Origin of the sequence: Stenotrophomonas sp. NPDC047960, assembly GCF_043204395.1 — a bacterium.
GTDB lineage: Bacteria > Pseudomonadota > Gammaproteobacteria > Xanthomonadales > Xanthomonadaceae > Stenotrophomonas.
This window is the reverse complement of record NZ_JBIDBX010000001.1, coordinates 274431-387623: the sequence shown is the minus strand read 5'-3', so window position 1 is coordinate 387623 and position 113193 is coordinate 274431. Positions and strand designations below refer to the sequence as shown.

Sequence of the window (113193 nt, the reverse complement as noted above, 5' to 3'; positions counted from 1 at the left end):
CGCTGTACAGCGACGAGACCGGCGGGCTGATCGCCGAACTGGAAGGCGACAGCGCGCACGCACGCAAGATCGCCGCGGTGCTGCAGCAGGTCCGCCCGGACCTGGTGCTGCTCAACGAATTCGACTATGACGACGCCCACCGCGCCGCCGACCTGTTCCAGCAGCGCTACCTCGAGGTGGCCCAGCCGGGCGGCGGCGCGCCGCTGCACTTCGCCTACCGCTACCTGGCCCCGGTCAACACCGGCGTGCAGAGCGGGCTGGACCTGGACAACAACGGCCAGATCGGCGGCGACGGCCGCAACCGCGGCAACGATGCCTGGGGCTACGGCCTGCACCCGGGCCAGTACGGCATGCTGGTGCTGTCGCGGTACCCGATCGACGAGGCCAAGGTGCGCAGCTTCCAGCTGCTGAAGTGGAGCACGCTGCCCGGCGCGCTGCGCCCGATCGACCCGCGCAGCGGCAAGTCGTTCTACAACGACCACGTGTGGTCGCAGCTGCGGCTGTCGTCCAAGTCGCATTGGGACGTGCCGGTGACCACGCCCAACGGTGTGGTGCATGCGCTGGTCTCGCACCCGACCCCGCCGGTGTTCGACGGCCCGGAAAAGCGCAACGCGGCGCGCAACCACGACGAACTGCGGCTGTGGCAGGAATACCTGGCCGCTGGCGACAAGCCGTGGCTGTGCGATGACAAGGGCACGTGCGGCGGGCTGGCACAGGATGCGCGCTTCGTGATCCTGGGCGACCTCAACAACGACCCGGTGGATGGCGATGGCCGCCACGAGGCGATCGTGGAGCTGATCGAAAACGCGCGCGTGCTGCGTTACCCGACCCCGCGCAGCGTGGGTGCCGAACAGACCAGCCAGGCCTATGCCGAGAAGGGCATCGTGCGGCGTGGCGCGCCGTTCCACGCCACCGGCGATTTCGGCCCGAAATCCGGCACGATGCGGCTGGATTACGTGCTGCCGTCGGTGGGCTTCAGCTACATCGGCAGCGGCGTGTTCTGGCCGGCGAATGAAACGCCGGAAGCAAAGATCGCCGACGGCAGCGACCACCACCTGGTGTGGGTGGACGTGAAGTAACCCGTACCGACCAACGGTCGGTACCTACCGCCAGTTCGACACACGCACCGGCCGACGGTAGGCGACGACCGTTGGTCGTCGCCCCGTCGACATCAAGGACGCAATTCGACCCCGATCGCTTCGGCCGCCTCGCGCGCGATCCTCCGCGCCTGGTCGATATCCTCGCCGCGCGCCAGGGTCACACCCACGCGGCGGTGGCCGTGCACGCTGGGCTTGCCGAACAGGCGCAGCGCCGTGTCCGGATGTACCAGCGCCGCTTCCACGTTGCTGAAGACCGGCACGCCTTCGCCGTGCGCCAGCATCGCGCACGATGCCGATGGGCCGCTCTGGCGGATCAGCGGGATCGGCAGACCCAGGATGGCGCGCGCGTGCAACGCGAATTCGCTCAGCTCCTGCGAGGCCAGCGTGACCAGGCCGGTGTCGTGCGGGCGCGGCGAGACTTCGCTGAACCACACCTCGTCGCCCTTCACGAACAGCTCCACCCCGAACAGGCCCCAGCCGCCCAGATCGTCGGTGATCGCCTGAGAGATCTCTTCCGCACGCGCCAGCGCGGCCGGCGACATCGGCTGCGGCTGCCAGCTTTCGCGGTAGTCGCCGTCCTTCTGCCAATGCCCGATCGGCGCGCAGAACGAAGTGCCACCGGCATGGCGCACGGTCAGCAGGGTGATCTCGTAATCGAAATCGATGAAGCCTTCCACGATGCAGCGGCCGGCACCGGCACGGCCGCCGGTCTGCGCGTATTCCCAGGCCGCTGCGATGTCGGCCTCGCTGCGCAGCGTGCTCTGGCCCTTGCCCGAGGAGGACATCACCGGCTTGACCACGCACGGCAGCCCGATCGCCGCCACGGCGGCGCGGTACTCGGCTTCGGTGTCCACGAAGCGGTACGGCGAGGTCGGCAGGCCCAGGGTTTCGGCGGCCAGGCGGCGGATGCCTTCACGGTCCATGGTCAGGCGCGCCGCACGTGCCGTGGGCACCACCCGCTGGCCGGTTTCCTGCTCCAGCTGGACCAGGGTTTCGGTGTGGATGGCTTCGATCTCGGGGACGATCAGGTGCGGCTTTTCCTCGGCGATCAGCGCGCGCAGGGCCATCGCATCGAGCATGTCGACCACGTGCGAACGGTGCGCCACCTGCATGGCCGGCGCATTGGCGTAGCGGTCCGCGGCGATGACTTCCACCCCCAGACGCTGCAGCTCGATGGCGACCTCCTTGCCCAGTTCGCCCGAGCCCAGCAGCAGGACGCGGGTGGCGGAGAGGGACAGCGGCGTGCCGAGCGTGATCATGGCGATATTCCGGACATCAAAGCGAGGGAAGGCATTGTAGAGCCACCCCTTGGGTGGCTGCGATGGGTCAAGACCAGGGCAGTTGCATATCTGATATCAATTTGATATCACTAACTCAAACTCACCCAGCAAAGGATGCCCCGCCATGAAAGAAAAGCCCGTCCGCTCGCTCTCCGGCCTGCCCTTCCTGCTGGGCGTCCTCGTCCTGCTGGCCGTGGCGGCGTGGCTGTTCTTCTCAGGCGTGGAGCGCGGCAACGTGAACCTGGGGCTGGTGCTGGGCGGCCTGCTGCTGGGCTTCGTCGCCCTGCTCAGCCTGACCGGCCTGTACACGGTGCAGCCCAACCAGGCCGCGGTCCTGAGCCTGTTCGGCAAGTACATCGGCACCGTCAAGGACAACGGCCTGCGCTGGAACAACCCGTTCTTCAGCAAGAAGAAGGTCAGCCAGCGCGTGCGCAACTTTGAAAGCGGCAAGCTCAAGGTCAACGAGCTCGATGGCAGCCCGATCGAGATCGCCGCAGTGATCGTCTGGCAGGTGGTGGACGCCTCCGAGGCGGTCTACAACGTGGACGACTACGAGAGCTTCGTGCACATCCAGTCCGAATCGGCACTGCGCGCGATGGCCACCAGCTACCCCTACGACCAGCACGAGGACGGCCAGCTGTCGCTGCGCAGCCACGCCGCTGAAATATCCCAGCACCTCAAGGACGAACTGGCCGAACGCCTGGCCGACGCCGGTGTGCAGGTGCTCGACGCGCGCATCAGCCACTTGGCCTATGCCCCCGAAATCGCCCAGGCGATGCTGCAGCGCCAGCAGGCCAACGCGGTGATCGCCGCGCGCACGCGGATCGTGGCCGGTGCGGTGGGCATGGTCGAAATGGCGCTGGCCGAACTGCAGAAGAACAACGTGGTGCAGCTGGATGAGGAGCGCAAGGCGCAGATGGTGGGCAACCTGCTCACCGTACTGTGCTCGGACCGCGGCACCCAGCCGATCGTCAACGCCGGCTCGTTGTACTGAGAATGAGTGAAAAGAAAGCCTACCCGCTGCGGATCAATGCCGACGTGCTGGCAGCGGCGCAGCGCTGGGCCGACGATGAGCTGCGCAGCCTCAACGCGCAGATCGAGTACGTGCTGCGCGACGCACTGCGCAAGGCGGGACGCCTTCCCAAACCCAAACAAGACCCGGAGAGCAAGGAATGAGCAAGCGCTGGAGCTATCTGACCGTTGAAGTAAAGCCTTCGTGGACCGGGCTGAAGCCGGAGGAGATACAGACCGAGCTCAACCGCCAGGGTCAGCTTGGCTGGGAGCTGGTCAATGCGTTGGTGCCTACCCCCATGGGCGTGGCGCTGCTGGTGTTCAAGAAGGAAATTTGACATGGCTGGTGCCGCCACCGAGTTTGCCGTCGCCCCTGCGCCGATCTGGCGCCTGCTGTGGCTGTGGGTGCCGCTGCTGGGCATCGCCGTGCTGATCGTGAGCACCACGCTGCAGCACGAACAGCGAACGCCGATGGAACTCGGCTATACCGTGCCGTTCCTGTTGCTGCTGATGGGCGTGCTCAGCTGGGCCTTCTTCCGCCGCCGCATCCAGCTCCAGCACGGCGAACTGGTGGTTACTTCCACGTTCTACCGCCGCCGCACCGCTGTGTCCTCGCTGCAGCTGGACAAGGCGCGCATCGTGGACCTGGCCGAGCACACCGAGTTGAAGCCCGGTCTGAAGATCAACGGCTATGGCATGCCCGGTTTCCAGTCCGGCCATTACCGCATGGGCGACCGGCGCAAGGCGTTCTGCCTGATCACCGACGCCAGCCGCGTGCTGTATCTGCCGCTGCGCGATGACAGCGTGCTGCTGCTCAGCCCGGAACAGCCCCGGGCGCTGCTGGATGCGCTGAACGCGCAGGCCACGCGCTAAGCTGGGGACATGCGCCGCTACCCTGCCCTGCTGATCAATACCGCCGACATCGAACTGTGGCCCGGCGGCCTGCTGCGTGCGCGCAGCAACGCCGATGCACGGGCGCTGGCGCGGGCCCGCTGGGTGCTGCGGCGCAAGCGTGATGGGCAGTACCTGGCCGCCGCCACCGCGCACGGACTGCTGCCACTGGTGCCGCACCTGATGCGCGAGCCGGGGATCGAGCAAGCGCTCGATGCCCTGGACCTGGCGCTGCATGGAACGCAGCGCGCCCATGCAGCCGAAGCCCTGCTCCCGCTCAGCGGACTGCAGGATCGACTGGAACAGCTGGGCATCGATGCGGCGCGCTATGAGCAGGACACCGCGCTGGCGCTGGAAGCCGAACCGGAACGGCTGGCGCTGGCCGGCTTCGACCGTTACCGCCGCCCGCTATGGCTGCAGCCGGGCGCCGCGCGCGCCTGGCAGCGCATGCAGCAGCAGGCCGCGCGCGAGGGCATCGTGCTGGAGGCCATCTCGGGCTACCGCAGCCACGATTACCAGCTGGGCATCTTCGCGCGCAAACGCGCGCGTGGGCTGGACGTGGACGCGATCCTGCAGGTCAACGCCGCACCGGGCTACAGCGAGCACCACAGCGGGCGGGCGCTGGATATCAGCAGCCCCGGGGAACCGCCGGCGGAGGAGAGCTTCGAGGCGACTGCGGCGTTCGCGTGGCTGCTGGAGCACGCGGGCGGCTACGGCTTCCACCTGAGCTACCCTCGCGACAACCCCCACGGCATCGTGTATGAGCCGTGGCATTGGTGCTGGTCCGGATTCGACCGGTAGAGCCACGCCGTGCGTGGCTGGTTTCAGTCGAAGTCCCTTGGACACGCAGGGCGTGTCCCTACGCGGCGATTGCCCGTGCGCAGCGGGGTTCCGTGCGGCGGTCGGTCAATCCTGGGAGCGATTGGTGGTGGTATTGGGGCTTTCGGTGAAGTCGGCGATGCGCCAGAGGTACAGGCTGGCGTAGGTCCGGAACGGGCCCCATTTCTCGCCGCGTGCGGCCAGCTCCTTTGGGGTCGGCATCAGCTCTGCCTTGTCCACCCTCTGGGCGCCCTTGCGTACGCCCAGGTCGTCGATCGGCAGGATGTCGGGACGACCGAGCCGGAACATCAGCATCATTTCCACGGTCCAGCGGCCGATGCCGCGGATCGGCACCAGTGCGTCGATGATCGCGTCGTGCGGCATCACCGACATCCGCCGCAGGTCGGGAATCTCGCCAGCCGCCTCGCGCCGGGCCAAGTCACGCAGGGCCAGCGCCTTGTTACCGGAGACGCCGCAGGTGCGCAGGCCGGGGTCGTCGATCCGCGCCAGGGTGTCGGCGTGCAGGCGGGTGCTGCCGATGGCGGCCTCCACCCGGCCCACGATGGTGGACGCGGCCTTGCCGCTGAGCTGCTGGAACAGGATCGCGCGGGCCAGCGCATCCACCGGGTCGAAGCTGCGCGCCCAGCCGGGCGGCGCCTCCACGGGCCCGAGCCGCTTCATCCACGCGCCCAGGCGACGGTCGCGACGCGAGAGCCAGTCGTGCGCCTCCTGTACGTCGAAACCGCGGCGGAAGCGCGGCATGTCAACGCCTCAGGGCATTGAGGCCGTACACCACCCAGCCCAGCATCAGCGCCGTACCGCCTACCGGGGCCAGCCCGGTGTTCAACTGCGCGAGGGCACCGGCAACCAGACTGCCCGAAAACAACAGCGTGCCCAGCAACAGCACGTACAGCGCCAGCTTGCCCACGCTGTTCTGCTGGGTGGGGCCCAGCACCGCCAGCGCCACGCCGTGCCCGAACGCGAACAGCGCGGCGGTGTTCACGTGCGACTGCGCAAGCGGTTCGGCAATACCGTGCGAGGCGTACGCCGACAGACCCACCGCCGTAGCCGCCAGCAGGCCGCCCAGGCAGGCCAGCAATGAAGGTTTACGCGCGCGTCGTTCCAGGTTGAGCATGGCTGCATCTTCCTCCAAAAAAAAACGCGCCGCAGGAAGCGGCGCGTTTTCTGTTCTACGTTACATCCGTGGCAACCGTCGGTTTACTTGACGGCCCAGTAGATGTCATACGTACCTTCCTGCGTGAACGACTTCTCCAGGCCGCCGTTCCAGGATTCGTATGGACGATCGATCACTTCGTTGCCGCTGGTCACAGCCCAGGCACGCAGTGCGTTGCGGGCGATGTCCAGGCCGGCCATGTGACCGGTGTACTTGGCATGGGCGGTACGGTGCGGGGCAACGTGCACGTACTTGACCGGGGCACCACCGTCGATCTTCACCGTCAGGGCTTCAGCCGAAGCGCCCGTCGAGCCCTTCTTCTTGACCGGCTGGGCCACGTCGAAGGCGTACTTTTCCTGACCGAAGTCAGTGGTGATGATGCGGAACGGACCGGCGGCTTCGAGGTCATTGGCCTCCATCACGCGCTTGATCCACTCCTGGTTGTCCTTGATGGACTTGGTGATGGTCGCTTCGCCGCGGTCGACGTTGCCGGCGGTGACCACCAGCAGGTCTTCGGCCGGGGCATCGATGACGGCCAGGTCGGTCAGCGGGGCTTCGGCGGTGCGGTAGTCGACGTTCGGCACGGTGGCCAGCATGTTGGCCATGCGCGACAGACCCAGCTTCAGGTCGTCACCCACGTGACGGCTGACGTACAGGCCGGCGTAACGACCAAACAGGTTCCAGCCGTACTTGATGCTGTAGTCCTGGGTGATCTTGACGTTGCGCCCACCCTTGCCGGTCGGCTCAAGCGCGAAGCTGGTCTTCTTGTCGTGGCCCTTGGTCTGGTCCTCGATGGCGATGACCACGCGCTTGTTCGGCTCGGACTCGGTGATCGTCCAGCTGCCCTCGCCCAGCGACGATTCCTTGGAGGAATAGTCCAGACGGGCACCGACACCGGCGGCGGGGCCGGAGTGCTTCAGTTCAACGGCGGGATCGCGCAGGACGAGGGGGTTCCAGTCCTTGAAGCGGCGCAGGCTGTTGACCGTGTCGTACACGATCGTCATCTTGCGGTTGGTCTCGATGCTTTCGGTAATGTGACGCTCGCCCGGCAGCACAACGCCAATGATGACGAACAGGCCAGCCACGATCCCCAAGGCGATCAGGAACTCGATAATACGGGTCATTCAGGAGTCTCCGGGGCCGATCCCACGGCCGGGTTGATTGAAGCGAAGCGCCAATCCTAGCAGGCTTCGCGGGTGTTATGGATCAGGATTGGCGCACCGGTTTCCATACCGGCAGCGGTTTTGAATAGACAAGGAGCGGAAAGATAGCGCATCGCGCGGGCCAGCATGTGGCCGTTGGCCATATTTATTTGCCGGTTTCGTCAATGTGGCCTGCGGCGACCGCCGCAGGCCTTGCCACACAAGGCTTTCAACTGGCGTTCATGTTTACACCAGCTGCAGCTCGAATGCCTTCAGCACGGCCCGAGTGCGATCGCGCACGCCGAGCTTGGACAGGATGTTGGAGACGTGGTTCTTGATGGTGCCTTCCGCCACGCCCAGCGAATTGGCGATCTCCTTGTTGGAGAATCCGCTGGCCATCAGCCGCAGGATCTCGGTTTCGCGATCGGTGAGCGGATCGGGCCGGTCCAGGCTCACGAACTCGTTGCGCATGTGCTCCAGCCCCGACAGCAGGCGCTGGGTGACCGCCGGCTGCACCAGCGAGCCGCCATCGGCCACAGTGCGGATGGCACCGACCAGCTGTTCCAGGGTCACGTCCTTCAGCAGGTAGCCCTTGGCCCCGGCCTTGAGGCCGGCCAGGACCAGCTGGTCGTCGTCGAAGGTGGTCAGGATGATGGTTGGCGGCAGCTGGCCCAGCCGCGACAGCATCTGCAGCGCCTCCAGCCCGGACATCACCGGCATGCGCATGTCCATCAGCACCACGTCGGGGCGGATCTGCGGCACCACCTCGACCGCCTGGCGGCCGTCGGCGGCTTCGGCCACCACTTCGATCCCGTCATCCAGCGCAAGCAGCGAGCGGATTCCCTGCCGCACCAGGGTTTGGTCGTCGACCAGGCAGACGCGAATCATCAACGCACTCCTTCCAGGATGGCACCCAGCATCAGCACTGGCACGCCGGGGACCGAGGCGCGCAGGCGGAAGCCCTGACCCCGGTGGGTTTCGATCTGCAGCTCACCGCCGCATTGTTGCAGGCGTTCACGCATGCCGCGCAAGCCATTGCCGATGACGATGCCATCGGCGCCCACGCCATCGTCGTGCGCCTCCACCACCACCTGCCCCGGGGGCTCGCGATGTACCTGGATCCACAGGTTGCGGGCCCGGGCATGGCGCACGGCGTTGGTGATGATCTCCTGGGTGCAGCGCAGCAGCACGTGGGCCTGTTCGGGATCTTCCACGCTCAGCGGCTCTTCGATGTCCAGGTGGATGGCCAGCGAGGGGACCTGCTCGGTCAGCGGGCGCAGCGCGGCAGCAAGGTCGATGGCACCGCTGTCGCGCAGCTGGCTGACCGCCTCGCGCACGTCGGTGAGCAGCAGCTTGGCCAGGGTGTGGGCCTGATGCACATGCTCCTGGGCCTGGCCCTCGGTGATGTGGCCGGCCACTTCCAGGTTCAGGCTGAGCGCCGTGAGGTGGTGGCCCAGCAGGTCATGCAGCTCGCGCGAGATCCGGGTGCGCTCGTTGACCCGGGCGCTTTCAGCCAGCAGCACGCGGGTGGCGCGCAGCTCGGTATTGAGCCGGCGCTGTTCCTCGCGGGCATCGGTCTGCTGGCGGGCGACCAGACTGGTCACGAAGATGAACATGGAGAAGCCGCCGTACAGCAGCGACTGCATGATCGCCTCGAACAGCGAAAACGGCAGGAACAGGTAGTAGACAGGTGCCACTGCCAACTGGCTCACCAGCAGCCAGATCACTCCGACCCGGGCCGGCAGCATCCATGGGATGACGCCGGCGGCCACCATCATCAGGATGCTGCCCAGGCCCGAGCCGCTGAGAAAGCTGACGGCCAGGGCGGAAATGGTCAGCAGGACCAGGATGGCGCGGTCGTACCAGGCCGAATGGCCGCCGTTGCGCAGACCGCGGGTCAGCCACAGGTAGCCGCCACCGAAGGCCAGGTAGGACACGAACAACAGCAGGGGGGGCACGTCGATGCCGCCGCTGCGGCGCACCGCTTCGTACTGCGAATAGACCAGCGGCAAGCCGAGCATGACCCAGGTGAACAGGCCGGCCAGTCGCAGTACTCGGGTTTGGCTGAGGTATCCCAACATGGACGCATCTTAGGCTGAACCCGCGCCGCTGCACCCGGACATAAGTCATGGCCGGCCTGTGCCCTGCCCGGCCACCCATGCAATAATCACCGGCAGGGCCCCTAGACGGGCCAACCGCGTTACCCCACGGAGTCACAATGTCGATTGTCATCCGCGACGTGCGCGAGCACGAGCTCGATTCCGTCCTGGCCCTGAACAACAACGCCGGCCTGGCCATCCTTCCGCTGGATGCCGCCCGCCTGCGCCTGTTCTATGAAACCGCTGAGTATTTCCGCGTCGCCGAGCGCGACGGCAACCTGGCCGGCTTCCTGATCGGTTTTGGCAGCGACAGCCAGCACGACAGCAGCAACTTCGCCTGGTTCAAGCAGCACCTGACCAGCAAATTCTTCTACATCGACCGCATCGTGGTGGCCAGCCGCCGCCGTGGCGGCGGTGTGGGCCGGGCCTTCTACGCCGATGCACAGAGCTATGCCGAGCTGCGCTATCCGCAGCTGACCTGCGAGGTGTTCCTGGACCATGGCGCCGATGCCGCGCTGCTGTTCCATGGCAGCTTCGGCTTCCGCGAGGTCGGCCAGAACAACATGCCGCACGTGGACGTGCGGGCCAGCATGCTGCTCAAGGATCTGTGCAGTTACCAGTGGGTGCACGACACCTACGGCGACGCGTTGCCGGACGTGCCCTGGGTGGGCCATCGTCGCGAGCCGCTGCGCGCGCATCGACCGACGGGGACCTGAGGTGGCGGCGAACATGGATTTTGAACAGGCCGGTGAACTGAAGATCGGCCAGGTGGGCATCGCCAACCTGCGCATCCGCACCCTGGATGTGGAACGCCTCACGCGCGAGATGCGCGACCGCGTGGCCCGCGCGCCCAAGCTGTTCGGCCGTGCGGCGGTGATCCTGGATTTCGGCGGCCTGAGCCAGATGCCCGATGTGGCCACGGCCCAGGCGCTGCTGGATGGGCTGCGCGGTGCCGGCGTGCTGCCGGTGGCGCTGGCCTACGGCAGCACCGAAACCGACCTGCTCTCGCAGCAGCTGGGGCTGCCGCTGCTGGCCAAGTTCCGCGCCCAGTACGAGCGCGCCGAGTCGGAACCGACACCTGCGCCCGTTGCGCCGGCGCCCACTGCGGAACCCGCCCGCCGCGCGCGTGCGACCGCGCCTGCGCCGGCCGCCGCGGCGGACACGGGAAATGCGCCCAAGCCGGGCCGCATGCAGACCAGCAACGTACGTTCGGGCCAGCAGCTGTATGCAGAGAACTGCGACCTGACGGTGATGGCCACGGTCGGCGCGGGCGCCGAAGTGATTGCCGATGGCAGCATCCATATTTACGGTACGCTGCGGGGCCGCGCCCTGGCAGGTGCCCAGGGCAACACCACGGCACGCATTTTCTGCCGTGACTTCCACGCTGAACTGGTCGCCATTGCCGGCCATTACAAGGTACTGGACGATGTCCCGGACACCCTGCGCGGCAAGGCCGTGCAGGTGTGGCTGGAACAGGACCAGATCAAGATCGCTGCGCTGGACTGACGCGGCAACCCAACAGAATCATCAGGAGAAGTCCTTTGGCTGAAATCATCGTAGTCACCTCCGGCAAGGGCGGCGTCGGCAAGACCACTTCCAGCGCAAGCCTTGCATGTGGCCTTGCGCGCAGGGGCAAGAAGGTGGCGGTGATCGACTTCGACGTCGGCCTGCGCAACCTCGATCTGATCATGGGCTGCGAGCGGCGCGTGGTGTACGACTTCGTGAATGTCGTGCACGGCGAAGCCACGCTCAAGCAGGCCCTGATCAAGGACAAGCGCTTCGACAACCTGTACGTGCTGGCGGCTTCGCAGACGCGGGACAAGGATGCGCTGACCCAGGAAGGCGTGGGCAAGGTGCTGAAGGACCTGGCCGCGGACGGCTTCGATTACATCATCTGCGATTCGCCGGCGGGCATCGAAAAGGGTGCGTTCCTGGCGATGTACTTCGCCGACCGCGCGGTGGTGGTGGTGAACCCGGAAGTGTCGTCGGTGCGCGACTCGGACCGCATCATCGGCCTGCTGGATTCGAAGACGCACAAGGCCGAATCGGGCCAGAACGTGCCGGCGTTCCTGCTGTTGACCCGCTACAGTCCGGTCCGTGTCGAATCGGGTGAGATGCTGAGCATCACGGACGTGGAAGAGGTGCTGGGACTGAAGGCGATCGGCGTGATCCCGGAATCGGGCGACGTGCTGAACGCGTCCAACAAGGGCGAACCGGTGATCCTGGATGCAGAATCGCCGGCAGGCCAGGCATACGATGATGCGGTCTCCCGCATCCTCGGCGAAGAGCGCCCGATGCGCTTCACAAACGTGGAAAAGAAGGGCTTCTTCAGCAAGCTGTTCGGAGGGTAAGCATGGGCCTGTTCGATTTCCTCAAGACGAAGAAGACCACCGCCGAAACGGCCAAGAACCGCCTGCAGATCATCATCGCGCAGGAACGCAGCCACCGTGGCGGCCCGGATTACCTGCCGCTGCTGCAGCGCGAGCTGCTGGAAGTGATCAAGAAGTACGTGAACATCGACGCGGACGCGGTCAAGGTAGACCTGGTCAAGGATGGCGAGCACGACGTGCTGGACATTTCGGTGGCGCTGCCGGAAGGTCCGCAGCAGCCCTGACCGTACAGGCCCCTTCCCCACCGGGAAGGGGCGCAGGACGACACGTCATGAACACCGCCGCCGAAACAGAACCGCAGGTTACCCGGGTGGGCGACATCGCCTTCGCGGATGCGGCGGCCCTGCTGGCCCGCCACGCGCTGCAGCTGCACCACGTGGCCGATGGCGCCCCGATTCCGGGCAGTTACTGGGGCGAGCCCGAGGCGGGCATCATCGCCAGCGACGTCTATGTGCGTAACGACACGCCGGTGCACTCGATGCTGCACGAAGCCTGCCACCTGATCGTGCTGCCGCCCGAACGCCGCGCGCTGGTGCACACCGACGCGACCGATTCGGTCCCCGAAGAAGATGCCACCTGCTACCTGCAGATCGTGCTGGCCGGTCAGTTGCCGGGCGTAGGCAGCGCGCAGCTGATGGCCGACATGGACGCCTGGGGCTACACCTATCGCCTCGGCTCCACGCGCGCCTGGTTCGAACAGGACGCCGAAGATGCTAAAGCCTGGTTGATCGAACGCGGACTACTCGCCGCGTAACGCCGCACGCGGTCAATGTTGGCTGTTGGCTGTTGGCTGTTGGTTGTTGGTTGTTGGTTGTTGGCTGGTGGCTGGTGGCTGGTGGCTGGTGGTTGGTGGTTGGTAGGGTCGGTCGTCAGACGACTGCCGATACGAATGATCGGCACGGCGACGCATTGCACCGCGGCGAAGAGACGATCTTGGCGGTCTCTGTCCACGCGTAGAGCGCTGGCTGTTCAGTTCCCCCCGCGCGGTGCGAGGACGGGGATGCCCTGGCCGGACACGCGTGAACCCATCCATGGGGCTTATCGCAGCTTGCTCGTGTGCGCTGTCCTGCGCACACGGCAAGACCGGGGTTGGGCTCCTGCCCAACCCGTCGGGCGTATACGCCCGACCCATGCTGCTCAAAGTCCGGCCAGGGCATCCCCGCCCTCGCCCCCTCAGTTCTCTGCGACGACCGGACAGGAGATCAAAAACCTCTCGCTGGCCCGCACATTCGCGGCTGCGGCTCAGCCACGCATGGCGTGGCTCTACGGCGCAGTAAGGCGCTCGACCAATTGCTATCTGCCTTTGACTTCCTTTCCGCCGACGCATCACCGTCTGGGGGAGCGGGATGGAGGGGGTAGCGGGGCTTTGAGCAGCATGGATGCTGCGATAAGCCCCATGGATGGGTTCACGCGTGCCCCGCTACCCCCTCCATCCCGCTCCCCCGCGCGCGAAAAATCGAACAGCCAGCGCCTTTCGCGGCGAGAAGTCAGCCCCCAGCCAACGCCCGCAACGTAATGCCCACGATGTAGGCGAGATACGTACCCGTCGCATAGCCCATAGTGCCGAGCAGCACGCCAACAGGCGCAAGAGACGGATGGAAGGCAGCCGCAACCACAGGAGCCGAGGCCGGCCCGCCGATGTTGGATTGTGAGCCGATGGCGAAGTAGAAGAACGGCACCTTGAGCGCCATGGCCAGTGCGAGCAGCAGCACGATGTGCACGGCGATCCAGATCAGGCCCAGTGCGAACAGCCACGGGCGTTCCAGCAGGGCCAGCAGGTCCATCTGCATGCCGATGCAGGCGATCAGGAAGTACAGCAGCAGCGAGCCCAGCTTCGAGGCGCCCGCGCCTTCCAGGTTGCGCGCGCGGGTGAAGCTCAGCGCCAGGCCGCAGGTGGTGGAGATCACCACGACCCATACGAACGGCGCGTCCAGGCTGAACTGCGACGCCCAGGCCACGTGGCCCTTGAACCAGGCCGATACCGGGCCGGCGATGGCGTGCGACAGGCCCACCGTGCCGAACGCTACCGCCACGATCAGCATCAGATCAGTCAGGCTGGCCACGCGTTCGTGTTCGGCCTGGAATTTCTCGATGCGCAGTTTCAGCTCGTCGATCGCAGAGGTATCCGCGCCCGTGCGCGCGTCGATCTTCGCCGCGCGGCCGGCCATGAAGATCAGCACCGCCATCCATACGTACCCTACGCCCACGTCCACTACCGCGAACTGGCCGAAGGTTGTGGCGTTGACGTCGAATACTTCGCGCATGGCCAGCATGTTCGCGCCGCCGCCGATCCAGCTGCCGGCCAATGCGGCCATGCCCGCCCAGGTATCGCCCGCGACCGTTTCCGGGTGCGCCCACTTCATCAGCATGAAGGCCACCACCGCACCGATCATGATGCTGAAGGATGCGCCCAGGTACATCACGATCAGCTTCGGGCCCAGCCGCAGGATGCCCTTGATGTCCACCGCCAGCGTCAGCAGGACCAGCGCGGCCGGCAGCAGGATGTCGCGTGCGATCGGGTTGTACAGGCTGGTGTTCTGCCCGTCGATCAGGCCCACCGTGTTGTAGATGCCCGGAATCATGTAGCACAGCAGCAGCGCCGGCACGAAGGTGTAGAAGCGCTTCCACAGCCCCGTTTCACGTGAGGCGGTCCAGAACACGGCACCCAGGGTGGCGGCGATGAGGCCGAAAACTACGATGTCGTTCTGGATCAGAGCGGGTGCTTTCACGGAATGGAGCGCCTGGAATGGGGTGCGCGCGTGCGCGTTGGGTAACCACATATGAAAGCGCCGCCTTGCGGCGGCGCTTTGCACATCACTGCCCGATGTGCTGCTTCAGCCAGCCGTTCACCGTGTCGTGCCACTGCACGCTGTTCTGCGGCTTGAGCACCCAGTGGTTCTCGTCCGGGAAGTACAGGAACTTCGACTCGATGCCTTGGCGCTGCGCGGCGGTGAATGCGCCCAGGCCCTGTTCGACCGGAATGCGGAAGTCGAGCTGGCCGTGGATGATCAGGATCGGCTTCTTCCAGTCCGCCACATGGTTGACCGGATTGAACTTCTCGTAGTTCTGCGGCTTGGCGAACGGCGTGCCGCCCTGCTCCCACTCGGTGAACCACAGCTCTTCGGTGGCGTACCCCATCATGCGCTGGTCGAACACGCCGTCATGGTTGACCAGGCACTTCCACGGCTCGTTCCAGTTGCCGGCGATCCAGTTGACCATGAAGCCGCCATAGCTGGCGCCCAGCGCGCACGCCTTGTCGCCGTTGAGGAACGGGTACTGCTTCTGCGCCGCTGCCCAGCCCTTCTGCAGGTCTTCAAGCGGGCGGTCGCCCCAGTGCTGGCTGATCGCATCGGTGAACGCCTGGCCGTAGCCGGTGGAACCGTGGAAATCGATCATCACCACGGCGTAGCCCTGGCCCGCGTACGTCTGCGGGTTCCAGCGGTAGCTCCAGCCGTTGCCGAAGCTGCCCTGTGGGCCGCCGTGGATCAGGAACGCCACCGGATAGGTCTTGCCTTCCTGGTAGTTGTAGGGCTTGACCACGTAACCGTGCACGGTTTCGTTGTTCCAGCCCTTGAACTGGAACTGCTCGTAATCGCCGAAAGCCACGTCCGGCAACATCTGGCCGGCGCTCGGGGTGATCTCGCGCGGGCTGCTGCCGTCGGCCTGGGCCACCACGATCTGGTCGCCGCTCTTCAGGCTGTTCTTCGTATACGCCAGCGTGCTGCCGGCGATCACCGGCGAGCCGATGCTGCCGCCTTCGGCGACCACCGTGGCCTTGCCGGTGGCGATGTCGATGTTGAACAGGCGGTGCTCGCCCAGGTCATCGGCCGCGGTGTAGAAGCTCTTTTCGTCCTGCGACAGCACCACTTCACCGGCCGAACGGTCCCAGTTCGGGGCGATTTCGCGGGCCTTGCCCGAGGCCAGGTCGAGCGCGATCACGCCGAAACGGTCCGCCTCGAAGCCCGGGCGCTTCATCGCGCGGTAGTACAGGGTATTGCCGTCGGCGCTGAACACCGGGCCGGCATCCCAGGCCGGGTTGGCGGCGGTCAGGTTCACCGGGGCCTGCTTGCCCTCGGCATCCAGGCGGTACAGGTCGAAGTTGGTCGACCACGCTTCTTCGCGGCCGGCCACGCGGATGCTGGCCACCACGCTTTTGCCATCCGGCGCCCACGTGAAGTCGTCATTGCCGCCGAACGGCTTGGACGGCGCATCTCCCGCCAGCGTGGCGCTGATCGCCGAGGCGCCCTTGACCGCAGCGGCCTTGGCGGCCGGCAGCGGGGCCACGAACAGGGTGTTGCGACGACCGTCGTTCCAGGTGTCCCAATGGCGCACGAACAGGCTGTCGAACACTTCACCGGTGTTCTTGCGCGCCTTGTGCGCGTCCAGCTTCTTGCTGGTGCAGGCCAGGTCCGAACCGCAGTCCTGGAACACGCCGGCGCTGAAGGCCACGCGGTCGCCCTGCGGCGAGATCTGGAAGCTGTCCACGTCCACCGCGAAATCGGTCAGCTGGCGCGGGGTGCCGCCGGCCAGCGGCATCGAGTACAGCTGCTGGCTGCCGCCCTTGGCGCTGAGGAAGTACACGGTCTGGCCATCGGCCGACAGCGCGGCCGAATTGACGTTCCAGCCGGCCGGGGTGAGCGGCTTGGGCGGGGCCGCATCGCGGGTGCGCAGGTTGCGGATGAACAGGCCGGTGCTGGCCTTGCTGTCACTGCCGAGTACGCGCTTGGCGAACACCACGTTGCCGCCATCAGCGGTCAGCAGCGGGGCCGAAACCCGATCCAGCGCGATCATGTCGCGCACATCCAGGCCACGCGTGGCGGCCAGCGACGGCAGTGCGGTCAGCAGGCACAACGGCAACAGGGCGTAACGAAGCTTCATCGGGTTCTCCGCGGAACGGCAAAACGCCGATGGTAATGTCGTAATCACGCCTCACGCAAAGGCCACACGTCATGGTGGGCTTGACGCAGGAGGAGCCCCCCTTGAGTCAAGGGGGGCGCGGCGAAGCCGCGGGGGATCTGGGTGATGGTGACGAGGGGGCCCGCGCTTTGCAGCGCAAAGCGTGGGGCTGCTGCGGATTACGCGGCAGCTTCCCCCTTTTTCCCGGTGCGGTAGATCAGCCAGCCCACCACGAACAGCACCGCCAGGCCGATCCACTGCGCGGCCGGCAGGTGGAACGGCACGGCCAGCACATCGGCGCGGCTGCTGAGCACGATCGGCACGGCAATGGCGATGCCCATCAGCGCTTCACCGGTGATCAGGCCGGCGGCAAACAGCACGCCCGGCTTGTGGACGCGGTCGCGGCCTTCTTCATCGTCGGCGCGCACCTTGTGGAAACGCTCGACCAGGTAGGCAATCAGGCCGCCCAGGAAGATCGGCACCATCAGTTCCAGCGGCAGGTAGATACCGATGGCGGCGGCCAGCACCGGCACGCGGAAGCGGGCGTTGCGCGACTTCAGCCAGCTGTCCAAGGCGATGATCGCCGCACCGACCACGGCACCGATGCCGATGAAGGTCCACGGCAGTTCACCGCCGAACAGGCCCTTGGCTACCGAGGCCATCAGGTTGGCCTGCGGTGCGGCCAGCGCGTTCGGGTGCAGCTCCGACTTGACGCCGATGCCGTACGCCGTGGCCAGCAGGTTCAGCACCGGCGCCATGATCAGCGCACAGGAGAACGCGCCGATGCCCAGCATCAGCTGCTGCTTCCACGGCGTGGCACCGACGATGTAGCCGGCCTTGAGGTCCTGCAGGTTGTCACCGCCGACCGCAGCGGCACAGCACACCACCGCGCCGATCATGATCGCGGCCACCGCACCGAGCGGGGCACCGCCGACGCCGACCGGGGTCAGCCCGTCCTTGCCCAGCAGCACCACCAGCACGGCCGAGGCGAACAGGATGGTGGAGATGGTGATGCCCGAAACCGGGTTGTTGGACGAGCCGATCAGGCCGGCCAGGTAGGCCGAGACCGAAACGAACAGGAAGCCGGCGACGATCATGATGAGGGTCATCGGGATCGAGACGTGCCACTGGCCGACGATGGCCTGGTACAGCGCCAGCAGCGGCAGGGTGAAGGCCACCAGCGCCACCAGCATCCACTTCATGGGCAGGTCGCGTTCGGTGTGCGCCAGCGCCGGACCGCTGCTCTTGCGCGCGGCGGCAAAGCCGCTCTTGACGCCGTTGAGCAGCGACTTGCGCAGCGAGATCAGGGTCCACACGCCGCCGATCAGCATCGCGCCCACGCCCAGGTAGCGCATCTTCGCGCCCCAGATGGCGAACGCCGCCTCGGTGGACGAGGCGGTGGCGATCGACGCGGCCAGGGCCGGATCGGTGTTCATGAAGAACGCCTGGTACAGCGGAATGGCGATGTGCCAGGTCAGGATCGAGCCGGACACCACCACGATGCCGACGTTGAGGCCGACGATGTAGCCCACGCCCAGCAGCGCCGGCGACAGGTTGGTGCCGATGAACGCGGTGATCTTGGAGCTGCCCACGTAGGCCGAGGTGGCCCAGGCATCGGGAATCAGGCGCATGCCGCTTTCCGCGGCCAGCTTCACCACCGCGCCGATCACCGCCGACAGGCCCAGGATCTTCAGGCCCGGGCCCGGGTTCTCACCGGCCTTGAGCACTTCGGCCGCGGCCTTGCCTTCCGGGAACGGAAGCGGGTCTTCGACGATCATCGAACGCCGCAGCGGCACTGAGAACAGCACGCCCAGCAGGCCGCCCAGGCCGGCGATGCCCAGCACCCACCAGTACTTGAAGTCCGGCCAGTAGCCCATGATCACCAGCGCCGGGATGGTGAAGATCACACCCGCGGCGATCGACGAACCGGCCGAAGCGCCGGTCTGCACGATGTTGTTTTCCAGGATCGTGCCGCCGCCCAGCAGGCGCAGCACCCCCATGGAGATCACCGCCGCCGGAATGGCCGTGGCGATGGTCAGGCCTGCGAACAGACCCAGGTAGGCGTTGGCCGCCGACAGGATCACCGCCAGCACGATGGCAAGCACCACCGCGCGGAATGTGAGCTGTCTGGGCGCAGCGTCGTCGTTGTTCATGGAAGCCCCTGCTGGCAAAAAATCCTGTCAAACCTAGCCTTCATGCCGTGGTAAGGCAAGCCGTGCCACCGGCACGGCGTATCGCCAACGGCGATACCGTCTTCTTATTGTTCCAATCACCCCAACCGGCAAACCCCAGGCACTGCACCTGCACATGAATTTGTAATGTTATATCCTGTCACGCCACCCAGCAGCACACCCGTGGCTCCAGCCTCCTCCCGCCTGACCTCCATCGACCAGTTGCGCGGCACCGTGATCGTGCTGATGCTGCTGGACCACGTGCGTGAAACCTTCTACCTGCACCAGCAGGTTCCCGACCCGATGGTCGTGGACCAGACCGAGCCTGCCCTGTTGGTCAGCCGTCTGCTCGCCCACCTGTGCGCCCCTGTGTTCGTACTGCTCACCGGCCTGTCCGCCTGGCTGTACGGCAGCGGCCAGGCCGCGCCCCGCCGCACCGCCTCCGCCTTCCTGCTCAAGCGCGGCCTGTTCCTGATCCTGCTTGAACTGCTGGTGGTCAACTTCGCCTGGACCCTGCAGTTCCCGCCCAGCGTGATCTACCTGCAGGTGATCTGGGCGATCGGCATCAGCATGGTCGCCCTGGCCGGCCTGCTCTGGCTGCCCCGCCCCGCCCTCGCCGCCCTGGCCCTGATGGTGATCGCCGGCCACAACCTGCTCGATGGCATCCACGTCAGCGGCGACGGCCCGCTCGCCGTGTTGTGGAAGATCCTGCACCAGCGCGACTGGATCGCCGTCGGCGACACCCTGCGCCTGCGCACCTCCTACCCCGTGCTGCCCTGGATCGCCGTCATCGCTCTCGGCTACACCCTCGGCCCCTGGTTCGCCCGCACCGGCGACCCCGTCCTGCGCCAACGCCGCCTGCTATGGGCCGGCGGCGGCGCCCTGCTCGGCTTCGCCCTGCTGCGCGCCGCCAACGTCTACGGCGACGCCCCCTGGCACGCCATGGCCAGCACCGGCCAGACCCTGATGAGCGTCTTCAACGTCACCAAGTACCCGCCTTCCCTGCTGTTCCTGCTGCTCACCCTCGGGATCGGCCTGCTGCTCCTGCGCCTCTACGAACAGCCCCGGATCGCCCGCGCCCTGGCCCCGCTGGCCAACATCGGCGCCGCCCCGATGTTCTTCTACCTGCTGCACCTGTACGTGCTGAAGCTGCTGTACGTCGCCGCCGAAGCGCGCTGGGGCCAGACCCACGGCGCCTATTTCGCCGTGGACCATGTGTGGATGCTGTGGCTGATCACCGCCGCGCTGGCGCTGGCCCTGTATTGGCCGACGCGCGCGTTCGCGCGCCTGAAGGCACGCCGGAAAGACCTGGCCTGGTTGCGGTACCTGTAGAGCCACCCCATGGGTGGCTGCGCGGTAGATCGCGAAGAGCAGCCACGCATGGCGTGGCACTACGCGGTTCGGCGCCTGCAGTTGACGTTGCTGTTTCCTGCCGCCGCCCGCGCCCCAACCGATAACGGTGAAGACGCCGAAAGCGTGATAATCGCGATCTGTTTTGTCGCGTATCGCCCGATGACCGCCACCGCCCTGCCTGCTTCCAACGACTTCCTTGGCCACCCCAAAGGCGTTTACGTCTGCTTCTTCACCGAGATGTGGGAGCGCTTCTCGTTCTACGGCATGAAGGCGCTGCTGCTGCTGTACCTGACCAAGTACCACCTGTTCGGCGACAAGGCTGGCCTTGACCTGCTCGGCGCCTACGGCGGCCTGGTCTACTGCATTCCCGTGTTCGGCGGCCTGCTCGCCGACCGCTGGCTGGGCATGCGCAAAGCCGTCGTGTTCGGCGGCATCCTGCTCGTCCTCGGCCACCTCGGCATGGCCTTTGAAGGCCACGCCGCCACCCGCATCGACGGCCAGATCGTGCGCGACGATGCCGCCCTCGGCATCACCTACCTCTCCCTTGCCCTGATCATCATGGGCGTCGGCTTCCTCAAGCCCAACATCTCCACCATCGTCGGCAAGCTCTACCCCGAAGGCGACCCGCGCCGCGATTCCGGCTTCTCCCTGTTCTATGCCGGCATCAACCTCGGCGCCCTGTTCGCCTCCCTGGTCTGCGGCTTCCTCGGCGAAGCCTACGGCTGGAAATACGGTTTCGGCGCCGCCGGCATCGGCATGGTCATTGGCCTGGCCATGTTCCTGTGGGGCCAGAAGTACCTGCAGGGCCACGCCGAACCCAGCAACGTCGCCGCCCTGCGCCAGCGCATTGCCGGCATTCCCCGCGAATGGCTGATCTACGGCATCGCCGTGCTCGGCGTCATTCCCGTGGCCGCCCTGATGTGGTCCGCCGCCAACGGCGCCTTCGCCATCGGCGGCGAAATCAGCCTCGCCCTGCTGCTCATGGTGGTCGTGCTCGGCGGTGTGCTGCTGTGGTTCGCCTGGTTCACCGGCACCCGCTGCACCCCCGTCCAACGCCAGCAGATGATCGCCCTGATGGCGCTCATTTTCATGGCGCTGGTGTTCTTCACCCTTTACGAGCAGACCTACGGCTCCTGGGTCACCTTCACCGACCGCATGCTCACCAAAGACCTGGTGCCCGCGCTCGTGATCCAGGGCGGCACCCCGATCCCGTGGTCGATCGCCTCCCTGCTGCTGGCGCCGCTTGGCTTCGTGGTTGCCGCACGCCTGTCCGAACGCCGCCCCGGCTCCACCGCGCCGCGCACCCTGTTCATCGCCATCGTCGCCCTGATGCTGGTGCTGCTGATCCGCGACTGCCTGGTGATTCCGCAGACCGCCGGCTCCCTCACCTACCTGGGTGGCCTGTTCCTGGTCGTGCTCGCACCGCTGTTCGCCGTGCTGTGGGCCTGGCTCGACAAGCGCCGGCTGGATCCTTCCAAGCCGGTCAAATCCTCGCTCGGCCTGGTGTTTGCCGCGCTCTCCTTCATCCCACTGGCACTCGCCGCCCAGCAGGTCGGTGCCACCGGCCAGATGGCCAGCGTGTGGTGGCTGGTACTGGCCTACCTGGTGCTGGAGATCGGTGAGATGTGCCTCTCGCCGGTGGGCTTGTCCGCTGTCACCCAGCTGGCCGCGCCGCGCGTGGTGAGCCTGATGATGGGCACCTGGTTCCTGGCCACCGCATTCTCCGAGACCCTCGCCGCGCTGTTCGGCAAGCTTGCCGCCATTGAAGTGCCCGAAGGCGAAACCATGAACATCGCCGCGGCCGCCGCCAGCTACGAACACCTGTTCTGGCTGCTGATGTGGATCGGCCTGGGCTGTGCTGCCGTTGCATTCGCCGGCTCGCCGTTGCTGAAGCGGATGATGCACGGAGTCAAGTGAACCTGCGCCCGTACCCGGCACGACGGCACCTTCGGGTGCCGTTGTTGTTTCTGCGCCCATGCACATAAACGTTTCCTGACACCATTCGATCCGATCACAGTCCTGATGCGTTAGAACAAGTTGTAGATACAGGTATTCAATCGCTCCCCACCATGGCGCTCCCTGCGTTCATGGAACCTTTCCAATGCTCCACGCCGCCCCGCCCCCCCGTGCGCTTGCCGCGCTCATCGCACTGGCACTGTGCACCTCGCTGTCGCAGCCCGCGAATGCGGGCAACGCCGATTCCGATGCTGTCGATTGCGACATCGATCCCGGTCACACCGCGTGTGAGGCGCACGACGGAACGTCGTCCAGCAGCACGCCGTGGCTGCTTGGCGGCGTCGCGCTGGCGGGTGCGGCCGCAGCAGCGGCAGGTGGTGGTGGCGGGGGCAATGAGGGCCACGGCGGTGCCGTCGCGCCGGGCTCGGAGGGCGGCCAGTACGGCGGCAACCAGTTCCTTGCCGGGCCAGGTGCCGACATCCGCTGGGACCGCAACGTGGACACCCACGTGACCGGCGCAGCGCGCAACGAAGGCCACCTGCGCATCAACGCCGGCAGCCTCAACGTGCGCAATGACGGCCGCCTGCACAACAGCGGCGCCCTGCGCATCGGCCAGGCAGCCAGCCTGGTGGTGGAGAACGATGGCGACCTGGACAACCATGGCACGCTGGAACTTCACGGCCGGCTGCAGCTTCGCCGCGATGGCAGCCTGGAAAACCACGGCACCCTGCTGGCACAGAATGCAACGATCCAGCTGGAAGGCGATGCCGAGCTCGAAAATCCCGGCGACATGCAGCTGCGCGAAACGCTGGTCACGCTCAGTGGCGAAAGCGAATTCGACAACGGCGAACGGCGCCGCAACGCAACGCTCGGCGTCCAGGGCGGTGGCTTCGCGCTCACCGGCATGGCCGAGTTCGAGAACCACGGCACCGTCAACGCCAGCGGCGCGCTCAACCAGGGTTCGCTGGTGCATGCGGTGACCGCGCGCGTGGGCAACGAGCGCGACATCATCGAAGCCTTCGACAACCATGGCCTGATCACGCTGGAGGGCAATGCGCGCGTGCTGACCCTGGTGGCCGACAGCCATGCCAGCGCCGGCATCAACCGCGCCGGCGCGCAGATCATCAGCCACGCCCAGCGGCAATCGGCGATGCATGCCGAAGGCGCGCAGGCGACACTGATCAACCAGGGCACGCTGACCGTGACCGGCGACGGTGCGGTGGCGATGTCCGGTGCGCGCGGCGCCACGCTGATCAACGACGGGGTGATCAACCTCGGCGTGGCCGGCGGCAACAACGGCCAGAACATGGTGGCCATGCAGTCCGACGGCTCGGCCACGCTCAACAACCGTCGCGGCGGGGTGATCAACCTCCATGCCGACAACTCGCACGCCTTCCAGATGGGCGCCAGTGGCGGCGGCCGCCTGATCAACAACGGCCAGGTCAACGTGTATGGCAATGGCAGCGGCGTGCATGCCGACCAGCCCACCCAGGACGCCGATCGCCCCGCCCCCGACCTTGGCTGGCAGGCACCGCGTGGCGTGTCGGGCTACACGGTGGGTACCAATGCCGATGGCAGTGCCGGGCAGATGATGCTGCATGAGGGCGGTGAGCTGGTCGACGTCCGCGTCGATACCGGGTTCACCCGCGGCACCGGCGATTCGCAGGTCCGCCTGGACGACGTCTTCGTCGGCGCCGACGGCGGCGATGAGAACATCGCCAGCGCCACGGTGGTGTGGCAGGCACAGGCCGAGCGCGACGAGGCCGGGAATGTCGACGTGGTGATGACCCGCAACGACTACCGCCACATCGCCGATGCAGACACCCAGAGCGTCGCGGCGGCGCTGGAGGCGGGCTACGCCAACAACGCGCTTTACCACAGCCTGGAAGTGGCCGACGCCGCCGAGTTCAACCACGCCCTGCAGCAGCTGTCCGGCAACGGCCTGGCGGCCGCCAGCATGCGCCTGACCGCCAACGGCGACGCGTTCTGGTCGAGCCTGGCCCGCGCCACGCCGGGCAACGGCACCCGCATGGTCGCGTTCGGGCCGGGCTCGGCCACCGCCTCGGGCGTGCAGGGTACCGGCACCGGCGTGCAGGTCGCGATGGCGATGGGGGGCGGTCGCCAGCTGCAGCTGAGCAGTGGCCTGCTAGGCTCGGATTTCTCCACCGATGGCGGCCAGACCCGTTCGCAGTCGTGGTTTGCCGGGGTGGGCATGGCCCAGGCACTGGGCGCGTTCACCCTGCAGCACACGCTGGGCAACGAATGGCACCAGACCGACGGCCAGCGCCAGTTGCACTGGGGCAGCACGCGTATGAGCGCACACAGCCAGCGCACGCTGTCGCGTGCCCGCGTGGGCAGCACGCTGAGCGTTGAGTTTGGCGGTGCGGGCCTGCGCTGGCAGCCGCGGCTGGGCGCCACCGCGTACCACGCCCGCGAGGGGGCCTTCCATGAGTATGGCGCGGACGCGCTGGGGCTGTCGGTGGGCGCGGGCACGCGCAGGGGTGTGCAGCTGGAGCTGGGCACCGCTTTCACTGGTCGCTTGGGGACTGGCTGGACGCTGCGCGGCGATGCAGCGGTGCTGGCGTCGCTGGCGTCTCGCGCTGACGTGCGCAAGGCGACGCTGCATGGCGCCGGCGATCATGCATTCGCCGTGCCGGGGCTGGCGCCTTCCGGGTTGGATTACCGGGTAACGCTGGGTGCCGACTATCGCTTCCTGCGCGCCGATTTCGGTGGTGCGGTGATGGCCGAGCGGCTGATGGGCGTTCGCGATGTACAGGCGCAGATGCAGGTGCGCATGGCGTTCTGATCCGAACCGGGGCGGCGGCAGCGCCGCCCCGGGCATCGGTCAGGGCTGCGCTGCGGCCGCCGCTGAAGCGGTGCGGCCGCCGAGGCTGCGTGACAGGAACGCGAGCAGCTTGCCGTAATACTCGCGGCGGTGCGGGTCGGTATAGAAGCCATGGCCTTCGCTGGAGTAGTACAGCGATTCCACCGGCACGCCGGCCTTCTGCAGCGCTGCTTCCATGCGCTTGGTGTGCTGGATCGGGGCACGCTCGTCTTCGCCGCCGGCGGCGAGGAACACCGGCACCTTTATCCGGTCGGCAAGGTTGACCGGGGATACCTCGGCCACGTCCTTGGGACTGCCCAGCCATTCCTTCAGGTAGGTGCTGCCCGAACCGCTGCGCTGGATGTCGCCGGTGGTATGCATCATCGGCAGGTCGTACACGCCGACATAGCCGGCCGCGCAGCGGTACATCCCCGGTTCGCGGGCCGCGCCCATCATCGCCGCGTATGCGCCGTAGCTGGCGCCGTAGATGCAGACCCGGGCGGGGTCGGCGTGGCCCTGGCTGATCGCCCAGCGGGTGGCGTCGGTAACATCGTCCTGCATGGCGGCGCCCCACTGTCTGGCGCCAGCGTGCCGGTAGGCGCGGCCGAAGTTGCCCGAACCGCGGAAGTTGACCTGCAGCACCGCGTACCCTGCCCCAGCCAGCATCTGTGCCTCGGCATCGTAGCGGCCATCGTCGAACACGCCGAAGGGGCCACCATGCGGCATCACCACCATCGGCGGTCTGGTCCCCGCCGAGGTAGCGGGCAGGGTGAGGTAACCGTGCAGTTCCATGCCGTCGCGCGCCTTGAAGGCATACGGCTGCACTTTGGCGGCGGTGTCGGGATCGACCCAGGCGCCGCGGCTGATCAGGTGGTCGGCCTTCTTGGCAACCGTGTCGAAGATGTAGAAGTCACCTGGATTGCTCCCCGACCAGGTTTCCACCAGCACGTGGCGGCCATCGCGCGTACTGGAGGCGATGAACACCGCATCGCCGCCGAACGCTGCCTCCAGGCTGCGGTACAGGCGCGCGTCGGCCGAGGTTTCGTCGAAGAAACGGGTGCGCGGTTTGTCGCCCAGGTAGAGCGCGCCCACCGGAACGCGGGTACCGGGGCGGTAGATCAGCCGGTCCGGATCCACCACCGGGTCGCGCAGCAGTGGTGTGCGGGTGCCGGTGGCCGGGTCCCAGGTCACGATCGCATCGGGACCGTCGGGCTGCTGTACCTGCAGATAGGCGGTCCTGGCGTCTTCGGAGAAGCCGAGCGCGGTTTCGATGCGGCCGGTGTCGGCTTCATCGTTGACCAGCTTCCAGGTGTCGCCGATGGCATCGCGGTAATAGAGTTTGTTGACGTTGTCGGCGCCCGCGCCATGCGCGAAACGGATCTGACCGCTCGGATCACTGGTGAAATCGGCGCGCCTGACCGGAGAACGCGCCACCGTCACCCGGCGGCCGCTGGCGATATCCAGACGGTCCACACGGGTAAAGGGGTCTTCGGAGAACGGCCACACCGTGACCAGCACGTTGCGCTCGTCCTGCGGCATTGAATCGATCAGGAAAGCGGCCACCGCCTCCACCTTCTTGGGCTGGATGCGAGTGCCGGGGCCATTTCCTTCGACCCGGTAGCCGACCAGCAGTTCGCCACGGCCGCCGTTGGCGTTCATGGCGTACAGCTCGCCGGTGAGCTGGGGCTCGTCGAGGCTGCCGAACTTCTCGGCGAGGCCGATCAGCACGCGTTCGTTGTTGACCCAGTAGAAACGGGTGGCGTGGTTGTTGCGCGGGGGCACGAACGAACCGGTGACCTTGCCGGTGGCGCGGCTGAGGATCGCCAGTGCGGTGCGATCTTCCATCGGCACGGTGGCCGCGTAGTAGTCGCCGCCCGGCGACAGCTTGATGTCGGTGAACGTGTCGCGTTTGAGATAGTGCTCAAGGTCCAGTTCCGCGGCGGAACCCTGCGCCACCGGCCCGCACAACAGGGCCACGACGGCCAGAGCCGCCCATGTCGAGTACTTCATCCTTCCCCCTTCAAACAGACACCTTGTCCGTGATCGGGGATTCTAGACAGGTCGGCACTGGGCAGGCCAGTGGCGACGTCCCCCGGCGCTTTCGGGGCTGGAAAGAAAAATGGCACCGCGAACGGTGCCATTCCGACCTGCATTGATGGAGAGAGAGAGAAAAATCAATGCACGCCGCGGAACGCCAGGCTCAGGGCCAGGATGGACAGGATCACGGCGATGGTGCCGTCGAGGATCCGCCAGGTACGGGGTCTGGTGAACAACGGGGCCAGCAGGCGGGCACCGAGGCCCTGCGCGGTCAGCCACAGACAGCTGGCGGTGACCACGCCGGCGGCGAACGCCATGCGGGCATTGCCGAAATTTTCGGCAATGGAGCCGATCACCATCATGTCCAGCCAGAAGTGCGGGTTGATCAGCGAGAAGCCGACCGCGGCGGTCAGCACGGCGCGGCGCGACGTGTTGTCGCCGTCATCGACCTGCATGCCACCGCCACCGGCCAGCGCGCGCCGGGCCGACTGCCAGGCGTACCAGCTCAGGAAGGCAACGCCGCCCCACAGCACCACGGTGGTCAGCCACGGCAGCGCCTGGGTCAGGGTACGCAGGCCGGCCACGCTGGCGAAGATGAAGATGGCATCGATCGCCGCGCAGGTCGCCACGACCGGCACGATGTGCTTGCGCAGGATGCCCTGGCGCAGGATGAAGGCGCTCTGGGCCCCGACCACGGCGAACAGGCCGATGCCGGCTGCGGCACCACTGAGCCACGCGGCCAGACCGGGGCCGCCGGAAATGAAGGAGAACATGGATTACCACCTGTCTTGCTGGGGGGCGGTGCCTCGCCAAGGCGTACAGCACCGTGATGGCGCGTATTGTCGCGCCGCAACATGGAAAAGTAGAGCTAAACTTACTTAACCATCTTTAGTGGAACTTAAGGCGATGCGTATCGACCATGCCCAGCTCCGCGCCTTGGCGGCAGTGATCCGGGAAGGCAGTTTCGACCGGGCGGCGCAGTCGCTCAATGTCACCGCTTCGGCGGTGTCGCAGCGGGTCAAAGCGCTCGAGGACCGGGTCGGGCGGCTGCTGGTGAAGCGTTCTTCGCCGGCGGTGGCCACGCCGGAAGGCCAGGTGCTGGTGCAGTTGGCCGAGCAGACGGCGCTGCTGGAGCACGATGCGCTGCACCGGATGGGCATTGCCGATGAGGACCTGCCGCACGCGAGCATCCCGGTGGCGGTGAACCATGACAGTCTGGAAACGTGGTTCCCGGAGGCGGCGCTGAATTTCGCGCGGCAGACCGGGACGACGCTGGACCTGCGCTCGGAGGACCAGGACCACACGGTGGCGCTGCTGCGCCAGGGCGCGGTACTGGGCGCGGTGACCACGCTGGACGAGCCGGTGCAGGGCTGCCAGATCCACGCGCTGGGCAGCATCCGCTATGCGGCCACGTGCACGCAGGCCTTCCACGACCGCTACTTCGCGAAAGGCGTCAACGCGCAGTCGCTGGCCCAGGCGCCAGTGCTGGTGTTCAACCGCAAGGACGACATGCAGGCACGCTTCGCGCGGCGGCTGGCGGGCGACGACCTGCCGATGACGGCGCCGACCTGGTGGATTCCGTCCACGCGGGCGTTCGTGCAGGCCAACGTGGGCGGACTGGGCTGGACGATGAATCCACTGCCGCTGGTCAAACGCCATCTGGATGCGGGGCGGCTGGTGCTGATGAAACCGCGCGCGTGGGAAGACGTGCCTCTGTACTGGCAGCACTGGAAGGGCGACGTGCAGACGATGGCGCTGCTGACCAAGGCGGTGCTCGCGGCGTCGGCCACCCTGGTCCGCCGCAAACGGTAGGTACCCGCCGCGGGTGGGTACGCCTTCACGTGCCGACCAACGGTCGGCACCTACCGTGGCCCTCGAGCATCCAGCGCAGGGGCGTTCGATGGAATCGGATCCGGTCTATCTGCATATCCGGGTGGTGCTGAGCATCATCCTGGGCTTGAGCATCACCACGCTGGTGAAGGGCTTGGCATCGATCATCGAGCACCCGGCCCGGCGTGGCGGATGGTCGGGCATCCATCTGTGCTGGCTGCTGTGGACGCTGGTGTCGGTGGTGACGTTCTGGTGGTGGGAATTCCGGCTGGCGGAAGTGCGGCAGTGGACGTTCGGGTTGTATCTGTTCGTGATCGGCTACTGCGCCAGCTGGTACATGCTGTGCGTGCTGCTGCTGCCGGATGACCTGCGCGAGTACGGAAGTCACGAGACGTACCTGATTGAGCGGCGCGCAGGGTTCTTCGGAATGCTGGCGCTGGTGACCCTGCTCGACCTGGGCGATACGGCGATCAAAGGCCACAGCCGCTGGCAGATGCTGGGCGAGGCGTACCCGGTGCACACCGGCATGATGCTGGCGATTGCGGGAATGGGCGTCGCAAGCCGTTCGCGACGGATGCACCTGGCGTTGGCCGTGGTGGCCCTTGTTTACCAGTGCGGGTATTTCCTCGCGGAATATTTCACCTTGGGGTCGGATTGATCCATGTGATGCTGCGTTGCACCAAATCCGTACCGGTTCGGGCTAAAATCAGGCCCTGGATGCACCAAGACCCTGTTTCTTCACGCTTCTTCCACGAAGCGCGTTCATCCTGCCCTCATCTCCCCACATGAGATATCCATGAAAAAGTTAGCGAAGGTCGTCCTCGGCCTGCTCGTGCTGTTGCTGATCGCAGCGGCCGTCTTCCTGTACTGGCCCCTCCACCAGCGTTCGGTTCCGGCCGCGGGCAACGACAAGCCGGTCGACGTCGTGCTGGTCGGCGGCGGCATCATGAGCATCACCCTGGCCACCTTCCTGCAGGAACTGCAGCCAGACTGGAACATCCAGGTGTTCGAACGCCTCGACGGCGTGGCCCTGGAAAGCTCCGACGGCTGGAACAACGCCGGCACCGGGCATTCGGCCTTCGCCGAACTGAACTACACCCCGGAGCTGCCCGATGGCAGCATCGAGACCAAGCGTGCGGTCGGCATCGCCGAGCAGTTCGAGATCTCGCGCCAGTTCTGGTCGCACCAGGTCAGGGAAGGCCGGCTCAGCCAGCCCTCCGACTTCATCAACCCCACCCCGCACATGAGCTTCGTGTGGGGCGATGACAACATCGCCTACCTGCACAAGCGTCAGCAGGCGCTGGTCAAGAACCCGCTGTTCTACGGCATGCAGTACTCCGAAGACCCGGCGCAGATCAAGGCTTGGGCGCCGCTGCTGATGGAAGGCCGCGACCCGAACCAGAAGGTCGCCGCCACCTGGATGCCGCTGGGCACCGACGTCAACTTCGGTGTGATCACCCGCCAGCTCACCGCCGGCCTGCAGCGCAACCCGAACTTCAGCCTGCACCTGGAACATGAAGTCCGCGCCCTGCGCCAGAACGACGACAAGACCTGGAACGTCACGGTCAAGGACCTCAACGCCGGCACCGAGTCCACCCTCAAGTCGCGCTTCGTGTTCATCGGCGCCGGCGGCGCCGCGCTCAAGCTGCTGCAGCTCTCCAACATCCCCGAAGCCAAGAACTACGCCGGCTTCCCGGTCGGCGGCCAGTTCCTCGCGTTCAAGTCCCCGGCCATCGCCGGTCGCCACAGCGTCAAGGCCTACGGCATGGCCGAAACCGGTTCGCCGCCGATGTCCGTGCCGCACCTGGATTCGCGCAAGCTCGATGGCAAGCCGGTGGTCCTGTTCGGCCCGTTCGCGCTGTACAGCACCAAGTTCCTCAAGCATGGCTCGTGGTTCGACCTGTACTCCTCGGTCAACCACAACAACGTGGCCGGCATGGTCGACGTCGGCCTGGAGAATCTGGACCTGGTGAAGTACCTGATGGGCCAGGCCCGCCTCAACGACGACGACCGCCAGGCCGAACTGGTCAAGTACTTCCCCACCGCCAAGCGCGAAGACTGGGAACTGGTCACCGCCGGCCAGCGTGTGCAGATCATCAAGCACGACCCGGAAAAGGGCGCCGTGCTGCAGTTCGGCACCGAGATCGTGACCGACAAGGACCACACCCTGGCCGCCCTGCTCGGCGCCTCCCCGGGTGCCTCGACCTCCCCGCCAATCATGCTGGACCTGCTCAAGAAGGCCTTCCCCGAGCAGATGGCCGCCGGCTGGGAAGCCCGCCTGGCCCAGATCGTGCCGTCCTACGGGCGCAAGCTCAACGACAGCCCGGCCCTGACCAACGAGATCCGCCGCCAGACCAGCGACACCCTGCGCCTGCCGTACCTGGACGTGCCGGTGGAAACCAGCCCGGCGGTGATGCTGACTCCGCCGCCGGTGACCCCGGCCGTGCCGGCAGCCCCGGCAACGGAAAAGCGCAACGCCAACGAGGAATTGCAGGCGCTGTAAGCCTGTTCAGGCACCGCGTAGACACGCATGGCGTGTCCCTACAAAACCGGCCCAAGGGCCGGTTTTTTTTTGCTCGCACCGGCCGACGTGGGAATCCTGGTGGGGGGCGCGATAGCGCCAAACCCGCCATGAGCTGACGTTAAATTATTGTAATTCTAATGCGAACGATTTACATTTGCGTCCCGTTGCGCTCCCACCCGCCTCCGCTGAGACCCCTGCATGTCCTTCCGTTCCCTCCCCACTGCTTCCGTCCGCCGCGCCCCACTGGGCCTGGCCCTGCTCTCCGTGCTGTCGCTGGCCTCGCCCCTGGCCCTGGCGGACACCGTCGATGCCGGCAGCAGTGCCGCCGATGCCAAGACCCTGGACCAGGTGAACGTCGTCGGGACCCAGCGCGCGCCGTCCAGCACCACCCGCCTGCCCATCACCCTGCAGGAAACCCCGCAGTCCACCAGCGTCCTCGCCCTCGACCGCCTCCAGAACGAATCGCTGTTCTCCATCAACGACGTCATGCGCAACATCACCGGCGTCAACGTCTCCTTCTACGACACCCAGCGCCCCCTGTACTACGCGCGCGGCTTCACCATCACCGACTTCCAGGTCGACAGCCTGCCCACCTACAGCGGCTCCACCAACCAGGAATACGACACCGCTTTCTACGACCGCATCGAAGTCATCCGCGGTGCCAACGGCCTGCTCAGCGGTGCCGGCATTCCCTCGGCCACCGTCAACCTGCTGCGCAAGCGCCCCGGCAAGGAGTTCGACGCCTCCTTCGCCATCAGCGCCGGCAGCTGGGACTTCCGCCGCATGGAAGCCGACGTCAACGCCCCGCTGACCCGCGACGGCCGCTTCCGCAGCCGTGTCGTCGCCGCCTACACCGATCGCGAGCTGTATTACGACCGCTACAAAGAAGACAAGATGGCCGGCATGGCCGTGCTCGAAGGCGACCTGACCGATTCCACCACCGTCACCGTCGGCTACCAGCGCCAGGACAACAACCCGGTCGGCTCGACCTGGGGCACCGTGCCGTTCTTCAACAGCGACGGCACCTTCGCCCATCTCCCCCGCGAAACCAACATGGCCCCCAAGTGGAGCTACTGGCAGCGCGAAACCAGCACCGCCTTCGCCAACCTCGAACAGCGCTTCGGTGAAAACTGGCTGCTCAAGCTCAATACCGCCTACACCCGCGGCAACGTCCAGAACGTGCGCGTCTACGGCAGCGGCTACCCCGACCCCGTGACGGGCGCCGGCACTTACCTGCTGGCCGGTGCCGGCGATGCCGAAGACACCCGCAAGGGCGCCGACCTGTTCCTGTCAGGCACCTTCCCCGCCTTCGGCCGGGAACACGACGTCGTCGTCGGTGGCAGCTGGTCCGACCTCGAAGCCACCACCTGGACCCTCACCTCGGTGGCCAACTGGCGTTACAACATCCCCGACATCCGCGACTGGAACGGCGATATTCCCGAGCTGACCGCCAGCCGCACCGGCGCCCGCCGCATCGCGCGGACCAGACAGAGCGGCGTGTACGCCTCCACCCGCCTGCGCCTGGCCGACGCGCTCTCGCTGATCGCCGGCGCGCGGCTGAGCCGCTGGGAAACCCTGACCCGCGCCTACAACGCCGCCGGCACCTACACCAGCACCAGCGGCCAGTACAAAGTCACCGACGAAGTCACCCCCTACGTCGGCCTGGTCTACGACATCGTGCCCGAGTTCTCGGTGTACGCCAGCTACACCGAAATCTTCAACCCGCAGAACTACAAGGACCGCAACGAGAACCTGCTCGCCCCGGTGGAAGGCTCCAACCTGGAAGCCGGCATCAAGTCGCAGTGGTTTGACGGCAAGCTGACCGCCAACGCCGCCATCTTCGAGGCCAAGCAGGACAACTACGCCGTGCGCGACATGAGCCTGCCGGACGGCTCGCTCAGCGATGGCAGCTCCGCTTACATCGGCGTCAACGGCACCAGGTCGCGCGGCTGGGAAATGGACGTCAACGGCGAGATCCGTCCGGGCTGGACCGTCAATGCCGGCTACACCCACGTCAAGGTGACCCGCGCCAGCACCGACCTGATCTACGCCAACCTGCCCGAGGATTTCCTGCAGCTCAACACCAGCGTGCGCCTGCCCGGCGTGCTGGATCGCCTGACGATCGGCGGTGGCTTCTCCTGGCAGAGCGAAGTGGAGGGCTACAACATCCCCTACCCACTGGGCGGCACCCGCACCGTGCGCCAGCCGGCCTACATGCTGGTCAACCTGCACGCCAACTACCAGATCAGCGACAGCTGGACCGCCACCCTGAGCGTGCGCAACGCGCTGGACAAGACCTACTGGGCCAACCTGGACTACAACAACTACGGCGAACCGCGCTTCATTTCCGCGAGCCTGCGCTGGAAGTACTGATCTCGTAAAGCACCGAACGTCGGAAACGGTCCGACGACGAGGGCCCGCCATTGGCGGGCCCTCTTTCATGGGCGCGTCCGGCTCACGGGCGCGTGGCGACGCATTCATCTGAGCGGTTGCTGCCGGATTACCGAGGCGCGGCCTTTTTTTGCTGCGCTGCGGGTTGCACCGACCTCCATAATTATGGCGTAATTACCGAAACGCCATTCGGATGCCCGTCGATGAACCCCAGTTGGGACACCTTGGAGCGCGGCCGCCACGCCCGGCTTGAACGCGCCGCCCCTTGGGCGCGTGGCCGCAACGTCGCCCCCGACGATGCCATCGCCCTGCTGCACGCGCTGCTGGAGCCGGGCGACAAGGTCTGCCTGGAGGGCAACAACCAGAAACAGGCCGACTTCCTCGCCCAGTGCCTGGCCGACCTCGACCCGGCCCGGGTCCATGACCTGCACATGGTGCAGTCGGTGCTGTCGCTGCCCTCGCATCTGGATGTGTTCGAACGCGGCATCGCCTCGAAGCTCGACTTCTCTTTCTCCGGCCCGCAGTCGGTGCGGCTGGCCAACCTGGTCGCCGAAGGGCGCATCCAGATCGGTGCGATCCACACCTACCTGGAACTGTTCGGCCGCTACTTCATCGACCTCACCCCGCGCATCGCCCTGGTAGCCGCCCAGGCCGCCGACCGCCACGGCAACCTCTACACCGGCCCCAACACCGAAGACACCCCGGTGATCGTCGAAGCCACCGCGTTCGGCGGCGGCATCGTCATCGCCCAGGTCAACGAGATCGTCGACACCCTGCCCCGCGTCGACATTCCCGCCGACTGGGTCAACTTCGTGGTGCAGGCGCCGCGCCCGAACCATATCGAACCGCTGTTCACCCGCGACCCCGCGCAGATCTCGGAGATCCAGGTGCTGATGGCGATGATGGCCATCAAGGGCATCTACGCCGAGTACGGGGTCAACCGGCTCAACCATGGCATCGGCTTCGATACCGCCGCCATTGAACTGCTGCTGCCCACCTACGCCGAATCGCTCGGGCTGAAGGGAAAAATCTGCCAGCACTGGGCGCTCAATCCGCACCCGGCGTTGATCCCGGCGATCGAATCGGGCTTCGTCAAATCAGTTCATTCGTTCGGCTCCGAGTTGGGCATGGAGAAGTACATCGCCGCGCGCGGGGATGTGTTCTTCACCGGCGCCGATGGTTCGATGCGCTCCAACCGCGCGTTTTCGCAGACCGCCGGGCTGTATGCCTGCGACATGTTCATCGGCTCCACCCTGCAGATCGACCTGCAGGGCAACAGCTCCACCGCCACCCGCGACCGGATTGCCGGCTTCGGCGGCGCGCCCAACATGGGCTCGGACGCTCGCGGCCGCCGCCATGCCAGCGATGCCTGGTTGAAGGCAGGCCAGCAGGCGGCGCGGCCTGGTGAAATGCCACGGGGGCGCAAGCTGGTGGTGCAGATGGTGGAAACGTTCCGCGAACACATGGCACCGGCCTTCGTTGATCGCCTTGATGCCTGGGAACTGGCCGAGCGCGCGGCGATGCCGCTGCCGCCGGTGATGATCTACGGCGACGACGTCAGCCACGTGCTCACCGAAGAAGGTATCGCCAACCTGCTGCTGTGCCGCACTACCGAGGAACGCGAACAGGCGATCCGCGGCGTGGCCGGCTATACCGCCGTGGGCCTGGGCCGCGACCGCGCCATGGTCGAGAACCTGCGCGACCGTGGCGTGATCCAGCGCCCGGCCGATCTGGGCATCCACCTGCGCGATGCCAGCCGCGACCTGCTGGCCGCGCGTTCGGTGAAAGACCTTGTGCGCTGGTCCGGCGGGCTGTACGACCCGCCCAAGCGCTTCCGCAACTGGTAAGGGAACGTGCCATGGAAACCCTCGACTACCGTTTCACCGGCACCCAGCCCGTGCACTTCCCCACCGATGCGGTGCTGGTCGGCGTGCTGGCCTCGGGCAACCTGGAAATCCTGCTGGAGCCTGCCGCACTCGATGGTGCGATGGCGGTACGCATCGTCACCGCCGCACGCGGCTTCGGCACGATCTGGGAAGCGGTGATCACCGATTTCGCGCGCCGCCACCCGCTGCGCGATGTGCAGGTGTCGATCAACGACGCCGGCGCCACCCCCGCCGTGGTCAGCCTGCGGCTGGACCAGGCGGTGGAAACCCTGCACGCCGGAGACAGCGCATGAGCCTGGCCCACCGCCACAGCTATTACGAAGCCGACGCGCGCGAGCGCATCGCCGGCGTGCTGGATACCGGTACCTTCCGGGAAATCCTCGGCCCGGCCGCACGCGCGATCAGTCCGCACCTGGCCCAGCTGGACCAGCCCGCCGCCTTCGACGATGGCATCGTGGTGGGCGAAGGCCGGCTGCGCGGCAGGCGCGTGCTGGTGGCGGCACAACAAGGCCAGTTCATGGGGGGTGGCGTGGGTGAAGTGCACGGCGCCAAACTCACCGGCCTGCTGCAACGTGCCGTACAGACGCGGCCGGAGGCCGTGCTGCTGCTGCTTGATACCGGCGGCGTGCGCCTGCACGAAGCCAACGCCGGGTTGATCGCCATTTCCGAAATCATGCGCGCGGTCCTGGCCACGCGCGCCGCCGGAGTACCGGTGCTGGCGCTGATCGGCAGCGGCAATGGCGCGTTCGGTGGCATGGGCATCGTGGCCCGGTGCTGCACCACGGTGATCATGTCCGAGGAAGGCCGGCTGTCGCTGTCCGGCCCGGAAGTGATCGAAACGGTGCGCGGCGTTGAGGAGTTCGATGCACGCGACCGCGCACTGGTCTGGCGGGTCACCGGCGGCAAGCACCGCTACCTGATCGATCAGGCCCAGGTGCTGGTGCCCGATGCGATCGAGGCGTTCGCGCAGGCGGCCTTCGCTGCCCTTCAGCCGGATGACGCCAGCACCGACCCTGCCACCGCGCTGGCGGCGCTGCAGGCCCGTCACGCTGCGCTGAAGGCGCGTGTGCAGGCCTGGGGCGATTGCCGCGATGGCTTGGAGATCTGGGCCCGGCTGGGCATCGACGATCCGCAGCGGCTGCCGCTGCTGGATACCGATGACTTCCTGGCCGCCACCGCTGACAGGAACCTGCCATGACCACGCCGCTCCCTTCCCTGCTCGACGCGCTGTTCCCGCGCGGGCACAGCATCACCGTCGCCGATTCGGTACTCACCGGCACCGCCACCACCGACGACGGCGAGGTGACCGTGATCGGTACCACCGACAAGATCGAGGTCGGCGTGGACCACGCGCTGGTGCTGGCCGAAACCGTACTGGCGAGCACCGCCTCGAACCCGCAGCGCCCGATCGTCATGCTGGTCGATACGGCCGGCCAACGGCTGGCGCGCCGCGACGAACTGCTGGGCATCAATGGCTATTTCGCGCACCTGGCGCAGACCCTGGACCTGGCCCGTCGCCGTGGCGCGCACCTGGTCACGCTGGTGTACGGCGAATCGGTCAGTGGGGGTTTCCTGTCATTCGGGTTGATGGCCGACCATATCCACGCGCTGCCCGATGCACAGGTGCGGGTGATGGACCTGCGCGCAATGGCGCGGGTGACCAAGCAGCCGCTGGAAAAACTGCAGTCACTCAGCCAGAGTTCGCCGGTCTTCGCGCCGGGGGTGGAGAACTACGTTGCCATGGGCGCGGTGCAGTCGGTATGGCACGGCGACCTGGCGCATGCAGTGCTGGACGCGCTGCGTGCGCCGGCCGAGGGTGACCGCCGCGCGCAGCGCGGTGCCGAACGGGGGGGCCGTACGCTGGCCGCGCGGGTGGCTGCACAGGTGGCCGCTGGCGATGCCTGACCGGCCCGCCCGCCACACGCTGGTCTGGCTGTCGGCGCACGCCGATTGGCGGGCTGACGTGGCCGCGCATGACGCGCGCCTGGCGGCGTGGTTTGCGCAGGGCTGGCCCGCCGTGGTGGCGCGCCGCGCCGCCGATGAACCCGATCCCCGCGTGCGCCTCGGTGTTCCGCTCCCCCCCGCCGAGGGCAAGCAGCGTTTGGGCCTGCGGGTACCGGTGGGCGACATCGTGCGACAGCAGGCCCCGCTGGAACTGGCGGAGGTGCGGGTGCACGCGCTCGTGCCGGAGGCGTGGCACGCCGCGCTGGCGGCGCTGGACAGGTTGGCGCCCGCCCGCGTGTTCGGCGCGTTTGCCTGGCAGGTACTGACCGGATTGGAGTACGTGCATGCGCGGTCGGACATCGACCTGCTGTGGAATGTCGAAACCGCGCCGGATGCCGACGCACTGGTCGCTGACCTGCAGGCGTGGGAGCTGCGCTTTGGCCGGCGCGTGGATGGGGAGCTGAGCCTGCCCGGTGGTGGGGCGGTGAACTGGCGCGAGTTTGGTAGCGGGGCGCGGCAGGTACTGGTGAAGCGGGTGGATGGGGCTGGGCTGGAGTTGCGGTCGAACCTGTTTCGGTGTGTCGGGTTGCCACGCAGGGCGTGGCACTACGGGGTCGCCTTGTGAGCGCGGTCATGAACATCCTGCGGCCTCGCGTCGATTCGGCGCGGTTGGGGCGACTGGCGGTGGGCAGCCTGCATGCGGAGCTGGCATTGGCGCCGAAGCCGGGGCTGGTGACGCCATTCGATCCGGGCAGCCATGACGACATGGATGCCGGTACCTTCCTGCGCAGCCTGTTTGCGTTGCGCCACTACTTCCGCGATATCGCGCTGGCCGGAGCGGAGGATGCGCCATTCTCCGCGCTGCGCACGCTGGGCATCCAGGCCGAGGCGGCGATGCTGCGCGCCACCGGGGGAATCAATACGCACCGGGGTGCGATCTTCAGCCTTGGGCTGCTGGTGGCGGCGGCTGCGCGTCGCCGCGGCCTGGGGCAGCCGGTGTCGGGCGAGCAGGTCTGCCTCGGTGTCCAGCACTGGTCGCGTGAGCTGCTGGCCGCGCCGTTGGATCCGCACAGCCCGGGCCAGCGCGTGCGCGGCCGGCATGGCATTGCCGGGGTGCGCGAACAGGCGGCCGCCGGGTATCCCATGCTGCGCACGTTGGCGCTGCCGACCCTGCGCGATGCGCTGGCGGCCGGTCTTCCGCGCGAGGCCGCGCTGTGCCACACGCTGATGGCGCTGGTGGCCGGACTGGATGACATCAACCTGCTGCATCGTGGCGGTGCCGAAGGCCTGCACTGGGCCCGCAGCCAGGCGGCCGCGTTCATGGCCGAGGGCGGTGCGTTCGGCGCCGGTTGGCGCCCGCGCCTGCAGCAGCTGGGCGAGGCGTTCGTGGCGCGCCGGCTGAGCCCGGGCGGCAGCGCCGACCTGCTGGCCTGCAGCGTTTTCCTGCTGCGGCAGGAGGCGGTATGAGCCTTGCCCTGCTCTGCCCGGGCCAAGGCGCGCAGCACCCGGCGATGTTCGACCGGGTGCGCGATAACGCGGCGGCGCTTGAGGTGCTTGACGGCGCAAGTGAGGTGCTGGGCCAGGACATATTCGCTGCGGCAGGCGCGGAGTCGCGTTTCGAGAACGCGCTGGCGCAGCCGCTGCTGTGCGCGGCCAGCCTGGCGCACTGGCACGCGCTTCGCACTGGACTGCCGGTGCCGCGCATGGTGGCCGGTTACAGCATTGGTGAGCTGGCGGCACATGCCATTGCCGGCAGTTTCGATACACGCTCCTGCCTGGCCCTGGCGTTGCAGCGTGCGCGGTACATGGATGCCGCCAGCCCCGCCGACTCAGGCATGCAGGCCGTGCTGGGGCTGGACCGCGCGCGGGTGCACTCGCTGTGCGCGGTGCATGGCGCGTACATCGCCATCGTCAACGGCCATGATCATTTCATCGTGGGTGGTGCGCTGGCGGGACTGGAGGCGCTGGCCGGGGACGCGCGGGCGGCCGGTGCGGATATCCGTCCGTTGCCGGTGGATGTGCCCTCGCACACGCCCTTGCTGCAGGCGGCAGTTCCGCGCTTCGCCGCTGCGCTGGAGGCATTGGCGTGGCAGCCGCCGGGCCTGCCGGTGCTGGCCGGCATCGATGGGCGCGTGGTGCGCGACCACGCCGGCAGCGTGCACACGTTGTCGGCACAGCTGGCGCAGACGATCGAATGGGCGCAGGTGATGCGCCAGCTGTTCGAGCGCGGTGCGCGGGTGTTCCTGCAGCTGGGCCCCGGCACCGCGCTGGCGCGCATGGTGGCCAGCGCGTATCCGTGCTGCGAGGTCCGCGCGGTCGAAGAATTCCAGCACCTGGACGGTGCGGCGGACTGGGTGCAACGCGCACTCGGTCGCCTGCAATGAGCGGTTGGCTCCACCTGTAGCACGCCACACCCCGTGGATGGCGGGTTCCCATCCGTGCGGTACGCGAATCACGTGTCTGGGAGGGCGCATGAGTCCACAAATTGCAACGATCATCGGTCTGGTGATCATGTTCATCATCGCCACTGCCCTGCCGATCAACATGGGTGCGGTAGCGTTTGCGCTGGCCTTCATCATCGGCGGCATCTTCGTGGGGATGGAGGGCAAGGAGGTGCTGGGTGGCTTCCCGGGTGATCTGTTCCTGACGCTGGTCGGGATCACGTATCTGTTCGCGATCGCGCAGAAGAACGGCACCATCGATCTGCTGGTGCATTGGGCGGTGCGGGCGGTACGCGGCCGGATCGTGGCCATTCCGTGGGTGATGTTCGTGGTCACGGCGGTACTGACCGCGTTCGGTGCGCTGGGTCCGGCGGCGGTGGCGATCATCGGGCCGGTGGCGCTGCGTTTTGCAAAGCAGTACCGGATCAATCCGCTGTTGATGGGCCTGCTGGTGATCCATGGCGCGCAGGCGGGCGGGTTCTCGCCGATCAGTGTGTACGGCAGCATCACCAACGGGGTGGTGCAGAAGGCGGGGCTGGAAGTGACGGAGATGGCGGTGTTCCTGACCAGCCTGGGCTTCAACTTCATGATGGCGACGATCTGCTTCTTCGCGTTTGGTGGGGTGGCATTGATGCGGCGCGGTGCGGTGGCGGTGGGCGGCGGTGAGCTGGCGTTGGCCGGTGGGCCGCAGGCGTCGTCGCGTCAGTTCGCGATCGAGGGCCACGGGGCGCTGGTGTCGGCGGGTGGCGGTACGTTGTCGAACGATCCGGATGCACTGGAGGCGGTGGGCATTACGCGCGAGCGGCTGCTTACGCTGGTGGGGCTGGTCGGGTTGGGCGTGGCGGCCTTGATCTACAACCTCAATGTGGGGCTGGTGTCAATCACGGTGGCGGTGGTGCTGGCGCTGTTGTCGCCGGCCAGCCAGAAGGGTGCGGTGGATGGGATCAGCTGGTCGACGGTGCTGCTGATCTGCGGTGTGGTGACGTATGTGGGGGTGCTGGAGAAGGCCGGTTCGGTGGACTACATTGGCAACGGGGTGTCGAACATCGGCATTCCGCTGCTGGGGGCGCTGCTGGTCTGTTACGTGGGCGGGATCGTGTCGGCGTTTGCGTCGTCGGCGGCGGTATTGGGCGCGACGATTCCGTTGGCGGTGCCGTTCCTGCTGCAGGGGCATCTGGGCGCGGCAGGCGTGATCTGCGCGCTGGCGGTGTCGTCGACGATCGTGGATGTGAGTCCGTTCTCGACCAACGGTGCGCTGGTGGTGGCGTCGGCCGCCAAGGAAGAGCGCGAGTCGCTGTTCCGCCGGTTCCTGGTGTACAGCGGGCTGGTGGTGGTGTTCGGGCCGCTGTTGGCTTGGCTGCTGTTTGTTGTTCCTGGCTGGATGTAAGGCTGAAGCAACGGCCAAAGCAACAGCCAAAGCAACAGCCAGAGCAACAGCCAGAGCAACAGCAAAAGCCTATTGCCAAGGCTTCCGCGGCTTGGCGGGACGGTGCGGGTTTATGGGGGACGCCGTGAACCCGTCCATGGGGGCTTGGTCGCCGCTTGCACGTGTGCGCTGTCCTGCGCACACGGCAAGACCGGGGTTGGGCTCCTGCCCAACCCGTCGGGCGTATACGCCCGACCCATGCGGCTCACACCCCCATAAACCCGCCCCGACCCGCCTTTGACGGTGTGCCGGTGGCCATGGAAAAGAACGAATACAATCTGCTTATGGCCATTGCTCCTGCTCCGCGTTCACGTAAAAGGCGTGCTCCCTTGTATGAGGAGGTGGCCGAGCATGTGCGTGAGCGCATCTATGACTATCGCTTGCCGCCTGGGGAGTGGATTGATGAGCCGGGGCTTTGCGAGGAGCTGGGGATCAGCCGTACGCCGTTGCGCGAGGCGCTGAAGCTGCTGGCGGCGGAGGGGTTGGTGCAGATCGATGCGGGGCGTGGGGCGCGGGTGACGCGGCTGACGCTGGAGGATCTGAACCAGCTGTTTCCGGTGATGGCGATGCTGGAAGGGCGCTGTGCGCATGAGGCGGTGAAGCACATCGATGATGCCGGGGTGCAGCAGTTGGAGGCGCTGCATGCGGCGATGGAGGCGGCGGCGGCGGAGGGCAATATTGCCGACTACTACCGCAACAACTATCTGATCCATGAGACGGTGCAGCACTATGCGGGTAATCCGTGGTTGATCCGGATCACGCATGACCTGCACCGCATTCTGAAGATGCATCGTGGGCGGCAGTTGTTGACGCCGGGGCGTACTGCGCAGTCGCTGGCGGAACATCGCGAGTTGATGGCGTGCTTCCGCCGGCGTGATGCGGAGGCGGCCGAGCGCACGATGGAACGACACCTGCTGAGCCAGGGCCAAGCGTTGGCGGCGTATGTGGCAGCCGGGGGCCTGTTGAACGTCCCTGCCCCGTTACCCACGCAAGGCGGCACGTAACCCCCCCGGTAGAGCCACGCCCTGCGTGGCTGCGTAATCAGGTCGGGCGCGTTTCCCGCAGGCCCCACAGCACCGGCAATACCAGCAACGCCACCGCGGCGATCATCGCGCCGGGCGCGGCCGCCCAGCCGGTGTGGCGCACCAGCAGTTCGGCCAGCAGCGGGGTGGCGCCGCCGAAGAAGGCGGTGGCCATGGTCACGCCCAGCGCCAGGCCGCTGAGCCGGCCTTCGCCGGGGAACTGTTCGGCGGTGGCCGGTGCGGCGACGGCGCTGACGCCGCCGGCCAGGCAGGCCAGCACCACGGCAGCCAGGGCGATCTGGACTGCGCTGCCGGTGGCCATCAGGCCGAACATGGTCAATGGCAGCAGTGCTGAGAGCAGCGCCAGGCCGATCAGCACCGGTCGGCGCCCGACCTTGTCGGACAATGCGCCGGCCAGCGGGGTCACGCCGATCACGGCGACGGCGGCGATGGTGGACAGCCACAATGCCTTGGATTCGCCTACGTCGCTGGCGGACTCAAGGAATGCGGGTACGTAGGTGATGCCTACGTAGTAGGTAATGGAGCCCAGCGCGGAGATGGCGAAGGTGCGCGCTACGGCGCCGCGGTGGTAGCGCCAGGTATCGCGGATCGGCGAGGTGGGGACGGTCCCGGCGGCAACCTGGCGTTCGAATTCTGGCGATTCGTGCATGGTCGAGCGCGCCAGCAGGATACCGCCGGCCAGGGCGGCGCCGATGAAGAAGGGAATGCGCCAGCCCCAGCTATCGAGTTGGGCGCTGCTGAGCAGGGCCACGGTCAGTGCCGAGAGTGCCACTGCGAGCAAGGCACCCACTTCGCTCGCTGCGGAGGCCAGTGAGGTCACCAGGCCACGCCGGCGAACGGGGGCGCTTTCCAGCAGGTAGGCCACCACGCCGGTGTACTCGCCGCCCACCGAGAACGCCATGACACAGCGGAGCAGCAGCAGTAGTACGCCTGCGGAGGTGCCAATGCTTCCGTAGGTGGGCAGCATGGCGGTGGCCAGCATCGCCACGGTCATCAGGGCCATGGAGGCAAGCAGCATGTAGCGCCGGCCGAAGCGATCGCCGAGGTGGCCGAAGCAGAGCGCGCCGAGGGGGCGCATCAGGTAGCTCACCGCGAACCCGGCCAGGGTGGCCAGCAGGGCATTGTCGCCGCCGCCGAAGAACACCCGAGACAACACGGTGGCCAGGTAGAGGTACAGGGTGAAGTCGTACCACTCCACTACCGTGGACAGGCCGGCGACGATCATGGAGCGGCTGGGTGTGGGTAATGCGGGCCGGGACGCAGGATCGGGAATGGTCATGGCCGGCAGCCTACCCCGGCAGACCTGCACGGCATGTCATTGCGTCACGCATTCCGTGGGACACGCATGGCGCGTCGTCACGCGGTGCGGGCGTAGCGCAGCAGGCGGCCGCGGCCGGGCGAGCTGCTCTCGTCTTCACCGAACCCGCCCTCTTCACTCGCTGCATACCCCTGCAGGGCCATGGCACGCGAGAAGCCGCCGAGGTTGCCGCGACCGGGATCGGTCAGCAGCAGTTCGGCAGTGGGCTTGGCGTGGCGCTCCATCATCGCGGCAATCTGCACGCCGTGGCCACGCTCGTACAACACATCGCTGCCGATGATCAGATCGAAACGGCCCAGTGACGAATCCGGCATCTCCCAGGGCAGGTCGCGGTAATGCACGGCCGGCAGGTCATTGAGCCCGGCGTTGTAGGCCAGGAACGATTCGGCCAGTGGATGGTGGTCACTGGCCACCACGTTGGCGCCACGATGGGCCAGCACCAGGCTGGACAGGCCCAGCCCGCAGCCCAGCTCCAGAATGCGTTTGCCGGCCACGTCGTAGTGGCTCATGGTCTCTGCCAGCACCCGTCCGGCCGGCCAGACCTGGCCGAACAGGCTCCACAGCGAGGAATGGATGCCCGCGCGCTCGGCGCGGCCGGTGGGGTCGGCGAACTGCTGCAGGTCGCTCAGGGCACGTATGCGGAATGCGTGGCCGTTCACGGGAATGGTGAGAATGCGGGTGGTATAGCCCGGCATGTACGCTCCATGAAACACGGAGAGCCAGCCCAGCAGCATGGCGGACGGCTCGAAAGGGGAGCGAAGCGGGCGACCGGGGTGGCCGCGCAGGACGCGCGAAACGGCGTGGGACGCGCCCATCCTACAGGACAGGCGGGTTCTGCCCTTCACTCAGTACCGGATCTGGCAATTGGGACAGAAGAAAGTGCGCCGCCGGCTCCTGCCGGGGTAGGTCTTGGAAACCGGGCCACCGCAGGTTGGGCAGGTCCGCTTGGTATGGATCTGCCAGTGCTTCTTCAGCTCGAAGGCGCGCTTCCATTCCAGGAACAGAAAGCTGTAGGCGCGGGCGTCGGCAATGACCCTGCCAAGCACCCGGGGCGGCAGCGCTCCTACCGTGCTTTCGGGGTGCACGCGCTGGCGGAACAGCACTTCGTTCTTGATGATGTTGCCGACGCCCGCGAACAGCTCCTGGTCCAGCAGTGCATCGCAGATCAGCGTGTCTGGCTGCTGCTTCAGCCGGCGCCGGGCCAGACGCGGGTCCCACGCGTCGTTCATCACGTCGGTGCGCCAATCGTAGGTTTGGTCCAGCTTTCCTTCGATGTACTTCAGCGACGAGGCATAGATGTTCAGCTCGCCGTTGTCGAACTGCAGCGAAACGCGCGGAGGCGATGGCTTGCGTTCGTCGATGCGGTAGCTGCCGAACATCAGCATGTGCACGCGCAGGCTGAAACCGCTGAATTCGACCAGGAAGTGCTTGCCCCAGCTGCGCAGCGCGAGCACGCGGCGCCCCTCCATGCGGGTGAGATCCAGGGAACTGTTACCCAGCGCGCGCCGCACGGTCTTGCCTCGGAACTTTGCCGCAGCCTCCCGCAGAATGACGATGGATGGACCTTCAGGCATGCAATCGCTCCTGCAGGCGCGCGGCGTTGGCGACGGCAAAGCCGTGTGCGGTATTGTCGAAGATGACCCAGCGGGGTCCACGCGCCTGCCTCACCTGCCCGGCCAACGCTTCCAACGCCGTCTCGTCGTAGTCGCTGTAATACATGCGCGGGGCGCCGTGCCAGCGCCAGTAGCGCCATGCAGATGCACCACCCGGCTGCGCGGCCTCCGGCACGCGCGCGGGGTCGGCCCCCAACCGCGAGACGCCATGCCGCAACAGCAATGCTTCGGCCGCGTCGGTGAACCAGCTGGCATGGCGTGGTTCGCACACCAGTGGCACCTCGCTGCGCCTGCGCAGCGCGCGGAAGAAGCTGGAAGCGCGGCGGGCGTCCAACGCCAGCGAGGGGGGCAACTGCAGCAGCAGTCCACCCAGCCTGGTGCCGAGCGCGCTGGACTCATCCAGGAAGCGGTCAAGCAAGGGCCCCGCGCCGACCAACGCAGAATCGTGGGAGATGGTGCGCGGGATCTTGACCGAAAACCGGAACGCCGTCGGCACGCTGGCCGCCCAACGCGCGTAGGTTTCAGGCTTATGGGGCCGGTAGAAAGAGGAATTGATCTCCACCACCTGGAAGCGGGTGGCGTAGCGCGCAAGCATGCTCTCCCCCGGGCCGAACAGCCCGGCGTAGCGGGCCGGAATGGACCAGCCTGCGCAGCCCACCAATGGCCTGGAAGAAGAAGCCATGAGCGGCGTTGTTCAGACCTGGAGTTCGCCCTGGTCTTCGCCGTCCCAGTAATGGATGCGGTGCGCGTGGACGTGGATCAGGACCAGGCCCGGAGTATCGACCCCCTGCTCGAACCATCGCTCCAGGCTCTTCTGCCAGTGTTCGCGCATCACCTCCTTGTCGCGGATGATGCGGCCCTTGCCCTGCACGAACACGAACAGCGGCGGCTTGCCGAGCAGACCTTTGCTGCCGGTGAAACTGAGCGCCACCTTTGGCTCGGCCTGCAGCTCGCGGACCATGTCGGTGCTGTCCAGCGAGAAGAACCAGCTGTCGCCGTCGTAATCGACATCGCCGTTGTTGCTCATCGGACGGCCGGCGATTTCGCCGTTATCGGCGAACGTCTGCAGCATGGTGAAGTCGATGCCGGCCATTTTCTTGGCGAGGTCGTGCAGGGTAAGCGTGGTCATGTCAGGGTCCATGCGGGATTCGGGTGCTCCCAGCGTCGGCGGGGTGCCGTGAGCGGGTCGTGCAGGCGTCATCCCGTTTCTTTCACGGCGGTGGAGCGGCACACGCCCTCACCGGTCGATGAACACTGGGTTGGTGTAGAACCACAGGTCCTGCCAGGGATCTTCGCCCTTGATGTCGGCCAGTGGCGTCGGTTCGTCGGTACTGCTGCCGCGCGCACGGACGAATCCACCGCCTTCCGGTGCCGGCAATGTCCACGTCACCTGGTACCACGAACCTTCCTGCTTCCAGTCCTTCGCGGTGAAACGCCGGGTCTGCATCTGCGGCGCCTGTCCATCACCGCTGCCGACGATCAACTGCAGCTGGCGCAACGCCGGATGTTGCCCGACCGCATTGGCGCTTTCGGGCTTTCGCACCCGCAACCGCACGCGCATCGGCACGCCCGGTGCCAACGTCACGCTTTCGCCCATGCGCCCTACCCCACCGCTGCCATCGGCCGCCTGCACGGTCAGCTGCAGCGCATCGATCAGGTCGCCGGTCACTGCGAACATGCGCCCGGCGCGCACGCCGCCGAGGATGTCATCGCCCTGCGGGCGGGCCCACACATAGGTCTTGCTGTATTCGCCCGGATCGAAGTCGTTGCCCCCGTCACGCCGGTTGACGTGCGAATCGGAGCTGGCGGTGATCCAGAACCGGGTGCCGTAGGCCAGCATCTGGTCCCAGACGCCACCGATCTGCGTGGTCATCTGGTCGAAGCCGCCGAAGGTCGGTGCTGCCGCATTTCGATAGAGGCCGCGCTCGGTGCGGGTGGCCTGGTGCCCCGGCGCGCCTTCCATGCCGACCAACACCTCCGGCGCAGCGGCATGCCAGGCAAGCAGCTCAGAGGGTTCCACTTCGCCCCAGCGCCCTACCCCGGTAGCGGTGCGCGAGGGATGGTTGATCAGCATCAGCGGCAGCGGACTCAGCCCGCGCATGTGGGCCAGGGCATCCAACATGTGCTGCTGGGTATCGCGGCTGCCCTCCTCAAGCGGTTCACCGCGACTGTAGTCGCGCTCGATCGACACCAGCTGTTCGCCCTCCCCCGGGCCGGGCGCGATGATCAGCGAAGCGTGTTCGCCCGCCGGCACGTCGAACTCCATGCCGTTGAACTGGATGAGTTCGGGCACGTCCCTGCGCGCCTGCAGCAGCGCCGGGTAGGCATGATCGCGGGTCACCGCCGAGTGGCCGGGGCCACCGTGGTCGGTATGCACCATCCAGCGCAGCCCGAAGTGACGCGCCCGCTCGGCGTTGTGGCTGCGGGTGTAGGACGAGTCCCCTCCACGGATGGGGGTGGGCGGCATGGTAGTGCGGTCCCAGTCGACGCTCCACTCGCTGTGGACGTGGTGATCGCCGGGCTGCCAGTCGCGGCCGGCATCAGGATCGGCAGACGACGATCCCGTGGCCGGCGCCGTCAGCAGCGCCAGCAGAAGAAGGGTTTGCATGTGGGGTTCCTTGCTGGGCGGGTGCCTGCCGCCAGGGGCGACAGGCACCGGAAGGATCAGAAGTCAGCGCGCAGACCCAGGCTGATGCGGCGGCCCGAGGCTTCGTACATGGTCGGGAACGACGGGTCCATGGTGTAGCCGCTGGTGATCTCGTTGGTCAGGTTGATGCCCTTCAGGCTGACCTTGATGTTGTCGGTGATCCGGTAGCCGATGGACACATCCATCTGGCCATAGGCGTCGCGCCAGATCGGGTACATGTCATAACCGATGGACTCCACGTATTCGTCCTTGTGGTTGTAGGACACGCGGGCATCGAACCGGTCATTTTCGTAGTACGCGGTGAGGTTCCAGGTCTTCTCGGCCAGGCCGGGCATCGGGGTGCGGATGCCCAGGTCGGACTCACCTGCCAGCGAGCTGTCCAGCACGGTGTAGTTGGCATTCACGCCAAAGCCCTCCAGCATCGGGTGGAACATGCCCAGCGGCAGCTGCGCCACCAGCTCCACGCCGTCCACCTGGTAGGAGCCCTTGGCGTTCACCGGCTGGTACACATCGAAATCGAAGATGCCGTTGAGGGTGCCGTTGGCGTTGTACACCGCCACATCCTCGACCACGCCGGTGAGCGAGTTGATCACCACGCCGTCGATGTTCTTGCGGAAGTAGGAGGCGGCAAACAGCGCGCCGTTGTCCAGGTACTTCTCCAGGCCCACTTCCCACTGCTTGGCGTAGGTGGGCTTGAGCTCCGGGTTGCCATCGGTGAAGCGGTACGAGCTCCAGCTGGCGGTGCGCTTGTAGGCGATGTCGGTCAGCGCCGGGCGCATCATGGTCTTGGAGGCGGCCGCGCGCAGCAGCAGGCCCTGGGCCAGTTCGGCGGTCATGTTGAAGCTGGGCAGAAGGTCGTCGTAGCTGCCATCCTTGGACACCGGGGTGTCGGTGTAGCCGGTGCTGCCATCGGGCCGCTGGATCGGATGGTAGCCGAACGACGTGACGCTGGTATCGACGTAGCGCGCGCCGGCGTTGATGTTGACCGGTACGTGGCCGATATCGAAGCCGAAGTCCGCCATCGCGTACACGCTCGTCACCTTCTCGTCGACCTGGTAGAACTGCCCAGCGTCAAACGGAGTGTAGAAACCGTCGTAGCGGAACGCGCGGCGCGCGTAGTCGTTGGAGACCTGCTGCCACTGCAGGTCCTTGATGGTGTAGTCGCCACCGGGAACGATGTCGCCGATCCACTGCAGCGGGCTGTCGGCCAGGGTACGTTTGTTGACCCAGGCGCTGCTGCCGGCGGTCGGCCCGGTGATCTTGAGCTCGCCATACTGGCGCTGCTTGGAGCGGTCGGTGTAGCGCGCACCGAACTTCACGTCACGCAGTGCCGGCAGGAAGGCCAGGTCCAGCATGCGGGTCACGTTGACCTGGGCGGCGTACTTGTCGTCGTCCACCTTCTCCAGCGTGGTTTCATAGGCTTCGAACAGGTACTTGTCCGAGGCGTTGTACATGTCGAAACCGCCCGGGGTGCTGGGAATGGTTTCGCCGCTGCGGCCGGTCCAGCGGGTGCGCGAGGGTGCGTAGGCGACGTGCTTGAGGTTGGAGAAGTCCGAGGTCTTCTCCGCACCGGAGTAGCCGGCCATGGCATCGACGTACCAGTCCTGCCCCTTCCAGTCGAGCGCAACGCTGTACTGGCTGTAATCGGTCTTGTTGATCCGCTCCTTGCTCAGCATCTCGTGCTGGGTAGCGGTGTAGGACACATCGCGCAGCACCACCATGCCGTACTCGGACAGGGTGCTGGCATCGTATTCGTGGATGGTGTCGAGGGTGCTGCGGCTGGACGCCGAATATGCCGCCGCGTCGTACTCGTCTTCGGTCGAATCGTAGCCGCCCAGCATCGCATCGAAGGTCAGGCTGAAGCTGCTGCTGGGCTTGTACTGCAGCGACGCGGTGGCGCCCCACTTGTCCTGCTCGCTGAGGTAGACGCGGTCACCGACCTTGTCCTGGAACACCACCCGATTGGTTTCATCGGTGTCGGTGCGGTTGACGATGTTCACCCCGGCGTCGCGGGCCAGCACGGCCTGGGCCTGGGTACCGCGCGTGCCGGACGCCCCGAGGAAGCGCGACATCGGGCGGAAGTTGATGCCCGAGGTGGAGTCGGTACGGTTGGTGCGCTTGGACTGCGAGTACGACACCAGGCCGCCCCAGTCGCCCCAGGTATCGGCGGCCAGGAAGGCGAAACGCGGGTCCACTTCTTCGGAAATGCTGTTGTGCGCGCCTTCGGCCGACAGCACCAGCTTGCGCTCGTTGTAGTCGAACGGGCGCGCGGTGGTGATCTTCACCGAACCGGCGATGCCGCCCTCTTCATCGGCGGCGGTGGGCGACTTCTGCACCGTGACCTGCTGGATGATCTCCGAGGCGAACATGTCGAATTCCACGTCACGCCCACCACTGCCGGAGGCGGTGGCGAGGTCGTTGATCGACACGTACGTGTATTCCGACGGCAGGCCACGCACGTTGACCTTGGTGCCCAGGCCCTTGCTGCGCTCGATGGTCACGCCGGGAACGCGCTGCAGTGCTTCGGCCAGGTTCTGTTCCGGAAAGTCGGCCACATCGGTGGCCACGATGGAGTCGGAAAAGCCGATGTTGGCGCGCTTGAGATCGACCGCCTGTTCCAGGCTGCGGCTGTAGCTGCCGGTCACCTGGATGGTTTCCAGGTTCTGCGTGCCCGGCGCGCCGCCTTCGCCCGCCGACGCCTGCAGTGGGGCGGCCCCGGCATCGGCTGCCAGCATGGGCGCGACCACGCCGGAGGTGGGCGGGTTGCCGGCCGTCGCCGCTTCGATGGTTACCGTGCCCGCATTGAGGTAGCGGTAGCGCAGCCCGGTGCCGGCAAGCAGGCGGTCAAGGGCCGCCTCCGCGCTCAGTCCCGCCGGCACCGCCGGGGTACGCGGGTTTCCCGCCACCTGCGCGTTGTAGACGAACTGCAGGCCGGTCTGGCGCGACAGTGCGTTGAGTGCCATGTCCAGCGGCTGCGAGGCGATGGCATCGGCGGCAGGACGCGTGGGTTCTGCAGCGGTGGCCGCCGCGGTGACCTGCAGGGCAAGGGCGATCGAAAGGAACAGAGTGCAGCGCATCGTGGGATCCAGTAAGGGAGTGGCGGTGGCATTCCCCAACTACGACGCGGCAAGGCGTGGATCGGGCACCGCTAATTCGATGAATTTTTTTTGACAGCGCCGTCGGCCACGCCGCGCATGCGTACGTGGATGCCATCGGCACGCTGCTGGATGACCAGCGCCGGCTGCTGGTCCAGGAACGCACGCAGCGAACCGAGGTCATCGGCGCGCAGGTTGCCGGTCAGGCGCAGCGCGCCGGCGTCATCGCTCACGCGCAGGCGCAGGGCGTTGCTGCGGTTGAAGCGATCGGCCACTTCGCGCAGGGGCTCGTCGCGGAACACGATGCGGCCCTGCCACCACGCGGTCATGCTGGCCGCGTCCTCATCGCGCAGTTGCACGCGTTGGTCGCGGTAATCGACCTGGGCCACCTTGCCGGCCGACAGATCGGCCAGCAGGCGTCCGTGCCCGCCATCGCCGTGCACCTGCACCCGGCCCTCGCTGACCGCGATCCGCGCCTGTTCGCGCAGCAGCGAGACATCGAACGTGGTGCCGATGTCGGTCACCTGCAGGCCGCCGGCATGCACGGCGAACGGCCGCCGGTCCGGCGCGACCACGAAGCTGGCCTGGCCTCGCTCCAGTTCAACGCGGCGACCGAACAGGCTCATCCGCACCGAGACTTCGCTCTCGGCATTGAGGTGAAGCACGCTGTGGTCGGAGAGCTCGATCTGGCGCGGCGCGCCATGAGCGGCTACATAGCGGGTGGTATGCGGCCACGCCAGCGGCGTGCCGACGCCCACCGCCAGCAGCAGCGCGGCGGCGGCAGCGATACCAGGAAGCTGCCGACGTCTGGCCGGCGCGGGCGCAGCCGCACGCGGCGCGCGCGCCAGCAACGGCACGACGTTGTCGCCCGTTCGCTGCGGTGCCGGTGACGCCAGCAGCGCGTCCAGGTCGATCGGCATCGCGCGTAGCGCCTCTCCCAGCGCGCCTGCGGTTTCACTGATCGCCAGGTATTCGCGCAGGTGCTCGGGCGAGACCAGCAGCCAGTCCATGAAGGCACGCTGCTGCGCGGGCGAGACATCGCCCTGGCGTTGCAGCGCATGCCAGTGGGCGGCGGCCTGGGTCAACGCGGAGGGGTGCAGCGACGGTTCGCTCATCGCGCCACCTCGCGGTCGGCCATCGCACGCCGGCACACGGCAAGCCCGCGCACGACGTGCTTCTTCACCATGTGCGAGGAAACACCCAGGCGCTCTGCGATCTGCCTGTAGCTCAGCCCATCGCGGTACTGCATCACCAGCACGGCGCGGGTGTGTCCGGGCAGCGTGGCCAGCAACGCCTGCAGGCGCTGGCTGCGTTGTTCGCGTTCGGCGGCATCTTCCACGCATTCCCCGCTGGCCAGGCCCTGGCCCAGCTGTTCGATGTCCTCGATCGGCAGGGTCGACCAGCGCCTGCGGCTGGCCTGCTCACGCGCCAGGTTCAGCGCTACGGTGAACAGATACGCCTCAGGGTTGGCGATGGACTCGCCCGGCCCCGCATGCGCACGCAGCAGACGCAGGTACGTCTCCTGCACCAGGTCTTCGGCGTCCTGTCGCGCCCCCCGGCGCACGAAGAACCCCCGAAGCACGGGCGCGTGTTCCACGAACATCCGCGCCAGCCGCCCTCTTGCCTGCTCGGCCACTGTGCCGCCCCAACCCCTGAAGTGCGGCGCAAGGTAAGCGCTGCGTATTACGCGGTGGTGACGGTGCGAAAGCGGCAGCCGACACTTGACAGCCCCAAGGCCACGGCGCACGATTAGTTAACGAATTAATTAACTACCGGAATGGACCGCATCTTCGAGGCCCTGGCCTCCACCGCCCGCCGCCAGATCCTCGCCTACCTCAACGGTGGCGAATTGACTGCGGGCGAATTGGGCGAACGCTTTGATTTCAGCAAGCCGGCGCTGTCCAGCCACCTGCGCATCCTGGAGGATGCCGGCCTGATCGAACGCGAGAAGCGCGGCCAGTTCGTGTATTTCCGCCAGGTGCCCGAGCGCCTGACCAACACCCTGTTCGCCTGGGCCGCCGAAGTCTGCCCGGTTGGCGGGCCGTTGCAGCGCGAGAGCCGCGCGCGCGCCAAACGCAAACCCACCCCTTCGACCTGAGCCCTGCCACCAGGAGACCGGCATGCTGGACACCCACCGCGTGAGTCGTTCGTTCCCCAGCATCAGCCTGCCTTCGTACGGGGATGGCAGCCCGGTCGAAGTGGCTTTGATCACCCAGCTCGGGATCGGTGCCGGCGACCAGCTGCTGCGTGATGCCGGACTGCGCCAGGCCGCGCACCCGGCCTTCGTGGATGCGCTGGACGAGCCCTCTGCACGGCTCGGCGGCATGCACCTGGCCCACGATGATGCGTCGTCACTGTATTCGTTCTCGGTCGGGCGCCAGGGGCATCCGTTCCACCGCCATGCCGGACCGCGCATGTTCACCGCCATCGCCGGCAGCGGCGGTGCGCAGCTGCGCTTTTCCACCGCGTCCGATGCCCAGCTGCAGCGTGACCCGGCTGCGTTCCTGCATGCGCTGCGCTGTGTGGACATCCCGCCCGATTGCCTGTTCACGGTGCGCTTCGGCAGCGGCACCTGGCACCAGTTCGTCTCGCGCCACCCGCGCCACCCGGCGCTGTTCGCGCTCTCATGCCATGCCAACGAACGCAGCGGCGTGTTGACCGAGGCGCAGCGCGCGCAGATTGATGCCGACAACGCCGACATCCCCAGCCTTACGGATACCTTGCCGCCTGCCCTGCAGCAGCTGCTGGCGCACGCTGACCTGTCACGGGTGCCCGTGGTGAGCCTGTCGCTGCAGGCGCCGTCGCGTTCGTTGCTGGCGGGGTTGTGCGCGCGCACCCGAGACCTGGTTGGCCCGCTGCGCGTGCTGCTGGCCCGGTTGCGCCCGGCGCACGGCTACATCGGGCACCGCGCGGCGCGCCATCCGGTGCAGGCGCTGCCGGGGCCGCCGGCCGACTCGCTGCTGCAGCAGGCACTGGTGGAAGGCATCCACCACCAGGACTACAACACGCTTGGCCTGCCCGCGCACAGTGTTCCCGGGCGCTCGGCCAGCGCCGTGCTGGAAGCGGTTCTGGACGGTTTCATGCTCAACCCGCCGCCGAGCGTGGGGCGCTTGATGGCGCTGCGCAACGTACTGGTGGCGCCGCTCCAGCTGCGCACCTCGCCGCTGGGCTGCCCGGTCTCCTCGCTGCTGTCCACCGACCGCAGCACATTGTTCGCCGGGCGCTTCCCGGTGCATGCGCAGCGCGTGGACGCCGGCGACCGCAGCGCCGAAGTACTGCTGGGCGCCGACGACCGCCACCTGCGATTCCGTTCCTGTGTGCGGGTGCAGCTGCTGGACGATGGCGCCGCGGTGATCGCGCTGGGCACCCGGGTGTGCCCCCATAACCGTTTCGGTCGCCTGTACATGGCCGCCATCGATCACGTGCACCGGCGCCACATCAGCCCGGCCATGCTGCGCATGGCCGTGGCCCACGCGCTGGCACCGGAACTGGTGCAGGCCACTACGCACGCCAGGTGCCGACCGTTGGTCGGCACGCTGTCTAGCGCGCCCTCAACGTCACCAAGGTGATCTCTGACGGTACGCCGATACGGGCGGCAAACCCCGGCCACAGGCCCGCACCGTTGCTGACATACAGGGTCATGCCGTCGACCTCGTAACGCCCGGACACGTAACCGCCGTTGGCACGCTTGACCAGCTGGTCCATGCCGACGATGTGGCCGCCATGGGTATGCCCCGACAGCTGCAGCTTCACGCCCTTGGCCGCATTGGCCTTGGCCTCGCGCGGTCGGTGGTCGAGCAGGATGACCGGGGCGGCGGGATCCGCACCTGCCAGTGCGGCGGTCAGATCCGGCATCGGCAGGCCATAGCGCGCTGCCACCGGGTCGGTGACGCCGGCGATGGTCAGCACCGCGCCATCGCGCGTCACCTGGGTGTGGCTGTTCTCCAGCACCTGCATGCCCAGCGCGCGGAACGCCTGCATCCATTGCGCATACTGCCCGTAGTATTCGTGGTTGCCAGTGATGGCGATGACGCCGTCCGGCGCCTGCAGCTGGCCCAGGCTGCGCACATCGTTGGCCCGGGCGCTGACGCTGCCATCGACCAGGTCGCCGGTGATCACCACCAGGTCCGGCCTCAGCGCGTTGCTTTCGGCCACCACCTTGGCCACCCAATCGCCGGTGAGCAGGCGGCTGGCGTGGATGTCGGTGAGCTGCAGTACGCGATAACCATCAAACGCGTGCGGGAGGCCGGCAATGGTCACCTCGATCTGGCGGGTCTGCGGCACGGCGATGCCCTGCTGCACACCCCATATACCCAGCACCAGCGCCAGTCCGCCCGCCGCTGGCCGCAGCCAGCTGCGACGCAGGGCATCGGCAACGCGCGCCAGCTTCAGCAGGCGCGCACCCAGCAGCAGGGCATCCAGCACCAGCAGGAACACGGCCACCAGCAGCAGGGCGGTGAAGCCGCTGGCCAGCACCACAAGGGCCACCTTGGGAATCTCCGGCGAGGCCATGGTGCCGGCAAACCGCGCCACGATCCGGTGGTGCAGCGCCAGCGCCAGCACCAGCAACCCCAGCGGGCCACGCACCGAAACCGGCATCCGCAACGGCCAGATCAAACGCCATACCACGTACAACGCAAGCACTACTCCAACAACACTCAGCACAGGCAATTCCAGATTCCGGGGGGATGCGCGCGCGCCGGTGGCGATCGTGCAGCGCACCATCTTTGCCGAAGTTGACGACAGGTGCCACCCCGGTAGCGCCCTACCGGTGGCAGCGCGCCGCAATCAGCGGGAGGTTGATTTTTTCGCTTTTGCCTTGGCCGTATTGAAGGCCACCGCTGCCCGGATCAGGGCCTTCAACGCTGCCTCGTTGATCTTCTCGCCTTCATGCACGTCGATGGCGCGGCGGGTGTTGCCCTCCAGGCTGGAATTGAACAGTCCCTTCGGATCGTCCAGCTTGGCCCCATGCGCAAAGGTCATCTTCACCGCCGCTTTGTAGGTTTCGCCAGTGCAGAGGATGCCGTCGTGCTCCCAGACCGGCACGCCGCGCCACTTCACGGTCTCCACCACGTCGGGATCCGCCTTGTGGATGATGCTGCGCAGCTGCGCCAGGGTGTTGCCGCGCCAGTCGTCCAGCGCGGCGATCTTCGCATCTATCTGCTGCGCGGCATCCTCCGGCGCGACGCTGGCGTTGGCAATGGGGGTGCTGGGGGTGCTGGCTCGGGGCATGATCGGGTCCTGGAACCTGCCCACCTTATAGATCGCTGCGGTGGGGTTTTCAAATCCGGCGCCAAGCAGGCTGCCTGAACGGATGCCAGCGGCCTGTTCCGCATCCCTTGCAAGGCAGTCCGCCGCGCTCTATAAATGAGCAGTCACTCAGCTAATTCCCTGCCATGGCCCGCCCACTCAGCGACGCGAAACGCACTGCGATTCTCGAGGCAGCCGCCCAAGCGGTGGCCGCGCAGGGTATCGGTGCGTCCACGGCGCAGATTGCCAGGGCCGCGAAGGTGGCCGAGGGAACGGTGTTCACCTATTTCGAGACCAAGGACGCCCTTCTCAATGCGCTGTTCGTGCGGCTTGAAGAGCGGCTCGCGTTGGCAGTGGGCGCCCGCTTCCCTGCCGATGCCGAGGTGCGCGATCAGCTGCACCACGTCTGGAACGCGCTGCTGGTCTGGGGCGCAACCCATCCGGTGGACCGCATGGCGCTGCGACAGCTCAAGGTGTCCGAACGCATTACAGACTGCACGCGCGCGCACTGCGCTGGCCTGTTCGGTACGACGTTGCATACCTTGGAAGCCAGCCTGGCGCGATACGTGGATCCTGAGCGCCTCGGGTTCTACCTCGGGCGGGTGTTGATCACCCTGCTGGAGACCACGCTGGAGGCCATGGCCGCCCAGCCCGCGCAACGCGATGCCTTGGCCCAGGCCGGATTCGATCTGTACTGGAAGGGCATCCAACGTTGATTTCAATCGGCCTCATTAATGAGTGTGTACGCACTCACCTTCAAGGAGACGCATGCGCATCCTGCCTGTACTCGCTGTCGCCTTCTCCCTCACCGTTCTGATCGGGATGACCTTCACCGTGCCTATTGCCTCCTACGAAAACTCGCCGCAGCGCGCCGACGACCAGTTCACCAATGTGGCGCCGAAGCCGAAGGAATCCTTCGCTGCCACACTGAAGCTGTTCTGGGAGGTCATGTTCAAACGACCGCCGGGCACCACGCCGCCCAAGGCGCCGCCGGTGCACGCGCTTACCGCGCAGTCGCTGGCCGAAGCGCCGGACCGCAGCGTGTACCGGCTGGGCCACTCCACCCTGCTGATCAAACTGCGCGGTGGCTGGTGGCTGACCGACCCGGTGTTTTCCGAGCGTGCCTCGCCCGTGCAGTGGTTTGGTCCCAAGCGTTTCCATGCCCCGCCGATCGCGCTGCAGGACCTGCCGCCGATCCGTGGCGTGCTGCTCTCGCATGACCACTACGACCATCTGGATCGCGCCACCATCAAGTTCCTGGCTACGCGCGCGCAGGTGTTCCTGGCCCCGCTGGGCGTGGGCGACCGCCTGATCGACTGGGGCGTGCCGCAGGACCGCGTGGTGCAGCTGGACTGGTGGGAAGAAACCCAGGTCGATGGCGTGCGTTTCGCCGCCACGCCGGCCCAGCATTTCTCCGGCCGCGGGCTGCGCGATGGCAACCGCACGCTGTGGGCCTCGTGGGTGATCCTGGACGATGACCTGCGCGTGTTCTTCAGTGGCGATACCGGCTACTTCAATGGCTTCAAGCGTATCGGCGAACGCTATGGACCGTTCGATGTCGCCTTCGTCGAAACCGGCGCCTACGACGCCAAGTGGCCGTTCGTGCACATGCAGCCGGAACAGACCGTCCAGGCCCACCAGGACCTGCGTGGCAAGTGGCTGGTACCGATCCACAACGGCACGTTCGACCTGGCGATGCATCGCTGGGAAGAACCCTTCGAGCGGGTCAGCGCGCTGGCCGCGCAGCGCGGCATCGCGCTGTCCACGCCGGAAATGGGCGAACGCCTGGATCTTTCCGCGCCACATGCGGGCACGCCGTGGTGGCGGGCGCTGGCCGCGACGCAAAGCGAGGGCAGCGGCGTGGTGGCGAGCAGCACGCGTTGAACGATGCCTGCCCCGCTCAGGCGTCGGGCAGGACGCGCTCACGGGCGCGTCGCCTGCCCAGCGGCCCGCTGCAGGCCAAGCGCAGGTGAGCGCCCACCCGTCACCGCTTCGGGCTGGCCATGGCTGCATCATCAACACCGGTCACGTCACGCGTGGAGAGCTGGAACTGGTGAGCGCCACGTCCCTCTTGCGGGCCAGCCTGCGACATGCAGATAATCTGGCCTGCGCCGGGGCCGGCCTTCCGCCGCGCAAGCGCGTACAGGGGACAACCAGTGAAAGGAAATCTGATCGCGGCGGCGATGATCGCCGTGTCGTTGTGCGGGTGCGCAACCGGTTATCACGATGCGCGCAACCCGATCCTGGGCTTTGCTGGGGGTTACTGGGACGAACCGGGCCCGGGCCGCTTGATCAAGGTGGGATTCTCGGCCAACAGCTTCAGCAGAAACGAAATGGTCGAGAATTTCCTGCTGTACCGCTGCGCCGAGGTAGCCAAGCGCGAGGGCGCCAGTCACTTCGTGCTGTACGCCACCCTTCCTGACGCAGTCGCCGACAAACGCAGCAGCGGCCGGACGGTGAAGTCCACCTTCGGCAAACCGGCAACGTTCGCCTACATTCTGCCGGTACCCGCGGGCGAACCCTCGGCGTTGTCCAGCGCTGAACTCATTACGCGACTCGGCCCATTGGTCAAGCCCGGCCAAGCGCAGGAGAAGGCGTCTTGAACGCGACCGTGCGCTTTTTCGTGCCCGCCGTGCTCATGCTGCTGGCCACTGGCTGCATGGGCACCTACCGCCTGCCCCCCGGCCAGCCTGCCGCATCGCTGCGCGTTGCCCCCGGAGGAGTGACGTGGATCTGCGCCAACAGCGCGCCGCAGATCCTGCGTCCCGCCCGCGATGGACGGGCGAGCATACCGGCGGGGGAACGCGTGACCATCGGAAGCAACTTCGTGTCTAGCAACGGCTACGTCACCATCAGCTGCAGCGCAGCAGTGAGTGTCGCGCCGCAGGCCGGTGCCCGCTACTACCAGGACTTCGAGGCCGAAGGCGAGCGCTGCAGGTCGCTGATCTACAGAGAAAACGAAGACACGCGCGTGGGCCTGGAGTTCGAATCCAGCATGGGCAAATCCGGCCCAAGCTGCGTTCGCCGGTAGCGCCACGCCCTGCGTGGCTGCACTTCGATCGGGCACCGCGAAGCCACGCAGGGCGTGGCTCTACCTGGGTGCCCCGGTGGAACCCCGCACCATCAGGCTGAATTCCAGGGTCTGCTGCAGCGGCACCTCCACGCCTTCGATGATGGCGAGCAGCAGGTTGACCGCGCGCTCGCCGATCTCCCGCATGGGCTGCCGGACGGTGGTCAATGCGGGCGTGAGGTAGCGGGACGATGCCAGGTCGTCGAAGCCGACCACAGACAGCGCATCGGGCACGCGGACGCCCAGATCGCGGCAGGCCGCCAGCACGCCCAGCGCCATCTGGTCGCTGAAACAGAAGATCGCGGTGGGCACCGTCGCGCCGGCCAACAGCGCCATCGCTGCCGCATGACCGGATTCCACGGAGAAATCCCCCGGCACCACGCTCAGGCTGCGAAGGCGGCCGCGCGCCTTGCCGGCGGCCTGCACCCCTTCCAGCCGCTGCTCATGCAGGGGATTGTCGGGCGGTCCGCCGACCACGGCGATCCGCTCGTGGCCCAGGCCATACAGGTGTTCCATCACCGCGCGCGCGGCGGCGGCGTTGTCGATGTGCACGCTGGGAATGCCCAGCGCGGGGTCGAATTCGCACCCATTGACCACCGGCGCGGTGGCGCCCTGCTGCTGCACGATCTCGCGCGCGGTGGGCGGCAGGCGATGGCCGAGCACGATCATGCCGTCGGCTTCGTTGCGGCGGAGCATCTGCGCGTAGCGCTCTTCGCGCTCGGGGCGATGCTGGGTATCACCCAGCAGCACCGCGTAGCCCACGGCCTGCGCCGCTTCCTCCGCGCCCTGCAGGATCTGGGCGAAGAACGGATTGGCGATGTCCGGCACGGTCACCAGGATCTTGCCGCTGCGCTGGGTCTTGAGCGTCCGGGCCACCGTGTTGGGCACATAGCCCAGCGCCGCCGCGGCCTGCTCGATGCGCGTGCGCGTGGCCGGCAGGACTTTGTCCGGCCGCGAAAGCGCCCGCGACACCGTGCCTGCGGAGACGCCAACGTGCTTTGCGATGTCGTAGATGGTTGCCATGGTTGCTGGGTTGTTCTTGTCGCTGTGCAGTGCACAACAGGTTTTCCGGAGCGTCCTGCTAGGGTAATGCAATCGATTGCATCAGGGTGAATCACGTTGAAGACGCTCAAGGGTCCGGCGCTGTTCCTGGCGCAGTTCATTGGCGACACACCGCCCTTCGACCGGCTGGACACGCTGGCCGGATGGGCCGGGGGGCTGGGCTATTCTGGCGTACAGATACCTACCAGCGCGCCACATCTGTTCGATCTGGCCGAGGCCGCGCGCAGCCAGGCATATTGCGACGACATTGCCGGCATGCTGGCCGGGCATGGCGTGCAGATCACCGAGCTGTCCACCCACCTGCAGGGGCAGCTGGTAGCCGTCCACCCCGCCTACGACAGCCTGTTCGACGGCTTCGCGCCCGCGGACAAGCGCGGCGATCCGGCCGCGCGCCAGGCCTGGGCCGTGGAGCAGCTGCTGCTGGCCGCCAAGGCCAGCCAGCGCCTGGGGCTGACCGCGCATGCCACCTTTTCCGGCGCGCTTGCCTGGCCGTACTTCTATCCCTGGCCGCAGCGCCCGCCGGGACTGGTGGAAGAAGCCTTCGCCGAACTCGGGCGGCGCTGGCGCCCGATCCTGGATGCCTTCGACGCCTGCGGCGTGGACCTGTGCTTCGAGATCCACCCGGGCGAGGACCTGCACGACGGCGCGACCTTCGAGCGCTTCCTCGACGTGGTGGACCACCACCCGCGCGCCAAGATCCTGTACGACCCCAGCCACCTGCTGCTGCAGCAGATCGACTACCTGGGCTTCATCGACCGCTATCACCCGCGCATCGGCATCTTCCACGTCAAGGACGCGGAATTCCGCCCCAGTGCGAGCAGCGGCGTGTACGGCGGCTACCAGGACTGGATCGATCGCCCGGGGCGGTTCCGTTCGCTTGGCGACGGCCAGATCGACTTCAAGGCGATCTTCTCGAAGTTCGCGCAGTACGATTTCCCGGGCTGGGCGGTGCTGGAGTGGGAGTGCTGCCTGAAGCACCCGGAAGACGGCGCGCGCGAGGGCGCCGCGATCATCCGCGACCACATCATCCGCGTGACCGAACGTTCCTTCGACGACTTTGCCGACAGCGGCGCGGACGCAGGATCACTGCGCCGCATGCTGGGTATCTGAGCCATGACCGCCTGGGAGGGCACGCCATGAGGCACGCCATGTCGCGCTTGGGCGCGATGATGTTTCTGCAGTTCTTCATCTGGGGCGCATGGTTCGTGACCCTGGGCACGTATCTGGTGCAGGGTCCGCTCCAGGCCACCGCCAGCCAGGTCGCCACGGCCTTCCTCAGCCAGTCCATCGGCGCGATCGTGGCGCCCTTCCTGGTCGGGCTGATCGCCGACCGCTACTTCGCCGCGCAGCGCATCCTCGGGGTCCTGCACCTGGCCGGTGCGGTGCTGATGTGGCTGGCGTCCACGGCAACGGACTTCAACACGTTCTTCGCCTGCGTGATGGGCTACATGCTGCTGTTCATGCCTACGCTGGCGCTGGCCAACAGCGTGGCGATGCGGCACATGCAATCGCCGGAGAAGCAGTTCCCGCCCGTGCGCGTGGCCGGCAGCGTCGGCTGGATCGTGGCCGGCGTGCTGATCGGCTGGCTGGGCTGGGAACAGGCGCATACGCTTGAACTGACCTTCCGGATGGCGGCGATGGCATCGCTGGCCCTGGGCCTGTATGCGTTCACCCTGCCGCACACGCCGCCGCTGGCGCAACAGCGCGACGCCGGGCTGGGCCAGGTGCTGGGGCTGGATTCGCTGCGGCTGCTGAAGTCGCGCTCCTACCTCGTGTTCTTCCTGGCCTCCATCGCCATCTGCATTCCGCTCGCGTTCTACTACAACTTCACCAACCCCTACCTCAACGACCTGGGCGTGCGCGGCGCGGCCGGCCTGCAGTCGCTGGGCCAGGTCTCCGAAGTGCTGCTGATGCTGGCCATGCCGTTCCTGTTCGTGCGGCTGGGCGTGAAGACGATGCTGGCGGTGGGCATGGCCGCGTGGGTGGTGCGCTATGTCATGTTCGCCTTCGGCGATGCGGGCGGCGGCTTCTCCCTGCTGGTGATCGGCATCGTGCTGCACGGCATCTGCTATGACTTCTTCTTCGTCACCGGCCAGATCTACACCGATGCACACGCCGGCCCCGCCGCGCGCAGCAGCGCACAGGGCTTCATCACCCTGGCCACGTACGGCGTGGGCATGCTGATCGGCACGTTCCTGTCCGGCGCGGTGGTGGAGCACTACACCACGGCAGCGGGGCCGGACTGGCAGCGGATCTGGCTGTTCCCGGCCGGCGTGGCGCTGGTGGTGCTGGTCGCCTTCCTGGTGTTGTTCCGCGACCGGCCGGCGCTTGCCGCCTCGCCCACCACGCACTGAGGAGCCGACACGATGCGCAAGCTTGGAATCGCCATTGTGGGCACCGGCATGATCGGCGCCGTGCATCGTCGCGCGGCGCTGCTGGCCGGTGCGGAGGTCCGCGGCGTGGTCGCCTCATCCCCGCAGCGTGCGGAAGAGGTGGCGCGGTCATGGAATGTTCCGCGCGGCTATCGTGACATCGACGAGGTGATCGCTGATCCGCAGGTGCAGGTGGTGCACGTGTGCACCCCCAACCACCTGCACCGCCCGATGGCGCAGGCGGCACTGGAAGCCGGCAAGCACGTGATCTGCGAAAAGCCGCTGGCCACTACGCTGCAGGACGCGCAGGCCCTGGCCGCGCTGGCCACCGCGACCGGGCTGGTCGCCACGGTGCCGTTCGTCTATCGCTATCACCCGGTGGTACGCGAGGCACGCGCCCGCATCGCCCAGGGCGAGCTGGGGCCCCTGCACCTGATCCACGGCAGTTATCTGCAGGACTGGCTGCTGGACCCGGCCAGCAACAACTGGCGCGTGGACCCGGCGCTGGGTGGCGCCTCGCGCGTGTTCGCCGACATCGGCTCGCACTGGTGCGATCTGGTGGAATGGGTCAGCGGGGAGCGCTTCGTCGACGTCAGCGCGGCGTTCGCCACCGTGGTTGCCGAGCGCGCCGCCGTGGCGGCACAGAGTTTCACCACGCCGGCGGCCGGCGGTGCGATGCAGGCGGTAACCAGCGAGGACGTGGCCGCGGCGATGTTCAAGACCGGCGCAGGTACGCTGGCCTCGTTGACGGTCAGCCAGGTCTCGGCTGGACGTCACAACCGCCTGTGGTTCGAGATCGACGGCGCGCAGGCCAGCGTGGCGTTCAACCAGGAGGACCCGGAGCGGCTGTGGATCGGCCGGCCCGACCAGCGCGAGGAAACCTTCGTACGCGGGCCCGGCGCCGGCAGTGCCGAACAACGCCGGCTGGCGGTGTTGCCGCCCGGCCACGCGCAGGGCTACGCCCAGTGCTTCGAGGCGTTCGTCGCCGACACCTATCACGCCATCGATGGCGAGCGGCCGCAGGGCCTGCCCACCTTCGCGGACGGCCTGCGTTCGGCCCTGATCGTCGACCGCGTCATTGCATCAACCAGGTCGCGCGCCTGGACCGCCATCGATTGAACTTCGGGAGGATTGCTTGATGAAGACTGCTGCACGCAGGACCACCACCCTCGCATTGCTGCTGCTCGCTGCCCTGCCCGCCTTCGCAGGCGACACGGCCGGTCCACAGCAACCCATTGCAGTGCAGATGTACACGCTGCGCAACGCCGGCACGCTCGACCAGCAGTTGAAGATCGTGCATGACGCGGGCGTGGGCGCGGTGGAAACGGTCGGCACCCAGAACGTCAGCGCTGCCGAACTCAAGCAGCTGCTGGACCGCTATTCGATCAAGGCGATTTCCTCCCATGTGCAGCTGGCCGATCTGCGCACTGACCTGATGGGCGTGGTGGCGTTCAACCGGTCGATCGGCAACACCACGCTGGTGGTGCCGTACCTGGACAAGAAGGACCGGCCCAGCGATGCCGCCGGCTGGACCGCACTGGGCCAGGAACTGGGCCGGATCGCGGCGCAGGCCAAGGCCCAGGGCATGCACCTGGCCTACCACAACCATGACTTCGAGCTGGTCGACTTCGACGGCAAAACCGGCCTGGAACTGCTGTTCGCCGCGGCCGGCCCCGACCTGAAGACCGAGCTGGATCTGGCCTGGGTGGCGCGTGCAGGCCATGACCCGGTGGTGATGCTGGGCAGGTTCCGCGGCCACGTGTTCGCGGTGCACGCCAAGGACAACGCCCCCAAGGGCCAGGCTGAAGACGAGGGCGGCTTCGCTGCCGTGGGACAGGGTGTACTGGACTGGAACGCGATCCTGCCTGCCGCAGCGGCTGCCGGGGTGCAGTGGTACATCGTCGAACACGACCAGCCGCGCGATCCGGCCACCGTCATCACGACAGGCGCGGACTACCTGCGCCACCACCTGCCCGCCAGTGCACAGCGCTAGCCCGCCAAGGAGACCTGCTTGAAAACGATTCTGACAATGGCCGTGGTTCTGTGTGGAACCACGTTTGCAACTGCGGCGTGGTCGAAGGACGACCCTGCCGCCGGCGAACAGCTCTACGCAACCCACTGCGTCGCCTGCCACGGCGCGAACCGGGCCGGCGTTCCGCCGACGTTCCCCGCGCTGACCGATGTCGCCAAGCGGCTGGATTCGGCTCAGATCAAGGAAAAGATCAAGAAGGGCGGCGGCCTGATGCCGCCCTTCTCCCAACTGTCCGAACAGGACATCGGCAACCTCGCCAGCTACCTGGCGAAATAGGATCCCACTACAGCTTCCGCACCCAGATGTTGCGGTAGCTGACCCTGGAATCGTGCTCCTGCAGGTACAGCGGCGCGCAGCCATGCGGTGCATACGAGGGTGCGCCGATGTACTCGGTCTTGCCCGACAGCACGGTGTCGTCCTGTACCAGCACGCCGTTGTGCAGCACGGTGATGCGGGCCGGTGATGTGAGCCCACCGCCCGGTGAGAAGCGCGGCGCCTTCCAGATGATGTCGTAGGCCTGCCATTCGCCCGGCTTGCGCGAGGCGTTCACCAGCGGCATGGCCTGCTTGTAGAGCGAGCCGGCCTGGCCGTTGGCATAGGTGGGGTTGTTGTAACTGTCGAGCACCTGCAGCTCATACAGTTCCTGCAGGAAGATGCCGCTGTTGCCGCGATGCTGGCCGTCGAACCCCTTGGTCGCGGTGGGCGCGCGCCACTCGACATGCAGCTGGATGTCACAGAAGTCCTGCTTGGTACGAATCCCCTTGCTGCCTGGCACCACGGTCAACGCGCCGTTGGCAACGCTCCAGCGCACGGGTCCACCCTGCTCCGACGCCCACGCAGAGACATCCTTGCCACTGAACAGCACAATCGCATCGGACGGTGCGGCGTTAGGGGGTGTGGCCACGGTCGCGGGTACCGGCTTCCACACCTCGGTCTTGGTCGGATCTCGTGCGGGGTCGTCGGCCTGCGCGAACGCGGGCGTTGCAGCCAGCACCCAGGCGGCCATCAGCAAGGGCTTGCTCATCGGGTTCCTCATCAGCTGGTGCCCCACGCGGGGGTACCCGGGACATAGGCCAGGTCGCCGTCGTAGCGACCGGGTACGGCGACGTACTGCAGCACTTCGGTTGCGCCGACCTTCGAGGTGAAGAAGCCGAAGATGGCCAGCTGCTTGATCATCGTGAAATAGTGCGGTGTGGCGCGGGTGCCTTCGGCGGTACCGGTATCGCCCACGTCAACGGCGCGCTTCCTGGCTTCCGCATCCAGCGTACGCAGCAGCTCGGTGCGGGCCTGCGGAGTGAGCGACACGAAGCGGCCGCCGGCGCGCTTGTCGATATCCACCAGGCCCGCATGGAACGCCGCCTGCTGCTTGGCGGTGTAGCAGTCGGTGACGAACCGCGCCATGAACGCACCGGCACCGGCGTCCTTCGCCCCCGGCGTTTTCGTACGAGGCAGGATCGTCTCTGCGATCTCGTCCAGCGTGCCGATATCGGTGGCGGAGAACGCGGTCTTTGCCCCAGCCGTCGGCGCCTGGCCGCTGGCGAGTGCGGGCAGGCCGACCAAGGCCGCGCCCGTGGCAGTAAAGATCATTTTCAGAAGGTCGCGACGTTCCATTACAGGTTCCCCGCTTTCAGCTCGCGCACCGCATGATCGGCCGCACGTGCGGTCAGCGCCATGTAGGTCAGCGAGGGATTCACGCAGGCGCTGGAGGTCATGCAGGCACCGTCGGTCACGTACACGTTGGGCGCATCCCAGACCTGGTTGTGCTGGTTGAGCACGGAGTTCTTCCGGTCACGGCCCATGCGTGCGGTGCCCATTTCGTGGATGCCCTTGCCTGGCGCGTAGTCGTTGTCATGCATCTCCACGTCCTTGACCCCGGCGGCCTCCAGCATCTCGGCGGCATCGGCGGCCATGTCCTTGCGCATGGCCTTCTCGTTCGCGCGCATGGATACGTCCATCGCCAACACCGGCAGCCCCCACTTGTCCTTGCGGTCAGGGTCCAGGCGGATCGTATTGTCGTGGTGCGGCAGCATTTCGCCGAAGCCGGTCATGCCGATTCGCCAGTCGCCCGGCACGGTCAACGCCTCCTTCAGGTCGGCGCCGATGTTCAGCTCGGCGATCTCGCGCGACCAGCCGTTGCGGCTGGCGCCGCCCTGGTAGCCGAATCCACGCAGGTAGCCACGTTTGTCGGCGGCCACGTTGCGGAAACGCGGAATGTAGAAGCCGCACGGACGCCGGCCGAAGTAGTACTTGTCGTCGTAGCCTTCGACCCGGCCCGAGGCACCGGCGCCGAAATGATGGTCCATCACGTTGTGGCCCAGCTCGCCGGACGACGACCCCAGCCCGCCTTCCCACACGTCGGTGGCCGAGTTCATCAGCAGCCAGGTCGAGTTGAACGAGGATGCGTTGAGGAAGATGACCTTGGCCGTGTACGTGTAGGTCTGCCCCGTCTCTGCATCGATCACCTCCACGCCGCGTGCGCGCTTGCGGTCCTTGTCGTAGAGCACTTCCTTGACGATCGAGAACGGCCGCAGGGTGAGGTTGCCGGTCTTCATGGCCGCAGGCAGCGTCGCCGACTGGGTCGAGAAGTAGGCGCCGAACGGACAGCCCAGGATGCACTTGTTGCGGTACTGGCAGTTGACCCGGCCCTGCTCGGGCTTGGGCTGGGTGATGTTGGCGGTGCGCGAATGGATCATGTGCCGCGTGCCACCAAAGGCTTTCCTGATCCGCGCTGCCACATCCTTTTCGACGATGTTCAACGGGACCGGCGGCAGGAACTCGCCATCCGGGAGCACGTCCAGCCCCTCGCGCGTGCCGGCGATGCCGGCGAACTTCTCCACGTGGTCGTACCAAGGGGCGATGTCGGCGTAGCGGATCGGCCAATCGGTGGCGATGCCGTCCTTGAGGTTGGCCTGGAAATCCAGGTCCGACAGGCGATAGCTCTGCCGCCCCCACATCAACGAGCGGCCGCCGACGTGATACCCACGGAACCAGTCGAAGCGCTTGGTCTCGATGTAGGGCGAGTCCTGTTCGTCGGCCCACATTCCTTCGAGGTTCTCGGCCAGCGCGTAGTCGCGCATCAGGACCGGAAACGCGGCCTTCATCGCCTGGGTGGGGCGATTGCGGTGTGGGAAGTCCCACGGTTCCTTCATCGCATTGACGTAGTCCTTCACGTGTTCGATGTTGCGCCCGCGTTCGAGCATGAGGACCTTGAGGCCTTTCTCGGTCAGTTCCTTCGCCGCCCAGCCGCCACTGATGCCGGAGCCGACGACGATTGCGTCGTAATGATTGTCTGCCATGGGTTCTACTTCACCTGGGTGAATATCAATTTCAGACGTCGCAGAGGCGGATCGCCTCGCGCAGCGAACCGATGGGATCGGGTGCCGCAGGCATGAATTCCTGCGCCAGATACCCATCGAAACCGGTGTCGCGGATCGCGCGACAGATGGCGGGATACTGGAGTTCCTGCTGGTCTCCGATCTCGTGCCGGCCCGGCACGCCCGCGGTGTGGTAATGCTTGAAATGCGCGTGATGCCGGCCGATGGTGGCGATGATGTCGCCCTCCATGATCTGCATGTGGTAGATGTCGTACAGCAGGCCGAAGTGATCCGAGCCGAGCCGTTGGCACAGCTCCACGCCCCACGCCGAGTGGTCGCACAGGTAGTCCGGATGATCGACCCGGGAGTTGAGCAGCTCCATCACCAGCACCACGCCGCGCTTCTCGGCATGCCCCAGGATGCGTTTGAGTCCGGCCTCGGCGTTGGCGATGCCTTCCTGCGGGTCCATGCCGTTGCGGTTGCCGGAGAAGCAGATGAGATTGCGGTAGCCGGCGTCGGCAACCAGATCGATGTGCCGGGTGTAGCGCTCCACCAGTTGGTCGTGGAACTCTCGGCCGGCAAAGCCCTTGGTCAGGCCCAACTCCGCGCCGTTGCACATCGAGCTGTGCACGCCATGGGCCTTCAGCGTGGGCCAGTCCTCCGGCCCTACCAGGTCGATGGCGGCGAAGCCGATGCCCTTTACCGTCTGGCAGAGCTGGTCTACCGATAACTGCGGGAAGGTCCAGCGGGCGACGGAATGCTTCAGGTTGCCCTTGAGCGGCGCGGTGGCGGCCATCGCGGGCAGCACGCCTGCGGCGCCCAGGCCAATGCTTCCGGCGGCCGCCATGCGCAGCGCATCGCGCCGCGTAAGGCGTGCGCCTTGGATCGATCCAATGGAATGGTCGGGCATCCGCTTTCCGGCCTCCCAACCGGTATCAAACGCAACTATTCACTGCAATGCAATCGATTGCACCATAGAGGAGTACTTCGTTTTTTTGCAAGACGCACTGCACGAAAATTAATGCTGCAGGGCACAAAAACGACCGACGCACTTCGGTGCCTCGCTCCGCCGCTGCCGTACCGCATTTGCGATGCCAGCCGTCATCGCGGTGGTCGGAACCCAGTGCACATTACCGGCGAAGTGTTGCTCATCAGGCGACAACTGTTGCCTGATGAGCAACAGATCGCATGTGGCCTCAGAAACAAAAAAAGGCCCGCTGAAAAGCGGGCCTTTCTGATCCAACGAGGTGCAGTGCGACTCAGAACGGAATATCGTCGTCCGCGAAGTCGTCCATCGGCGGAGCCGACTGCTGCGGCTGCTGCTGCGGGCGCTGCTGCTGGCCGTAGCCACCGCCGCCACCACCGCGCTGACCGCCACCACCACCACCGCCGTATTCCTGGCGCGGGGCCTGCTGGCGCTGCGGACGCTCGCCGCCGCCGTAATTGCCACCGCCACCGCCACCACCGCCTTCACCGCGGCCGCCCAGCATCTGCATTTCGTCGGCGATGATGTCGGTGGAGTACTTCTCCACGCCATCCTGGCCGGTGTACTTGTCGTAGCGCAGGCTGCCTTCGACGTAGACCGAGCTGCCCTTGCGCAGGTATTCGCCGGCAATTTCGCCGAGCTTGCCGAAGAACACCACGCGGTGCCATTCGGTGCGCTCCTGCTGGTTGCCATCCTTGTCCTTGCGGACGCTGGTGGTGGCCAGGCTGATGCGGGTGATCGCCATGCCGCCTTGGGTGTACTTCACGTCCGGGTCGTTGCCGAGGTTGCCGACCAGGATGACTTTATTGATGCCGCGCGCCATAGGGTTGCTCTTCCGTTGTCCGAGGGCAGGCCTGAGAGATTACACACTCTTGGAGGTGCGGATACACCGGCCGCCCTGCGGGAAATCTGGGTGGGATGACAGAACGCCCAATTCTATCATCCCCGCCTGCCCTGCCCTTGTCGGGGATGTCCCCGGCCGCCTTCGGATTTTGGCTGGACCTTTGCGGGACAAGGGCTCCCGCCCTACGTCCCGGCACTGACCCACGCTAGACTCCGTTCCATGTCGAATCCCGAAATCTACGTCAGTACCGATGTGGAGGCTGACGGCCCCATTCCCGGCCCGCATTCCATGCTGAGCTTCGGCTCGGCGGCGTATCTGGCCGACAAGACCCTGGTCGCGACCTTTTCGGCCAATCTGGATACGCTCCCCGGCGCGCAGGGCCATCCCGGCACCATGGCGTGGTGGGCGACCCAACCGGTGGCGTGGGCGGCCTGCCGGCGCGATTGCGAGGCGCCGGAGGCGGCAATGCGCCGCTACCTCGCCTGGCTGAAGGCGCTGCCGGGCAAGCCGGTGTTCGTGGGGTATCCGGCCGGGTACGACTTCCTGTTCGTGTACTGGTACCTGATGCGCTTCGCCGGGGAGAGCCCGTTTTCGCATTCAGCGCTGGATATCAAGTCCTTTGCCATGGCGATGCTGAAGACCGACTACCGCAGCGTTACCAAGCGGAGCATGCCCAAGCGATGGTTCGACCGGCTGCCGCATACCCACGTGGCGCTGGATGATGCGATTGAACAGGGTGCGTTGTTCTGCAACATGCTGGCGGAAAACCGGGGGTAAAACCACGGTCCCGCGTCCCATGGCATCATGGCTTCCGTCGTCACAGCCCTGCCTTCCATGACCATCCGCGGCAAAGCCACCTCCCTGGATATCGCCCACCTGGCCGGGGTTTCCCAGCCCACGGTGTCGCGGGCGCTGCGTGGCAGCCCGATGGTGAACCCGGAAACCCGCGAGCGGATCCTGAAGATCGCCCGGGAGCTGAACTACAAGGTGGACAAGAACGCCTCGAGCCTGCGCCTGCGCAATGCCGGCACGTTGGCCCTGCTGTTCTTCGAAGACCCCACCAACGACGATTCGCTGATCAACCCGTTCTTCCACGCCATGCTGGGTTCCATCACCCGCGCCTGCGCGCTGCGCGGTTACGACCTGCTGGTGTCGTTCCAGCAGCTGTCCACCGACTGGCAGGCCGATTACGAAGACAGCAACAAGGCCGACGGCATCATCCTGCTTGGCTATGGCGACTACCACGAGTCACGCGAGCGGCTGCAGCGGCTGGTGGAGCAAGGCACCCATTTCGTGCGCTGGGGCGCTGCCCTGCCGGACCAGCCCGGGGTATCGATCGGCTGCGACAATTTCCAGGGCGGCTTCGACATCACCTCCCACCTGCTCGACCAGGGCTGCCGGCGCATCGCCTTCGTTGGTCATGCGTCCAGCCATTACCCGGAGTTCGAGGAACGCTACCGCGGCTATGTGGCCGCGATGGCCGAACGCGGCGTACCCGTCGACCCGGCAGTGCAGTTCGATGCGATCACCACCGAGCTGTCCGGCTACGACGCCTGCCAGGCGCTGCTGGCCGATGGGCAGGCCATCGATGCGGTGTTCGCGGCCAGCGACCTGATCGCCATCGGTGCGATGCGTGCGCTGCGCGAGCACGGCCTGCGCATCCCGCATGATGTGGCGCTGGCCGGGTTCGACGATATCCCGCTCGCGGCGTCGGTGTCGCCTACCCTGTCCACCGTGCAGCAGGACACCAAGCAGGCCGGCCAGCTGTTGGTGGAACGCCTGCTCGCGCTGATCCAGGGCGAGCCGGTGGAAAGCCAGACCATTCCGGTGAAGCTGGTGCTGCGGGAATCGTCGCTGGCCCGGCGCTGAGGCGCGTCGTACCGACCAACGGTCGGTACCTACCAAAGAAGTCGTACCGACCAACGGTCGGTACCTACCAAAGAAGTCTTACCGACCAAAGAGGTAGCCCACGACCGTTGGTCGTGGGAGCAGAGACCGCATTATCTGAGTGCCTGCTCCGCGTCCACGATGTCCACTCCCTGCATCTGGCCCAGCCACTGGTCGAACCACGGCTTGTGCGAGACACCGACCACCGACAGCACGCGCACGCCCGGGCGTTCGCGGAACGTCTGCTGGATGTTGGCCACCATGCGCAGGTTGCGGATCTCCCAGCCACTGACCCAGATCTGCGGGTAATGCTCGGCTGATGTCGCACGCAGGGTCGCGCCGACGTTGACATCGGTCAGTACGTTGAGCCGTTCGGGCGCATTGATGAAGCGGTACAGCGGCAGCAGGTCGCGCGCTTTCGCCATCGTGTCTTCGATGGCGGTGTTCTTGTCCAGCTCTGCCTTGCCAGCGTTCCACGCCTGTTCCAGCGAGGTGCCGAACGCCTTGCGATCCTTGACCTGGATGTTGTCGCCGGTGTGGTCGTCGATGGCGTACACGCGCGGCAGGCCCAGTCGCGCGGCCAGCTGCGCGGCGATCAGGTAGTTCTCGTTCTGGCGGGTAGCAATGGTGTTCAGCAGGGCAACCAGGGTGGCATCCAATCCATCACCGGCGCGGCGCTCCGCCGGGGGCAGCTGCAGCCATTGGGTGTAGGCCGAGGCCCGCTCGTTGGCGGCCAGCATCCATGCGGCCAACTGGCGGCGCTGGGCTGGCGTGGGTGCCTTCGGCCACGTGTCCAGGGCGGCGTTGATCTTCTCTATCGCGGCCGGGATCTGCAGGCCGGTGGCCGTGCGCGCGACGTCAGTGCTGGCGCAGTAGTCCGGCCCGTAGACGCTGGCATGGCGCTCGGCAAGATCGCACTGCTCACCGCTGATGGCTTCCACGGTGATGATGTCCGGCGTGTAGGCGGCCAGCTTGTCCAGCAGGGGATCGAGCGCACCGGGTTGGATGCCGCCTTCCACTTCGCTCAGATGAACACTGCCCAGCACCAGTACCTGGGTGCGCGGGCCGGTCATTTCCCGGTCGAGCGTGGCCAGATCGACCGGCACGGCGGCCAGCGATGGGAAGGCGCAAGCCAACAGCGTTGCGATCCATAACCTGCGTTTCATGCCAGCACCCTCAATCCGTCGATGCAGACAGTGTGGGTCACGATGGCCCCCGCCGACGCGTGACGGTGGTCAGGGTGCCGTTGGTCAGGGCGTCAGGCGCTGGCGTCGCTGACGGCATCGGCCAGGGCGCTGCGTACCGCGTCGCTGAAGGCCTCCAGCGGGAACGGCTTGGCGATCATGCTCATGCCGGGTTCGAGGAACGCCGAGCGCTCCTGTGCCTTTTCCGCATAGCCGGTCATGAACAGCACCGGCAGCTCGGGGCGGGTCTGGCGCGCAATCTCGGCCAGCTGGCGGCCGTTCATGCCCGGCAGGCCTACGTCGGTCACCAGCAGGTCCAGTCGCCGCGTTGACGCCAGCACCGGCAGTGCGCCGTCGGCATCGCCCACCACCTCGACCGTGTAGCCCAGGTCTTCCAGCACCACGGTCACCAGCATCCGCACCTGCGGATCGTCTTCGACTACCAGGATCGACTGTCCCGCGCCCAACGCCACGGGTGCCGGGTCTGCCGAGGGTTCCGGCCCGGCAACGGCATCCACGAGCGGGATGAACAACGAGATGGTGGTGCCCTGCCCCGGCTGGGAATCGATCGCAATGTGCCCGCCGGACTGCTGCATGAAGCCATATACCATCGACATGCCCAGGCCGGTACCCTTGCCGATCGGCTTGGTGGTGAAGAACGGCTCGAACGCGCGCTCCACCACCTCCGGCGGCATGCCGGCGCCGGTATCGGAGACCGCGACCACCGCGTAGTCGCCTGCCGGTACGGTCGCACGCTCGCCGTCGGAAAGCGTCAGCGGGAACGCGCGCAATGCCAGCTCACCGCCGTTGGGCATGGCATCGCGGGCGTTGATGGCCAGGTTGAGCAGCGCACTTTCGAACTGGTTGGTGTCGAGCGCCGCATGCAACGGGGTATCGGACACTTCCGCGCGGATCTGGATGGTCTCGCCCAGCGTGCTGCGCAGCAGTTGCTGCATCGCCCCCACCAGTGCGTTGATCTCGACCGGCCTCGCGTCCAACGACTGTCGCCGCGAGAACGCGAGCAGCCGCTGGGTCAGGGCGGCGGCGCGCTGGCTGGACGCGGTGGCGGTATCCAGGAAACGCTCCAGGTCGTCCACCCGCCCCATCTCGAGGCGCAGCCGCACGATATCCAGGGCTGACAGGATACCGGTAAGCATGTTGTTGAAATCGTGCGCGATGCCACCTGTGAGCTGGCCGATGGCTTCCATCTTCTGCGACTGGCGCAGCGCCGCCTCGCTGGCTTCGCGCGCCTCCATCTGCGCCTGCAGCTCCAAGGTGCGTTCGGCCACCACGGTTTCCAGCTCCTGCGCGTGTTGCCGGCTGGCTTCCAACGCCTGCCTGGCTACCGTGATGTCGGTGACGAAGACATGGAAACCATCGACCGTGCCATCCACTGCGCGCCGTGGCGAGTAGCGCACCTCGCAGTCACGGCGCTGGCCCTCACGGGTAGGCCAACTGACTTCGAATACATGCTCCTGCCCTTCCAGTACCTGCTGCATGATCGGCAACCGTTCCTCCCAGACACGGGCCCCTACCACGTCGCGGATGTGCCGGCCGATCACCTCTCCCACCGGCAGGTCGAACCAGGCCTCATAGGCCTTGTTGGCAAAGCGGTAATGCATCGAACGGTCGACGAAGGCGATCAGCACCGGCATCGCATCGGCGATCAGGCGCAGCTCGGCTTCGCTGCGTTCCAGCGCGCTGCGGCTTTCGGCGAGCGCGCGCATCTGGTCGCGCACCACGAATTGTTTCGCGCGCGCGCGCAACGCCCCCTGTACGGCACTGAGCAACGAGATGCTGCCCAGTGGCCGATCAAGCTCGACTACGTTGACGGTGCGGGGCAACAGGCTGTCGAACGGGGAGCGACGGTGTGCGCGCGGGGAGCGCAGCAGGATCACCGGCAGGTCCGACCAGGTGGGCTGATCGCCCAGGGCTGCGAGCAATGGCTCGGTACCGCTGGCCACGGCCTCCTCGGTGATGAGCAACACACCGGCCTGGTCATCCAGTACGCGCGAAAGCTCGACCAGCGTGGATGCAACCCGGGTGCTCAGGCCGGCCGTGGCCAGTACCGATGCCATGCTGGCCGCATCGCGTCCGAACGGCGCGACGATATGCGCCACGCCGCCGCACGCTTCAGCCTGCATAGGGATGGCTGAGCAACGATGCCGAGTCGCCTACGAACTCCGGGGTACCGGTCAGGATGCCCTTGAACTCCCTCAGTGGCGCACCGACCGTCAGGCCCCTGCCGTTGATCTTTAGCTCACGGATGGTGTCTTCGTGCGCGCCGCCGCGGTTTTTGATCACGGAAATGGCCTTGCGGATCCGCCCCTGCGCCTCGAAGAACCGGAACAGGACGACCGCATCGGCAATGTAGGAGACATTGAGGTTGCCAGTGGACATCGTGCCGACGAGCCCGTGCTGTGGGTTGACCACGAAGGTCGCCACCCCCTTGTGGTTGAGGTAGGACAGCATTTCGTGGAGCTGCAGCATCAGCTGCTTTTCCTGTGGCATGGCCGCCACGTAGCCGTTGAGGCTGTCGATGACAAGTACGCTGCAGCCCCGCTGTTCTACGGCCCTCTGCACATTCCAGGAAAACTCGCCAGGCGAGATCTCGGCCGGATCGACCTGGATGATCTCCAGCCTGCCGGCCTCGATATGCGACTCGAGCTCGATATCCAGCGCCTTTGCGCGGCTGAGCAGCGTGCCAACGCGTTCGTCGAACTCGAAGATGCAGCAGGTCTCGCCACGCTCGCAGGCCGCCCATACATACTGCAGGGCCACGTTGGTCTTGCCGCTGCCGGCCGGCCCGGTCAACAGCGTGCAGGTGCCACGCAGCGGACCGCCGCCGAGCAGGTTGTCGATTTCCGGCACGCCGCTGCCGATGGTGTCTTCTCCGAACGGCTCGTGGTGCTGCGAGGCGATCAGGCGCGGGAATACCTCCAATCCGCCGGAACGAATGACCATGTCGTGGTATCCGGCCACGAAGTTGACGCCCCGCAGCTTCTGGACCTGCAGCCTGCGCCGGGCCGGGCCGAAGTCCAGGGTCAGGCGTTCCAGCGAGATCACGCCGTGGCACAGGCTGTGCAGCTGGCCGTCGCGGTCGTCCGCACCCGAGGTCAGGTCGTCGACCAGGATGACGGTCGCACTCTGCGGCGCGAAGTACTGTTTCAGTGCCAGGATCTGGCGCCGATAGCGCAACGAATCCTGAGCCAGCAGACGAAGCTCCGACAGCGAGTCAAATACCACGCGATTGGGGCGTATGCGATCCACTTCGCCCAGGATCAGGTTGACTGTTTCATCCAGCTCCACTTCCCACGAATGCAGAACCGACTGCAGGCGACCATTGCCCAGCGCGTCCTCGGCCGAGCCCAGCTCGAACAGGTGCAACCCATCCAGCGACCACCCGTGCGCGGCAGCGACTTCGCGCAGCTCCTCGGCTGTCTCGGAAAGGGTGACATACAGGCAGCGCTCTCCCTGCTTCAGGCCCTGGAGCAGAAACTGCAGGGACAACGTGGTCTTGCCCGACCCGGGCGGACCTTCCAGCAGATACAGCCGGCCCTGAGGCAGGCCGCCGCTGAGGATGGTGTCCAGGCCCTGCACACCCATGGTGACGCGGGAAGACTGTGTCTGCATAGAGGTCCGCCGTTTTGACGGAGGCGAGTCTAGCAATCGACGCTGTGTAGGGATTGTGTGATCGAGATCTGCAGGTCGCGTCACGCTGGGGACGCGTTCACGGAGATCACGTTGGCGTCGAGAGGCGCGCTGCGGCAGTGTCAGGCGAAGTCTTTCAGGATCTCGCCAATGCCTGCTGGAGACAGCTCAAGCCCCAGCGACGTTCCTGGGTTGACAACGACGCCGTAGCCGCCCGGCACGCGTTTCAGCACCTCCAGCATCTGCATGCGGAGTGTGTGCGGTGCCTGCTGGTTGTGGAACCCCACGCGCTCCATGTGGGTGAACACCGCTATGTGCAGGGTGCCCTGCTTGTCGAACAGCAGCGGATCGAAGCCGCTGCCGTCGGGGGTGACCAGGCTGCCGGTAAGCAGCACCACGTCCGAGGCGACGAAAGCCTTCATGAAGGCGCCGATCGGGGTGCTTCCGTCCATGGCGGATTGGAGAAGGATTTCGATCGGGGTCAGGGGGGCGAGCTCGGTCATGGGGCCATTCTACCCTTCCGGTAGCCACCGACCGTTGGTCGGTGGCCGGTGTGTACCGACCAACGGTCGGTACCTACCGGGAAAGACGTTCCGTCCTTGTCTGCTGATCCACCACTGCCTTGGCCAGCTCAGCTTCCAGCGCCTTCTGGTTCACCGCCGCATCCAGCAGGTACACCTTCACCCCATGCGCGGGGACGTCAGCTTTCAGGCTCTGCTTGACCGCCAGGCTGCCGCCGCCCAGCGCATCACGCCAGGTGCCCGGCTGCAGGTAGCGGCTCACCTCGAACGTGCTGGCGGTGTCGCCCTTGTTGAGCAGCACCAGCGCGGTCTGCGCGGTGTCGCCGTGCTGCAGTACCCGGTAGAACACAGCCTGGTCGCCCTGCAGCCGCTCGTTGACCTGCAGCCCGCGCTGCAGGGCCGGGGTCGCCTCGCGCAGCTTGGCGATCCGCTGCAGCGGCCCGAAGATCGGGCTCTGTGGGGCGGCATCCACGCGCGGCTGGCCGAAGTAGGCGCGGTTGCCCGCGTGCTCGGCGCGGCTGCGCATGAAGCCGGTTTCCGAGCCGTAATAAAGCACCGGAATACCACGCGCGGTGAACAGCCAGTTGTGCGCGTCGATGAAGCCGTTGTCGGTGGCATCCAGCCGCGCCATGTCGTGGTTGTCGTAGAAGCTCATCAGCTCGTACGGATTGGCGTATGGCCCACCCACCAGGTGCAGCGGCTCGGCCAGCGCCTCGAAGCCCTTCTGCTCCTTGCCGAACACGCTGGACATCGCGCCACGCAGCGGGAAATCGAGCACGCTCACGTTGGCGTTGCTCGGCCAGGTGTGCTCGGCGATCTTGCTGGCGTCATAGTCGAACGCCTCGCCGAACATGAACATGTCCGGATGCTCGGCGCGGATCCGGTTGACGAACGCATGCCACCACGGGTGCGGCAGCCAGCCGATGGTATCGATGCGCAGCGCATCCACGCCCTGCGCGGTCCACTGCAGGTAGGCGCCCACCAGGTAGTCCATCACCGCCGGATTGTCCTGGTTGAAGTCGGCCAGCTCGGCCAGGTTGCCGTCGAAGATCGAGCCCTTGTCCGCATCGACCGGGCCGATGGTGTTGTAGAACGCGTGCAGCGGGTTGTGCTTCGGGTCCAGCCGCTGCGGCGGCAGGTTCTGGTGGTCGGCGATGAGTGTGCCGTCCTTGTCGAAGATCTGGCCGAACTGCGGCTGCTTCACCGGCATGGTCCAGGCCGGCGAACCGTGGTTGCCGACGATGTCCAGCACCACCTTCAGTCTGGCATCGTGCAGGCCGCGGGTGAGCCCGGCGAAGTCCAGGTCCGCGCTGGGCAGGTGCTCGTCGAGTTTGTAGAAGTTGATGCCCCAGTAGCCGTGGTACCCGGTCTTGCCGCGGTCGGTCAGGGTACTGGTGCAGCTGATCGGCTTGCTGCCGGTGAAGGCTTCATCCGGGTTGTCGATGATCGGGGTGATCCACACCGCGCCGAAACCGAGGTTGCGGATGTAGTCGGCATTGTCGAGCACGCCCTTGAAGTCGCCCCCCAGGTAGCCGATGTTGCCGTCGACCTTGTCCGGGCACGGCACCGGAATATCGAAGGTGCGGTGCTTGCCGCCCTGGTCGCGGTGGTCGTTGGACGGGTCACCGTTGACGAAGCGGTCGGTGACCACGAAGTACACCGCATCGCTGGCGAACGGCTCCAGCGTGCCCACGTACTCGGGGCGCGGCGCGGCAACGGCATTGCCGGCCAGCAGTGCGAACGAAAGGCCCAGCCACAAACGCGAACGAGACAGCATCAGACAACCTCCTGGTGGGACGGTACCCGCAGCACGCACAACCCGGCGATCAACAGGCTGACGCCCCCCAGCGCCAGCACGTGCATCGGGTTGCCGCCCAGCCACAGGCGCAGGATGAAACCGAGCGCGCTGGCCGCGACCAGCTGCGGAATGACGATGAAGAAATTGAACAGGCCCATGTACACGCCCATCTTGGCCGCCGGCACGCTGTCGGACAGCAGCGCATACGGCAGCGACAGGATCGAGGCCCAGGCGAAACCGACCCCGACCATCGACAGCAGCAGCCATTTCGGGTCGTCGATCAGCATCAGCGAGATCAACCCGAGGCCGCCCAGCCACAGGTTGACCAGGTGGCTCAGGCGCAGGCCAAGCAGCCGCACCATCAGCGGAATCAACAGCGCGGCGAGTGCGGCAAAGCCGTTGTACGCGCCGAAGAGCACGCCCACCCAGTTGGCGCCCTCGTTGTAGGCGGCCGACGCCGGATCGGTGGAGCCGAAGTGGGTACCGGCCACGGCGGCGGTGGTGTATATCCACATCGCGAACAGCGCGAACCACGAGAAGAACTGCACCCACGCCAGGCGGCGCATGGTGCGCGGCATGCTGCGCAGGTCATCGACGATGGTGGCCAGCATGTGCGGGCCCGGCAGCACCCGCGCCACGCCGAGCAGCAGGCCGTAGGCGATGCACAGCCCGGCCAGCACGTAGAGCATCTTGTCGCCATTGCGCCAGGCGATGGCCGCAGCCAGCGCCAGGCCGATCGCGATCCAGCCGCCGATCCGCAGCATCGGCGGCGGCCCGGCGACAGGCGCGGCCTGGTGCACGGCAGGCGGCTCGGCGTCGTCGAAGCTGGCCAGCTCGGCCGGCGAGTACTCGCGGGTGCTGAACACGGTCCAGGCAATCGAGGCCAGCAGCACCACCGCGCCGAAGTAGAACGCGTAGCGCACGGTCGGCGGCACCTCGCCGGCGGCAGCGGTATTGGCCACGCCGAAGTGCGCCAGGATGAACGGCAGGAAGCTGGCCACGATGGCGCCCACGCCGATGAAGAAACTCTGCATCGCATAGCCGGTCGGCCGCTGGCGCGGGGCCAGCTTGTCGCCGACAAATGCGCGGAACGGCTCCATCGAGACGTTGATCGAGGCATCCAGCACCCACAGCGTGCCCGCCGCGATCCACAACGTGGGCGAGTTCGGCATCACCAGCAGGGCCAGCGTGGTGAACACCGCGCCGATCATGAAGTACGGGCGGCGGCGGCCCCAGCGGGTCCAGGTGCGGTCGGACAGATAACCGATGATGGGCTGCACCAGCAACCCGGTCAGCGGTGCCGCGATCCATAACCCGGGCACGGCGTCCATCGGCGCGCCCAGTGTTTCGAAGATGCGGCTGGCGTTGGCGTTCTGCAGGGCAAACCCGAACTGGATCCCGAGGAAGCCGAAGCACATGTTCCAGATCTGCCAGAACGACAGGGTCGGCTTGGCGGTGCGGCTCATCGGGTGGCCTCCGCGCCGCCGGCCACCGGCGCGAGCAGCAGCGCGCGGACGTTGGCCGCGTTGAGCACGCCGTCGCGGCCGCCCTTGCCACCGTTGTACTGGGCGAAGTGTTCCAGTGCGCTCATGTTGAAGCCAGGTTCCAAGGTGAAACGGCAGCTGCCCTTGGGCAGATCGAATTCGGCGGCGGTGGAATCCTGCGGGCCGACGCTGTGCGGCATCACGATGGTGGCGCGCTGGACTGGCTGGCCTGCACATTGGACGGCCAGCTGCTTCACGGCAGCGGTGACGCCGGTGTTGATCGGACCGTTCGGGTTGTCGTAGTCCAAGCGGATGCGCACGCGGGTCGGCTTGGCAGCAGTCCAGGCCCACTGGGTTGCGCCCGGCAGGCGCTGCTGCGGGCCGATGCAGGTCATCGGGCTGTGCAGGGATTCGAGGGCGCCTTCGCGACGGGTGAGGCTGAAGCAGTGCTGGTGGCCGTCGTTGGTGACCGTGTGGGGGGCGGAGCTGCCCACCGGGCTACCGTCCTGCCAGAGCTGGTGGTTGGCGGGGATGGCGATCGTCCAGGTGTTGCCGCGCTTCTTTGGTGCCGGGGCGACGGGGGTGGCCGGGGCGAAGGCGCTGGGGTTTGCCGGGTCTGCGTGGAAGGCAGACACGCGTGGCGTGTCCCTGCGCGGCTCGAGCTGGACGGTTACGGTGCTGCCCTTGCGCTTGATCGTTCCTGCTACGAGCAGGTCGCCTTCGAGCGTGCGCGGGCGCTTGAGGATGTAGCGGTTGGTGCCGTCGTCGAGCTCGATGCTGTCGCGCTTGCCGAACAGCTGCGGGACCAGCGCCACCGGCAGCTTGGGCGCGACGGTGCCGTTGGCTTCGACCCCGAACACGCCTTCAAGCACCATCGAGAGGTAGCCGGCAACCGACCACAGCTGGCGGGGCGAGTTCACCACCGGGCCGCTCAAGGAGCCTTCGTCGACATGCACGGCCAGTGTGCGCATCTCGTAGTTCTCCATGTTCGAGCCGGCCAGCGCGCTGCCGCGCATCAGCGATTCGATCTCGCGCTGGATGCGCGTGACATCATCCACCTTGCGTGCCGCCCGCAGCGAGTAAGCGCTGACGAACGGCCACACCGCGCGGTTGTGGTAGATCGGCTGCTGCGCTTCCTGCGGCCACACCACCGGGCTGCCGCCTTCCACATACGGGTAGTTGGCCAGCGACCGGCGCGCGCGCTCGGCCGGGAACACGTCGGCCAGCACGCCCAGCGAGATGCCCAGCAGGTCGTACTTGGCATAGGGCACCGGGTGGGCCGCTTCGCCGATGTAACTCATGTACATGCCGGCGTCTTCGCGCCAGAAGCGCGCCTCGATCTGCCTGGCCAGTGCCTCGGCCCAGCCCGCGTACTGGTCGGCGCGCGGATCGCGCAGCTCGCGCGCGTAGGTTTCGGCCAGCCGCAGCGCCTGGTAGTGCAGCACGTTGGTGGACAGCGCGAAGGACTCGCCGATGAAACGCACGTCCTGGCGGGTCCAGTCCGGGTAGGTCTGCTCGCGCCAGTCCAGGAACGAGGTCTCACCGCGATACAGGCCAGTGCGCGGGTCGAACACCATCGCACGGTCCTGTGCCAGGGTGGCTTGCAGCGCCTGCCAGGTCCCGGTCATGAAACTGGAACTGTCGTGCACGCTGCGCGCAGCCAGGAACCAGACCACCCGGTCGCTGCTGATCGGCCAGCTGCCACCGGAACCGGTGTCCTGCGCCACGAACAGACCGGGGGTAATCCCGTCGCGGGCCTTGGACAGCTTGAACTGCAGCGAGTTGCGGACGCGGATCGGCTCCAGGCGGCTCAATGCCAGGTCGGCGGCAAAGCTCACATCGCGCGTCCACACGTAGGGCCAGCGCTCGCCGGTCTGGAAGCACTCGCAGTCCACCGGGTTGCCAAAATTGAACGCCGGGTCGCGGATCGCATCGACACGGTCGGCGGACAGCTCCTCCTGGGCCAGCGCAAACAGCGCATCGAACATCAGGCTGCCGGTGCGGCTGTGCATCGGCTGGGCGGTGATCGCCAGTTGCCTGCCATCGGCCAGCAGCTGGAAGCTGCCATCGGCGGCGGCGGTGGCACGCGCGGTGCGGCCATCGAATGTGAGGTCCGCCGCGGTAGCGGTGGACACCAGCGCCGCCCAAAGGGCAGCGGTCAGGCAGATCGTTTTCAGCATCGAAAAGCGGCGGACCGGCTTGCGCCCGTCGGCCTTCCTCCCTTCTTGCACGCGGTATGGTTCGCCAGCGCCGGAGCGCTGTCGTCGCGGCCCCCTCCCAGGGTGCCTGCCTGCATGGTAGGCGACGACCGTCGCCCGCCGCACTGCACAGATGACATCGGTGCCCGCTTGCATACGTATTCATGGCGTGGCGCGGTGAGGCCGTGGCACGCGTGGCTATAGTCCGGGGCGGATATGCACTGCCCTGGGAGGGGAAATGCCCCTGGATTTGCCGTTGTTGCGCGCGCTTGCCGCGCCCCGCCCGCTGGCCTGGCTGGCACTGTCGTTGCTGGTCTGGATCACCGCCGCACACGCTGAACCGGTCACGGTGGCCAGCGCCAGCTCACCCGGCGACATACTGAAGGTCTCGCTGCAGCTGGATGGCGGCACCCCGAGTTACCGGGTCGAGCGCCTGGGTCAGACCGTGGTGGCCGACTCCAGGTTGGGCTTCCAGCTGCGCGACGGCCGCCTGGACCGGGACCTGGCGGTGCTCGGGCAGGACACGCGCAGCGTCGATGACTCCTGGGAGCAGCCGTGGGGCGAGCGCCGCAGCGTGCGCAACCACTACAACGAGATCACCGTGCACCTGGTCGAGCGCAGCGGAGCCAAGCGCCGGCTGGACGTGGTGTTCCGCCTCTACGACGACGGCCTGGGCTTCCGCTACCACTTCCCGCAGCAGCCGGGCCTGCGCGAAGCGATCATCGATGATGAGCTGACCGAATTCGCCATTGCCCCGCAATCCACCGCCTGGTGGATTCCCGCTGGCGAGCCGATACATTACGAATACCTGTACCAGCGCACGCCATTGGACCAGGTGCCGCTGGCACATACCCCGCTCACCCTGCGCAGCCGCGACGGGCTGCACGTGGCGATTCACGAGGCGGCGCTGGTCGATTACGCCGGCATGTGGCTGCGGCGCACCGAGGGCCAGCGCCTGCGCGCGCAGCTGTCGCCGTCGGCCGAAGGCTGGAAGGTGCGCCGCACCCTGCCCTTCGATACGCCCTGGCGCACGCTGCAGATCAGCGACACCGCCGGCGGACTGGTGGAATCGAACCTGATCCTCAACCTCAACGAACCCAACGCGCTGGGTGACGTGAGTTGGGTCAAGCCGTCCAAGTACCTGGGCGTGTGGTGGTCGATGCACCTGGATCAAGAAAGCTGGGCCACCGGCCCGAAGCATGCGGCGACCACGGCAAAGACGCAGAAGGTGATCGACTTCGCCGCCAGGCATGGCTTCCGCGGCGTGCTGGTGGAAGGCTGGAACCCGGGCTGGGATGGCAACTGGGTCGGCAACGGCTACGCCTTCGATTTCACCCGCGCCACCCCGGACTTCGACATCGAGGCGCTGTCGGCGTACGGCGCCAGAAAGGGCGTGCACCTGATCGGGCACCACGAAACCGGCTGTGCGATCGAGCACTATGAAGACCAGCTGGGCGCGGCCCTGGACCTGTATGCGCGGCTGGGCGTGGATTCGTTCAAGAGCGGCTATGTCTGCGACGACGGCCAGGTGGACCGGCGCAATCCGGCCGGCGGCCCGCTGTGGCGCGAGTGGCACGACGGCCAGTTCATGGCCCGCCATCACCTGAAGGTGGTGCAGGAGGCAGCCAAGCGCCACATCGCGGTGAACCCACACGAGCCGATCAAGGACACCGGGCTGCGCCGCACCTACCCGAACTGGATCTCGCGCGAAGGTGCGCGCGGCATGGAGTACAACGCCTGGGGCCAGCCGCCGAACCCGCCCGAACACGAGGTCAACCTGGTGTTCACCCGGCTGCTGTCCGGACCGATGGACTACACCCCGGGCATTCTCAGCCTGAAGGGTCGCCACGGCCAGGCCATCCCCAGCACGCTGGCCCGCCAGCTGGCGCTGTACGTGGTGATCTACAGCCCGATCCAGATGGCCGCCGACCTGCCCGAGCATTATGAACAGCACCGCGAGGCGTTCCGCTTCATCGAGGACGTGGCCGTGGACTGGGACGACACCCGCGTGCTCGATGGCGAAGTGGGCGACTACGTCACCATTGCGCGCAAAGACCGCCACAGCCGCGACTGGTTCCTGGGCAGCATCACCGATGAGCATGGGCGTTCGCTGCCGGTGCCGCTGTCGTTCCTCGAGCCGGGCGTGCGTTACCGCGCCGAGATCTACCGCGACGGCGACGGCGCCGATTACCAGCGCAACCCGTTCGCGTTCAAGCGCGAAATCCGCGAGGTCAGCAGTGCCGACACCTTGAACATCGTGCTGGCACCAGGCGGCGGGCAGGCGATCCGGTTTGTTCCCATGTAAGTGCGTAACGACCAACGGTCGTCACCTGCCGCCCCGAATGGCTGGTAGCGCACGACCGTTGGTCGTGCGTCCGATTGTCCGATGTAACCGATTCCATGCAAGGCATCTGCATTGAATACGTATGCAGGGTGATTCGCCGCGCGAACGCGCTGCCTACCATAGCCACGCAGTCGACAGCCACCGCGCCGAGACGCGCCCGGATCTTCCGGGCCACCACAATTCAGTTTGGCAACATTGCCTGGGAGGGGAAAATGTTGAATCGCAAGCGCAGCGCGCTGAGTATCGCGCTGGCCGTCGCCCTGACGCCGTCATTGGCGTTGGCGCAGTCCACCACCACCACCGCGCCGCCCGCCGGTACCGCCGCCACCGACCTGGACACCGTGCAGGTCACCGGCATCCGCCGCGGCATTGAAAACGCCATTGCGATCAAGCAGGACGCCACTTCGGTGGTCGAGGTGATCTCGGCCGAAGACATCGGCAAGCTGCCGGATGTGAGCATCGCCGAATCACTGGCCCGCCTGCCCGGCCTGGCCGCACAGCGCGTGGCCGGCCGTGCCCAGGTGATCAGCGTGCGCGGCCTGTCGCCCGATTTCGCCACCACCCTGCTCAACGGGCGTGAAGTGGTCAGCACCGGCGACAACCGCAGCGTGGAGTTCGACCAGTACCCGTCCGAACTGGTCAACGGCGTGACCGTGTACAAGACCCCGGATGCGGCGCTGGTCGGCCAGGGCCTGTCGGGCACCATCGACATGCAGACCGTGCGCCCGCTGGCGTTCGGCGAGCGCGTGATCGCGCTCAGCGGCCGCTATTCGAAGAACTCACTGGGCAAGGCCGCCAACGTGGATGCGTTCGGCAACCGCTTCAGCGCCAGCTATATCGACCAGTTTGCCGATAACACCTGGGGCATCGCGCTGGGCTACGCGCACAGCGACAACCCGATCCAGGAGAACCAGGTCGGCCTGTACGAGCCGTGGACCACCGAGCAGACCGACCAGGGCAACCGCCCCGGCGTGGCACCAGGCACCGCGTTCTCCGACGGCATCAAGGCGCTGCGCCGCACCGGCAACGCCAAGCGTGACGGCTACATGGCCACCGTGCAGTTCCGCCCGTCCAACGTGTGGACCAGCACGCTGGACATGTTCCATACCGAAGCCGAGCAGATCGACACCGCCAACCAGTTCGAGGTCAACCTCAGCAACTACAACGGCGGCTACACCCCGGGCCTGCTGATCAGCAATCCACAGGTGAACGGCAACGGCACCTTCACCGGCGGCACCGCCAGCGGCGTGTACCCGCTGGTGCGCGGCATGTACAACAAGCGCGAAGACAAGATCGACGCGTTCGGCTGGAACAACGAGCTGACCTTCGACAGCTTCAAGCTCACCGCCGATGTGAACTACTCGAAGGCCACCCGCGATGAGCTGAACCTGGAAAACAACCTCCAGCTCACCCCGATGCCGCAGCTGGACACCATCGGGCTGACCGTCAACCCGGACGGCTTCTCGCAGATTCGCCCGGGCCTGGATTATTCCAATCCCGAAGCGCTGTACCTGACCAACACCATCTACGGCTCGGGCTATGGCAAGGTGCCGCAGGTCGAGGATCGCCTCAAGGGCGGGCGCCTGCAGGGCACGTTCAACATGCCCGAATCGCTGTCGTGGTTCCAGGATGTGGACGTGGGCGTGAACTATGCCGACCGCCGCAAGGAAAAGACCCAGGCCGAAGGCAACATCCTGCTCGGCGCCCAGGGCGACGCCAACGTCGGCGGCGACCTGCAGTACGCACCGGTCAACCTGGGCTTTGCCGGCATCGGCTACATCCCGGCCTGGAACGTACCGGCCGCGGTCGATCGCTACATGACGTTCAACCCGGTCACCAACCTGGACTACCTGATTCCCAAGTCCTGGGTGGTGCAGGAAAAGACCACTACGGCCTGGGTGCGCGCCAACATCAATACCGACATCGGTGACGTAGGCGTGCGCGGCAACATCGGCGTGCAGATGATCACCACCGACCAGAGCTCGCAGTCGAACTACTTCGACCGCTCGCGTCCGGCCGGCCAGGAAGTCCTGCCGATCGATGAAGGCAAGAAGTACACCGACTGGCTGCCAAGCCTGAACCTGGCGTTCCTGTTCCCGCACCAGCAGACCCTGCGCTTCGCGGTGGCCAAGCAGGTCGCGCGCCCGCGTGTCGATCAGATGCGCGCGGGCCTGGAATTCGGCGTCGATACGGCCACCGGCAAGCCGGGCGGCAGTGGCGGCAACCCGCTGCTGGATCCGTGGCGCGCCAACGCCATCGACCTGTCGTACGAAAAGTACTTCGGTGAGAAGGCTTATGTGGCAGCGGCAGTGTTCTACAAGGACCTGAAGAGCTACGTGTACACCCAGTCGGTGGACGACTACGACTTCAGCAACCTGCTGGCCAACTACGTGCCGCCGCCGGGCATGATCGCGCCGGTGCAGACCATCGGGACCTTCTCGGCGCCGCAGAACGGCGAAGGTGGCACCCTGCGTGGCCTGGAACTGACCGCCTCGTTCCCGCTGGAGATGCTGGCCGACCCGCTGCTTGGATTTGGCGTTCAGGCCAGCGCGACCTTCAACGACAGTGACATCAAGATCCTGGACCCGGAAAGCGCCTCCAGCGTCGGCACCGATCCGATCAGCCTGCCGGGCCTGTCCAAGCGCGTGTACAACTTCACCGCCTATTACGAGCGCAACGGGTTTGAAGCGCGCGTGAGCCAGCGTCGACGTTCGGACTTCATCGGTGAAATCGGCAACTTCAACGGCAACCGCACCCTGCGTTACGTGGTGGGCGAGAACGTGACCGACGCGCAGGTGAGCTACACCTTCGCCGACGACAGCGCGCTGCACGGCCTGACCCTGCTGCTGCAGGGAAGCAACCTGACCAACGAGCCGTACCGCACCTACGCCGGCACCAAGGATCGCCCGCTGGAATACATCGAGTGGGGCCGTACCTACATGCTGGGTGTGAACTACAAGTTCTGATCCCTGTGTAGAAGCAGGAACGAAGAACCCGCTGCGCGAGCAGCGGGTTTTTTTGTTATGGGTCAGTGGTGAATCAAACGCGGCTGCCGGTGAATCGAGCGCCGGTTCGCCTCCAAGGGTATGGCGACCCGGCACTCGATCCACCGGCGTTGCACCCCGCCTTCTGCTTTTCCATCACTAACCGCAAGCCTTGCCCCGTCGCGGCCGGCAGGCTCCTGGCAAAGTAAAGGAGGAGGCCGTCGCCGCAGGGCGACCGCCGGGGGACATTTGCACAGGGGCCTGCCGGCCGCGGCGGGGCCCTCAACGCTCGCGATGAACCTGATCGAAGAAAAAAGGGCGGAGCCTTGCGGCCCCGCCCATCAATACCACCGGAAATCGTGTATCAGGCGCGGCGTGCGCAATACATCGCCTGTGCCGGCAGGTGCAGCGTTGCCCCATCGGCCTGCCCTGCATCCGGGCCTGGCACATGCAATGCGTGCCACTGCCCTTCCGGCAACGTCACCTGGGTCGCCTCGCCCGACAGGTTGAACGCCAGCAGCAGCGTCTCGCCCGCGTGCACGCGTTCGAACATCAGCACCGGCTCGGCCGTGTCCAGGAACCGGATGTCGCCCAGCAGCAAGGTCGGCATCGTGCGGCGCCAGGCCAGGAACTGGCGGAACGCGTTCAACACCGAATGCGGATCGTGCTCCTGCACGGCGACCGCGCTGGCCTGGTGCTCCTGCGGAATCGGCAGCCACGGCTCACCCGTGGTGAATCCGGCCAGCGGCGCGTCCAGCCACGGCATCGGCGTGCGGCACCCGTCGCGGCCCTTGAAGTTCGGCCAGAAGGTGATGCCATACGGGTCCTGCAGCGCTTCGAACGGCACATCGGCTTCGCCCAGGCCCAGCTCTTCACCCTGGTACAGGCAGATCGAACCGCGCAGCGAACACAGCACCGCCACCAGCAGGCGCGCCAGCCGCGGCTGCGCCGGGTGCCCGCCCCAGCGGGTCACTGCACGCTCCACGTCGTGGTTGGAGATCGCCCAGCACGGCCAGCCTTCGGTCATGGTCGCTTCCAGGCGCGACACGGTGTCGCGGATGTACGCAGCGCTGTAATCCTTGACCAGCAGTTCAAAGCTGTAGCCCATGTGCAGGCGGCCCGGCGCGGTGTATTCGGCCGTGGTCGCCAACGAGTCCTCGGCGGAGATCTCGCCCAGGCTGACCGCGCCCGGGTACTCGTCCAGCAGCGCGCGCAGGCGCTCGATGAACGGCAGGTTCTCCGGCTGGGTGTTGTTGTAATAGTGGTACTGGTAGGCGTACGGGTTGTCGGTGCTGAAGCCCCGGCCCAGGCGCTTTTCCAGCGGCTTGGCCGGGTTGTCGCGCAGCTGCTTGTCGTGGAAGCAGAAGTTGATCGAATCCAGGCGGAAGCCATCCACGCCGCGGTCCAGCCAGAACCGCACGTAGTCCAGGGTGGCCTGCTGCACGGCCGGATTGTGGAAATCCAGGTCCGGCTGGTCGGCCAGGAAGTTGTGCAGGAAGTACTGCTCGCGGCGCGGCTCCCACTGCCAGGCCACGCCCCCGAAGATGGACATCCAGTTGTTGGGCGGGGTGCCGTCCTCGCGCGGGTCGGCCCACACGTACCAGTCCGCCTTGGGATTGGTGCGGTCCTGGCGGCTCTCGCGGAACCAGGCGTGCTCGATCGAGGTGTGGCTGAACACCTGGTCGATCATCACCTTCAGACCCAGCGCATGCGCCTTGGCCAGCAACCGGTCGAAATCTGCCAGAGTGCCGAACAGCGGGTCCACATCGCGGTGGTCGGCGATGTCGTAGCCGAAGTCGGCCATGGGCGAGGTGAAGAACGGCGAAATCCAGATCGCGTCCACCCCCAGCGAGGCCACGTAGTCCAGGCGCTCAATGATGCCGGGCAGGTCGCCCACGCCATCACCGTTGGCATCCAGGAAACTGCGCGGGTAAATCTGATAGATGACGGCACCGCGCCACCATGGAGTCTGCGTCATCGAGGGCCCCCCTCCGGGCTTCCAGGGCGCCCTCCCAGGGCGCCAGAACGTACCCGACAAGCTTAGCGGCGCACCCCCGGCGGTGGCGGCGCTTGCATACGTATTCACGCCCTGCCTGGCTGCTGGAAGGCCTTCGCGGGCGGAATACGTCCGCACCGCCTATAATTCCGCCCAAGCCTGAAAGTCAGACCGCATGACCATCACCGAAGACACCCGCCCCGCGCTGGGCCTGCCCCAGATCCAGTCGCTGGCCGCGCCCGACATGGCCGCCGTGGATGCGCTGATTCGCCGCCGACTGTCCTCGGATGTCGTGCTGATCAACCAGATCGCCGACCACATCATCTCCGCCGGCGGCAAACGCCTGCGGCCGATGCTGGTCATGCTCGCCGGCCACGCGGTCGGCCAGGCCGGCCCGGAGCACCACCAGCTGGCGGCGATCATCGAGTTCATTCACACCTCGACCCTGCTGCACGACGACGTGGTGGACGAATCCAGCCTGCGGCGCGGCCGCAGCACCGCCAACGCGCTGTGGGGCAATGCGCCCAGCGTTCTGGTCGGCGATTTCCTGTACTCGCGCAGCTTCCAGCTGATGGTCGAACTGGACCGCATGCAGGTCATGCAGATCCTGGCCGATACCACCAACCGCATCGCCGAAGGCGAAGTCCTGCAGCTGCTCCACGTACACAACCCCGACACCGATGAAGCCGCCTACCTGCGCGTGATCGAACGCAAGACCGCCGTGCTGTTCGCCGCCGGCACCCGCCTGGGCGCACTGGCCAGCGGCGTGGACGCGGCCACCCAGCAGGCCCTGTACGATTACGGCATGCACCTGGGCTACGCGTTCCAGATCGCCGACGATGTGCTGGACTACTCGGCCAACGCCGACGAGCTGGGCAAGAACCTGGGCGACGACCTGGCCGAAGGCAAGGCGACCCTGCCGCTGATCCACGCCATGGCCCATTCCGATGCCACCACCCGCGAGCGCCTGCGCGGGATCGTGCAGAACGGCGACGCCGATGCGATGCCGGAAGTGCTGGCCGCCATCCACGCCACCGGCGGGCTGGAATACAGCCGCCGCCGCGCCGAGGAATATGCCGACGCCGCCGAGCGCGCGCTCGATGGCCTGGCCGACAACGATGCCGTGGCCGCGCTGCGCGGCCTGGCCCGCTACGCGGTGCAGCGCTCGCATTGAGGCATTCGCGCGACGAACAACGGTATGCCCGCCATCCTGTTGGGCACCCTTCGGGCCGTCGCTTCGCATCGTTGCGAACGGCTCCTGCCGTTCTTTTCGTCGGCTACCGAGGGTTACGACGGTAGGTCACGACCGTTGGTCGTGACCCCGTCCGCAGCGAAATCACCGCCGCTCGAACAACCCTTCAAAGAACGTATCCAGGCTCTTCCACGCCCGCTTCGCCGCCCGCTCGTTGTACAGGCAGCCCGGCGGGTTGTTGGCATCGGCTTCGGCAAAGCAGTGCACCGCCCCGCTGTAGTTGGTGAACTCCCAATCGACCTTGGCTGCGTTCATCTCCTGCTCGAAGCTGGCGATGTCCTCCTTGCTGATGCCCTTGTCGTCGGCGCCATTGAGCACCAGCACTGACGGATGCGTGCCACCGGCCTTGGCCGGCAACGGCGAACCCAGCCCACCATGCAGGCTGACCACGCCAGCCAGCGGCGCACCGGCACGGGCCAGCTCCAGCACCGTGGTGCCGCCGAAGCAGAATCCGACCGCGCCGATCCTGGTGGCATCCAGCGGCGCATTGCCGGCCTGGGCCTTGAGCACCTCCAGCGCCTTGAGCGCGCGGGCACGCAGCACCGGGCGGTCATTGCGCAGCTGGGTCGCCACCGGGCCGGCCTCGGCGTCGGTCTTCGGGCGCACGCCCTTGCCGTACACGTCGGCCACCAGCACCACGTAGTCATCACCGGCCAACTGCTTGGCCTTGGCGATGGCCGACTCGTTCACGCCCTTCCAGTTCGGCACCATCACCAGGCCGGGGCGCTTGTCGTTGTCTTCGTCGTCGTACACCAGCACCCCGCTGAAGGTGGTGCCTTCGTGCTTCCACTCCACCGGCTTGGCCTGCATCGCCGCCATCGCCGGCAACGCCGTCATGCCAAGCACCAGTGCCGCACCCCACTGCCATTGCTGCTTCATGCGCCTGCTCCTTCGGGGAAAGGCACACTGTACCGGGTCGCTCGACCAAGGATCGTAGTGACACGCCATGCGTGTCACAGCCAGGCCCGGCGCGGTCGCGAACCGACCTGCGTGGCTGCGACCAGTCAGGCGATCCCAATCCCCGGGATGGCGGTGATCTGGTCCGGGTCGAACCCGGCCAGCTCGGCGAAATGGCGGCCGCGGGCGACGTAATCGCGGTACACGCCGTAGCTCGGCGCGCCCGGCGACATCAACACCACCCCGCCCTGCCCACCCAGCGCGGCCTGCGCCAGACGGACCGCTTCATCCAGGTCCCCCGCCGCATGCAGGCCGAACCGCCCGGCATCGGCCAGCGGCTGCAGCAGCGCATGGATACGCGGGCCATTGGCGCCCATGGTGACGATCTCCACCGGCGGCACGTCGTGCGCCATGTGGCCCACGAAATCGTGCCAGTCCAGCCCCCGGTCATGCCCGCCCACCAGCAGCGCGATGCGCTGGCCGGTAAAGCATTCCAGCGCCGCCAGGCTGGCGTGCGGGGTGGTGCTGATGGAATCGTTGACGAAGCGCAGGCCCTCGCGGTTGCCGATGGTCTGCAGGCGGTTGGGCAGCGGCCGGAAATCCTGCACCGCCGGCGCAAGCGCCACCGCATCCAGACCCAGCGCCTCGATCGCCGCCAGCACCGCGCACAGGTTGCCGCGGTTATGCCGGCCGGGCAGCGGGGTGTTCGCGGTATCGAACACCTGCTGCCCACCGCGATACACCCACTCGCCGCGCATGTGCCAGCCCTGCGGCTGGTTGAACCACACCACCTCGCTGTCCGGCAGCGACAGCGCGGCCAAGTGCGGATCCGCCGCGTTGAGCACGGCGATGCGGGGTGCCGCGCCGGTCACCAGCGCCAGCTTGTCCTGGATGTAGCGTGCTTCGCTGCCGTGCCAGTCCAGGTGCTCGGGGAACAGGTTCAGCACCACCGCCACCTGCGGGTGCGCCCCGCTGCGCGCCACTTCGGCGGTCTGGTAACTGGACAGTTCCACCGCCCAGTAATCCGGTGCCGGCTGCGGGTCCAGCACCTCCAGCAGCGGCAGGCCGATGTTGCCCACCAGCCCGGTCCGCGCACCCGATGCGCGCAGCAGGTGCGCCAGCAGCGAGGTGGTGGTGCTCTTGCCCTTGGTGCCGGTCACGCACACGGTATCGCGCACGGTGCCTTCGGCATCGGCGTGCTCGGCAAACCACAGCGACGTACCCCCGATGAACTGCGTGCCCTGCGCAGCCGCCGCGACCGCAGCCTCGCCATAGGGGCTGATCCCCGGCGACTTGATCACCACCTCGAACCCGGCCAGTGACGCACTGCTGACATCCGAACGCACCTGCAGTGCATCGCCGGCCTCGGCGCGCGCGGCAGCGGCTTCGGACTCAGGACAGAACAAGGTGAGCGCCAGGCCCGGCAGGCGCTGGCGCAGCACGGCGAATGCCGCACGCCCCTCACGCCCCCAGCCCCATAGCGCTACGCGCTTGCCTTCAAGCTGCGAAATTCGCACGCAGGCGCTCCCAGATCGCCGCTGGGATCCGGTGCTCGCCTTCCAGCACCAGCAACGGTTCGATCCGCAGTTCGGCGCCGTCCAGCTGCGGCTGGATCTCCTGGATGAAACGCTTCACCAGCGCGTCCTCGTTCCATTCCGGACGCGCTGCCAGGGTGGCCATCGCCGCACGCGATTCGCGGCCTTCGCCCACGCATTCGAACGGCTTGTGGTCCTGGAATTCCAGCAGCGCATCGAAGCCGCCAGCCTGTTCCATGTCGTCCAGCAGGTTACGGCCGAAGATGCGCACCAGCCGGGTCTTGGGCATGAACGGGGCAAGCGCCAGGAACACGAAATGGCATTTCGGGCAGACACCGCACCAGCGGTTCACCGGACGCTCGCCCAGGATATGGAAGTTGCGGTTGCAGCTGGAGAAGTGCGCGTCGTAGAAGTCGGTCTTCGCGAACTGGCGCGCCACCGCCAGCTCCGACAGCGGGCGCAGCAGCGAGTAGTAATGCAGGTCAGCCGCCACGTGCTTCTCAAGGTGTTCGCCAAAAGCCTGCTCGAAGGCCCAGCCCTTGGACCACTGGTGGTTCACTTCACCGGTTCCCGGAATCTGGCTGCCGTAGCTGGCCGAACGTTCGTTGGAAAACACCACCTGGTCCACGCCCTGCAGCAGCGAGGCCAGCACCATGATCGCCGAGTTCACTGCGGTGACCGGGATATGCCCGTTCCAGGCGCCCTGGCGGTTGAGTTCGAACAGCTCCGGGGCCAGCGTGCGGCCGATGTTGAGCATCGGCAGGCCGGTGCGTTCGGCGCAGGCGCGGATCAGCTGCGAACCGCCGATCCAGGTCACCGTTTCGGGAATGCCCAGCGTGCGCAGCGCTTCAATGCTGACCAGCGAATCCTTGCCGCCGCCAATGGCCACCAGTGCGTGCCCGCGCAGGCCCACGGCCGGCGCGTTGAACGCCGGGCCGTCCACCGGCAGGCGGAACCGCCCGCGCAGGTTCAGCCCGTTGCGGTAGGCGAACTCGCCCAGCCCGTTGAGGTACACCGTTTCCACCAGCGCGGCGGTATCGGCATCGATGCTGTAGCTGTCGATCCGGACCTGCTCGGGTACCGCGGCCTTGTAATAGCTGACGCCTGCGAACAGGTGCAGCAGGCGCAGCGCCCGCTGCACGGCCTCGGCACGAGCGCCGTCCAGCACGAACGGCGCACCGGGAATGCTGACCGTCTCGACCAGCTCCGGGCCGTCGTCGAAGGCATAGACCAGCTGTGCCACACCGGTATCCGCGGCGAAGTCGCAACGGACGAAGCGGAAACAGGCAACCTGGTGTTTATCGAAAGCAGTCATGGCGTATCCGGTGAGGCATTAAGGGAAACCAGCGGGAGGCGCTCAAGGCACATCGTCGATGATGTCCTCGCGCGGCAGCTCGCGCTGGTTGTAGGTGTTGGCCATGACGTACCCGTAGGCGCCGGCATCGGCGATCAGCATCACATCGTCCGGCGCGGTGGAGACCGGCAGCCGGCGGCGCTTGCCGAATACATCGCTGGATTCGCAGATAGGGCCGACCACGTCGAACAATGCCTCGGCATACCCACCCAGGCGGCTGAGGTTCTCGATGTCGTGCCAGGCGTCGTACAGCGCCGGGCGCATCAGCGTGTTCATGCCCGCATCCAGGCCTACGCGCCGGATGCCGTCCTTCTCCACCACCTGGGTGGCAGTAGTGAGCAGAACGCCCGATTCGGCCACCAGGTAGCGACCCGGTTCGATCGCCAGGCGGAACGCGGGGTGCACCGCCTTGACCTCGGCAAGACCGGCGGCCCAGGCGTCGAGGTCGAAGGGCTCGTCGTCATCGCTGTATGGAATGGGCAGCCCGCCGCCGATATCGATGGTTTCCACGCTGCCGATCCGGCGCGCGAACCCGGCCAGTTCGTCGCACATCAGGCGCCAGTGCTGCGCCGTTTCCACGCCGCTGCCCAAGTGCGCGTGCAGGCCGACCACGCGGGTGCCGAGGTCTTCGGCCAGGCGCACGAACTCGTCCACGCGGGCGATCGGCAGGCCAAACTTGGAATCCTTGCCACCGGTGCGGACCTTGGCGTGATGGCCTTCGCCACGGCCCAGGTCCACGCGCAGCCACAGCTCGCGGTTGCGGAACAGGTCCGGCCAGCGCTGCAGCGCTTCCACGTTGTCCACAGTGACCGTCACGCCCAGCGCGAACGCCGCTTCGTATTCGGTGCGCGGCGCGAAGCTCGGGGTGAACAGCACCCGGCGCGGCGACAGCGTCGGCAGCACGTTGAACACGTGCTTGAGTTCGCCATGCGATACGCATTCCAGGCCGAAGCCTTCCTGCTCCAGCAGCTCCAGGATGGCCGGGTGGCTGTTGGCCTTGATCGCATAGTAACGCTGGTCGATCGGCTTGATCGCAGCCAGCGCACGGGCGCGCGCGCGCACCGTGCCCAGGTTGTACACGTAGCGCGGCGTACCGGCCTGGGCCAGGTGCAGCAGGTGCTCGCGCTGGCCCCGCCACCAGGCGGTTTCGCGCGGGCGGATGGTGCCGGCGATCTCACGCCAGCGCGGGCCGAACACCTCGCCCTCTTCCACCGGCATGGCACCGCTGTCGATCAGCTCGGCGTGCAGGATCGGCAGCAGGCCGTCGGCGTCGGCCTCGTCGATGACGAAGGTCAGGTTGAGGTCGTTGGACGACTGCGAAATCATGTGCACGCGCTCGCGCCCGAAGGTCGCCCACACGTCCGACAGCTTGTGCAGCAGCGACCGCATGCCGCGGCCGACCAGGGTGATCGCCGCGCACGGCACGATGATCTTGACCTTGCAGATCTGCGACAGGTCAGCCGACAGCGCGGCCAGCACATCGGTATTGACCAGGTTTTCGGACGGATCCAGCGACACGGTGACGTTGGTTTCGGCCGAACCGATCAGGTCCACCGACAGCCCGTGCTTCTTGAACAGCCCGAACACGTCGGCCAGGAAGCCGACCTGCTGCCACATGCCGATGCCTTCCATCGACACCAGCACGATGCCGTTGCGGCGGCTGATCGCCTTCACCCCCGGCACCGGTGCAGCGTTGCCGTCGATGCTGGTGCCCGGCAGCTCCGGGCGTTCGGTGTCCAGGATCGCCATCGGCACGCCGGCATCGCGGCACGGCTTGATCGAACGCGGGTGCAGCACCTTGGCGCCGGTGGTGGCGATTTCCTGGGCCTCGTAATAATCCAGGCGGGTCAGCAGGCGGGCATCGGGCACGTCCTTCGGGTTGGCGCTGAACATGCCCGGCACGTCGGTCCAGATTTCCACGCGGCTGGCGCCCAGCAGCGCGCCGAAATATGCGGCCGAGGTATCCGAACCGCCGCGGCCAAGGATGGCGGTGCCGCCATCGGCGTGGCGCGAGATGAACCCCTGGGTGATCAGCATGCGGGTCGGCTGGGCGCGGAAGCCGGCCGCCCACTCAGCGTCCGAACGCCACTGGCAATTCACCGACAGGCGTTGCGACCAGTCGCTCTGGTTGGGCTGGGGCGGCAGCGCCTGCAGCCACTCACGGGCGTCCATCCAGCCGAAATCCAGGCCGCTGGCGCGCAGGTAGGCCGCGCCGATGGTGGAGGACAGCAGTTCGCCCTGGCCCAGCACGTCGGCCTGCCATTCCAACGGGCGCGCGGCCGCGCGCGGCTCGTCCAGCAGGGCCTGCAGTGCGGCCAGGCGCACATCCAGCGCGCTGGGGTCGAGCTCGAGCTCGGCCAGGAACTCACGGTGGCGGGCCACCAGCGCATCCACGCGGGCGCGGCTGTCGGCGGCGCCATCGGCGATCGCGGTCAGTTCATTGGTCACCCCGGACAGGGCCGACACCACCACCAGCACGCGCGCACCAGTTTCTTCCGCACGTTTTTTCGCCAGCTTCCCGATCGTGTCCCAGCGGTGACGACGCGACACGGAGGTGCCGCCGAACTTCAGTACGATCCAGCGATCGACAAGGGGGGAAGCTGACATGGAGGTAGGAATGGGTAGGTAGTGGGGGGATCGACCCGGCACGCCGGGCCGAACCTCTGATTCTATGCCAAGCCACGGCCCGGCAGGGCTTGTTAAGCTGCCGGACCGTTCCGCCACACCGACCCGCCATGACCGCCCGCCGTTTCCTGCAGCTTGACGTATTTTCCCCTTATCCCGGCGCGGGCAATCCGCTGGCCGTGGTCCTGGATGCGGAGGGCCTGGACGACGCGCACATGCAGGCCATCGCCCGCTGGACCCGCCTGCCGGAAACCACCTTCGTTTTCGCTCCGCAGGCCCCGGGCGCCAGCTATCGCATCCGCATGTTCAGCCCGCAGAAGGAAGTGCCTTTCGCCGGCCACCCCAGTGTCGGCACAGCGCATGCGGTGCTGGACGCAGGCCTGGCCGCGCCGGTGGAAGGCGTGCTGGTCCAGGACGGCATCGCCGGCGCGCTGCCCCTGCGGGTGGTGGGCGAAGGCGCCACCCGCAGCATCGCCATCCGCACCCCGCGCGCGGCGGTGGCCGAAGTGACCACGGCAGACGATCTGCGGCTGCGCGCCGCGCTGGCCGGCTGGGCGCTGGGCCCGTTGCCGCCGGCACGCATGTCCGGCGGCCGCAGCTGGTGGGTGGTGGAGCTGGCGGATGAAGCGGCGTTGCGCGCCCTGTCACCGGACTGGGACGCGGTCGCCGCGCTGGCCGAAAGCACCGACAGCATGGGCGTGTTCGCCTATGCCCGCAGCACGGGCGCCGCGTACCAGCTCGCCGTACGCGCGTTCGTGGGTAACGGCCGCCGGTTCGAGGATGCCGCGTCAGGCGCGGCCAATGCGGTGCTGGCCGCGTGGCTGGACAGCCGCAGTGCCCTGCCCGGCGTGGACGGGAGTTACGTGGTCAGCCAGGGCCGCGAGGTCGGCCACGACGCACGACTGACCCTGCATGTGGACTCCCAAGGTGACGTATGGTCCGGCGGCCAGGTGCAGACGGTGATCCAGGGCACGATCACCTGGTAGAGACACGCCACGCGTGTCCTGTGCGGTATCGGGTTCACGTGGGACACGCATGGCGTGTCTCGACGGGGTCGCTGTGGGTGCCGACGTGGCGTCGGCACCCGGATCAACTCAACCGGCAACCAGCTCTGCCTCCAGACTGATCGGCACCGCACTCAGCGCCTTGGATACCGGGCAGTTCTGCTTGGCATCATCGGCGATGGCGCGGAACTGGGTCGCGTCGATGTTGGGGACGACTGCTTTGACCGTGAGTGTGATCTGCGACAGCTGTGGGCCACCTTCCATCGACAGGTCGACCTTGGCTTCAGTGTCCAGCGAGGTGGGAACAAAGCCGGCCTCGGTGAGCTTGGCCGACAGCGCCATGGTGAAGCAGCCGGCATGCGCGGCGGCGATCAGTTCTTCCGGATTGGTGCCCTTTTCGTCGCCGAAGCGGCTGCTGAAGGCATAGCGGGTCTTGTCCAGCAGGCCACTCTGCGGCGTGCTCAGTTGTCCCTTGCCTGTCTTGAGGTCACCTTCCCAGTGCGCAGTGGCGTGACGCGAAATGCCCATCGTTTGTTCCTCATTGGGTGAATGGCAGCACCAGCGTAGACCGCCAGGCGTTAGCACCGTGTCTGGCCTGCCCACCTGCGGCGTGCGGCCGCACCCAGGCTCCCCCTGCCTGCCACGCATGACGCTCGACCTTTTGCAAAGTGCTGTTTTCAAGGAGTTTCCGCGCAATCCCTGGTCGTCGCCCCGGCCTGACCCTCCGCTGCAGCCGCACCGCACGGACCGCTTTTCTGGGCATGTCCTGATGCACCGCAGTAACCGCAAACGCAGAAAAGCCGAATTTTTATGCGTTTGCCTATTGGCGGCGCCGCGTTGTTGCCCTACATTTCGCTTGCCGATGGGTTCGGCGCGACCACCCAACCAACCGATCACGGAACAGGAAACCATGGCAAAGACCGCTAAGAAGGCTGCCCCGAAGAAGGCAGCGAAGAAAGTCGCTACGAAGACCGCCGCAAAGCCGGCCGCTCCGAAGCCGATCAAGGAAGTGCTGACCAAGTCCGGCCTGGTTGCACACATCGCCGAAGCCTCTGGCGTTGTGGCCAAGGACGTCCGCGCTGTGCTGGCCTCGCTGGAAACCGCAGTGGCCTCCTCGGTCCACAAGAAGGGCGCGGGCAGCTTCACCCTGCCGGGCCTGCTGAAGATCACCACCGTCAGCGTCGCGGCCAAGCCGAAGCGCAAGGGCATCAACCCGTTCACCAAGGAAGAGCAATGGTTCGCCGCCAAGCCGGCCACCACCAAGCTGAAGGTGCGTCCGCTCAAGAAGCTCAAGGACGCTGCGCTCTGATCAGCGCGCATCCTACAGCACCCGGACGGGACGGCCATTGCCGTCCCGTTCTCTTTTGGGGCAGTGCACGCGTAGCGAAACACAGCGTTGCCAAACTCTGCCTGCGCCGGGTACGCCCGCGCAGACCCAGCTGCCACGGCCCTCGCGGCCGATACGCGCAAACCCGGAACGTACAAGGTGGAACACTGCGTGCGGCCGCGCCTGTCGCCCGGCCCCGTCGCCACGCCTAAGGTGGGCCCATCCCCCCACAGTGCACCGCCATGGCCAGCCCCTCGCAACGCTATCGCATCACCGTTACTCCGATCGAAAAGGACGGGCTGCAGTGCAGCGGACGCTGCACGATCGAACTGGAACACCGCGCCCAGCAGGACTGGATGCGGCTGCTGGAAGCGGCGCGCCGCCCGGCCGGCCTGAGCGGCGACGAGCGCGCCGCGGCCATCGTCGCCACCCAGCTGCTGCAGGACCTTGCCCAGCGCCATGCCGACGAACCCACGCACCCGCTGACCGCACTGCAGCCGAAACTGGACGAGGTGCTCACCGCCCTGGATGCGATCCAGCGCACGCCCTGAACCCCCGCTACACTCTTCCCTCCACCGGGGAGGGTGTGCCATGCGTCGAGTCATGTTCCTGTTGCCGCTGCTGTTTGCCGGGTGTTCGTGCCAGCCAGATCCGGCGCCGACCGAAACGCCTGCGGGCACGGCGGCGACCGATGCTGCCGCCGCATCCGCCGCGCCGGCTCCGGCGCAGGGCGAAGGCGTGGCCGCCATGGCCCCGCCGGTATTGAGCGCGGTAGCACCGGATGCGCCGAGCGAAACCATCACCGTCCGCAACTACATCTACGCTCTGCTGGGCAGCGATCGCAAAAGCTCCGATGCGTTCTGGAGCGGCGGCCACACCAGCGCACGCCCGGACGACGCCGTGCTGCGCAGCATCCCGCAGCTGCGCAACCTGCGCCTGGACACGGAAAGCCCCATCGCCCGCGACACCGCCCAGCCGTCGCGGCTGCGCGAGGTCCCGGTAAGCATCCGCGCGATCACCGCCGAGGGTACATTCCGTTACACCGGCTGGTACCGCCTGCAACCGCGCCCGGACGGCAGCGGCTGGGAAATTCTCAGCGCCTCGCTGCAGCCGGCGCTCGATTGACTGCGGTGCAGCCACGCAGGGCGTGGCTCTACGGACCTGACGGCGCAATCCCTGGTAGAGCCACGCCCTGCGTGGCTGCGCCCATGAAGCGCCGATTCAGGCCAACGCGCTATCGTGTCGGGGTCTCCTACCAGCGCCCGGCCACCATGAAGCTACGCCCCGTGTTCACCCGCATTGCCGCCTGTGCGGTCCTGATTGCCGCCGCGGTCGGCGCACAGGCCGCCCCGAGCGTTTCCGGCCGCAGCCTGTCGGTCGGCGCCAGTGATGTCCAGCACTACCTGGACGGCAGTTTCCCGCGTACCCAGGACGCCCTCGGTGGCCTGATCGCGATGACCATGAGCCACCCCAGGCTCACCCTGCCGCAGGGCAACCGGCTGGACCTGGATCTTGACGTCGCGCTGGCCACCGCCGGGAGCCCACCGTCGCCGCTGGGCAAGGTCAAGCTGAGCAGCGGCCTGCGCTATGACGCGCAGACCCAGGGTTTCCACCTCGACCAGCCCACCGTTGACGACTTCACCCCGGCCAACAACGGGGGCAGGCTCGACTCACGTACACGCGAACTGCTCAACGCGTTCCTCGTCGACTACGCGCGTCGCGAGCCGATCTACAGGATCGACCCGACCATCGCGGCGCTGCTTGGCAATCTCCAGGTGCAGTCGGCGCAGGTACAGAATGGCAAGCTTGTCGTCACCTTCAACCAGGATCTGGGCGCGATGATGCCGTCCGGGGTTCTGGGCAGGTAGGCGCCATCTGCGGTGGCGCCTGGCGGCGCCACCGCGTCGTCAGTCACGCAGCCAGTGCCTTGGCCACGGCGTCGGAGAACGCCGGAATGTCGTCAGGCTTGCGGCTGGTGATCACGCCGTTATCGACCACGACCTCCTGGTCGGTCCACTGTCCACCGGCGTTGGAAAGGTCGCTCTTGAGCGACGGCCACGACGTCACCTTCCGTCCCTTGGCCAGTCCGGTTTCCACCAGCAGCCAGGGCCCATGGCAGATTGCCGCGACCGGCTTGCCGGCCGAGGCGAACGCGGTGATGAAGGCCAGCGCGGGGGCCTGGGTGCGAAGCGTGTCGGGGTTGATCACGCCGCCGGGCAACACCAGCGCGTCATAGTTGTCGGCGCTGGCGCCGGAAAGCGGCTGGTCCACAGTTACGCTGTCACCCCAGTCCTTCTCCTTCCATCCGCGGATCTTGCCCGCGTCACCCGGCGCGACCACGGTCACCGTGGCACCCCAGGATTCCAGCAGCCGCTTTGGCTCCTGCAGTTCGGATTGCTCAAAACCATCGCTGGCGAGGATGGCGACGCGTTTGCCGTTGAGATCATGTGCCATGGGCGGCTCCTTCAATGGGGGAACCGCCACCATGCAGATGCGTCCATTGGCGCAGGGTGACCACAATGTGCAGGCAGCGTAATCGGCGTTACCGCTTCGGCTGCAACATCGTCCCGGTGCACTTTTTCGAGCCGCAACGGCATTCCCAGATCTTCTTCAATCGGGGGGTATGGCGCTCGGCGAGGGTGATGCCGTAGTTGTACGTCAGCTCTTCACCCGGCTTGATGTCCTTGATCGCCTCGATGAACACCTTGTCGTCACGGCGGTTGTCGCCCTCGGCTTCCTCAATGACGGCCTCACAGTTGGGGTCGCAGCTGTGATTCAGCCAGCGCGCATCGTTGCCTTTGTAATTGGCATCAATGACGTAATCGTCGTTCAGGGTGAACAGGAAGGTGTGACCGCTTTCGACGTCCCCGGTATCATCAGCATCCACGTCGGCATGGCTGCGCAGCAGGCCCTTGTACTGGATCACCCGCTCACCCTTCTTGAGGGGCGCCAGCGCGAACACACCGTTGCCGTGGATGGTCGACTTGCGGGCTTGGATCTTCTTGGGCATCTGAGTGACCATTGCAGTGGGATGGTCGATTCTCGCTTAATCTTTGTGATTGCCCAACCACGGCGGCAAGCCGGCTTGCCTGGACCTGCGCCTGAAGCAGCTGAACGGGACGGGTTGGATGCCCGGGCATAAAAGCGTACAATTTCAGTCCGCTTTATGGCTCTGCCCTCCCCATGCTCCGCGTCACCAAGCTTACCGATTACGCCACCGTCGTCCTGACCGTCCTTGCCGCCCGACCGGGCGAGGTGCTCAGCGCGACCGAACTGGCCGAATTTGCCAGCCTCGAGCCGCCCACCGTGAGCAAGCTGCTCAAGCCGCTGGCCCAGGCCGGGCTGGTGGAAGGGCTGCGCGGCGTGCGCGGCGGCTACCGGCTGACCCGCCGCCCGGACCAGATCAGCCTGTTCGAGATCGTCGAAGCCATGGAGGGCCCGCTGGGCCTGACCGAGTGCGCGCACGACCACAGCCAGTGCGGACGCGAGCTGCAGTGCGGCGCGCGCAGCAGCTGGCGGATGATCAACGACGTGGTGTCCGACGCCCTGCGCAAGGTCACCCTGGCGCAGATCCTGCCCCCTCTTCCCCTTGTTGACGCCCCCCGCCGCGTGATCGCGGCGGATGTCGTCTCCTGATCCACAGGCAGCCCCCATGGCCACCGATACCCTCGACACCGTCGCCCCCGGCGATACCCCCAACCGCGAGATCCACGAGCAGCTCGGCCGCAAGTATTCGGCCGGCTTCATCACGGACATCGAATCGGATTCGCTGCCGCCCGGCCTGGACGAGGACACCATCCGTGCCCTGTCGGCCAAGAAGGACGAGCCGGAATGGATGACGCAGTGGCGCCTGGACGCCTACCGCCACTTCCTGACCATGCCGATGCCGAACTGGGCCAAGCTGCAGATCGCCGCGATCGACCTGCAGGCACTCAGCTACTACTCCGCGCCCAAGGGCCCGAAGTACGCTTCGCTGGATGACGTCCCCAAGGAACTGCTGGATACCTACGACAAGCTGGGCGTGCCGCTGCACGAGCGCGCCAAACTGGCCGGCGTGGCGGTGGACGCGGTGTTCGATTCGGTCTCGGTCGGTACCACCTTCCGCAAGGAACTGGCCGAAAAGGGCGTGATCTTCTGCTCCATGTCCGAAGCCATCAAGGAACACCCCGAACTGGTCAGGCAGTACCTGGGCAGCGTGGTGCCGGTGGGCGACAACTACTTCGCCGCGCTGAATTCGGCGGTGTTCTCCGACGGCAGCTTCGTGTTCATCCCCAAGGGCGTGCGCTGCCCGATGGAACTGAGCACCTACTTCCGCATCAACGCCGGCCACACCGGCCAGTTCGAGCGCACCCTGATCATCTGCGAGGACAAGGCGTACGTGTCCTACCTGGAAGGCTGCACCGCGCCGATGCGCGATGAGAACCAGCTGCACGCCGCGGTGGTCGAGCTGGTGGCGCTGGAAGATGCCGAGATCAAGTATTCCACGGTGCAGAACTGGTATCCCGGTGACGAGAACGGCGTGGGCGGCATCTACAACTTCGTCACCAAGCGTGCCGAATGCCGTGGCGCGCGCAGCAAGGTCACCTGGACCCAGGTTGAAACCGGTTCGGCGATCACCTGGAAGTACCCGTCCTGCGTGCTGCTGGGCGATGACTCGGTGGGCGAGTTCCACTCCGTGGCGCTGACCCACCACCGCCAGCAGGCCGACACCGGCACCAAGATGATCCACATCGGCAAGCGCACCAAGAGCAAGATCGTCAGCAAGGGCATCAGCGCCGGCCGTGGCCAGAACACTTACCGTGGCCTGGTCAAGGTGGACCGCAATGCCGAGGGCGCGCGCAACTACACCCAGTGCGATTCGCTGCTGATCGGCAAGACCTCCGGCGCGCACACCTTCCCGTACATCGAGGTGAAGAACCCGAGCGCTACGGTGGAGCACGAAGCCACCACGTCGAAGATTTCCGATGACCAGCTGTTCTATTGCCGCGCGCGTGGCATCGACCAGGAAAACGCGGTTTCGATGATCGTCGATGGCTTCTGCAAGCAGGTGTTCCGCGAGCTGCCGATGGAGTTTGCGGTGGAAGCCAAGAAGCTGTTGGAAGTCTCCCTTGAAGGTTCCGTGGGCTGATCGGTCGCGCCTTCGTTTGATTTTTTTTGCCACGCAGGGCGTGGCACTACTGGATTCGTATCATGCTGAAGATTGACAACCTCCACGCCCGCATCGGCGACAAGGAAATCCTCAAGGGCCTGTCGCTGGACGTGAAGCCAGGCCAGGTGCACGCCATCATGGGCCCCAACGGCGCGGGCAAGTCCACCCTGGGCAACGTGCTGGCCGGCCGCGAAGGCTATGACGTGAGCGAAGGCAGCGTGCAGTTCGAAGGCCGCGACCTGCTCGAGCTGGCCCCGGAAGAACGCGCCGCGGCCGGCCTGTTCCTGGCCTTCCAGTACCCGGTGGAAATCCCCGGCGTGAACAACACCTACTTCCTGCGCGCCGCGCTCAACGCCCAGCGCAAGGCGCGCGGCGAGGAAGAACTCGATTCCATGCAGTTCCTCAAGCTGGTGCGCCAGAAGCTGGCTGTGCTGCACCTGAAGGATGAGCTGCTGCACCGTGGCGTCAACGAAGGCTTCTCCGGTGGCGAGAAGAAGCGCAACGAGATCTTCCAGCTGGCCGTGCTCGAGCCGAAGCTGGCGATCCTGGACGAGACCGACAGCGGCCTGGACATCGACGCGCTCAAGAGCGTGGCCGACGGCGTCAACGCGCTGCGCTCGCCGGACCGTTCGTTCCTGGTCATCACCCACTACCAGCGCCTGCTCGATTACATCAAGCCGGACGTGGTGCACGTGCTGGCCGATGGCAAGATCGTGCAGAGCGGCGGCCCCGAACTGGCCCTGGAACTGGAAGCCCACGGCTACTACTTCCTGAAGGACCGCGTGGTGCCGGAGGCAGCGGTCTGATGAGCGCCCTGCTCGATTCCCTGGCCGCCGGCTTCTGCGGCAGCGACGCCCGCCGCGCCGAGCTCGATGCCGCTTTGCAGGCCGGCCTGCCGGGCCCGCGCAGCGAAGCCTGGAAGTACACCTCGCTGCGCCAGCTCGAACGCCGTACGTTCCAGCCCGCGCCGCTGGCCGCGCCCGAGATCGACCCTGCCCTGCTGGCCGACATTCCGTCGCCGCGGCTGGTGTTCGTCAACGGCCGCCCGTCCGCCGCGCACAGTGACGTGTCGGCGCTGCCGGCCGGCGTGCAGGTGCAGACCCTGTCCTCGGCGCTGGCCGCCGGTGAGGAAGCCCTGCGCTTCCTGGGCCGCCGTTTCGAGCGCAGCGAAGAAGTCTTCGCCCGCCTCAACGCCGCCCTCGCCGATGAAGGCGTGCTGGTGCGTGTGGACAACGGCGTGCAGGTTGAAACCCCGCTGCAGCTGGTCTTCATCAGCGCCGCCGGTGGCAGCGACCTGGCCTGGCATCACCGCCACCTGATCGAACTGCGGGCCGGTGCCGCGCTGGGCGTGGTCGAGCATCACCTGGATGCCGGCGATGCCGCACACCTGGGCAACACCCTGGTGCACGTGCACCTGGCCCAGGACGCGGTGCTCTCGCACGCCCGCGTGCAGGCCGATGGCAGCCGCGCCACCGCGCTGCTGCGCACCGATGCCGTGCTGGCCCGCAACGCGCAGTACCGCCGCGTGGACCTGGAGCTGGGCGCCGCGCTCAGCCGCCACGAACTCAACGTGCGCCTGGAAGGCGACAACGCCCAGCTGACCGCCAACGGCGTGCTGCTCGGCAACGGCCGCCGCCATGTCGATACCCGCCTGGGCATCGAACACATTGCGCGCGATACCGCCTCGGAAATGGTGTGGCGTGGCGTGGCCGCCAACCGCAGCCGCGTGGTCTTCCACGGCGGCATCCACATCCGTGCCGGCGCCGATGGCACCGACGCCAACCTGTCCAACAAGAACCTGCTGCTCTCGGCCGACGCCGAGATCGATACCCAGCCCACGCTGGTGATCGACGCCGACGAGGTGAAGGCCGCACACGGCGCCACCGTCGGCCAGCTCGATGCCAACGCCCTGTTCTACCTGCGCTCGCGCGGCCTGCCGGCCGAGCAGGCGCAGCAGCTGCTCAGCGCCGCGTTCTGCCATGAGCCGCTGAACGTGCTGGACGCGCGCCTGACCGAACAGCTGCGCCGCCAGCTGGACCTCGCGCTGGCCAAGGCAGGCGTGGCATGAACCTCTCCACCCCGCGCCCGGTAGCCGACCCATTCGCCGCCCCCGACTGGGACCGCGTGCGCCTGGACTTCCCGCTGCTGATGCGGGAAGTGCACGGCAAGCCGCTGGTGTACTTTGACAATGCCAACACCGGCCAGAAGCCGGTGCAGGTGATCGGCGCGGTGGATGAGTTCTACCGCCGCTACAACGCCAACGTCAGCCGTGCGGTGCACGCGCTGGGCACCGAGGCCACCGACGCCTACGAAGGCGCACGCAGCAAGCTGGCGCGCTTCCTCAACGTGCGCGCCAGCGAACTCATCCTGTGCAGCGGCACTACCTTCGCCATCAACCTGGTGGCCTATTCATGGGCCCTGCCGCGGCTGAAAGCCGGCGATGTCATCCTCGTCTCGCGCATGGAGCACCACGCGAACATCGTGCCGTGGCAGCTGGTGGCCCAGCGCACCGGTGCGACCATCCGCGTGGCCGAAATCACCTCGGACGGCGCACTCGACCTGGATGCCCTGCGCAAGGCCATGACCCCCGAGGTCAAGCTGCTTGCCGTGGCCCACGTCTCCAACGTGCTGGGCACGGTCAACCCGGTGCGCGAAATCTGCCGTGAAGCACGCAAGCGCGGCATCATCACCGTGGTGGATGGCTCGCAGGCCGTGCCGCACCGCAAGGTCGACATCGCAACCATTGGCTGCGACTTCTACGCCATCACCGGCCACAAGATGTGCGGCCCCACCGGCACCGGCGCGCTGTGGGCCAAGCGTGAGCATCTGGATGCCATGCCACCGTTCCTCGGCGGCGGCGAGATGATCAAGGAAGTGAGCTTCGAGGGCACCGTGTTCAACGATGCCCCGCACAAGTTCGAAGCCGGCACCCCGAACATCGCCGGCTTCATCGGCCTGGGCGTGGCAGTGGATTACCTGGAATCGCTGGGCCTGGAGCACGTCGAAGCGCGCGAAGGCGAACTGCTGGCGCACTTCACCGAAGAGCTCAACAAGATCGACGGCCTGCGCATCTTCGGCACCACGCCGGACAAGGCCGCAGTGGTGTCGTTCCTGATCGAAGGCGCGCACGCACACGACCTGGCGACGCTGCTGGACCTGGAAGGCGTGGCCATCCGCTCCGGCCAGCACTGCGCGCACCCGCTGCTGCAGTACTACGGCGTGGCGGCAACCTGCCGGGCCTCGCTGGCGTTCTACAACACGCACGAAGAGATCGAGCGCTTCATCGCAGCGCTGAACAAAGTCCGCAAGCTCCTCGGCTGACCGTCCGCCTGGTAGCGCACGACCGTTGGTCGTGCGCCGCACGCTGCCGCCCCGCCCCCTGTGCAATAATGAGAAACCTTCTCATTAAGGTCGCTGGATGTCGTCGGTCGCCCCAAGTCCCGCGAGCACCCCACCGCTGCACTATTACCTGCGTGACATGCGACCGGGTGTTGCGCGGTCACACGCCTCGTTCACAGAACGCCATGCCCGCACGCTCGCCGGCGGCCTGACGGTGCTGGGCCACGCCGCCGCCATCGCGCTGCTGCTCTGGGGCCACGCCGGCGGCACCCCGGTCCTGCCTCCTCCGCCGGCCGACCGCACCCAGCTGGTGTTGTTGCCGCCGCGTGCGCCGGAAGTGCCGCTGGAGGACATCGTGGCGCCCACTCCGAGCGTGGCGGCCACCCTGCAGCGACAGAAGCCGGAACCGCCGCGCGATCTGCCGAAAACACCAACGCGCGAGACCGCGCGCTGGGTGATTCCACCACCGGCCCCACCGCAGCCCATGCCGGATTCGCCTGCACCGTTGCAGCATCAGGCCTCGGTCGCTGCATCGCCGCCGAGCCCACCGCTGCCGCCCGGCCCCAGCGAGACCATGCCCGGCCGCGACAGCTGGGAAGCCCGGGTCATGGCGCGGCTGGAACGCTTCCGTCGCTATCCCCACGCCGCACGTGCACGCCGCCATGAGGGCATCGTGCAGGTGCGGGTGAGCCTGGCCCGCGATGGCCAGCTGCTTTCTGTGGCGGTGGAACAGAGCTCGGGGTACGCGATGCTGGACCAGGCCGCACTGGAAACCTTCCGCCGCGCCGCGCCGTTGCCCGTCGTGCCGGATGACCGGCCGGCACCAGTGGAACTATCGTTCCCGGTGGAGTTCTTCATCCGCTGAGCGCGCGCAGGTCCCCTACTCAGTGAGCGCCGTTCGCATCTCTCGCTCGATCTGCTCGACCAGCAGCAGGTTGGCATGTTCCGGGGTGCGCTCGTAGGCACGCTTGGCCGCGTCGAGGGCTTCGGCAAGCAGGCGGAAGCGCTCCTCTGCACTCTTTGCCACCCGCGCGGAAGCGAAACGCGATGCCGCTTGGTAGTAGAGCTCCTGGACGTCGCCCAGGTCGCGCGCGCGCTGCCGCCAGCGCGCGGCCGGCACGTCGTTGCCGGGGGTGGCTTCGTAATGCGCGATCAGCCGCTTGATCGCCACCAGGTTGTCATCCTTGGCGGCGGCGGTGACCGCCGCCAACTGGCGGGGCGACAGGTAGCGATCGTCCGTCGGGGGCCCTTCAGCGCAGCCGGACAGCGCCAACATAAACACGCATGACAGGAGAATGGGCTTCATAGCCGCACGATCCTGACAGTGCCCGACCCTCACGGCCAACGCACAGTTCCTATGGAAATCCGGCATTGCATAGGCAGCGCCCCTGCTACCCGCCACCAGCGCCCCGCTCTAGAATGACGGCATGAGTACCCTGACCTTCCGTGCGGCCACGCTGGCCGACATTCCCGCCCTGATCACCCTGGTCACCTCGGCCTACCGTGGCGACACCAGCCGCGCCGGCTGGACCACCGAAGCGGACATGCTGGATGGCGCGCGCATTGACGCAACCGGCCTGCAAGCCGATATCGAGCGCCCGCGCAGCACTGTCCTGCTGGCCGAACGCGACGGCCAGCTGCTGGCCTGCGCGCATGTGGCCGACGACCACGGCAAGGGCTACTTCGGCATGTTTTCGGTGGACCCGGCCCAGCAGGGCGGCGGCATCGGCAAGCAGGTGATGGACGCGGCCGAAGCCCACGCCGCGCGCGAATGGGGCGTGCCGGTGATGCAGATGACGGTGATCGACATCCGCGACGAGCTGATCGCCTTCTACGAACGCCGTGGCTACCAGCGTACCGGCATCAAGAAGCCGTTCCCTTACGGGGATGAGCGCTTCGGCATTCCCAAGCGCGATGACCTGCGCTTCGAGATCCTGGAAAAGCCCCTGGCGGCCCACGCATGAGCGGGACCTGGACCTTCGTCTGCGCCACGGCCGAGCTGCTGCCGGGCGAGATGAAGAGCACTTTCGACGAAGTCACCGGTACGCCGATCGTGGTGTTCAACCTGGACGGCGAGCTGTACGCCCTTGAAGACCAGTGCACCCATGAGGAATTCGAACTGTCATCGGGCACGTTCGATACCGAGGAAGGCAGCATCGAGTGCGTGCTGCACAGCGCGCGCTTCGATGTGCGCGATGGCCGTGCCCTGTGTGCCCCTGCCTATACGGCGGTGCCGAAGTTTCCGGTGAAGCGCGAACACGACGCCGTGTGGACCCGCGACGACCGCGACTGATTTCACAGAACTGAACAACCGTTCCCCGCTTGGGAAGGGTTCTGTGACACTTCGCACCATATAGTGGATGCGAATCATTATCGTTTCTGTTAATTTATCGTCATGGCCCTCGTCCGTGACGCCACCGCTGCCCGCCCCGACCCGCTGCTGCTGAGTGCGGTGCTGCTGGCGTGCCTGTTGGCGGGCATCCTCGGCTGGCTGGGGACTCAGCTGTCAGCAGATCGGCCAGGGCCAGCGGGTCCGGTGGTGTCTGCAGACTCCGCACTTCAATCCGGGAAACCGGTACCCGACCGGCGGGACATCGCGGTACACGTGTCAGCCGTTGTCGAGAAAGATCCCGACCCCGGTCGCCAGGGCAAGGTACCCGCTGCCCTGCCGTCGTCAGACGCCGCCGCAGACCTGGTGGCCATCGCATCCGCGGCGCCATGGGATGCAACCCCCATCCCTGCGCGCACGCTGCGCTCGCACCTGTCCCAGGCCCCACCGGCCCGCGCGTAGTTCCTGACTGCTTTTCCGCACGTCGCACCCCCGTACCCGATCTCCCGTCCACGCCCCTGCGTGCGCGCCCCACGCTGCGCGCCCGGCGGCATTCCTCATTCCGTTTCCAGGTCTACCACCACCATGATCAAGAGCCGCAAGCATTCCTCCCCCGCACGCAGTGCCGCCAGCCTGGCCACCGCCGGCCTCGTCACCGGGCTCAGCCTGGCCATGCTGCCGGTGGCCGCCCAGGCCGAGTCGGCCAGCGACACCCCGCGCACGCTGGACCAGGTGCAGGTGCAGGCTGCCCGCGGCTTCAAGGTGGACAAGGTCGCCTCGCCCAAGTTCACCCAGTCCCTGCAGGACACCCCGCAGACCATCCAGATCATCAGCCGCGACCTGTTCACCCAGCAGGGCGCCACCACACTGACCGATGCGCTGCGCAACAGCCCGGGCGTGGGCACGTTCTATGTCGGCGAGAACGGCAACACCAATACCGGCGACAGCATCTTCATGCGCGGCTTCGATACTTCCAGCAGCATCTTCGTGGACGGCGTGCGCGATGTCGGCTCGATCTCGCGCGATGTGTTCAACACCGAACAGGTGGAAGTATCCAAGGGCCCGGCCGGCACCGACAACGGCCGCTCCGCGCCCACCGGTTCGATCAACATGGTGAGCAAGCAGGCCAACCTGCATGACGAAGTGAGTGGCACCGTATCGGTCGGCAGTGACAGCCAGCAGCGCGCGTCGGCCGACTGGAACCAGACCCTGGGCGCCACCAGCGCGCTGCGCCTGAATGCCATGTGGCAGGACAGCGACCAGCCGGGTCGCGACCACGTCAACAACTCACGCTGGGGCATCGCGCCGTCCCTGGCGTTCGGGCTGGGGACCAGCACCCGCTATATCCTCAACCTGCTGTACGTGGACCAGCAGAACGTGCCCGACGGCGGCGTGCCCACTCTCGGCCTGCCCGGCTGGACCCCGCAGCCCACGCTGGAACAGCTGGCCGGCCGTCCGGTAAACCCGGAGAACTTCTACGGCACCCGCGCCGACCATGACGATGTCACCGCGAAGATGGCCACCTTCCGCATCGAGCATGACTTCAATGACAACGTGCGCCTGACCAACACCGCACGTTGGGGCCGCACCGACCAGGACTATCTGCTCACCGCGTTCATGGGCACCGGCACGCGCGGGGCCAACGGCGCCCCCAGCGGCAACATCCGCTACACCGACCGCAACAACCTGGACACTTACACCATCGCGCGCAGCCTGCCGACCTTCAAGGACCAGCAGAACACCATCCTCACCGACCAGCTCAACCTGCGCGCGGATTTCAGCACCGGCAGCATCGTGCACAACCTGAGCACCGGCGTGGAGTTCACCCGCGAGGAGCTCAAGAGCTTCGGCCAGGCGGCCACCAACGGCACCACCTGGTCGCCGGCCAACCTGTACACCCCGGACTGGAACGCCACCGGCCTGACCTGGGCGCACAACGGCGCCGACAGCCGCGGCAAGACCACCACCTCGTCGGTATACCTGTTCGATACGCTGAACTTCACCGACAGCTTCCTGGTCACCGCCGGCCTGCGTGCGGACCATTACAAGACCGAGTACCAGAGCGCGGTGGTGTGCGGCGGGCGCGGCCCGGCGTGCGGCAGCAA

101 protein-coding genes (2 of these 101 running past the window's edge) are annotated in these 113193 nt (G+C 66.8%); 57 read left to right on the top strand and 44 right to left on the bottom strand.

What is annotated here, in order from left to right:
• Window positions 1-1079, top strand: partial view of an endonuclease/exonuclease/phosphatase family protein gene (locus tag ACGFZ3_RS02030; protein ID WP_392915715.1) — the 3' portion only. Its footprint begins 127 nt before the window's first position; 1079 of the gene's 1206 nt are visible here — the last part of the coding sequence; its start codon lies beyond the left edge, outside the window; it ends in the stop codon at window positions 1077-1079.
• 92 nt (window positions 1080-1171) lie between these two features.
• On the opposite strand, the gene purT is transcribed toward ACGFZ3_RS02030, so the two are convergent.
• Window positions 1172-2359: a formate-dependent phosphoribosylglycinamide formyltransferase gene (purT, locus tag ACGFZ3_RS02025; protein WP_392915712.1), complete on the bottom strand. Its 1188-nt coding sequence runs from the start codon at window positions 2357-2359 to the stop codon at window positions 1172-1174.
• A gap of 145 nt (window positions 2360-2504) precedes the next feature.
• Between purT and ACGFZ3_RS02020 the strand changes: the two genes are divergently transcribed.
• The 5 genes from ACGFZ3_RS02020 to ACGFZ3_RS02000 are packed head-to-tail and all read left to right on the top strand — an operon-like array spanning window position 2505 to window position 5083.
• Window positions 2505-3374 (top strand): SPFH domain-containing protein, encoded by an 870-nt coding sequence (locus tag ACGFZ3_RS02020; RefSeq protein WP_392915709.1) that lies wholly within the window; start codon window positions 2505-2507, stop codon window positions 3372-3374.
• Window positions 3375-3376: 2 nt separating this feature from the next.
• Complete coding sequence (locus tag ACGFZ3_RS02015; RefSeq protein WP_282247560.1) at window positions 3377-3556, top strand: Arc family DNA binding domain-containing protein; 180 nt, start codon at window positions 3377-3379, stop codon at window positions 3554-3556.
• Window positions 3553-3729, top strand: coding sequence for a DUF4177 domain-containing protein (locus tag ACGFZ3_RS02010; RefSeq protein ID WP_392915705.1), 177 nt, complete (start codon window positions 3553-3555; stop codon window positions 3727-3729). The genes ACGFZ3_RS02015 and ACGFZ3_RS02010 overlap by 4 nt, the downstream gene beginning before the upstream one ends.
• A gap of 1 nt (window position 3730) precedes the next feature.
• Window positions 3731-4264: a PH domain-containing protein gene (locus tag ACGFZ3_RS02005; protein WP_392915702.1), complete on the top strand. Its 534-nt coding sequence runs from the start codon at window positions 3731-3733 to the stop codon at window positions 4262-4264.
• 9 nt (window positions 4265-4273) lie between these two features.
• A complete protein-coding gene (locus tag ACGFZ3_RS02000; protein ID WP_392915699.1) occupies window positions 4274-5083 on the top strand; it encodes a M15 family metallopeptidase in 810 nt (269 codons plus the stop codon).
• A gap of 105 nt (window positions 5084-5188) precedes the next feature.
• Here ACGFZ3_RS02000 and ACGFZ3_RS01995 read toward each other — a convergent pair whose 3' ends face one another.
• From ACGFZ3_RS01995 to ACGFZ3_RS01975, 5 genes are all read right to left on the bottom strand, one after another.
• Window positions 5189-5863, bottom strand: coding sequence for a DNA-3-methyladenine glycosylase family protein (locus ACGFZ3_RS01995; RefSeq protein ID WP_392915696.1), 675 nt, complete (start codon window positions 5861-5863; stop codon window positions 5189-5191).
• A gap of 1 nt (window position 5864) precedes the next feature.
• On the bottom strand, window positions 5865-6236 hold the full coding sequence (locus ACGFZ3_RS01990) for a DUF423 domain-containing protein (protein ID WP_392915693.1): 372 nt from the start codon (window positions 6234-6236) through the stop codon (window positions 5865-5867).
• Window positions 6237-6319: 83 nt separating this feature from the next.
• On the bottom strand, window positions 6320-7399 hold the full coding sequence (locus ACGFZ3_RS01985; protein ID WP_392915690.1) for an SRPBCC family protein: 1080 nt from the start codon (window positions 7397-7399) through the stop codon (window positions 6320-6322).
• A gap of 264 nt (window positions 7400-7663) precedes the next feature.
• Window positions 7664-8305, bottom strand: coding sequence for a response regulator transcription factor (locus ACGFZ3_RS01980; protein WP_038689731.1), 642 nt, complete (start codon window positions 8303-8305; stop codon window positions 7664-7666).
• Complete coding sequence (locus ACGFZ3_RS01975) at window positions 8305-9498, bottom strand: sensor histidine kinase (RefSeq protein WP_392915687.1); 1194 nt, start codon at window positions 9496-9498, stop codon at window positions 8305-8307. The genes ACGFZ3_RS01980 and ACGFZ3_RS01975 overlap by 1 nt, the downstream gene beginning before the upstream one ends.
• Before the next feature lie 137 nt (window positions 9499-9635).
• Between ACGFZ3_RS01975 and ACGFZ3_RS01970 the strand changes: the two genes are divergently transcribed.
• The 5 genes from ACGFZ3_RS01970 to ACGFZ3_RS01950 are packed head-to-tail and all read left to right on the top strand — an operon-like array spanning window position 9636 to window position 12660.
• Window positions 9636-10232 (top strand): GNAT family N-acetyltransferase, encoded by a 597-nt coding sequence (locus ACGFZ3_RS01970; RefSeq protein ID WP_095363412.1) that lies wholly within the window; start codon window positions 9636-9638, stop codon window positions 10230-10232.
• Between the two features lie 13 nt (window positions 10233-10245).
• Window positions 10246-11022, top strand: a complete 777-nt coding sequence (gene minC / locus ACGFZ3_RS01965) for a septum site-determining protein MinC (protein ID WP_392915683.1) — start codon at window positions 10246-10248, stop codon at window positions 11020-11022.
• Between the two features lie 35 nt (window positions 11023-11057).
• A complete protein-coding gene (minD, locus tag ACGFZ3_RS01960) occupies window positions 11058-11867 on the top strand; it encodes a septum site-determining protein MinD (RefSeq protein WP_392915680.1) in 810 nt (269 codons plus the stop codon).
• Window positions 11868-11869: 2 nt separating this feature from the next.
• Window positions 11870-12130 (top strand): cell division topological specificity factor MinE, encoded by a 261-nt coding sequence (minE, locus tag ACGFZ3_RS01955; protein ID WP_068850125.1) that lies wholly within the window; start codon window positions 11870-11872, stop codon window positions 12128-12130.
• 47 nt (window positions 12131-12177) lie between these two features.
• Window positions 12178-12660 carry a hypothetical protein gene (locus tag ACGFZ3_RS01950; protein WP_392915677.1) on the top strand — a complete coding sequence of 161 codons (483 nt, stop codon included), beginning with the start codon at window positions 12178-12180 and terminating at the stop codon, window positions 12658-12660.
• 733 nt (window positions 12661-13393) lie between these two features.
• On the opposite strand, the gene ACGFZ3_RS01945 is transcribed toward ACGFZ3_RS01950, so the two are convergent.
• The 3 genes from ACGFZ3_RS01945 to ACGFZ3_RS01935 form a co-directional block, all read right to left on the bottom strand.
• The gene (locus ACGFZ3_RS01945; protein ID WP_184125277.1) at window positions 13394-14635 is read right to left on the bottom strand and encodes a DUF819 domain-containing protein; all 1242 of its coding nucleotides are present in this window, start codon (window positions 14633-14635) and stop codon (window positions 13394-13396) included.
• 85 nt (window positions 14636-14720) lie between these two features.
• On the bottom strand, window positions 14721-16784 hold the full coding sequence (locus tag ACGFZ3_RS01940) for a prolyl oligopeptidase family serine peptidase (protein WP_392915674.1): 2064 nt from the start codon (window positions 16782-16784) through the stop codon (window positions 14721-14723).
• Between the two features lie 197 nt (window positions 16785-16981).
• Window positions 16982-18955, bottom strand: a complete 1974-nt coding sequence (locus tag ACGFZ3_RS01935; protein WP_392915671.1) for an OPT family oligopeptide transporter — start codon at window positions 18953-18955, stop codon at window positions 16982-16984.
• 165 nt (window positions 18956-19120) lie between these two features.
• On the opposite strand from ACGFZ3_RS01935, the gene ACGFZ3_RS01930 reads away from it, so the two are divergent.
• The 3 genes from ACGFZ3_RS01930 (at window position 19121) to ACGFZ3_RS01920 (ending at window position 25088) form a co-directional block, all read left to right on the top strand.
• A complete protein-coding gene (locus ACGFZ3_RS01930; protein WP_392915668.1) occupies window positions 19121-20305 on the top strand; it encodes a DUF1624 domain-containing protein in 1185 nt (394 codons plus the stop codon).
• Between the two features lie 180 nt (window positions 20306-20485).
• On the top strand, window positions 20486-22243 hold the full coding sequence (locus ACGFZ3_RS01925) for a peptide MFS transporter (RefSeq protein ID WP_392917532.1): 1758 nt from the start codon (window positions 20486-20488) through the stop codon (window positions 22241-22243).
• 184 nt (window positions 22244-22427) lie between these two features.
• Entirely contained in the window at window positions 22428-25088 is a 2661-nt protein-coding gene (locus ACGFZ3_RS01920; protein WP_392915665.1) for an autotransporter outer membrane beta-barrel domain-containing protein, read from the top strand.
• A 39-nt stretch (window positions 25089-25127) separates the two neighbouring features.
• On the opposite strand, the gene ACGFZ3_RS01915 is transcribed toward ACGFZ3_RS01920, so the two are convergent.
• Window positions 25128-27116: an alpha/beta hydrolase family protein gene (locus tag ACGFZ3_RS01915; protein ID WP_392915662.1), complete on the bottom strand. Its 1989-nt coding sequence runs from the start codon at window positions 27114-27116 to the stop codon at window positions 25128-25130.
• A 164-nt stretch (window positions 27117-27280) separates the two neighbouring features.
• A complete protein-coding gene (locus ACGFZ3_RS01910) occupies window positions 27281-27916 on the bottom strand; it encodes a LysE/ArgO family amino acid transporter (RefSeq protein ID WP_392915659.1) in 636 nt (211 codons plus the stop codon).
• 133 nt (window positions 27917-28049) lie between these two features.
• On the opposite strand from ACGFZ3_RS01910, the gene ACGFZ3_RS01905 reads away from it, so the two are divergent.
• The 13 genes from ACGFZ3_RS01905 to ACGFZ3_RS01845 all read left to right on the top strand — a co-directional run bounded on the left by ACGFZ3_RS01905 (window position 28050) and on the right by ACGFZ3_RS01845 (window position 42589).
• Complete coding sequence (locus tag ACGFZ3_RS01905) at window positions 28050-28955, top strand: LysR family transcriptional regulator ArgP (RefSeq protein WP_392915656.1); 906 nt, start codon at window positions 28050-28052, stop codon at window positions 28953-28955.
• An 88-nt stretch (window positions 28956-29043) separates the two neighbouring features.
• Window positions 29044-29631 (top strand): hypothetical protein, encoded by a 588-nt coding sequence (locus tag ACGFZ3_RS01900; protein ID WP_392915654.1) that lies wholly within the window; start codon window positions 29044-29046, stop codon window positions 29629-29631.
• Window positions 29632-29769: 138 nt separating this feature from the next.
• Window positions 29770-31476, top strand: coding sequence for a malate dehydrogenase (quinone) (mqo, locus tag ACGFZ3_RS01895; protein ID WP_392915651.1), 1707 nt, complete (start codon window positions 29770-29772; stop codon window positions 31474-31476).
• Between the two features lie 219 nt (window positions 31477-31695).
• Complete coding sequence (locus ACGFZ3_RS01890; protein ID WP_392915648.1) at window positions 31696-33870, top strand: TonB-dependent siderophore receptor; 2175 nt, start codon at window positions 31696-31698, stop codon at window positions 33868-33870.
• A gap of 221 nt (window positions 33871-34091) precedes the next feature.
• Complete coding sequence (mdcA, locus tag ACGFZ3_RS01885) at window positions 34092-35735, top strand: malonate decarboxylase subunit alpha (protein WP_392915645.1); 1644 nt, start codon at window positions 34092-34094, stop codon at window positions 35733-35735.
• An 11-nt stretch (window positions 35736-35746) separates the two neighbouring features.
• Window positions 35747-36067, top strand: coding sequence for a malonate decarboxylase acyl carrier protein (gene mdcC / locus ACGFZ3_RS01880; RefSeq protein WP_392915642.1), 321 nt, complete (start codon window positions 35747-35749; stop codon window positions 36065-36067).
• Window positions 36064-36972 (top strand): biotin-independent malonate decarboxylase subunit beta, encoded by a 909-nt coding sequence (locus ACGFZ3_RS01875; RefSeq protein WP_392915638.1) that lies wholly within the window; start codon window positions 36064-36066, stop codon window positions 36970-36972. Before mdcC ends, ACGFZ3_RS01875 begins: the two co-directional genes overlap by 4 nt.
• Entirely contained in the window at window positions 36969-37679 is a 711-nt protein-coding gene (gene mdcE, locus ACGFZ3_RS01870) for a biotin-independent malonate decarboxylase subunit gamma (RefSeq protein ID WP_392915635.1), read from the top strand. The genes ACGFZ3_RS01875 and mdcE overlap by 4 nt, the downstream gene beginning before the upstream one ends.
• A complete protein-coding gene (gene mdcG, locus ACGFZ3_RS01865; protein WP_392915632.1) occupies window positions 37672-38343 on the top strand; it encodes a malonate decarboxylase holo-[acyl-carrier-protein] synthase in 672 nt (223 codons plus the stop codon). Before mdcE ends, mdcG begins: the two co-directional genes overlap by 8 nt.
• An 8-nt stretch (window positions 38344-38351) precedes the next feature.
• A complete protein-coding gene (mdcB, locus tag ACGFZ3_RS01860) occupies window positions 38352-39185 on the top strand; it encodes a triphosphoribosyl-dephospho-CoA synthase MdcB (RefSeq protein ID WP_392915630.1) in 834 nt (277 codons plus the stop codon).
• Entirely contained in the window at window positions 39182-40102 is a 921-nt protein-coding gene (gene mdcH / locus ACGFZ3_RS01855; RefSeq protein ID WP_392915627.1) for a malonate decarboxylase subunit epsilon, read from the top strand. The genes mdcB and mdcH overlap by 4 nt, the downstream gene beginning before the upstream one ends.
• A gap of 88 nt (window positions 40103-40190) precedes the next feature.
• Window positions 40191-41546: an SLC13 family permease gene (locus ACGFZ3_RS01850; protein WP_392915624.1), complete on the top strand. Its 1356-nt coding sequence runs from the start codon at window positions 40191-40193 to the stop codon at window positions 41544-41546.
• A gap of 323 nt (window positions 41547-41869) precedes the next feature.
• The gene (locus tag ACGFZ3_RS01845; RefSeq protein WP_392917530.1) at window positions 41870-42589 is read left to right on the top strand and encodes a GntR family transcriptional regulator; all 720 of its coding nucleotides are present in this window, start codon (window positions 41870-41872) and stop codon (window positions 42587-42589) included.
• Window positions 42590-42626: 37 nt separating this feature from the next.
• Here ACGFZ3_RS01845 and ACGFZ3_RS01840 read toward each other — a convergent pair whose 3' ends face one another.
• The 9 genes from ACGFZ3_RS01840 to ACGFZ3_RS01800 form a co-directional block, all read right to left on the bottom strand.
• Window positions 42627-43853, bottom strand: coding sequence for an MFS transporter (locus ACGFZ3_RS01840; protein ID WP_392915621.1), 1227 nt, complete (start codon window positions 43851-43853; stop codon window positions 42627-42629).
• Between the two features lie 131 nt (window positions 43854-43984).
• Entirely contained in the window at window positions 43985-44641 is a 657-nt protein-coding gene (locus tag ACGFZ3_RS01835; RefSeq protein WP_392915618.1) for a class I SAM-dependent methyltransferase, read from the bottom strand.
• 150 nt (window positions 44642-44791) lie between these two features.
• Window positions 44792-45520, bottom strand: a complete 729-nt coding sequence (locus tag ACGFZ3_RS01830; RefSeq protein ID WP_392915615.1) for a DNA-formamidopyrimidine glycosylase family protein — start codon at window positions 45518-45520, stop codon at window positions 44792-44794.
• Window positions 45513-46241 (bottom strand): DUF72 domain-containing protein, encoded by a 729-nt coding sequence (locus ACGFZ3_RS01825; protein ID WP_392915612.1) that lies wholly within the window; start codon window positions 46239-46241, stop codon window positions 45513-45515. Before ACGFZ3_RS01825 ends, ACGFZ3_RS01830 begins: the two co-directional genes overlap by 8 nt.
• A 12-nt stretch (window positions 46242-46253) precedes the next feature.
• On the bottom strand, window positions 46254-46688 hold the full coding sequence (locus tag ACGFZ3_RS01820) for a pyridoxamine 5'-phosphate oxidase family protein (RefSeq protein WP_392915610.1): 435 nt from the start codon (window positions 46686-46688) through the stop codon (window positions 46254-46256).
• A 108-nt stretch (window positions 46689-46796) separates the two neighbouring features.
• Window positions 46797-48167, bottom strand: a complete 1371-nt coding sequence (locus ACGFZ3_RS01815; protein WP_392915607.1) for a hypothetical protein — start codon at window positions 48165-48167, stop codon at window positions 46797-46799.
• Window positions 48168-48223: 56 nt separating this feature from the next.
• Window positions 48224-51283, bottom strand: coding sequence for a TonB-dependent receptor (locus ACGFZ3_RS01810; protein ID WP_392915605.1), 3060 nt, complete (start codon window positions 51281-51283; stop codon window positions 48224-48226).
• 71 nt (window positions 51284-51354) lie between these two features.
• Window positions 51355-52416, bottom strand: coding sequence for a FecR family protein (locus tag ACGFZ3_RS01805; RefSeq protein ID WP_392915603.1), 1062 nt, complete (start codon window positions 52414-52416; stop codon window positions 51355-51357).
• Window positions 52413-52904 carry an RNA polymerase sigma factor gene (locus tag ACGFZ3_RS01800; RefSeq protein WP_392915600.1) on the bottom strand — a complete coding sequence of 164 codons (492 nt, stop codon included), beginning with the start codon at window positions 52902-52904 and terminating at the stop codon, window positions 52413-52415. The genes ACGFZ3_RS01805 and ACGFZ3_RS01800 overlap by 4 nt, the downstream gene beginning before the upstream one ends.
• 174 nt (window positions 52905-53078) lie before the next feature.
• Between ACGFZ3_RS01800 and ACGFZ3_RS01795 the strand changes: the two genes are divergently transcribed.
• Window positions 53079-53399: a metalloregulator ArsR/SmtB family transcription factor gene (locus ACGFZ3_RS01795; protein ID WP_392915597.1), complete on the top strand. Its 321-nt coding sequence runs from the start codon at window positions 53079-53081 to the stop codon at window positions 53397-53399.
• Between the two features lie 22 nt (window positions 53400-53421).
• Entirely contained in the window at window positions 53422-54870 is a 1449-nt protein-coding gene (locus ACGFZ3_RS01790; RefSeq protein WP_392915594.1) for a DUF2867 domain-containing protein, read from the top strand.
• On the opposite strand, the gene ACGFZ3_RS01785 is transcribed toward ACGFZ3_RS01790, so the two are convergent.
• The gene (locus ACGFZ3_RS01785; protein WP_392915591.1) at window positions 54842-56026 is read right to left on the bottom strand and encodes a metallophosphoesterase; all 1185 of its coding nucleotides are present in this window, start codon (window positions 56024-56026) and stop codon (window positions 54842-54844) included. The genes ACGFZ3_RS01790 and ACGFZ3_RS01785 overlap by 29 nt on opposite strands.
• A gap of 63 nt (window positions 56027-56089) precedes the next feature.
• Window positions 56090-56533: a DUF1801 domain-containing protein gene (locus tag ACGFZ3_RS01780; protein ID WP_392915588.1), complete on the bottom strand. Its 444-nt coding sequence runs from the start codon at window positions 56531-56533 to the stop codon at window positions 56090-56092.
• A 164-nt stretch (window positions 56534-56697) separates the two neighbouring features.
• Here ACGFZ3_RS01780 and ACGFZ3_RS01775 point away from each other — a divergent pair, with 164 nt between their 5' ends.
• The 4 genes from ACGFZ3_RS01775 to ACGFZ3_RS01760 all read left to right on the top strand — a co-directional run bounded on the left by ACGFZ3_RS01775 (window position 56698) and on the right by ACGFZ3_RS01760 (window position 59582).
• Complete coding sequence (locus ACGFZ3_RS01775; protein WP_392915585.1) at window positions 56698-57267, top strand: TetR/AcrR family transcriptional regulator; 570 nt, start codon at window positions 56698-56700, stop codon at window positions 57265-57267.
• Between the two features lie 52 nt (window positions 57268-57319).
• On the top strand, window positions 57320-58435 hold the full coding sequence (locus tag ACGFZ3_RS01770; RefSeq protein WP_392915582.1) for an MBL fold metallo-hydrolase: 1116 nt from the start codon (window positions 57320-57322) through the stop codon (window positions 58433-58435).
• A 299-nt stretch (window positions 58436-58734) separates the two neighbouring features.
• Complete coding sequence (locus ACGFZ3_RS01765; RefSeq protein WP_392915580.1) at window positions 58735-59154, top strand: CC0125/CC1285 family lipoprotein; 420 nt, start codon at window positions 58735-58737, stop codon at window positions 59152-59154.
• On the top strand, window positions 59151-59582 hold the full coding sequence (locus ACGFZ3_RS01760; protein ID WP_392915577.1) for a hypothetical protein: 432 nt from the start codon (window positions 59151-59153) through the stop codon (window positions 59580-59582). Before ACGFZ3_RS01765 ends, ACGFZ3_RS01760 begins: the two co-directional genes overlap by 4 nt.
• Before the next feature lie 60 nt (window positions 59583-59642).
• On the opposite strand, the gene ACGFZ3_RS01755 is transcribed toward ACGFZ3_RS01760, so the two are convergent.
• Window positions 59643-60644 carry a LacI family DNA-binding transcriptional regulator gene (locus ACGFZ3_RS01755; RefSeq protein ID WP_392915574.1) on the bottom strand — a complete coding sequence of 334 codons (1002 nt, stop codon included), beginning with the start codon at window positions 60642-60644 and terminating at the stop codon, window positions 59643-59645.
• A 96-nt stretch (window positions 60645-60740) separates the two neighbouring features.
• On the opposite strand from ACGFZ3_RS01755, the gene ACGFZ3_RS01750 reads away from it, so the two are divergent.
• From ACGFZ3_RS01750 to ACGFZ3_RS01730, 5 genes are read left to right on the top strand one after another with little or no spacing between them, the layout of a single operon-like run.
• Complete coding sequence (locus tag ACGFZ3_RS01750) at window positions 60741-61793, top strand: sugar phosphate isomerase/epimerase family protein (protein WP_392915572.1); 1053 nt, start codon at window positions 60741-60743, stop codon at window positions 61791-61793.
• Between the two features lie 26 nt (window positions 61794-61819).
• Window positions 61820-63037 (top strand): nucleoside permease, encoded by a 1218-nt coding sequence (locus ACGFZ3_RS01745; RefSeq protein WP_392915569.1) that lies wholly within the window; start codon window positions 61820-61822, stop codon window positions 63035-63037.
• A 12-nt stretch (window positions 63038-63049) separates the two neighbouring features.
• Complete coding sequence (locus ACGFZ3_RS01740) at window positions 63050-64174, top strand: Gfo/Idh/MocA family protein (RefSeq protein WP_392915566.1); 1125 nt, start codon at window positions 63050-63052, stop codon at window positions 64172-64174.
• Window positions 64175-64193: 19 nt separating this feature from the next.
• Window positions 64194-65048, top strand: a complete 855-nt coding sequence (locus ACGFZ3_RS01735) for a sugar phosphate isomerase/epimerase family protein (protein ID WP_392915563.1) — start codon at window positions 64194-64196, stop codon at window positions 65046-65048.
• Window positions 65049-65066: 18 nt separating this feature from the next.
• Window positions 65067-65363 (top strand): c-type cytochrome, encoded by a 297-nt coding sequence (locus ACGFZ3_RS01730; RefSeq protein ID WP_392915560.1) that lies wholly within the window; start codon window positions 65067-65069, stop codon window positions 65361-65363.
• Window positions 65364-65370: 7 nt separating this feature from the next.
• Here ACGFZ3_RS01730 and ACGFZ3_RS01725 read toward each other — a convergent pair whose 3' ends face one another.
• The 5 genes from ACGFZ3_RS01725 to ACGFZ3_RS01705 form a co-directional block, all read right to left on the bottom strand.
• Window positions 65371-66111 carry a DUF1080 domain-containing protein gene (locus ACGFZ3_RS01725; RefSeq protein ID WP_392915557.1) on the bottom strand — a complete coding sequence of 247 codons (741 nt, stop codon included), beginning with the start codon at window positions 66109-66111 and terminating at the stop codon, window positions 65371-65373.
• Window positions 66112-66122: 11 nt separating this feature from the next.
• Window positions 66123-66698: a gluconate 2-dehydrogenase subunit 3 family protein gene (locus tag ACGFZ3_RS01720; protein WP_392915554.1), complete on the bottom strand. Its 576-nt coding sequence runs from the start codon at window positions 66696-66698 to the stop codon at window positions 66123-66125.
• On the bottom strand, window positions 66698-68383 hold the full coding sequence (locus ACGFZ3_RS01715) for a GMC oxidoreductase (protein WP_392915551.1): 1686 nt from the start codon (window positions 68381-68383) through the stop codon (window positions 66698-66700). Before ACGFZ3_RS01715 ends, ACGFZ3_RS01720 begins: the two co-directional genes overlap by 1 nt.
• 31 nt (window positions 68384-68414) lie before the next feature.
• Complete coding sequence (locus ACGFZ3_RS01710) at window positions 68415-69311, bottom strand: hydroxypyruvate isomerase family protein (RefSeq protein WP_392915549.1); 897 nt, start codon at window positions 69309-69311, stop codon at window positions 68415-68417.
• A 349-nt stretch (window positions 69312-69660) separates the two neighbouring features.
• Window positions 69661-70209, bottom strand: coding sequence for a single-stranded DNA-binding protein (locus ACGFZ3_RS01705; protein WP_392915546.1), 549 nt, complete (start codon window positions 70207-70209; stop codon window positions 69661-69663).
• A 240-nt stretch (window positions 70210-70449) separates the two neighbouring features.
• Here ACGFZ3_RS01705 and ACGFZ3_RS01700 point away from each other — a divergent pair, with 240 nt between their 5' ends.
• Entirely contained in the window at window positions 70450-71007 is a 558-nt protein-coding gene (locus tag ACGFZ3_RS01700; RefSeq protein WP_392915543.1) for a hypothetical protein, read from the top strand.
• Window positions 71008-71064: 57 nt separating this feature from the next.
• A complete protein-coding gene (locus ACGFZ3_RS01695; RefSeq protein ID WP_392915540.1) occupies window positions 71065-72099 on the top strand; it encodes a LacI family DNA-binding transcriptional regulator in 1035 nt (344 codons plus the stop codon).
• A gap of 131 nt (window positions 72100-72230) precedes the next feature.
• Here ACGFZ3_RS01695 and ACGFZ3_RS01690 read toward each other — a convergent pair whose 3' ends face one another.
• The 7 genes from ACGFZ3_RS01690 to ACGFZ3_RS01660 form a co-directional block, all read right to left on the bottom strand.
• Window positions 72231-73283, bottom strand: coding sequence for a DUF5694 domain-containing protein (locus ACGFZ3_RS01690; protein ID WP_392915537.1), 1053 nt, complete (start codon window positions 73281-73283; stop codon window positions 72231-72233).
• Between the two features lie 92 nt (window positions 73284-73375).
• On the bottom strand, window positions 73376-75445 hold the full coding sequence (locus ACGFZ3_RS01685; RefSeq protein ID WP_392915534.1) for a PAS domain-containing protein: 2070 nt from the start codon (window positions 75443-75445) through the stop codon (window positions 73376-73378).
• Window positions 75435-76934: an ATPase domain-containing protein gene (locus tag ACGFZ3_RS01680; protein WP_392915531.1), complete on the bottom strand. Its 1500-nt coding sequence runs from the start codon at window positions 76932-76934 to the stop codon at window positions 75435-75437. Before ACGFZ3_RS01680 ends, ACGFZ3_RS01685 begins: the two co-directional genes overlap by 11 nt.
• Before the next feature lie 140 nt (window positions 76935-77074).
• On the bottom strand, window positions 77075-77455 hold the full coding sequence (locus tag ACGFZ3_RS01675; RefSeq protein ID WP_392915529.1) for an SseB family protein: 381 nt from the start codon (window positions 77453-77455) through the stop codon (window positions 77075-77077).
• Window positions 77456-77528: 73 nt separating this feature from the next.
• Window positions 77529-79250 carry an alpha-amylase family glycosyl hydrolase gene (locus ACGFZ3_RS01670; protein WP_392915527.1) on the bottom strand — a complete coding sequence of 574 codons (1722 nt, stop codon included), beginning with the start codon at window positions 79248-79250 and terminating at the stop codon, window positions 77529-77531.
• Window positions 79250-80737, bottom strand: coding sequence for an MFS transporter (locus ACGFZ3_RS01665; RefSeq protein ID WP_392915524.1), 1488 nt, complete (start codon window positions 80735-80737; stop codon window positions 79250-79252). The genes ACGFZ3_RS01670 and ACGFZ3_RS01665 overlap by 1 nt, the downstream gene beginning before the upstream one ends.
• Window positions 80734-82935, bottom strand: a complete 2202-nt coding sequence (locus ACGFZ3_RS01660) for a Six-hairpin glycosidase-like protein (RefSeq protein ID WP_392915521.1) — start codon at window positions 82933-82935, stop codon at window positions 80734-80736. The genes ACGFZ3_RS01665 and ACGFZ3_RS01660 overlap by 4 nt, the downstream gene beginning before the upstream one ends.
• Window positions 82936-83191: 256 nt before the next feature.
• On the opposite strand from ACGFZ3_RS01660, the gene ACGFZ3_RS01655 reads away from it, so the two are divergent.
• Together ACGFZ3_RS01655 and ACGFZ3_RS01650 are read left to right on the top strand one after the other, a co-directional pair.
• On the top strand, window positions 83192-85258 hold the full coding sequence (locus tag ACGFZ3_RS01655) for a glycoside hydrolase family 97 protein (RefSeq protein ID WP_392915519.1): 2067 nt from the start codon (window positions 83192-83194) through the stop codon (window positions 85256-85258).
• 251 nt (window positions 85259-85509) lie between these two features.
• On the top strand, window positions 85510-88263 hold the full coding sequence (locus ACGFZ3_RS01650) for a TonB-dependent receptor (RefSeq protein ID WP_392915516.1): 2754 nt from the start codon (window positions 85510-85512) through the stop codon (window positions 88261-88263).
• A gap of 382 nt (window positions 88264-88645) precedes the next feature.
• Here ACGFZ3_RS01650 and ACGFZ3_RS01645 read toward each other — a convergent pair whose 3' ends face one another.
• On the bottom strand, window positions 88646-90259 hold the full coding sequence (locus ACGFZ3_RS01645; protein ID WP_392915513.1) for an alpha-amylase family glycosyl hydrolase: 1614 nt from the start codon (window positions 90257-90259) through the stop codon (window positions 88646-88648).
• A 193-nt stretch (window positions 90260-90452) separates the two neighbouring features.
• Here ACGFZ3_RS01645 and ACGFZ3_RS01640 point away from each other — a divergent pair, with 193 nt between their 5' ends.
• Window positions 90453-91451 carry a polyprenyl synthetase family protein gene (locus ACGFZ3_RS01640; protein WP_392915509.1) on the top strand — a complete coding sequence of 333 codons (999 nt, stop codon included), beginning with the start codon at window positions 90453-90455 and terminating at the stop codon, window positions 91449-91451.
• Between the two features lie 162 nt (window positions 91452-91613).
• Here ACGFZ3_RS01640 and ACGFZ3_RS01635 read toward each other — a convergent pair whose 3' ends face one another.
• From ACGFZ3_RS01635 to ACGFZ3_RS01620, 4 genes are all read right to left on the bottom strand, one after another.
• Window positions 91614-92408: a dienelactone hydrolase family protein gene (locus ACGFZ3_RS01635; protein WP_392915507.1), complete on the bottom strand. Its 795-nt coding sequence runs from the start codon at window positions 92406-92408 to the stop codon at window positions 91614-91616.
• Between the two features lie 125 nt (window positions 92409-92533).
• Complete coding sequence (murD, locus tag ACGFZ3_RS01630; RefSeq protein WP_392915504.1) at window positions 92534-93943, bottom strand: UDP-N-acetylmuramoyl-L-alanine--D-glutamate ligase; 1410 nt, start codon at window positions 93941-93943, stop codon at window positions 92534-92536.
• Window positions 93924-95276 (bottom strand): UDP-N-acetyl-alpha-D-muramoyl-L-alanyl-L-glutamate epimerase, encoded by a 1353-nt coding sequence (gene murL, locus ACGFZ3_RS01625; RefSeq protein WP_392915502.1) that lies wholly within the window; start codon window positions 95274-95276, stop codon window positions 93924-93926. The genes murD and murL overlap by 20 nt, the downstream gene beginning before the upstream one ends.
• A 42-nt stretch (window positions 95277-95318) precedes the next feature.
• Window positions 95319-97922, bottom strand: coding sequence for a bifunctional aspartate kinase/diaminopimelate decarboxylase (locus tag ACGFZ3_RS01620; protein ID WP_392915499.1), 2604 nt, complete (start codon window positions 97920-97922; stop codon window positions 95319-95321).
• Window positions 97923-98050: 128 nt separating this feature from the next.
• Here ACGFZ3_RS01620 and ACGFZ3_RS01615 point away from each other — a divergent pair, with 128 nt between their 5' ends.
• On the top strand, window positions 98051-98926 hold the full coding sequence (locus ACGFZ3_RS01615) for a PhzF family phenazine biosynthesis protein (protein WP_392915496.1): 876 nt from the start codon (window positions 98051-98053) through the stop codon (window positions 98924-98926).
• Window positions 98927-99034: 108 nt separating this feature from the next.
• On the opposite strand, the gene ACGFZ3_RS01610 is transcribed toward ACGFZ3_RS01615, so the two are convergent.
• On the bottom strand, window positions 99035-99472 hold the full coding sequence (locus ACGFZ3_RS01610) for an OsmC family protein (protein ID WP_392915494.1): 438 nt from the start codon (window positions 99470-99472) through the stop codon (window positions 99035-99037).
• Between the two features lie 382 nt (window positions 99473-99854).
• On the opposite strand from ACGFZ3_RS01610, the gene ACGFZ3_RS01605 reads away from it, so the two are divergent.
• From ACGFZ3_RS01605 to ACGFZ3_RS01590, 4 genes are all read left to right on the top strand, one after another.
• Window positions 99855-100253, top strand: a complete 399-nt coding sequence (locus ACGFZ3_RS01605; protein ID WP_392915491.1) for an HU family DNA-binding protein — start codon at window positions 99855-99857, stop codon at window positions 100251-100253.
• A gap of 260 nt (window positions 100254-100513) precedes the next feature.
• The gene (locus ACGFZ3_RS01600; protein ID WP_392915488.1) at window positions 100514-100822 is read left to right on the top strand and encodes a DUF3861 family protein; all 309 of its coding nucleotides are present in this window, start codon (window positions 100514-100516) and stop codon (window positions 100820-100822) included.
• A 40-nt stretch (window positions 100823-100862) separates the two neighbouring features.
• Window positions 100863-101396: a hypothetical protein gene (locus tag ACGFZ3_RS01595; protein ID WP_392915485.1), complete on the top strand. Its 534-nt coding sequence runs from the start codon at window positions 100863-100865 to the stop codon at window positions 101394-101396.
• A 146-nt stretch (window positions 101397-101542) separates the two neighbouring features.
• Complete coding sequence (locus ACGFZ3_RS01590; RefSeq protein ID WP_392915482.1) at window positions 101543-102139, top strand: DUF1439 domain-containing protein; 597 nt, start codon at window positions 101543-101545, stop codon at window positions 102137-102139.
• A 43-nt stretch (window positions 102140-102182) separates the two neighbouring features.
• Here ACGFZ3_RS01590 and ACGFZ3_RS01585 read toward each other — a convergent pair whose 3' ends face one another.
• Complete coding sequence (locus ACGFZ3_RS01585) at window positions 102183-102725, bottom strand: type 1 glutamine amidotransferase domain-containing protein (protein ID WP_392915479.1); 543 nt, start codon at window positions 102723-102725, stop codon at window positions 102183-102185.
• Window positions 102726-102813: 88 nt separating this feature from the next.
• The gene (locus tag ACGFZ3_RS01580; RefSeq protein ID WP_392915476.1) at window positions 102814-103281 is read right to left on the bottom strand and encodes an SET domain-containing protein; all 468 of its coding nucleotides are present in this window, start codon (window positions 103279-103281) and stop codon (window positions 102814-102816) included.
• A 173-nt stretch (window positions 103282-103454) separates the two neighbouring features.
• Here ACGFZ3_RS01580 and ACGFZ3_RS01575 point away from each other — a divergent pair, with 173 nt between their 5' ends.
• The 6 genes from ACGFZ3_RS01575 (at window position 103455) to ACGFZ3_RS01550 (ending at window position 109624) form a co-directional block, all read left to right on the top strand.
• Window positions 103455-103907: an SUF system Fe-S cluster assembly regulator gene (locus ACGFZ3_RS01575; RefSeq protein ID WP_282246891.1), complete on the top strand. Its 453-nt coding sequence runs from the start codon at window positions 103455-103457 to the stop codon at window positions 103905-103907.
• Between the two features lie 16 nt (window positions 103908-103923).
• Entirely contained in the window at window positions 103924-105399 is a 1476-nt protein-coding gene (gene sufB / locus ACGFZ3_RS01570) for a Fe-S cluster assembly protein SufB (RefSeq protein ID WP_392915472.1), read from the top strand.
• Between the two features lie 62 nt (window positions 105400-105461).
• Window positions 105462-106226 (top strand): Fe-S cluster assembly ATPase SufC, encoded by a 765-nt coding sequence (gene sufC, locus ACGFZ3_RS01565; protein WP_392915470.1) that lies wholly within the window; start codon window positions 105462-105464, stop codon window positions 106224-106226.
• On the top strand, window positions 106226-107488 hold the full coding sequence (gene sufD, locus ACGFZ3_RS01560) for a Fe-S cluster assembly protein SufD (RefSeq protein WP_392915468.1): 1263 nt from the start codon (window positions 106226-106228) through the stop codon (window positions 107486-107488). Before sufC ends, sufD begins: the two co-directional genes overlap by 1 nt.
• Window positions 107485-108741 carry a cysteine desulfurase gene (locus tag ACGFZ3_RS01555; RefSeq protein WP_392915466.1) on the top strand — a complete coding sequence of 419 codons (1257 nt, stop codon included), beginning with the start codon at window positions 107485-107487 and terminating at the stop codon, window positions 108739-108741. The genes sufD and ACGFZ3_RS01555 overlap by 4 nt, the downstream gene beginning before the upstream one ends.
• A 97-nt stretch (window positions 108742-108838) precedes the next feature.
• Window positions 108839-109624 carry an energy transducer TonB gene (locus ACGFZ3_RS01550; RefSeq protein ID WP_392915464.1) on the top strand — a complete coding sequence of 262 codons (786 nt, stop codon included), beginning with the start codon at window positions 108839-108841 and terminating at the stop codon, window positions 109622-109624.
• A gap of 15 nt (window positions 109625-109639) precedes the next feature.
• On the opposite strand, the gene ACGFZ3_RS01545 is transcribed toward ACGFZ3_RS01550, so the two are convergent.
• The gene (locus ACGFZ3_RS01545) at window positions 109640-110065 is read right to left on the bottom strand and encodes a hypothetical protein (RefSeq protein WP_392915461.1); all 426 of its coding nucleotides are present in this window, start codon (window positions 110063-110065) and stop codon (window positions 109640-109642) included.
• Between the two features lie 121 nt (window positions 110066-110186).
• On the opposite strand from ACGFZ3_RS01545, the gene ACGFZ3_RS01540 reads away from it, so the two are divergent.
• The 3 genes from ACGFZ3_RS01540 to ACGFZ3_RS01530 all read left to right on the top strand — a co-directional run.
• Entirely contained in the window at window positions 110187-110723 is a 537-nt protein-coding gene (locus ACGFZ3_RS01540; RefSeq protein WP_392915458.1) for a GNAT family N-acetyltransferase, read from the top strand.
• Entirely contained in the window at window positions 110720-111052 is a 333-nt protein-coding gene (locus tag ACGFZ3_RS01535; RefSeq protein ID WP_392915455.1) for a non-heme iron oxygenase ferredoxin subunit, read from the top strand. Before ACGFZ3_RS01540 ends, ACGFZ3_RS01535 begins: the two co-directional genes overlap by 4 nt.
• Before the next feature lie 621 nt (window positions 111053-111673).
• Window positions 111674-113193, top strand: the 5' portion of a protein-coding gene (locus tag ACGFZ3_RS01530) for a catecholate siderophore receptor Fiu (RefSeq protein ID WP_392915452.1). 802 nt of this gene lie beyond the right edge of the window; only the first 1520 of its 2322 coding nucleotides appear in the window; its start codon is at window positions 111674-111676; the stop codon falls past the right edge of the window.

What these genes read in the sequence shown, in the direction of transcription:
- purT (WP_392915712.1), bottom strand. Translation starts at nt 2,359, where the DNA reads ATGATCACGCTCGGCACGCCGCTGTCCCTCTCCGCCACCCGCGTCCTG.
- ACGFZ3_RS02020 (WP_392915709.1), top strand. Translation starts at nt 2,505, where the DNA reads ATGAAAGAAAAGCCCGTCCGCTCGCTCTCCGGCCTGCCCTTCCTGCTG.
- ACGFZ3_RS02015 (WP_282247560.1), top strand. Translation starts at nt 3,377, where the DNA reads ATGAGTGAAAAGAAAGCCTACCCGCTGCGGATCAATGCCGACGTGCTG.
- ACGFZ3_RS02010 (WP_392915705.1), top strand. Translation starts at nt 3,553, where the DNA reads ATGAGCAAGCGCTGGAGCTATCTGACCGTTGAAGTAAAGCCTTCGTGG.
- ACGFZ3_RS02005 (WP_392915702.1), top strand. Translation starts at nt 3,731, where the DNA reads ATGGCTGGTGCCGCCACCGAGTTTGCCGTCGCCCCTGCGCCGATCTGG.
- ACGFZ3_RS02000 (WP_392915699.1), top strand. Translation starts at nt 4,274, where the DNA reads ATGCGCCGCTACCCTGCCCTGCTGATCAATACCGCCGACATCGAACTG.
- ACGFZ3_RS01995 (WP_392915696.1), bottom strand. Translation starts at nt 5,863, where the DNA reads ATGCCGCGCTTCCGCCGCGGTTTCGACGTACAGGAGGCGCACGACTGG.
- ACGFZ3_RS01990 (WP_392915693.1), bottom strand. Translation starts at nt 6,236, where the DNA reads ATGCTCAACCTGGAACGACGCGCGCGTAAACCTTCATTGCTGGCCTGC.
- ACGFZ3_RS01985 (WP_392915690.1), bottom strand. Translation starts at nt 7,399, where the DNA reads ATGACCCGTATTATCGAGTTCCTGATCGCCTTGGGGATCGTGGCTGGC.
- ACGFZ3_RS01980 (WP_038689731.1), bottom strand. Translation starts at nt 8,305, where the DNA reads ATGATTCGCGTCTGCCTGGTCGACGACCAAACCCTGGTGCGGCAGGGA.
- ACGFZ3_RS01975 (WP_392915687.1), bottom strand. Translation starts at nt 9,498, where the DNA reads ATGTTGGGATACCTCAGCCAAACCCGAGTACTGCGACTGGCCGGCCTG.
- ACGFZ3_RS01970 (WP_095363412.1), top strand. Translation starts at nt 9,636, where the DNA reads ATGTCGATTGTCATCCGCGACGTGCGCGAGCACGAGCTCGATTCCGTC.
- minC (WP_392915683.1), top strand. Translation starts at nt 10,246, where the DNA reads ATGGATTTTGAACAGGCCGGTGAACTGAAGATCGGCCAGGTGGGCATC.
- minE (WP_068850125.1), top strand. Translation starts at nt 11,870, where the DNA reads ATGGGCCTGTTCGATTTCCTCAAGACGAAGAAGACCACCGCCGAAACG.
- ACGFZ3_RS01950 (WP_392915677.1), top strand. Translation starts at nt 12,178, where the DNA reads ATGAACACCGCCGCCGAAACAGAACCGCAGGTTACCCGGGTGGGCGAC.
- ACGFZ3_RS01940 (WP_392915674.1), bottom strand. Translation starts at nt 16,784, where the DNA reads ATGAAGCTTCGTTACGCCCTGTTGCCGTTGTGCCTGCTGACCGCACTG.
- ACGFZ3_RS01935 (WP_392915671.1), bottom strand. Translation starts at nt 18,955, where the DNA reads ATGAACAACGACGACGCTGCGCCCAGACAGCTCACATTCCGCGCGGTG.
- ACGFZ3_RS01930 (WP_392915668.1), top strand. Translation starts at nt 19,121, where the DNA reads ATGTTATATCCTGTCACGCCACCCAGCAGCACACCCGTGGCTCCAGCC.
- ACGFZ3_RS01925 (WP_392917532.1), top strand. Translation starts at nt 20,486, where the DNA reads ATGACCGCCACCGCCCTGCCTGCTTCCAACGACTTCCTTGGCCACCCC.
- ACGFZ3_RS01920 (WP_392915665.1), top strand. Translation starts at nt 22,428, where the DNA reads ATGCTCCACGCCGCCCCGCCCCCCCGTGCGCTTGCCGCGCTCATCGCA.
- ACGFZ3_RS01915 (WP_392915662.1), bottom strand. Translation starts at nt 27,116, where the DNA reads ATGAAGTACTCGACATGGGCGGCTCTGGCCGTCGTGGCCCTGTTGTGC.
- ACGFZ3_RS01910 (WP_392915659.1), bottom strand. Translation starts at nt 27,916, where the DNA reads ATGTTCTCCTTCATTTCCGGCGGCCCCGGTCTGGCCGCGTGGCTCAGT.
- ACGFZ3_RS01905 (WP_392915656.1), top strand. Translation starts at nt 28,050, where the DNA reads ATGCGTATCGACCATGCCCAGCTCCGCGCCTTGGCGGCAGTGATCCGG.
- ACGFZ3_RS01900 (WP_392915654.1), top strand. Translation starts at nt 29,044, where the DNA reads ATGGAATCGGATCCGGTCTATCTGCATATCCGGGTGGTGCTGAGCATC.
- mqo (WP_392915651.1), top strand. Translation starts at nt 29,770, where the DNA reads ATGAAAAAGTTAGCGAAGGTCGTCCTCGGCCTGCTCGTGCTGTTGCTG.
- ACGFZ3_RS01890 (WP_392915648.1), top strand. Translation starts at nt 31,696, where the DNA reads ATGTCCTTCCGTTCCCTCCCCACTGCTTCCGTCCGCCGCGCCCCACTG.
- mdcA (WP_392915645.1), top strand. Translation starts at nt 34,092, where the DNA reads ATGAACCCCAGTTGGGACACCTTGGAGCGCGGCCGCCACGCCCGGCTT.
- mdcC (WP_392915642.1), top strand. Translation starts at nt 35,747, where the DNA reads ATGGAAACCCTCGACTACCGTTTCACCGGCACCCAGCCCGTGCACTTC.
- ACGFZ3_RS01875 (WP_392915638.1), top strand. Translation starts at nt 36,064, where the DNA reads ATGAGCCTGGCCCACCGCCACAGCTATTACGAAGCCGACGCGCGCGAG.
- mdcE (WP_392915635.1), top strand. Translation starts at nt 36,969, where the DNA reads ATGACCACGCCGCTCCCTTCCCTGCTCGACGCGCTGTTCCCGCGCGGG.
- mdcG (WP_392915632.1), top strand. Translation starts at nt 37,672, where the DNA reads ATGCCTGACCGGCCCGCCCGCCACACGCTGGTCTGGCTGTCGGCGCAC.
- mdcB (WP_392915630.1), top strand. Translation starts at nt 38,352, where the DNA reads ATGAACATCCTGCGGCCTCGCGTCGATTCGGCGCGGTTGGGGCGACTG.
- mdcH (WP_392915627.1), top strand. Translation starts at nt 39,182, where the DNA reads ATGAGCCTTGCCCTGCTCTGCCCGGGCCAAGGCGCGCAGCACCCGGCG.
- ACGFZ3_RS01850 (WP_392915624.1), top strand. Translation starts at nt 40,191, where the DNA reads ATGAGTCCACAAATTGCAACGATCATCGGTCTGGTGATCATGTTCATC.
- ACGFZ3_RS01845 (WP_392917530.1), top strand. Translation starts at nt 41,870, where the DNA reads ATGGCCATTGCTCCTGCTCCGCGTTCACGTAAAAGGCGTGCTCCCTTG.
- ACGFZ3_RS01840 (WP_392915621.1), bottom strand. Translation starts at nt 43,853, where the DNA reads ATGATCGTCGCCGGCCTGTCCACGGTAGTGGAGTGGTACGACTTCACC.
- ACGFZ3_RS01835 (WP_392915618.1), bottom strand. Translation starts at nt 44,641, where the DNA reads ATGCCGGGCTATACCACCCGCATTCTCACCATTCCCGTGAACGGCCAC.
- ACGFZ3_RS01830 (WP_392915615.1), bottom strand. Translation starts at nt 45,520, where the DNA reads ATGCCTGAAGGTCCATCCATCGTCATTCTGCGGGAGGCTGCGGCAAAG.
- ACGFZ3_RS01825 (WP_392915612.1), bottom strand. Translation starts at nt 46,241, where the DNA reads ATGGCTTCTTCTTCCAGGCCATTGGTGGGCTGCGCAGGCTGGTCCATT.
- ACGFZ3_RS01820 (WP_392915610.1), bottom strand. Translation starts at nt 46,688, where the DNA reads ATGACCACGCTTACCCTGCACGACCTCGCCAAGAAAATGGCCGGCATC.
- ACGFZ3_RS01815 (WP_392915607.1), bottom strand. Translation starts at nt 48,167, where the DNA reads ATGCAAACCCTTCTTCTGCTGGCGCTGCTGACGGCGCCGGCCACGGGA.
- ACGFZ3_RS01810 (WP_392915605.1), bottom strand. Translation starts at nt 51,283, where the DNA reads ATGCGCTGCACTCTGTTCCTTTCGATCGCCCTTGCCCTGCAGGTCACC.
- ACGFZ3_RS01805 (WP_392915603.1), bottom strand. Translation starts at nt 52,416, where the DNA reads ATGAGCGAACCGTCGCTGCACCCCTCCGCGTTGACCCAGGCCGCCGCC.
- ACGFZ3_RS01800 (WP_392915600.1), bottom strand. Translation starts at nt 52,904, where the DNA reads ATGTTCGTGGAACACGCGCCCGTGCTTCGGGGGTTCTTCGTGCGCCGG.
- ACGFZ3_RS01795 (WP_392915597.1), top strand. Translation starts at nt 53,079, where the DNA reads ATGGACCGCATCTTCGAGGCCCTGGCCTCCACCGCCCGCCGCCAGATC.
- ACGFZ3_RS01790 (WP_392915594.1), top strand. Translation starts at nt 53,422, where the DNA reads ATGCTGGACACCCACCGCGTGAGTCGTTCGTTCCCCAGCATCAGCCTG.
- ACGFZ3_RS01785 (WP_392915591.1), bottom strand. Translation starts at nt 56,026, where the DNA reads ATGGTGCGCTGCACGATCGCCACCGGCGCGCGCGCATCCCCCCGGAAT.
- ACGFZ3_RS01780 (WP_392915588.1), bottom strand. Translation starts at nt 56,533, where the DNA reads ATGCCCCGAGCCAGCACCCCCAGCACCCCCATTGCCAACGCCAGCGTC.
- ACGFZ3_RS01775 (WP_392915585.1), top strand. Translation starts at nt 56,698, where the DNA reads ATGGCCCGCCCACTCAGCGACGCGAAACGCACTGCGATTCTCGAGGCA.
- ACGFZ3_RS01770 (WP_392915582.1), top strand. Translation starts at nt 57,320, where the DNA reads ATGCGCATCCTGCCTGTACTCGCTGTCGCCTTCTCCCTCACCGTTCTG.
- ACGFZ3_RS01765 (WP_392915580.1), top strand. Translation starts at nt 58,735, where the DNA reads ATGATCGCCGTGTCGTTGTGCGGGTGCGCAACCGGTTATCACGATGCG.
- ACGFZ3_RS01755 (WP_392915574.1), bottom strand. Translation starts at nt 60,644, where the DNA reads ATGGCAACCATCTACGACATCGCAAAGCACGTTGGCGTCTCCGCAGGC.
- ACGFZ3_RS01745 (WP_392915569.1), top strand. Translation starts at nt 61,820, where the DNA reads ATGAGGCACGCCATGTCGCGCTTGGGCGCGATGATGTTTCTGCAGTTC.
- ACGFZ3_RS01740 (WP_392915566.1), top strand. Translation starts at nt 63,050, where the DNA reads ATGCGCAAGCTTGGAATCGCCATTGTGGGCACCGGCATGATCGGCGCC.
- ACGFZ3_RS01735 (WP_392915563.1), top strand. Translation starts at nt 64,194, where the DNA reads ATGAAGACTGCTGCACGCAGGACCACCACCCTCGCATTGCTGCTGCTC.
- ACGFZ3_RS01725 (WP_392915557.1), bottom strand. Translation starts at nt 66,111, where the DNA reads ATGAGCAAGCCCTTGCTGATGGCCGCCTGGGTGCTGGCTGCAACGCCC.
- ACGFZ3_RS01720 (WP_392915554.1), bottom strand. Translation starts at nt 66,698, where the DNA reads ATGGAACGTCGCGACCTTCTGAAAATGATCTTTACTGCCACGGGCGCG.
- ACGFZ3_RS01715 (WP_392915551.1), bottom strand. Translation starts at nt 68,383, where the DNA reads ATGGCAGACAATCATTACGACGCAATCGTCGTCGGCTCCGGCATCAGT.
- ACGFZ3_RS01710 (WP_392915549.1), bottom strand. Translation starts at nt 69,311, where the DNA reads ATGCCCGACCATTCCATTGGATCGATCCAAGGCGCACGCCTTACGCGG.
- ACGFZ3_RS01705 (WP_392915546.1), bottom strand. Translation starts at nt 70,209, where the DNA reads ATGGCGCGCGGCATCAATAAAGTCATCCTGGTCGGCAACCTCGGCAAC.
- ACGFZ3_RS01700 (WP_392915543.1), top strand. Translation starts at nt 70,450, where the DNA reads ATGTCGAATCCCGAAATCTACGTCAGTACCGATGTGGAGGCTGACGGC.
- ACGFZ3_RS01695 (WP_392915540.1), top strand. Translation starts at nt 71,065, where the DNA reads ATGACCATCCGCGGCAAAGCCACCTCCCTGGATATCGCCCACCTGGCC.
- ACGFZ3_RS01690 (WP_392915537.1), bottom strand. Translation starts at nt 73,283, where the DNA reads ATGAAACGCAGGTTATGGATCGCAACGCTGTTGGCTTGCGCCTTCCCA.
- ACGFZ3_RS01685 (WP_392915534.1), bottom strand. Translation starts at nt 75,445, where the DNA reads ATGCAGGCTGAAGCGTGCGGCGGCGTGGCGCATATCGTCGCGCCGTTC.
- ACGFZ3_RS01680 (WP_392915531.1), bottom strand. Translation starts at nt 76,934, where the DNA reads ATGCAGACACAGTCTTCCCGCGTCACCATGGGTGTGCAGGGCCTGGAC.
- ACGFZ3_RS01675 (WP_392915529.1), bottom strand. Translation starts at nt 77,455, where the DNA reads ATGACCGAGCTCGCCCCCCTGACCCCGATCGAAATCCTTCTCCAATCC.
- ACGFZ3_RS01670 (WP_392915527.1), bottom strand. Translation starts at nt 79,250, where the DNA reads ATGCTGTCTCGTTCGCGTTTGTGGCTGGGCCTTTCGTTCGCACTGCTG.
- ACGFZ3_RS01665 (WP_392915524.1), bottom strand. Translation starts at nt 80,737, where the DNA reads ATGAGCCGCACCGCCAAGCCGACCCTGTCGTTCTGGCAGATCTGGAAC.
- ACGFZ3_RS01660 (WP_392915521.1), bottom strand. Translation starts at nt 82,935, where the DNA reads ATGCTGAAAACGATCTGCCTGACCGCTGCCCTTTGGGCGGCGCTGGTG.
- ACGFZ3_RS01655 (WP_392915519.1), top strand. Translation starts at nt 83,192, where the DNA reads ATGCCCCTGGATTTGCCGTTGTTGCGCGCGCTTGCCGCGCCCCGCCCG.
- ACGFZ3_RS01650 (WP_392915516.1), top strand. Translation starts at nt 85,510, where the DNA reads ATGTTGAATCGCAAGCGCAGCGCGCTGAGTATCGCGCTGGCCGTCGCC.
- ACGFZ3_RS01645 (WP_392915513.1), bottom strand. Translation starts at nt 90,259, where the DNA reads ATGACGCAGACTCCATGGTGGCGCGGTGCCGTCATCTATCAGATTTAC.
- ACGFZ3_RS01640 (WP_392915509.1), top strand. Translation starts at nt 90,453, where the DNA reads ATGACCATCACCGAAGACACCCGCCCCGCGCTGGGCCTGCCCCAGATC.
- ACGFZ3_RS01635 (WP_392915507.1), bottom strand. Translation starts at nt 92,408, where the DNA reads ATGAAGCAGCAATGGCAGTGGGGTGCGGCACTGGTGCTTGGCATGACG.
- murL (WP_392915502.1), bottom strand. Translation starts at nt 95,276, where the DNA reads ATGACTGCTTTCGATAAACACCAGGTTGCCTGTTTCCGCTTCGTCCGT.
- ACGFZ3_RS01620 (WP_392915499.1), bottom strand. Translation starts at nt 97,922, where the DNA reads ATGTCAGCTTCCCCCCTTGTCGATCGCTGGATCGTACTGAAGTTCGGC.
- ACGFZ3_RS01615 (WP_392915496.1), top strand. Translation starts at nt 98,051, where the DNA reads ATGACCGCCCGCCGTTTCCTGCAGCTTGACGTATTTTCCCCTTATCCC.
- ACGFZ3_RS01610 (WP_392915494.1), bottom strand. Translation starts at nt 99,472, where the DNA reads ATGGGCATTTCGCGTCACGCCACTGCGCACTGGGAAGGTGACCTCAAG.
- ACGFZ3_RS01605 (WP_392915491.1), top strand. Translation starts at nt 99,855, where the DNA reads ATGGCAAAGACCGCTAAGAAGGCTGCCCCGAAGAAGGCAGCGAAGAAA.
- ACGFZ3_RS01600 (WP_392915488.1), top strand. Translation starts at nt 100,514, where the DNA reads ATGGCCAGCCCCTCGCAACGCTATCGCATCACCGTTACTCCGATCGAA.
- ACGFZ3_RS01595 (WP_392915485.1), top strand. Translation starts at nt 100,863, where the DNA reads ATGCGTCGAGTCATGTTCCTGTTGCCGCTGCTGTTTGCCGGGTGTTCG.
- ACGFZ3_RS01590 (WP_392915482.1), top strand. Translation starts at nt 101,543, where the DNA reads ATGAAGCTACGCCCCGTGTTCACCCGCATTGCCGCCTGTGCGGTCCTG.
- ACGFZ3_RS01585 (WP_392915479.1), bottom strand. Translation starts at nt 102,725, where the DNA reads ATGGCACATGATCTCAACGGCAAACGCGTCGCCATCCTCGCCAGCGAT.
- ACGFZ3_RS01580 (WP_392915476.1), bottom strand. Translation starts at nt 103,281, where the DNA reads ATGCCCAAGAAGATCCAAGCCCGCAAGTCGACCATCCACGGCAACGGT.
- ACGFZ3_RS01575 (WP_282246891.1), top strand. Translation starts at nt 103,455, where the DNA reads ATGCTCCGCGTCACCAAGCTTACCGATTACGCCACCGTCGTCCTGACC.
- sufB (WP_392915472.1), top strand. Translation starts at nt 103,924, where the DNA reads ATGGCCACCGATACCCTCGACACCGTCGCCCCCGGCGATACCCCCAAC.
- sufC (WP_392915470.1), top strand. Translation starts at nt 105,462, where the DNA reads ATGCTGAAGATTGACAACCTCCACGCCCGCATCGGCGACAAGGAAATC.
- sufD (WP_392915468.1), top strand. Translation starts at nt 106,226, where the DNA reads ATGAGCGCCCTGCTCGATTCCCTGGCCGCCGGCTTCTGCGGCAGCGAC.
- ACGFZ3_RS01555 (WP_392915466.1), top strand. Translation starts at nt 107,485, where the DNA reads ATGAACCTCTCCACCCCGCGCCCGGTAGCCGACCCATTCGCCGCCCCC.
- ACGFZ3_RS01550 (WP_392915464.1), top strand. Translation starts at nt 108,839, where the DNA reads ATGTCGTCGGTCGCCCCAAGTCCCGCGAGCACCCCACCGCTGCACTAT.
- ACGFZ3_RS01545 (WP_392915461.1), bottom strand. Translation starts at nt 110,065, where the DNA reads ATGAAGCCCATTCTCCTGTCATGCGTGTTTATGTTGGCGCTGTCCGGC.
- ACGFZ3_RS01540 (WP_392915458.1), top strand. Translation starts at nt 110,187, where the DNA reads ATGAGTACCCTGACCTTCCGTGCGGCCACGCTGGCCGACATTCCCGCC.
- ACGFZ3_RS01535 (WP_392915455.1), top strand. Translation starts at nt 110,720, where the DNA reads ATGAGCGGGACCTGGACCTTCGTCTGCGCCACGGCCGAGCTGCTGCCG.